91 protein-coding genes, 2 tRNA genes, 2 rRNA genes, 2 other RNA genes and 3 pseudogenes (2 of these 100 only partly in view) are annotated in these 115343 nt (G+C 59.0%); 36 read left to right on the top strand and 64 right to left on the bottom strand.

All coding sequences use genetic code 11. The annotated features are described in order from the left end of the window. The 11 genes from infB to rlmE all read right to left on the bottom strand — a co-directional run. Positions 1-1994 carry the 5' portion of a translation initiation factor IF-2 gene (gene infB / locus HV782_RS04930; RefSeq protein WP_186746277.1) on the bottom strand. Its footprint begins 538 nt before the window's first position, so only the first 1994 of its 2532 coding nucleotides appear in the window; the start codon lies at positions 1992-1994; the stop codon falls past the left edge of the window. Positions 1995-2021: 27 nt separating this feature from the next. Beyond that, positions 2022-3503 carry a transcription termination factor NusA gene (gene nusA / locus HV782_RS04925; protein WP_003221546.1) on the bottom strand — a complete coding sequence of 494 codons (1482 nt, stop codon included), beginning with the start codon at positions 3501-3503 and terminating at the stop codon, positions 2022-2024. Between the two features lie 47 nt (positions 3504-3550). Next, positions 3551-4009, bottom strand: coding sequence for a ribosome maturation factor RimP (gene rimP / locus HV782_RS04920; protein WP_007973115.1), 459 nt, complete (start codon positions 4007-4009; stop codon positions 3551-3553). A 139-nt stretch (positions 4010-4148) separates the two neighbouring features. Next, positions 4149-4225, bottom strand: a tRNA-Met gene (locus HV782_RS04915). 97 nt (positions 4226-4322) lie between these two features. Then, positions 4323-4408, bottom strand: a tRNA-Leu gene (locus HV782_RS04910). Between the two features lie 22 nt (positions 4409-4430). Then, positions 4431-4817 (bottom strand): preprotein translocase subunit SecG, encoded by a 387-nt coding sequence (gene secG, locus HV782_RS04905; RefSeq protein WP_027610782.1) that lies wholly within the window; start codon positions 4815-4817, stop codon positions 4431-4433. A 4-nt stretch (positions 4818-4821) separates the two neighbouring features. Further along, a complete protein-coding gene (gene tpiA, locus HV782_RS04900; protein WP_186746279.1) occupies positions 4822-5577 on the bottom strand; it encodes a triose-phosphate isomerase in 756 nt (251 codons plus the stop codon). Between the two features lie 65 nt (positions 5578-5642). Further along, entirely contained in the window at positions 5643-6980 is a 1338-nt protein-coding gene (gene glmM, locus HV782_RS04895) for a phosphoglucosamine mutase (RefSeq protein ID WP_123464540.1), read from the bottom strand. A 16-nt stretch (positions 6981-6996) separates the two neighbouring features. After that, positions 6997-7848 (bottom strand): dihydropteroate synthase, encoded by an 852-nt coding sequence (folP, locus tag HV782_RS04890; protein WP_123464538.1) that lies wholly within the window; start codon positions 7846-7848, stop codon positions 6997-6999. An 8-nt stretch (positions 7849-7856) separates the two neighbouring features. After that, the gene (gene ftsH, locus HV782_RS04885) at positions 7857-9764 is read right to left on the bottom strand and encodes an ATP-dependent zinc metalloprotease FtsH (RefSeq protein ID WP_123464536.1); all 1908 of its coding nucleotides are present in this window, start codon (positions 9762-9764) and stop codon (positions 7857-7859) included. Between the two features lie 202 nt (positions 9765-9966). Continuing rightward, a complete protein-coding gene (gene rlmE / locus HV782_RS04880) occupies positions 9967-10596 on the bottom strand; it encodes a 23S rRNA (uridine(2552)-2'-O)-methyltransferase RlmE (protein ID WP_123464534.1) in 630 nt (209 codons plus the stop codon). Between the two features lie 101 nt (positions 10597-10697). On the opposite strand from rlmE, the gene HV782_RS04875 reads away from it, so the two are divergent. Further along, positions 10698-11006, top strand: a complete 309-nt coding sequence (locus tag HV782_RS04875; RefSeq protein ID WP_003221534.1) for a YhbY family RNA-binding protein — start codon at positions 10698-10700, stop codon at positions 11004-11006. Between the two features lie 9 nt (positions 11007-11015). Here the strand turns inward: HV782_RS04875 and HV782_RS04870 are convergent, their stop codons facing one another. The 8 genes from HV782_RS04870 to grpE all read right to left on the bottom strand — a co-directional run bounded on the left by HV782_RS04870 (position 11016) and on the right by grpE (position 21489). Then, positions 11016-11420: an MFS transporter gene (locus tag HV782_RS04870; protein ID WP_186746282.1), complete on the bottom strand. Its 405-nt coding sequence runs from the start codon at positions 11418-11420 to the stop codon at positions 11016-11018. A 28-nt stretch (positions 11421-11448) separates the two neighbouring features. Further along, positions 11449-11925, bottom strand: coding sequence for a transcription elongation factor GreA (greA, locus tag HV782_RS04865; protein WP_123465972.1), 477 nt, complete (start codon positions 11923-11925; stop codon positions 11449-11451). Positions 11926-11927: 2 nt separating this feature from the next. Continuing rightward, entirely contained in the window at positions 11928-15149 is a 3222-nt protein-coding gene (carB, locus tag HV782_RS04860; RefSeq protein WP_128615785.1) for a carbamoyl-phosphate synthase large subunit, read from the bottom strand. A gap of 126 nt (positions 15150-15275) precedes the next feature. Next, positions 15276-16412: a glutamine-hydrolyzing carbamoyl-phosphate synthase small subunit gene (gene carA / locus HV782_RS04855; RefSeq protein WP_123464528.1), complete on the bottom strand. Its 1137-nt coding sequence runs from the start codon at positions 16410-16412 to the stop codon at positions 15276-15278. A gap of 256 nt (positions 16413-16668) precedes the next feature. Next, entirely contained in the window at positions 16669-17472 is an 804-nt protein-coding gene (gene dapB / locus HV782_RS04850; RefSeq protein WP_016771766.1) for a 4-hydroxy-tetrahydrodipicolinate reductase, read from the bottom strand. Between the two features lie 9 nt (positions 17473-17481). Continuing rightward, positions 17482-18606, bottom strand: coding sequence for a molecular chaperone DnaJ (dnaJ, locus tag HV782_RS04845; protein ID WP_003221522.1), 1125 nt, complete (start codon positions 18604-18606; stop codon positions 17482-17484). 297 nt (positions 18607-18903) lie between these two features. Further along, positions 18904-20820 carry a molecular chaperone DnaK gene (dnaK, locus tag HV782_RS04840; protein WP_064585905.1) on the bottom strand — a complete coding sequence of 639 codons (1917 nt, stop codon included), beginning with the start codon at positions 20818-20820 and terminating at the stop codon, positions 18904-18906. A gap of 102 nt (positions 20821-20922) precedes the next feature. Beyond that, the gene (gene grpE / locus HV782_RS04835) at positions 20923-21489 is read right to left on the bottom strand and encodes a nucleotide exchange factor GrpE (protein WP_123464526.1); all 567 of its coding nucleotides are present in this window, start codon (positions 21487-21489) and stop codon (positions 20923-20925) included. Positions 21490-21729: 240 nt separating this feature from the next. Here grpE and recN point away from each other — a divergent pair, with 240 nt between their 5' ends. Continuing rightward, positions 21730-23403 (top strand): DNA repair protein RecN, encoded by a 1674-nt coding sequence (gene recN, locus HV782_RS04830; RefSeq protein ID WP_123464524.1) that lies wholly within the window; start codon positions 21730-21732, stop codon positions 23401-23403. Positions 23404-23490: 87 nt separating this feature from the next. Here recN and fur read toward each other — a convergent pair whose 3' ends face one another. Then, complete coding sequence (gene fur, locus HV782_RS04825) at positions 23491-23895, bottom strand: ferric iron uptake transcriptional regulator (RefSeq protein WP_003221515.1); 405 nt, start codon at positions 23893-23895, stop codon at positions 23491-23493. A gap of 97 nt (positions 23896-23992) precedes the next feature. Between fur and HV782_RS04820 the strand changes: the two genes are divergently transcribed. Beyond that, complete coding sequence (locus HV782_RS04820) at positions 23993-24520, top strand: outer membrane protein assembly factor BamE (RefSeq protein WP_123464522.1); 528 nt, start codon at positions 23993-23995, stop codon at positions 24518-24520. 61 nt (positions 24521-24581) lie between these two features. Here the strand turns inward: HV782_RS04820 and HV782_RS04815 are convergent, their stop codons facing one another. Genes HV782_RS04815 through HV782_RS04805 form a run of 3 tightly spaced genes read right to left on the bottom strand, consistent with a single transcriptional unit; the run spans position 24582 to position 26734 of the window. Next, positions 24582-24896: an RnfH family protein gene (locus tag HV782_RS04815; protein ID WP_186746284.1), complete on the bottom strand. Its 315-nt coding sequence runs from the start codon at positions 24894-24896 to the stop codon at positions 24582-24584. Continuing rightward, entirely contained in the window at positions 24889-25323 is a 435-nt protein-coding gene (locus HV782_RS04810; RefSeq protein ID WP_186746286.1) for a type II toxin-antitoxin system RatA family toxin, read from the bottom strand. The genes HV782_RS04815 and HV782_RS04810 overlap by 8 nt, the downstream gene beginning before the upstream one ends. Positions 25324-25330: 7 nt before the next feature. After that, complete coding sequence (locus HV782_RS04805; RefSeq protein WP_128615788.1) at positions 25331-26734, bottom strand: sodium-dependent transporter; 1404 nt, start codon at positions 26732-26734, stop codon at positions 25331-25333. 119 nt (positions 26735-26853) lie between these two features. Between HV782_RS04805 and smpB the strand changes: the two genes are divergently transcribed. Further along, the gene (smpB, locus tag HV782_RS04800) at positions 26854-27336 is read left to right on the top strand and encodes an SsrA-binding protein SmpB (protein ID WP_007915208.1); all 483 of its coding nucleotides are present in this window, start codon (positions 26854-26856) and stop codon (positions 27334-27336) included. 118 nt (positions 27337-27454) lie between these two features. Here smpB and HV782_RS04795 read toward each other — a convergent pair whose 3' ends face one another. Further along, a complete protein-coding gene (locus HV782_RS04795; RefSeq protein WP_007915207.1) occupies positions 27455-28222 on the bottom strand; it encodes an FCD domain-containing protein in 768 nt (255 codons plus the stop codon). A gap of 262 nt (positions 28223-28484) precedes the next feature. On the opposite strand from HV782_RS04795, the gene HV782_RS04790 reads away from it, so the two are divergent. From HV782_RS04790 to ssrA, 7 genes are all read left to right on the top strand, one after another. Next, entirely contained in the window at positions 28485-30179 is a 1695-nt protein-coding gene (locus HV782_RS04790) for a lactate permease LctP family transporter (RefSeq protein ID WP_186746288.1), read from the top strand. 150 nt (positions 30180-30329) lie between these two features. Continuing rightward, positions 30330-31154 (top strand): (Fe-S)-binding protein, encoded by an 825-nt coding sequence (locus HV782_RS04785; RefSeq protein WP_128615789.1) that lies wholly within the window; start codon positions 30330-30332, stop codon positions 31152-31154. Next, entirely contained in the window at positions 31151-32605 is a 1455-nt protein-coding gene (locus HV782_RS04780; RefSeq protein WP_123464508.1) for a LutB/LldF family L-lactate oxidation iron-sulfur protein, read from the top strand. The genes HV782_RS04785 and HV782_RS04780 overlap by 4 nt, the downstream gene beginning before the upstream one ends. Continuing rightward, positions 32605-33276, top strand: a complete 672-nt coding sequence (locus tag HV782_RS04775) for a LutC/YkgG family protein (protein WP_186746290.1) — start codon at positions 32605-32607, stop codon at positions 33274-33276. Before HV782_RS04780 ends, HV782_RS04775 begins: the two co-directional genes overlap by 1 nt. After that, the gene (locus HV782_RS04770) at positions 33273-36083 is read left to right on the top strand and encodes an FAD-binding and (Fe-S)-binding domain-containing protein (RefSeq protein WP_186746292.1); all 2811 of its coding nucleotides are present in this window, start codon (positions 33273-33275) and stop codon (positions 36081-36083) included. Before HV782_RS04775 ends, HV782_RS04770 begins: the two co-directional genes overlap by 4 nt. 130 nt (positions 36084-36213) lie before the next feature. After that, the gene (locus HV782_RS04765; protein ID WP_122598510.1) at positions 36214-36492 is read left to right on the top strand and encodes a PA2433 domain-containing protein; all 279 of its coding nucleotides are present in this window, start codon (positions 36214-36216) and stop codon (positions 36490-36492) included. 96 nt (positions 36493-36588) lie between these two features. Beyond that, positions 36589-36977, top strand: a transfer-messenger RNA (tmRNA) gene (gene ssrA, locus HV782_RS04760). A gap of 141 nt (positions 36978-37118) precedes the next feature. On the opposite strand, the gene HV782_RS04755 is transcribed toward ssrA, so the two are convergent. Continuing rightward, positions 37119-37847, bottom strand: coding sequence for an SIR2 family NAD-dependent protein deacylase (locus tag HV782_RS04755; protein ID WP_202894576.1), 729 nt, complete (start codon positions 37845-37847; stop codon positions 37119-37121). 795 nt (positions 37848-38642) lie between these two features. After that, complete coding sequence (locus HV782_RS04750) at positions 38643-40316, bottom strand: hypothetical protein (RefSeq protein WP_186746294.1); 1674 nt, start codon at positions 40314-40316, stop codon at positions 38643-38645. Positions 40317-41702: 1386 nt separating this feature from the next. On the opposite strand from HV782_RS04750, the gene HV782_RS04745 reads away from it, so the two are divergent. Next, positions 41703-42287 (top strand): hypothetical protein, encoded by a 585-nt coding sequence (locus HV782_RS04745; RefSeq protein WP_186746296.1) that lies wholly within the window; start codon positions 41703-41705, stop codon positions 42285-42287. A gap of 88 nt (positions 42288-42375) precedes the next feature. Continuing rightward, an RNA gene (locus HV782_RS04740) (hammerhead ribozyme type II) lies at positions 42376-42443 on the top strand. A 481-nt stretch (positions 42444-42924) separates the two neighbouring features. Here the strand turns inward: HV782_RS04740 and HV782_RS04735 are convergent. Further along, positions 42925-43965, bottom strand: a complete 1041-nt coding sequence (locus tag HV782_RS04735; RefSeq protein WP_186746348.1) for an EamA family transporter — start codon at positions 43963-43965, stop codon at positions 42925-42927. A 205-nt stretch (positions 43966-44170) separates the two neighbouring features. Here HV782_RS04735 and HV782_RS04730 point away from each other — a divergent pair, with 205 nt between their 5' ends. The 5 genes from HV782_RS04730 (at position 44171) to HV782_RS04710 (ending at position 49430) form a co-directional block, all read left to right on the top strand. Continuing rightward, entirely contained in the window at positions 44171-45094 is a 924-nt protein-coding gene (locus HV782_RS04730; protein WP_186746298.1) for a PliI family lysozyme inhibitor of I-type lysozyme, read from the top strand. A gap of 85 nt (positions 45095-45179) precedes the next feature. Further along, positions 45180-46586 carry a DUF2252 domain-containing protein gene (locus HV782_RS04725; RefSeq protein WP_186746300.1) on the top strand — a complete coding sequence of 469 codons (1407 nt, stop codon included), beginning with the start codon at positions 45180-45182 and terminating at the stop codon, positions 46584-46586. Positions 46587-46718: 132 nt separating this feature from the next. After that, positions 46719-47084: a DUF6124 family protein gene (locus tag HV782_RS04720; protein WP_123464475.1), complete on the top strand. Its 366-nt coding sequence runs from the start codon at positions 46719-46721 to the stop codon at positions 47082-47084. Positions 47085-47334: 250 nt separating this feature from the next. After that, positions 47335-47922 (top strand): ribosomal protein S5-alanine N-acetyltransferase, encoded by a 588-nt coding sequence (rimJ, locus tag HV782_RS04715; protein ID WP_123464473.1) that lies wholly within the window; start codon positions 47335-47337, stop codon positions 47920-47922. A 68-nt stretch (positions 47923-47990) separates the two neighbouring features. Continuing rightward, on the top strand, positions 47991-49430 hold the full coding sequence (locus HV782_RS04710) for an ArnT family glycosyltransferase (protein WP_186746303.1): 1440 nt from the start codon (positions 47991-47993) through the stop codon (positions 49428-49430). A gap of 203 nt (positions 49431-49633) precedes the next feature. Here HV782_RS04710 and pmrG read toward each other — a convergent pair whose 3' ends face one another. Further along, a complete protein-coding gene (gene pmrG, locus HV782_RS04705; protein WP_123465970.1) occupies positions 49634-50305 on the bottom strand; it encodes a lipopolysaccharide core heptose(II)-phosphate phosphatase PmrG in 672 nt (223 codons plus the stop codon). A gap of 251 nt (positions 50306-50556) precedes the next feature. Between pmrG and HV782_RS28930 the strand changes: the two are divergent. Further along, positions 50557-51618, top strand: a pseudogene (locus HV782_RS28930) (methyl-accepting chemotaxis protein); the annotation flags it as partial. Next, positions 51613-52476, top strand: coding sequence for a methyl-accepting chemotaxis protein (locus HV782_RS28925; protein WP_371260362.1), 864 nt, complete (start codon positions 51613-51615; stop codon positions 52474-52476). The pseudogene HV782_RS28930 and the gene HV782_RS28925, both read left to right, overlap by 6 nt. Before the next feature lie 207 nt (positions 52477-52683). Here HV782_RS28925 and HV782_RS04695 read toward each other — a convergent pair whose 3' ends face one another. From HV782_RS04695 to HV782_RS04670, 6 genes are all read right to left on the bottom strand, one after another. Further along, complete coding sequence (locus HV782_RS04695; protein ID WP_437180218.1) at positions 52684-54039, bottom strand: DUF1329 domain-containing protein; 1356 nt, start codon at positions 54037-54039, stop codon at positions 52684-52686. Between the two features lie 148 nt (positions 54040-54187). Next, positions 54188-56146, bottom strand: a complete 1959-nt coding sequence (locus HV782_RS04690) for a DUF1302 domain-containing protein (RefSeq protein ID WP_123464465.1) — start codon at positions 56144-56146, stop codon at positions 54188-54190. 47 nt (positions 56147-56193) lie between these two features. After that, a complete protein-coding gene (locus HV782_RS04685; RefSeq protein WP_186746309.1) occupies positions 56194-57483 on the bottom strand; it encodes a phospholipase C/P1 nuclease family protein in 1290 nt (429 codons plus the stop codon). Between the two features lie 162 nt (positions 57484-57645). Further along, the gene (locus HV782_RS04680) at positions 57646-59214 is read right to left on the bottom strand and encodes an FGGY-family carbohydrate kinase (RefSeq protein WP_123464461.1); all 1569 of its coding nucleotides are present in this window, start codon (positions 59212-59214) and stop codon (positions 57646-57648) included. A gap of 20 nt (positions 59215-59234) precedes the next feature. After that, positions 59235-60827 (bottom strand): glycerol-3-phosphate dehydrogenase/oxidase, encoded by a 1593-nt coding sequence (locus HV782_RS04675; RefSeq protein WP_186746311.1) that lies wholly within the window; start codon positions 60825-60827, stop codon positions 59235-59237. A 5-nt stretch (positions 60828-60832) separates the two neighbouring features. Next, a complete protein-coding gene (locus HV782_RS04670; RefSeq protein ID WP_186746313.1) occupies positions 60833-62428 on the bottom strand; it encodes an FAD-binding oxidoreductase in 1596 nt (531 codons plus the stop codon). A gap of 211 nt (positions 62429-62639) precedes the next feature. On the opposite strand from HV782_RS04670, the gene gliR reads away from it, so the two are divergent. Beyond that, complete coding sequence (gene gliR / locus HV782_RS04665; RefSeq protein WP_186746315.1) at positions 62640-63656, top strand: AraC family transcriptional regulator GliR; 1017 nt, start codon at positions 62640-62642, stop codon at positions 63654-63656. A 515-nt stretch (positions 63657-64171) separates the two neighbouring features. Continuing rightward, the gene (locus tag HV782_RS04660) at positions 64172-64537 is read left to right on the top strand and encodes a DUF6124 family protein (RefSeq protein WP_186746317.1); all 366 of its coding nucleotides are present in this window, start codon (positions 64172-64174) and stop codon (positions 64535-64537) included. A 258-nt stretch (positions 64538-64795) separates the two neighbouring features. Here HV782_RS04660 and HV782_RS04655 read toward each other — a convergent pair whose 3' ends face one another. The 8 genes from HV782_RS04655 to mdaB all read right to left on the bottom strand — a co-directional run bounded on the left by HV782_RS04655 (position 64796) and on the right by mdaB (position 73435). After that, positions 64796-65164, bottom strand: a complete 369-nt coding sequence (locus HV782_RS04655; protein ID WP_123464449.1) for a glyoxalase superfamily protein — start codon at positions 65162-65164, stop codon at positions 64796-64798. 54 nt (positions 65165-65218) lie between these two features. After that, a complete protein-coding gene (locus HV782_RS04650; RefSeq protein WP_128614478.1) occupies positions 65219-66631 on the bottom strand; it encodes a hypothetical protein in 1413 nt (470 codons plus the stop codon). Positions 66632-66761: 130 nt separating this feature from the next. Beyond that, positions 66762-68219, bottom strand: a complete 1458-nt coding sequence (locus HV782_RS04645; RefSeq protein ID WP_186746319.1) for an N-acyl-D-amino-acid deacylase family protein — start codon at positions 68217-68219, stop codon at positions 66762-66764. Position 68220: 1 nt separating this feature from the next. Next, positions 68221-69081 (bottom strand): MurR/RpiR family transcriptional regulator, encoded by an 861-nt coding sequence (locus HV782_RS04640; protein WP_123464445.1) that lies wholly within the window; start codon positions 69079-69081, stop codon positions 68221-68223. A gap of 15 nt (positions 69082-69096) precedes the next feature. Continuing rightward, the gene (locus tag HV782_RS04635; RefSeq protein WP_186746321.1) at positions 69097-70446 is read right to left on the bottom strand and encodes a GntP family permease; all 1350 of its coding nucleotides are present in this window, start codon (positions 70444-70446) and stop codon (positions 69097-69099) included. A gap of 377 nt (positions 70447-70823) precedes the next feature. Beyond that, the gene (locus tag HV782_RS04630) at positions 70824-71717 is read right to left on the bottom strand and encodes an NAD-dependent epimerase/dehydratase family protein (RefSeq protein ID WP_186746323.1); all 894 of its coding nucleotides are present in this window, start codon (positions 71715-71717) and stop codon (positions 70824-70826) included. Positions 71718-71820: 103 nt separating this feature from the next. Further along, positions 71821-72732, bottom strand: a complete 912-nt coding sequence (locus HV782_RS04625; protein ID WP_186746325.1) for a LysR family transcriptional regulator — start codon at positions 72730-72732, stop codon at positions 71821-71823. A gap of 112 nt (positions 72733-72844) precedes the next feature. Beyond that, positions 72845-73435 carry an NADPH:quinone oxidoreductase MdaB gene (mdaB, locus tag HV782_RS04620; protein ID WP_186746327.1) on the bottom strand — a complete coding sequence of 197 codons (591 nt, stop codon included), beginning with the start codon at positions 73433-73435 and terminating at the stop codon, positions 72845-72847. A 182-nt stretch (positions 73436-73617) separates the two neighbouring features. Here mdaB and HV782_RS04615 point away from each other — a divergent pair, with 182 nt between their 5' ends. Then, on the top strand, positions 73618-73932 hold the full coding sequence (locus HV782_RS04615; protein ID WP_186746330.1) for a putative quinol monooxygenase: 315 nt from the start codon (positions 73618-73620) through the stop codon (positions 73930-73932). Here HV782_RS04615 and HV782_RS04610 read toward each other — a convergent pair. After that, positions 73922-74686, bottom strand: a complete 765-nt coding sequence (locus HV782_RS04610; protein WP_186746332.1) for a sulfite exporter TauE/SafE family protein — start codon at positions 74684-74686, stop codon at positions 73922-73924. The two genes, HV782_RS04615 and HV782_RS04610, sit on opposite strands and share 11 nt — an antisense overlap. Positions 74687-74920: 234 nt before the next feature. Between HV782_RS04610 and HV782_RS04605 the strand changes: the two genes are divergently transcribed. From HV782_RS04605 to HV782_RS04595, 3 genes are all read left to right on the top strand, one after another. Then, positions 74921-75802, top strand: coding sequence for a LysR substrate-binding domain-containing protein (locus HV782_RS04605; RefSeq protein ID WP_186746335.1), 882 nt, complete (start codon positions 74921-74923; stop codon positions 75800-75802). Positions 75803-75857: 55 nt separating this feature from the next. Next, complete coding sequence (locus tag HV782_RS04600; protein WP_123464432.1) at positions 75858-76433, top strand: NAD(P)H-dependent oxidoreductase; 576 nt, start codon at positions 75858-75860, stop codon at positions 76431-76433. A 200-nt stretch (positions 76434-76633) separates the two neighbouring features. After that, entirely contained in the window at positions 76634-77044 is a 411-nt protein-coding gene (locus HV782_RS04595) for a MerR family transcriptional regulator (RefSeq protein ID WP_123464430.1), read from the top strand. Positions 77045-77113: 69 nt separating this feature from the next. Here the strand turns inward: HV782_RS04595 and HV782_RS04590 are convergent, their stop codons facing one another. The 11 genes from HV782_RS04590 to HV782_RS04540 all read right to left on the bottom strand — a co-directional run bounded on the left by HV782_RS04590 (position 77114) and on the right by HV782_RS04540 (position 91817). Then, positions 77114-79735 carry an efflux RND transporter permease subunit gene (locus tag HV782_RS04590; RefSeq protein ID WP_128615149.1) on the bottom strand — a complete coding sequence of 874 codons (2622 nt, stop codon included), beginning with the start codon at positions 79733-79735 and terminating at the stop codon, positions 77114-77116. A gap of 33 nt (positions 79736-79768) precedes the next feature. Further along, positions 79769-80605, bottom strand: coding sequence for an outer membrane lipoprotein-sorting protein (locus HV782_RS04585; protein ID WP_123464428.1), 837 nt, complete (start codon positions 80603-80605; stop codon positions 79769-79771). A gap of 68 nt (positions 80606-80673) precedes the next feature. Continuing rightward, positions 80674-81972, bottom strand: coding sequence for a DUF1302 family protein (locus HV782_RS04580; protein ID WP_186746337.1), 1299 nt, complete (start codon positions 81970-81972; stop codon positions 80674-80676). A gap of 2 nt (positions 81973-81974) precedes the next feature. Beyond that, entirely contained in the window at positions 81975-82739 is a 765-nt protein-coding gene (locus tag HV782_RS04575; protein ID WP_123464424.1) for an SDR family NAD(P)-dependent oxidoreductase, read from the bottom strand. After that, positions 82736-83473 carry a 3-oxoacyl-ACP reductase family protein gene (locus HV782_RS04570; protein WP_123464422.1) on the bottom strand — a complete coding sequence of 246 codons (738 nt, stop codon included), beginning with the start codon at positions 83471-83473 and terminating at the stop codon, positions 82736-82738. Before HV782_RS04570 ends, HV782_RS04575 begins: the two co-directional genes overlap by 4 nt. A gap of 9 nt (positions 83474-83482) precedes the next feature. Continuing rightward, complete coding sequence (locus HV782_RS04565) at positions 83483-86353, bottom strand: aminotransferase class III-fold pyridoxal phosphate-dependent enzyme (RefSeq protein ID WP_186746339.1); 2871 nt, start codon at positions 86351-86353, stop codon at positions 83483-83485. Positions 86354-86407: 54 nt separating this feature from the next. Beyond that, the gene (locus HV782_RS04560; RefSeq protein ID WP_123464418.1) at positions 86408-87616 is read right to left on the bottom strand and encodes a beta-ketoacyl synthase N-terminal-like domain-containing protein; all 1209 of its coding nucleotides are present in this window, start codon (positions 87614-87616) and stop codon (positions 86408-86410) included. Then, positions 87613-88908, bottom strand: a complete 1296-nt coding sequence (locus HV782_RS04555) for a beta-ketoacyl-[acyl-carrier-protein] synthase family protein (protein WP_123464416.1) — start codon at positions 88906-88908, stop codon at positions 87613-87615. The genes HV782_RS04560 and HV782_RS04555 overlap by 4 nt, the downstream gene beginning before the upstream one ends. Continuing rightward, the gene (locus tag HV782_RS04550; RefSeq protein ID WP_186746341.1) at positions 88905-89963 is read right to left on the bottom strand and encodes a beta-ketoacyl synthase; all 1059 of its coding nucleotides are present in this window, start codon (positions 89961-89963) and stop codon (positions 88905-88907) included. The genes HV782_RS04555 and HV782_RS04550 overlap by 4 nt, the downstream gene beginning before the upstream one ends. A 1-nt stretch (position 89964) precedes the next feature. Further along, positions 89965-91239, bottom strand: a complete 1275-nt coding sequence (locus tag HV782_RS04545; RefSeq protein ID WP_186746343.1) for a beta-ketoacyl-[acyl-carrier-protein] synthase family protein — start codon at positions 91237-91239, stop codon at positions 89965-89967. An 8-nt stretch (positions 91240-91247) separates the two neighbouring features. Next, positions 91248-91817 (bottom strand): acyl carrier protein, encoded by a 570-nt coding sequence (locus HV782_RS04540; protein WP_186746345.1) that lies wholly within the window; start codon positions 91815-91817, stop codon positions 91248-91250. Positions 91818-92340: 523 nt separating this feature from the next. On the opposite strand from HV782_RS04540, the gene HV782_RS04535 reads away from it, so the two are divergent. Continuing rightward, positions 92341-92685: a cupin domain-containing protein gene (locus HV782_RS04535; RefSeq protein ID WP_003177747.1), complete on the top strand. Its 345-nt coding sequence runs from the start codon at positions 92341-92343 to the stop codon at positions 92683-92685. A gap of 248 nt (positions 92686-92933) precedes the next feature. Here the strand turns inward: HV782_RS04535 and mmsB are convergent, their stop codons facing one another. Both mmsB and HV782_RS04525 read right to left on the bottom strand, forming a co-directional pair. Continuing rightward, positions 92934-93821 carry a 3-hydroxyisobutyrate dehydrogenase gene (gene mmsB / locus HV782_RS04530; RefSeq protein WP_128614874.1) on the bottom strand — a complete coding sequence of 296 codons (888 nt, stop codon included), beginning with the start codon at positions 93819-93821 and terminating at the stop codon, positions 92934-92936. Between the two features lie 9 nt (positions 93822-93830). Further along, positions 93831-95357 (bottom strand): CoA-acylating methylmalonate-semialdehyde dehydrogenase, encoded by a 1527-nt coding sequence (locus HV782_RS04525; RefSeq protein WP_123464406.1) that lies wholly within the window; start codon positions 95355-95357, stop codon positions 93831-93833. A 149-nt stretch (positions 95358-95506) separates the two neighbouring features. On the opposite strand from HV782_RS04525, the gene HV782_RS04520 reads away from it, so the two are divergent. The 9 genes and pseudogenes from HV782_RS04520 to HV782_RS28915 form a co-directional block, all read left to right on the top strand. Next, entirely contained in the window at positions 95507-96454 is a 948-nt protein-coding gene (locus tag HV782_RS04520; protein WP_123464405.1) for a LysR family transcriptional regulator, read from the top strand. Positions 96455-96705: 251 nt separating this feature from the next. Beyond that, complete coding sequence (locus HV782_RS04515; protein WP_225931058.1) at positions 96706-97959, top strand: S-type pyocin domain-containing protein; 1254 nt, start codon at positions 96706-96708, stop codon at positions 97957-97959. Between the two features lie 10 nt (positions 97960-97969). After that, positions 97970-98326 carry a DUF6572 domain-containing protein gene (locus tag HV782_RS04510; RefSeq protein ID WP_128614052.1) on the top strand — a complete coding sequence of 119 codons (357 nt, stop codon included), beginning with the start codon at positions 97970-97972 and terminating at the stop codon, positions 98324-98326. Between the two features lie 43 nt (positions 98327-98369). Beyond that, positions 98370-98846 (top strand): bacteriocin immunity protein, encoded by a 477-nt coding sequence (locus tag HV782_RS04505; RefSeq protein ID WP_186748795.1) that lies wholly within the window; start codon positions 98370-98372, stop codon positions 98844-98846. 113 nt (positions 98847-98959) lie between these two features. After that, positions 98960-99097, top strand: a pseudogene (locus HV782_RS28920) (LysR family transcriptional regulator); the annotation flags it as partial. A gap of 251 nt (positions 99098-99348) precedes the next feature. Continuing rightward, entirely contained in the window at positions 99349-100596 is a 1248-nt protein-coding gene (locus tag HV782_RS04500; protein ID WP_225931057.1) for an S-type pyocin domain-containing protein, read from the top strand. 10 nt (positions 100597-100606) lie between these two features. Continuing rightward, positions 100607-100963 carry a DUF6572 domain-containing protein gene (locus tag HV782_RS04495; protein ID WP_128613563.1) on the top strand — a complete coding sequence of 119 codons (357 nt, stop codon included), beginning with the start codon at positions 100607-100609 and terminating at the stop codon, positions 100961-100963. A gap of 84 nt (positions 100964-101047) precedes the next feature. Continuing rightward, on the top strand, positions 101048-101524 hold the full coding sequence (locus HV782_RS04490) for a bacteriocin immunity protein (protein ID WP_186748722.1): 477 nt from the start codon (positions 101048-101050) through the stop codon (positions 101522-101524). Between the two features lie 113 nt (positions 101525-101637). Beyond that, positions 101638-101775: pseudogene (locus tag HV782_RS28915) on the top strand (LysR family transcriptional regulator); the annotation flags it as partial. Here the strand turns inward: HV782_RS28915 and yfiB are convergent. The 8 genes from yfiB to HV782_RS04450 all read right to left on the bottom strand — a co-directional run. After that, entirely contained in the window at positions 101772-102266 is a 495-nt protein-coding gene (gene yfiB / locus HV782_RS04485) for an outer membrane lipoprotein YfiB (RefSeq protein ID WP_123464398.1), read from the bottom strand. The pseudogene HV782_RS28915 and the gene yfiB sit on opposite strands and share 4 nt — an antisense overlap. 4 nt (positions 102267-102270) lie before the next feature. Further along, on the bottom strand, positions 102271-103539 hold the full coding sequence (gene dgcN / locus HV782_RS04480; RefSeq protein WP_186748723.1) for a diguanylate cyclase DgcN/YfiN: 1269 nt from the start codon (positions 103537-103539) through the stop codon (positions 102271-102273). After that, positions 103536-104111 (bottom strand): regulatory sequestration protein YfiR, encoded by a 576-nt coding sequence (gene yfiR, locus HV782_RS04475; protein WP_123464394.1) that lies wholly within the window; start codon positions 104109-104111, stop codon positions 103536-103538. Before yfiR ends, dgcN begins: the two co-directional genes overlap by 4 nt. 118 nt (positions 104112-104229) lie before the next feature. Further along, positions 104230-106338 carry an exodeoxyribonuclease V subunit alpha gene (gene recD, locus HV782_RS04470; RefSeq protein ID WP_186748724.1) on the bottom strand — a complete coding sequence of 703 codons (2109 nt, stop codon included), beginning with the start codon at positions 106336-106338 and terminating at the stop codon, positions 104230-104232. After that, complete coding sequence (recB, locus tag HV782_RS04465; protein WP_186748725.1) at positions 106335-110024, bottom strand: exodeoxyribonuclease V subunit beta; 3690 nt, start codon at positions 110022-110024, stop codon at positions 106335-106337. Before recB ends, recD begins: the two co-directional genes overlap by 4 nt. Next, complete coding sequence (gene recC, locus HV782_RS04460) at positions 110021-113473, bottom strand: exodeoxyribonuclease V subunit gamma (protein WP_186748726.1); 3453 nt, start codon at positions 113471-113473, stop codon at positions 110021-110023. Before recC ends, recB begins: the two co-directional genes overlap by 4 nt. Positions 113474-113626: 153 nt before the next feature. Beyond that, positions 113627-113742: ribosomal RNA gene (gene rrf / locus HV782_RS04455) — 5S ribosomal RNA — on the bottom strand. Positions 113743-113892: 150 nt separating this feature from the next. After that, positions 113893-115343 (bottom strand): 23S ribosomal RNA (locus HV782_RS04450) (it continues 1443 nt past the right edge of the window).

Here is a 115343-nt window from a genome sequence, read left to right as displayed (position 1 = left end):
AGGCCATTCAAGGCACCGTTCAACGCTTCCAGCGAACCACGGACGTCGGATTTGAGGACGATGTTGAGCGTCTTCTTCTCGGCCTGACCCATGTTTTCGAAGATGTTTTCCAGCTTGCCGGCGTGAGCGCGAGCCAGTTTGACTTCGCGGAACTTGCCTTGACGGAACAGAGCCACTTCACGGGCTTTCTTCTCGTCAGCCACCACGCTCATCTCGTCGCCAGCGTCCGGGGTACCGTCCAGGCCGAGAATCTCGACAGGGATGGAAGGACCGGCTTCCTTGATTGGCTTGCCGTTCTCGTCGAGCATGGCACGCACGCGGCCATAGTTCGAACCGACCAGGACCATGTCGCCTTGGCGCAGGGTACCGTCTTGAACCAGAACGGTTGCCACCGGACCACGACCTTTGTCGAGACGCGATTCAACCACAACACCACGGCCAGGAGCCGATGGAGTCGCTTTCAGTTCGAGCACTTCAGCTTGCAGCAGGACGGCTTCAAGCAGCTCGTCCACACCAGTACCCATCTTCGCGGAAACCGGAACGAAAGGCGTGTCGCCACCCCAGTCTTCGGAAGTCACGCCGTGAACCGACAGTTCGCTGCGAATGCGATCGAGATCGGCGCCCGGCTTGTCGATCTTGTTCACTGCAACCACCAGAGGCACGCCGGCAGCCTGAGCATGCTGGACTGCTTCGATGGTTTGCGGCATCACGCCGTCGTCCGCCGCAACCACCAGGATCACGATGTCGGTCGCCTTGGCACCACGGGCACGCATAGCGGTAAACGCCGCGTGACCCGGAGTGTCGAGGAAAGTGACCATGCCACGATCAGTCTCAACGTGGTACGCACCGATGTGCTGAGTAATACCACCGGCTTCGCCAGCAGCTACCTTGGCACGACGGATGTAATCGAGCAGGGAAGTTTTACCGTGGTCAACGTGGCCCATTACGGTCACGACTGGAGCACGGGAGAACGACTCGCCTTCAAACTTCAGGGACTCGGCCAGGGAGTCTTCCAGGGCGGTGTCGCTGACCAGGGTCACTTTGTGGCCCAGTTCTTCGGCTACCAGTTGAGCAGTTTCCTGATCAAGCACCTGGTTGATGGTCGCTGGAGTACCTAGCTTGAACATGAACTTGATGATTTCAGCAGCCTTGACCGACATCTGATTGGCGAGATCGCCAACAGTGATGGTCTCGCCGATCTGCACATCACGCACGACAGGGCCGGTTGGGCTCTGGAAACCGTGGGCGTTGCGCTTCTTCAGCTTGGCCTTGCCGCGACCACCGCGACGGAAGCCATCGCTTTCTTCGTCGGTAGTGCGTGGCGCCACACGTGGAGCCGGCGCTTTTTCTTTGACCGATGCGCGATGCGGAGCGTTTTTGCGCTCGCCATCACCACCACCGCTGCGACGATTGTTGTCGTCGGCACGTGGCTTGTCAGGACGGCGCTGTTCGTTCTGCTTGTTGCGAACTTCAGCAGACGGAGCTGGAGCAGCGGCAACCACCGGCGCGCTTTCGCGCACAGGTTCGGTAACTGCAGCCGGCGCCGCAACGGCGTCGCTGGTAGCGGTCTGCGCAGCAGCAGGCTGGCGGCGCGCTTCTTCTTCGGCGCGCTGCTTGGCTTCTTCTTCAGCCTTTTGACGGGCAGCATTTTCTACTGCGCGACGCTCATCCAGTTCACGCTTGCGCTCGGCTTCGATTTCTTCCGGGCTACGCTGTACGAAAACTTTCTTCTTGCGAACTTCTACGCTGATGCTTTTGCTACCAGCCACACGCAGGGTGCTGGTGGTTTTACGCTGCAGCGTGATCTTGCGTGGTTCTTCCACTTTCGCCTTGTGGCTGCTTTTCAAGTGAGTCAGCAGGGACTGCTTCTCACTGTCAGTCACATTTTCTTCGGCGGCGGTGTGCGGCAGACCTGCCTCACGCATCTGCTGCAACAGGCGCTCTACCGGTGTTTTGACCTCATCGGCCAGTTGTTTCACCGTGACTTGCGTCATGCACTTCTCTCCTCAGGCCGCGCCTAATTACTCGAACCAGTGGGCTCGGGCGGCCATGATCAACTTGCCGGCACGATCATCGTCAATGCCGTCGATGTCGAGCAGGTCGTCAATAGACTGCTCGGCCAGGTCTTCGCGGGTAATTACGCCGCGCACCGCCAGTTCCATCGCCAAATCCTTGTCCATACCCTCAAGCGAGAGCAGGTCTTCGGCCGGATGGGCGTCTGCCAGCTTTTCCTCAGTAGCGATGGCTTTGGTCAACAAACGATCCTTGGCACGAGCGCGAAGCTCGTTGACGATGTCTTCGTCAAAGCCGTCGATGTTGAGCATTTCTTCCAACGGTACGTAGGCAATCTCTTCCAGGCTGGTGAAGCCTTCATCAACCAGCACCTGAGCCAGTTCTTCGTCGACTTCCAGCTCGTCGATGAAGTTGCGCAGGATGTCGCCGGTTTCTGCTTGCTGCTTAGCCTGGATGTCCGATTCGGTCATCACGTTCAGGGTCCAGCCAGTCAACTGGCTCGCCAGACGCACGTTCTGACCACCACGACCGATGGCCTGAGCCAGATTGTCTGCGCCAACGGCGATGTCCATGGCGTGGGCATCTTCGTCAACGATAATTGCCGCAACCTCAGCCGGGGACATGGCGTTGATCACGAACTGAGCCGGGTTGTCATCCCACAGGACGATATCAACACGCTCACCGCCCAACTCACCTGACACTGCCTGGACGCGCGAACCGCGCATACCGATGCAAGCGCCCTGCGGGTCGATGCGTTTGTCCTTCGAGCGAACGGCGATCTTGGCGCGCGAACCCGGATCACGGGACGCAGCCATTACTTCGATCAGGCCTTCGGCAATTTCCGGCACTTCGATGCGGAACAGCTCGATCAGCATTTCCGGCGCGGTACGCGACAGGATCAACTGCGGGCCGCGGTTCTCAGTGCGGATTTCCTTGAGCAGCGCACGCAGGCGCACGCCGACACGGAAAGTTTCGCGAGAAATGATGTCTTCACGGGCCAGCAACGCTTCAGCGTTGTTGCCCAGATCGACGATCACGTTGTCGCGGGTGACTTTCTTCACGGTGCCGGAGATGATTTCTCCCAGGCGCTCGCGATAGGCGTCAACCACTTGAGCGCGCTCGGCTTCACGCACTTTCTGCACGATGACCTGCTTGGCAGTCTGTGCAGCAATGCGGCCGAACTCGATGGATTCGATTTTTTCTTCGACAACATCGCCAACCTTGGCGCCCGGATGCGTTTCCGCAACCTTGCTTGGCCAGGTTTCGATGGCCGGATCATCGAGATCATTCTCTTCGACGACCGTCCAGCGACGGAACGTTTCGTAAGAACCGGTGTGGCGGTTAATTTCCACACGCAGGTCAACTTCGTCTTCAAAACGCTTTTTGGTAGCAGTGGCCAGAGCCAGCTCCAGCGCTTCAAAAATTACGCTTGCCGGTACGCCCTTTTCATTGGATACCGACTCAACAACCAGCAGTACTTCTTTGCTCATCGTACGCCTCGCCTTTCGCAAGCCATTGGATCCGCGGGATCCGCGTCTCAGTCAAAACTGGGAATAATGTTGGCCTTGTCGATCATATCGATCGGCAACAGGAACTCATGGTCTTCTACCTGCACCACGACGTCCTGTTCTTCTACACCGCGCAGAAGGCCCTGAAAGTTGCGTCGACCTTCAAAAGGCGAGCGCAGCTTGATCTTCACTTGTTCACCGGCAAATTTTGCAAACTGCTCAAGAGTGAACAGCGGGCGCTCCATGCCAGGCGAGGAAACTTCGAGGGTGTATTCAACGGAGATTGGATCTTCAACATCCAGTACACCGCTGATCTGACGGCTGACAATGGCGCAATCGTCCACCAGCACGCCGCCCTCTTTATCGATATAAACGCGCAACATCGAGTGACGACCCTGAGCCGAAAACTCGATCCCCCAGCATTCATAGCCCAGGGCCACGACCACCGGGGCCAGCAAGGCCTGCAACTCTTCTAGCTTGCTCGACACCTGAACCCCCTAGTGCATGATATGTGCATGCTTTGCAAAATAAAAAAATGGGCTTAACGCCCATCCTTGAAACGCCGTCGAATAGCGGCGTTGAAAGTGTCCAGCTAACAAAAAGCCCCTTAAAAGGGGCTCCTTAAACTGGTTGCGGGGGCCGGATTTGAACCGACGACCTTCGGGTTATGAGCCCGACGAGCTACCAGACTGCTCCACCCCGCGACAAAGCTGGGGCAGAAGTATACGACCGATCCCTTATAGGGTCAATGTAACCTTCCACCTGCAAGAAAGCCCGCAACAGCGGGCTCTCCTGACTAATTGGTACCGAGAAGGGGACTCGAACCCCTACACCCTATGGGCACAACCACCTCAAGGTTGCGTGTCTACCAATTCCACCACCTCGGCAAAACTACGTTTGAAACCCTTCTTACTTCTGCTCTTGAGCTGGAGGTACGTCAGTCGCTGGAGTAGCCGACTTTTGCTCTTGAAGCACCGGGACATCATCAGAAGCCGGTTGTTGTTGCTTAGGTACTTCCAACACTGCTGGGTCTGGGAGACCTGCTTGAGTCAGCTGATGAGCTTTCTCTTTAGCAAAGTAACCTAACCCCAAGCTGGTTATGAAGAAACCGGCGGCAAGTATAGCAGTAAACTTACTAAGAAAGGTAGAGGAACCTTGGCTTCCGAACACAGTATTTGAAGCACCTGCTCCGAAAGACGCGCCAGCATCCGCACCTTTACCCTGCTGCAGCAAAACCAGAGCAACTACGCCCAATGCACCCAGCAGATGAAAAACGACTACGACTGTTTCCAGCATTTTTTCAGTTTCCCGCGGCGCGACAGATCGCACCGAACTCATCTGCATTCAGGGAAGCTCCACCAATGAGCCCCCCATCGATATCCGGCATGCCGAACAGTTCGACCGCATTGGCCGCCTTCACGCTGCCGCCGTATAGAAGCCGCACACCTCGTGCGACCTCAGAATTCTCTGCCGCCAACTGCTCGCGAATGGCTTTATGCACATCCTGCGCCTGTTGCGGCGTTGCAGTCAGTCCGGTACCAATAGCCCAGACCGGCTCGTAAGCAATGACTGCCTTGGCAAAGGCACCTACACCCAGCTCCTCGATGATACTGCCCAGCTGACGCCCGACAACCTCAAGAGTTTTACCGGCTTCGCGCTGTTCAAGGGTTTCCCCTATACACAACACCGGAATCAAGCCACATGCCTGTGCCGCTGCGAACTTGCGATTCAGCATCCCGTCTCGCTCGCCCATTATCTGGCGGCGTTCGGAGTGCCCGACAAGCACCAGGGAACAACCTGCATCCCCCAACTGACTGGGAGCAATCTCACCCGTCAATGCACCTTGCATGGATTCCACCGCAGAGTTCTGCGCACCGACCGAAATCGACTTGCCTTTCAAGCCATCAATCACTTGATTGATATACAAGCAAGGCGGGAATACCGCGACATCAACACCGCTTGGCAAGGCCAGATGACGAAGGCCGTTGATCAGCTCAGCGACGCTGGCGCGGGTACCGTGCATCTTCCAGTTACCAGCTACCATAGGGCGACGCATGCTGTACCTCGTCGGTCAAAGTGGGCGCAGATGTTACCCAACACAATCATGGCTGGCAAGCCGAATCAGGCAGAAACTTCACTTACCAGTTTTGCCAGTTCTTCGGCATAGCCTCGAACCTGGGTTTCGTCCTCGCCTTCGACCATCACGCGCACCAGAGGCTCTGTCCCGGACTTGCGCAAAAGCACACGACCACGACCCGCCATCGCTTGGGTAACACGCGCACTGGCCTCCTTGACAGCCGGATGCTCGAGCGGGCTTTCACCGCCACCAAAACGCACATTGATCAGCACCTGAGGACACTTGCGCAACGCCTGCCGGGTTTGCGCCAGCCCTTCGTTTCGAGTCTTGAGCGCCATCAACACCTGCAATGCAGCGATGATCGCGTCGCCAGTCGTGGTGTGATTGAAGCAAACGATATGCCCCGAGTTTTCACCGCCGACCAACCAGTTACGCTCCAGCAACTCGGCGATCACATAGCGATCACCGACGTTGGCACGAATAAACGGAATCGAAAGATCCGCCAGCGCCAGCTCGAGCCCCAGGTTACTCATCAGAGTGCCGACTACGCCGCCCTGCAATTTGTCACGCTCATGCAGGTCACGCGCGATGATGAACAACAACTCGTCACCATCGACAATGGCGCCCGTGTGATCAACCATCAGCACCCGGTCACCATCGCCATCGAAGGCAATCCCCAGATCGGCGTGCTCAGCCATCACTGCCGCCTGCAACTGCCCCATATGGGTCGAGCCGCAGTTTTCATTGATGTTCAGGCCGTTCGGCTGCGCTGACAAGACGACAACTTCTGCGCCCAGCTCGCGAAAGACGCTCGGCGCCACCTTATAGGTCGCACCATGGGCACAGTCGATGACAATCCTCAGGCCGGCAAAACTGGTGCCGGTCGGCACACTGCTTTTACAGAATTCGATGTAGCGACCGGAGGCGTCATTGATGCGCGACACCTTGCCGATCTTGCTCGACTCGACCACGGTCATCGGCGTATCGAGCAACTCTTCGATCATCAGCTCCAGCTCATCGGGCAACTTGGTGCCTTTGCCGGAGAAGAACTTGATGCCGTTATCGTCATGCGGGTTGTGCGAAGCACTGATCACGATGCCGGCCTCAGCCTGGAACGTGCGCGACAGGTAGGCAATCGCCGGCGTCGGCATCGGTCCGAGCAGCATCACATCGGCGCCCGCCGATGTCAGACCGGCCTCGAGCGCCGATTCGAACATATAACCGGAAATCCGCGTGTCCTTGCCGACCAGCACCTTGCAGGCGCCCATCTTGCGGAACGCCATGCCGGCAGCCCAGCCGAGCTTGAGCATGAAGTCAGGAGTAATCGGGTATTCACCGACGCGACCACGAATGCCGTCGGTACCAAAATATTTCTTGCTCATAAGTGCTCCATCATTCTTATTCGGCTGATTCCACGGCTTCGATCATCCGCACCACATCTACCGTTTCCGCCACATCATGGACCCGCAATATACGCGCACCTTTGACCGACGCCAGTGCCGCCAGCGCCAGACCGCCATGCAGACGCTCGCCCACGGGACGATTCAATGCATGTCCGATCATGCTCTTGCGCGAAACACCAACCAACAACGGCCGCCCCAGCGCATGCAGGGCTTCCATATGCTTGAACAAGCTTAGATTGTGCTGCAGGGTTTTGGCGAAACCGAAACCGGGGTCGAGAATGATCCGATTGGCCGGGATACCCGCCAATGCACATTGAGCCATGCGCTCTGCGAGAAACTCGCCGACTTCCCGGGTGACATCCTGATACTGCGGATTGTCCTGCATGTCGCCAGGCTCACCCAGCATATGCATCAGGCACACCGGCAGGCCAGTGGCGGCGGCTGCGTCCAGCGCACCATCGCGCTGCAGGGAGCGCACATCGTTGATCAACCCTGCACCCAGTCGCGCAGTTTCACGCATGACCGCCGGCGTTGAAGTGTCAACCGAGATAACCACATCCAGTTCGCGATTGATCAATTCAACGACGGGCGCCACGCGCTCCAGCTCCTCCAGAGGAGAAACCGCTCGCGCACCTGGCCGGGTCGATTCGCCGCCGACATCAATCAGCGTCGCGCCAGCCAACACCATGGCTTCGGCATGGCGCAAGGCTGCGTCGTGCTGGCTGTAACGGCCACCATCAGAGAAAGAATCGGGAGTGACATTGAGAATGCCCATGACGTGTGTCCGGGCCAAATCAAGAACCCGGTTGCCGCAAGGCAACCGGGTCAGGGACTGTACAGAAGTCATTTCAAACCTTAAACGTCAGCAGCCGGACCGCCGATCGGTGTTTCCGGACGCTCGTCCTGAACCACTGGAGGTGGAGGTGTACCCGTGCCGCCGGACCAGTCGCGAGGCTCGCGAGGAGTACGACCCGCCATGATGTCGTCGATCTGTTCAGCGTCGATCGTTTCGTACTTCATCAACGCATCAGCCATGGCGTCGAGCTTGTCACGGTTGTCCGTGAGGATCTGCTTGGCCGTGCCGTAGCACTGGTCGATGATGCTGCGCACCTCGGAGTCGATCAGCTTGGCTGTCTCGCCGGAGAAGCTGGCACTCTGACCGCCACCGCCGCGACCGAGGAACACCTCGCCTTCTTCTTCGGCATACATCAGCGGGCCGAGCTTTTCCGACAGACCCCACTTGGTCACCATGTTCCGTGCAATCTGGCTGGCACGCATGATGTCGTTGGACGCGCCGGTGGTGACACCGTCAAAGCCCAGGGTCATCTCTTCAGCGATACGGCCGCCGTACAGCGAGCAGATCTGGCTGATCAATGCACGTTTGGACAGGCTGTAGCGATCCTCTTCCGGCAGGAACATGGTTACACCCAGCGCGCGACCACGCGGAATGATCGACACCTTGTACACCGGATCATGCTCTGGCACTACACGACCGACGATAGCGTGGCCGGCTTCATGATAAGCAGTGTTCTGCTTTTCCTTCTCGGACATGACCATCGACTTGCGCTCGGCGCCCATCATGATCTTGTCTTTGGCCAGTTCGAACTCTTTCATTTCAACGATGCGTTTGCCGCTACGCGCAGCGAACAGCGACGCTTCGTTGACCAGGTTAGCCAGGTCAGCACCAGAGAAGCCCGGAGTACCACGCGCGATAACGGCCGGAGCAACGTCGTCACCCATTGGCACTTTGCGCATGTGAACCTTGAGGATCTGCTCGCGACCACGGATGTCCGGCAAGCCAACCACCACCTGACGGTCGAAACGGCCCGGACGCAGCAGCGCCGGGTCAAGCACGTCAGGACGGTTGGTGGCAGCGATTACAATGATGCCGTCGTTCATCTCGAAGCCGTCCATCTCTACCAGCAACTGGTTGAGAGTCTGCTCGCGCTCGTCATGACCGCCGCCCATGCCGGCGCCACGATGGCGACCGACGGCGTCGATTTCGTCGATGAAGATGATGCAAGGCGCGTGTTTCTTCGCCTGCTCGAACATGTCACGTACGCGGCTGGCACCGACACCGACGAACATCTCGACGAAGTCAGAACCGGAAATGGTGAAGAACGGCACCTTGGCTTCGCCGGCAATCGCTTTGGCCAGCAGGGTTTTACCGGTACCCGGAGGGCCGACCATCAGCACACCGCGAGGAATGCGACCGCCCAGACGCTGGAACTTGCCCGGATCACGGAGGAACTCAACCAGTTCACCCACTTCTTCCTTGGCTTCGTCGCAACCGGCAACGTCAGCCAATGTGGTTTTCACCTGGTCTTCAGACAACAGACGCGCCTTGCTCTTGCCAAAGCTCATCGGCCCGCCCTTGCCACCGGCACCACCCTGCATCTGGCGCATGAAGAACATGAACACCGCGATGATCACCAGGATCGGGAAGCTGGCCACCAGAAGCTGGGTCCAGATGCTTTGCTGCTCAGGCTGCTTGCCTTCGACCACGACGTGATTGTCGACCAGGTCGCCGATCAGGCCATTGTCCTGGATCGCCGGACGAATGGTCTTGAAGCTGTCGCCATCGTTGCGCTTACCGGTAATCACATAGCCATCAACGGCTACGCGCTCGACCTTGCCATCCTTGACCTGCTGGATGAAGTCGGAATAGTTGAGGGTCTGCGGCTCGTTAGGGCTGGAGAAGTTGTTCATCACCGTCACGAGGACTGCCGCGATGATCAACCACAGGATCAGATTCTTTGCCATATCGTTCAATTAACTACCCTCTGAAGCAAGCTCCGCTACTGGCGCGCGCTTCGCATGATATTCACCGGCCTAACTTACTACATTACCTACAACTCTGGCAGGCGCTGTCTGTAACCCTTTGTGAAACACTTTCTACACAATATTCGCTTATGCACACGGGGCAAAATACGAAAAACCTATCACCCCGGCAAAAAACCTCGTGTTACTCACTACGCCCGCGGTAACCCCAGGCCAGCATGTACTGCTCGCGGGAACTGCCGCGGGAGGAGTCTGGCTTGATCATCTGGATCTTGTCGAATTTCCGACGAGCATCCTTCAGGTAAACATCAAAACCTTCGCCCTGAAAAATCTTGATCACGAAATTGCCACCCGGCTTGAGTATCCGTTCCGCCAGATCAAGCGCCAGTTCACAAAGGAACATGGCTTTTGGCATGTCCACTTCAGGCGTACCACTCATATTGGGGGCCATATCGGAAATCACAAGGTCTACCTGCGAATTACCCACGGCCTCAAGGATCCGCGCGAGCACTTCGTCCTCGGTGAAGTCCCCCTGAATGAAATTCACGTCCGGAATACTGTCCATTTCCAGAATGTCCGAGGCGATCAGGCGCCCCTGACCACCGATCAACCGGCTCGTGACCTGCGACCAGCCACCGGGCGCCGCGCCCAGGTCGACAACGCTCATGCCGGAACGGATCAACTTGTATTTCTCCTGGATCTCCAGAAGCTTGTAACTCGCACGCGAGCGGTAGCCATCCTTCTGCGCTTGCTTCACATAGGGATCGTTGACATGTCTTTTCAGCCAACCAAGGCTTGTCTTGGAACGCGCCATTGGGCACCTCGATGATAAGGGTCGTGATTAATTGGGCGGATCCACGAACCCTCGGGTAAAATGGCCGCCATTTTACAGAATCCAGACGAAAGGGTCAGATTATGCCGCTCACTCCAGAGCAGAAGAAACAGTACAAATCCATTGGCCACCATCTGAAACCAGTTTTGACTGTGGCTGACAACGGTTTGACTGAAGGTGTGCTAGCCGAACTTGAACGCGCCCTGGCGGATCACGAGCTGATCAAGATCAAGCTCAATATCCTCGATCGCGAGTCGCGCCTGGCGCACATTGCAGAGCTGTGCAAGGTCGGCAAAGCGGACCTGGTACAGGTCATCGGCAAGATGGCACTGGTTTACCGCAAGAACTTCAGCGTCAACAAGCAGCTGTCGAACGTTCATCGCTTCAAGTGATGACAAGGGTCAAGGGTGTGCTTCGCGCACCCTGCCACCCCATCCCGGCACCGGTTGCAGCACCAGCACCAGCCCGGAAAACCCCAGGATCAGAAAGCTGAACACCTGCCAGCGCTGCGCATCCGGCCAGCCGACACGTATTGCGACAAACATCGCGCACGCATACAACGCCATCAGCAGCACCTGACCGCGAAAATCCCGCCATAGACTGACAAGGCCTTCGGCCTGTACCAGCACCAAAGCCTGAAAAATCACGCATGCGGCGGCGAATCCCACCACCAGCACTTCAAATGCACTGGCCACTTCATCGACCAACAGCGGTGCCAGGCCGATTTTGCCCAACACCGGCTGCAAGCCAAGATGAATCAGCCATAGACCGCCGACCCAAAGCATCTGGGTCAGCTGCCAAAGCATGGCGCCCGCACGCAGCGGGCGCCCGTTTTCAGATGTGACGGACTTCGACAATCTCGTACTCGATAACGCCACTTGGCGTTTTCACGGCAACCACATCGCCCTCTTCCTTGCCGATCAGGGCACGGGCCAGCGGCGAGCCGACCGAAATCTTGCCGAGTTTGAAGTCAGCCTCATCCTCACCCACGATGTGGTAAGTGACGCTTTCATCCGTCTCGACGTTAGCGATTTCGACGGTGGTCCCGAAGATCACTTTGCCAGTGTGCGCAATGGTCGTGACGTCGATGATGACCTGATTCTGAATCCGGCCTTCGATGTCACGAATCCGCGCCTCGACCATGCCTTGCTGTTCGCGGGCGGCATGGTATTCAGCGTTTTCTTTCAAGTCACCCAACTCGCGGGCCGTACCGATATCCTGGCTGAGCTTCGGACGGACGACCTTGGTCAGGTGAGCATGCTCTTCTTCCAGGGCGCGAGCGCCCTGAACAGTCATTGGGTACTTGGTTATGCTCATGCCTTCAATCCTGCGTGTAGATCCTGCAAGCGGCGCACGGTCTTCTCGGGACCGAACTTCAACGCTTCACAGATAGCTTCGCCCGCAGCAATGGTCGTGGTGCAGTAAATCTTGTGCTGCAGGGCATTACGACGAATGGAGTACGAATCAGCGATCGACTGACGACCTTCAGTGGTGTTGATGATCAGCGTGACTTCGTCATTCTTGATCATGTCGACCACGTGCGGACGACCCTCGGTCACCTTGTTCACACGGCGCACTTTCAGGCCTGCGGCTTCGATCAGCTTGGCAGTCCCGGCAGTGGCAACCACTTCGAAGCCCAAGTTGATCAGATCACGGGCCACGCCTGCAACCAGTGGCTTGTCATCGTCACGCACGCTGATGAACGCGGTACCACCAGTCGGTAGCACTTCGCTGGCGCCCATCTGGGCCTTGGCGAAAGCTTCACCGAAAGTGTCGCCGACGCCCATCACTTCACCGGTGGACTTCATCTCTGGGCCGAGGATCGGGTCCACACCAGGGAATTTGGCGAACGGGAACACCGCCTCTTTCACACTGTAGAAGTTCGGGATGATTTCTTTGGTGAAGCCGATTTCCTGCAGGGTCTTACCGGCCATCACGCGCGCAGCGATCATGGCCAGGGAGACACCGATGCACTTGGAAACGAACGGCACAGTACGGGAAGCGCGCGGGTTGACTTCAATGACGTAGATGTCTTCGCCCTGCAACGCCAGTTGCACGTTCATCAGGCCGACAACGCCCAGTTCCAGGGCCATTTTCTTGACCTGTTCGCGCATCTCGTCCTGGATGTGCGCCGGCAGCGAGTAAGGCGGTAGCGAGCACGCGGAGTCACCGGAGTGAACACCCGCCTGTTCGATGTGCTGCATGATCGCGCCGATCACCACGTCTTTGCCGTCGCAGACCGCATCCACGTCCATCTCGATGGCGCAGTTGAGGAAGTGGTCGAGCAGCACCGGGCTGTCGTTGGACACTTGCACCGCGTCACGCAGGTAGCGCTTGAGTTCGTCTTCCTTGTACACGATTTCCATCGCACGACCGCCCAGTACATAGGACGGACGCACCACCAGCGGGTAACCGATCTTGGCGGCAGCACGAACAGCTTCGTCTTCGCTGCGCACGGTGGCGTTTGGCGGCTGACGCAGGTTCAGGCGCTCAACCATTTGCTGGAAGCGCTCACGGTCTTCGGCACGGTCAATGGCGTCAGGGCTGGTACCGATGATCGGCACGCCAGCAGCTTCCAGGGCTCGCGCCAGTTTCAGCGGAGTCTGGCCGCCGTACTGGACGATCACGCCTTTCGGCTTCTCGACGCGGCAGATTTCCAGCACGTCTTCCAGGGTAACCGGCTCGAAGTACAGGCGGTCGGAAGTGTCGTAGTCAGTGGAAACGGTTTCCGGGTTGCAGTTGACCATGATGGTTTCGTAGCCGTCTTCGCGCAGTGCGAGGGCAGCATGTACGCAGCAGTAGTCGAACTCGATGCCTTGGCCGATACGGTTCGGACCGCCGCCCAGGATCATGATCTTGTCACGACCCGACGGTGCGGCTTCGCACTCTTCCTCGTACGTCGAGTAGAGGTACGCGGTGTCGGTGGCGAACTCGGCGGCGCAGGTGTCAACGCGCTTGTAGACCGGGAATACTTCCAGCTTCTGGCGGTGAGTACGCAGGTTTTTCTCGGTCACACCCAGCAGCTTGGCCAGGCGCTGATCGGAGAAGCCTTTGCGCTTGAGCTTGAACATCAGATCGCGGTCGATCGCGGACAGACCGAGGGTCTTGACCTTCTCTTCGTCCTTGATGAGATCTTCGATCTGCACCAGGAACCAAGGGTCGATCATGTTCATGGCGAAGATTTCTTCGACAGTCATGCCGGCACGGAAAGCGTCTGCCACGTACCAGATGCGCTCGGCACCCGGCACGGTCAGTTCGCGCTTGAGCACGCTCATGCTTTCCGGATTGCTCAGGTCGAGCTTCTCGTCCAGACCGCAAACGCCCACTTCCAGGCCGCGCAGGGCTTTCTGCAGGGATTCCTGGAAGGTCCGGCCGATGGCCATGACTTCACCGACCGACTTCATCTGAGTGGTCAGACGTGCGTCAGCCTTGGCGAATTTTTCGAAGGCGAAGCGAGGCAGCTTGGTCACGACGTAGTCGATCGACGGCTCGAAGGACGCCGGGGTCTTGCCGCCGGTGATGTCGTTCGACAGTTCGTCGAGGGTGTAACCCACAGCCAGCTTGGCCGCGACTTTGGCGATCGGGAAACCGGTGGCTTTCGAAGCCAGCGCCGAGGAGCGCGATACACGCGGGTTCATTTCGATCACGACCATACGGCCAGTGTTCGGGCAGATACCGAATTGCACGTTGGAACCGCCAGTCTCGACGCCGATCTCGCGCAGTACCGCCAGGGAGGCGTTACGCAGGATCTGGTATTCCTTGTCGGTCAGGGTCTGTGCCGGAGCAACAGTGATCGAGTCACCGGTGTGCACGCCCATCGGGTCGAAGTTCTCGATCGAGCAGACGATGATGCAGTTGTCCTTTTTGTCGCGGACAACTTCCATTTCATATTCTTTCCAGCCGATCAGCGATTCGTCGATCAGCAGTTCTTTGGTCGGCGACAGGTCCAGACCGCGAGCGCAGATTTCTTCGAACTCTTCACGGTTGTATGCGATACCGCCACCGGTGCCGCCCATGGTGAAGGACGGACGGATGATGCACGGGAAGCCCAGGGTTTCGAGAACCGCGTTGGCTTCTTCCATGCTGTGGGCGATACCCGAACGCGGGCACGCCAGGCCGATGGACTTCATCGCCTTGTCGAAACGCGAACGGTCTTCAGCCTTGTCGATGGTGTCGGCGTTGGCGCCGATCATTTCTACGCCGAACTTCTCCAGAACGCCTTCGCGTTCCAGGTCCAGGGCGCAGTTCAGAGCCGTCTGGCCGCCCATGGTTGGCAGTACCGCGTCCGGACGCTCTTTTTCGATGATCTTGGCAACGGTCTGCCACTTGATCGGCTCGATGTAGGTGGCGTCGGCCATGTCCGGGTCGGTCATGATGGTGGCCGGGTTGGAGTTCACCAGGATGACGCGGTAACCCTCTTCGCGCAGGGCTTTACAAGCCTGGGCGCCGGAGTAGTCGAATTCGCAGGCCTGGCCGATAACGATCGGGCCAGCGCCGAGAATCAGGATGCTTTTAATGTCTGTACGTTTTGGCATGGGTTTGTCACTCAAATCCGCAGGTCAGTCGGCAAGCCGTCTTGATCGATTTCTGAAGCCTCGAAGGGGCCGCCGGGGTCGGGGCCGCCCTCGAGGGGCTTCTCTCTACAGTCTCAAGGCGAACGCTTAGCGTCGCTTGGCCATCTCGTTGATGAAGCGGTCAAACAGTGGCGCCACGTCGTTCGGGCCCGGGCTCGCTTCAGGGTGACCCTGGAAGCTGAACGCGCTCTTGTCGGTGCGCTCGATGCCTTGCAGGGTACCGTCGAACAGCGATTTGTGGATCGCACGCACGTTGGCCGGCAAGGTTTCTTCGTCTACCGCGAAGCCGTGGTTCTGGCTGGTGATCATCACGACGCCAGTGTCGAGATCCTGTACCGGGTGGTTGGCACCGTGGTGGCCGTGGCCCATTTTCAGGGTCTTGGCGCCGGAGGCCAGAGCCAGCAACTGGTGACCGAGGCAGATGCCGAATACCGGGATTTCGGTTTCCAGCACTTCCTTGATCGCCTTGATCGCGTAGTCGCAAGGCTCCGGATCACCAGGGCCGTTGGACAGAAACACGCCGTCCGGCTTCAGTGCCAGTACGTCGGCAGCCGGAGTTTGTGCCGGCACCACGGTGACGCGGCAGCCGCGCTCGACCAGCATGCGCAGGATGTTCAGCTTGACGCCGTAGTCGTAGGCAACCACGTGGTAAGGCAGCTCGGAAGCGTCGATGGTCGCGTGGCTGTCGGTCTTCAGATCCCAGACAGTCGAGCGCCATTCGTATTGAGTCTTGGTGCTGACGACTTTCGCCAGATCCATGCCCTTGAGGCCCGGGAAGCCTTGCGCGGCGGCGATTGCAGCTTCTTCGGAGATGTTGTCGCCGGCCATGATGCAGCCGTTCTGTGCGCCTTTTTCACGCAGGATGCGGGTCAGGCGACGGGTGTCGATACCGGCGATCGCCACAACATTGTTGGCTTTCAGGTAATCGGACAGGGACATCGTGTTACGCCAGTTGCTCGCTACCAGCGGCAGGTCACGAATGACCAGGCCAGCGGACCAGACGCGGTCGGACTCGGCGTCTTCCGGCGTGGTGCCGGTGTTGCCGATGTGCGGGTAAGTCAGGGTCACGATCTGTTGGGCGTAGGAAGGATCGGTAAGGATTTCCTGATAGCCGGTCATTGCGGTGTTGAACACCACCTCACCAACGGTTTGACCGTCGGCTCCAATGGCTTCGCCGCGAAAAATGCTGCCATCAGCAAGGGCGAGTATGGCTGGCTTAGTCAAGAAGACCTCCCGTAAATAACGCATGAAAGGGCAATCGCAGGTTGTAAAAAAGCGGAGTGACGTATGGACACGTCACCCCGCTTCTTCACTGAATTATTCTGCGCGCTTTTAGTGGACACACTAAAGCTGTAGCTTACAGAAAAAGGCTTTTTTGGTCCACCGCTAAAGAGCCTAAAAGGCCGGAGAATGCGACAGGTCGTCGCTCAGCGGGAAAAACCGGCGCAAACAGGGCGTTTGCACCGGGTTAAACAGGGGCTTAACGCAGGTCGAGCACGTCTTGCATGTCGTACAGACCCGGCTCGCGACCGTCCAGCCACAGCGCCGCACGTACCGCGCCTTTGGCGAACGTCATGCGGCTCGATGCCTTGTGCGTGATCTCGACACGCTCGCCATCAGCGGCGAACAGCACGGTGTGATCACCCACGATGTCGCCCGCACGCACGGTAGCGAAACCAATGGTTTCACGCTCACGCGCACCGGTCTGACCTTCGCGACCGTAGACCGCAACCTTTTTCAGGTCACGCCCCAACGCATCGGCAATCACTTCACCCATGCGCACAGCGGTGCCCGACGGCGCATCGACCTTGTGGCGATGGTGAGCTTCCATGATTTCGATATCGACATCATCACCCAGCACCCGCGCAGCCGTGTCGAGCAGCTTCAGGCACAGGTTGACACCCACACTGAAGTTGGCGGCGAAGACAATTGGAATGTCCTTGCCCGCTTCGGCCAGCAATTGCTTTTCTTCGACACTGAAACCGGTCGTGCCGATGATCATCGCCTTGCCGTGCTTGCGGCAGAACGCGAGATTCTTCAGGGTCACGGTCGGGTGAGTGAAGTCGATCAGCACGTCGAACTCTTCGACCACGCGATCCAGATCACCGGACAACGGCACACCGATCCGGCCCAGCGCTGCCAGCTCACCGGCATCCGCACCGACCAGCGTGCTGTCGGGACGATCCACCGCCGCCGTCAGACCGGCACCCGGCGTTTGCTGCACCGCTTCAATCAGGGTTTTGCCCATGCGCCCGGCGGCGCCCATCACTGCAATACGTCGCATGCCGACTCCTTACAAATCGCCGAAGAAGCGCTTTACACCGTCGAACCAACCGGTGGTTTTCGGCGAGTGGCTGTTGTCGTCGGCCAGGGAGCTGCGGAACTCTTCCAGCAGTTCGCGCTGACGACGGTTCAGGTTGACCGGGGTTTCGACGGCCACGCGGCACATCAGATCGCCCGCACCGCCGCCACGCACTGGCGCCACGCCTTTGCCACGCACGCGGAACTGCTTGCCGGTCTGGGTGCCTTCGGGGATTTTCAGTTTGACGCGACCGTCGAGGGTCGGAATTTCCAGCTCGCCGCCCAATGCCGCATCGACGAAGCTGATCGGCACTTCGCAGAACAGATGCTTGCCATCACGCTGGAAGATGTCGTGTTCGCGCACATTGATGACGACATACAGATCGCCCGTCGGACCACCCTGCGTACCCGCCTCACCTTCGCCGGACAGACGAATGCGGTCACCGGTATCGACGCCGGCCGGCACTTTGACCGAAAGGGTCTTGTACTCTTCGACACGACCGTCGCCGTGGCAAGAGTCGCACGGATCGGAAATGATCTTGCCCTGGCCATGGCAACGCGGGCAGGTCTGTTGTACCGAGAAGAAGCCTTGCTGCATGCGCACCTGGCCGATGCCGCCGCAGGTCGGGCACGTCGACGGCGACGAGCCTTTCTTCGCGCCGGAACCGTCGCACGGCTTGCAGTTGACCAGTGTCGGAACGCGGATGTTCACGGTGGTGCCGCGTACCGCTTCTTCCAGATTCAGTTCCAGGGTGTAGCGCAAATCGCTGCCACGCTGGGCGCCACCACGGGAACCGCCGCGACCGCCACCGAAGAAGTCACTGAAGACATCGCCAAAGATGTCAGAGAAGTTCTGCCCGCCGAAACCGGCGCCACCGCCACCCATGCTCGGGTCGACGCCGGCATGACCGTATTGGTCGTAGGCCGCGCGCTTGCTGGAATCGGACAATACTTCGTAGGCCTCATTGGCCTCTTTGAACAGTTCTTCCGACGCTTTGTCATCGGGATTACGGTCCGGGTGATGCTTCATCGCCAGGCGGCGATAGGCCTTCTTCAAGTCCGCGTCGCTGGATCCACGCTCAACACCCAACACTTCGTAATAGTCACGCTTTGCCATAAGTTCTTTGCACTCTTGAGGACGTCCGGCAAACCCCTCCTGAGGATGGCCAAACTCGTTGAGCCCCAATACAGGCCCGGACCCAACTCACGTCAATTCAACGATCCTGGTCTTTGTTTCTTGTGGTACTTGCGGCGCGGAAAGCAGGAGCATTCCCGGCCATACCAGCAACACGCGAGGCTTGTCGCATGTTGTAAAAATTCACGTATTCCAGATACGCCAACGCGGGAGCAAGCTCCCGCGCGGCGACATCCTACCAGTCACCGCCGCAAGGCAGTCAACCGGCCGACCAACAACTTACTTGTGGTCTTTGACTTCTTCAAACTCGGCATCGACAACATCGTCGGCCTTTTCAGCTTTCTCGTCGTGCGGCGCCGCGCCTTCAGCAGGCTGAGCCTGTTCGGCGTACATCTTCTGGGCAACCGGAGCCGAGACTTTCGACAGCTCTTCAACCTTGGCTTCGATGGCAGCCTTGTCGTCGCCTTTTACAGCGGCTTCCAGTGCAACCACGGCAGCTTCGATCGCGGTCTTCTCTTCAGCGGTGACTTTGTCGCCCGCGTCAGCAACCATTTTGCGCGTCGAGTGAACCAGAGCATCACCCTGGTTACGGGCAGCGGCCAGCTCTTCGAACTTGCGGTCTTCCTCGGCATTCGCCTCGGCGTCACGCACCATGCGCTCGATCTCTTCGTCGGACAGACCGGAGTTGGCCTTGATCACGATGGACTGAGTCTTGCCGGTTGCCTTGTCTTTCGCGCCGACGTGCAGGATGCCGTTGGCGTCGATGTCGAAGGTCACTTCGATCTGCGGCACGCCACGTGGAGCAGGTGGAATGTCGGCCAGGTCGAACTTGCCCAGAGACTTGTTCTGCGCCGCTTGCTTACGCTCGCCTTGCAGGACGTGAATGGTCACAGCGCCCTGGTTGTCGTCGGCAGTCGAGAACACTTGCGATTTCTTGGTAGGAATCGTGGTGTTTTTCTCGATCAGCGCGGTCATCACGCCACCCATGGTTTCGATACCCAGGGTCAGCGGGCTGACGTCGAGCAGCAGAACGTCTTTCACGTCACCGGCCAGAACCGCGCCCTGGATCGCAGCACCCATGGCAACTGCTTCATCCGGGTTAACGTCTTTACGAGCTTCTTTACCGAAGAAATCGGTCACCAGCTTCTGTACCAGCGGCATACGGGTCTGACCGCCGACCAGAATCACGTCGTTGATCGCGCCAACGTCGATACCGGCGTCTTTCATGGCGATGCGGCAAGGCTCGATGGTGCGCTGAACCAGGTCTTCAACCAGTGCTTCGAGCTTGGCACGCGAGATCTTCACGTTCAGGTGCTTAGGACCGGTCGCGTCTGCAGTGATGTACGGCAGGTTGACGTCGGTCGACTGAGCGGACGACAGCTCGATCTTGGCTTTCTCAGCGGCTTCTTTCAGGCGCTGCATGGCCAGCGGGTCACCTTTGAGGTTCATGCCGCTTTCTTTCTTGAATTCGTCAACGAGGTAGTCGATCAGACGAATGTCGAAGTCTTCACCGCCGAGGAAGGTGTCACCGTTGGTGGCCAACACTTCGAACTGGTGCTCGCCGTCAACTTCAGCGATCTCGATCACGGAAACGTCGAAAGTACCGCCACCCAGGTCGTAAACGATCACGGTGTGATCGCCCTTGGCCTTGTCCATACCGTAAGCCAGAGCAGCTGCGGTTGGTTCGTTGATGATACGTTTAACGTCCAGACCGGCAATGCGGCCGGCGTCTTTGGTCGCCTGACGCTGGCTGTCGTTGAAGTAGGCCGGAACGGTGATTACCGCTTCGGTCACTGGCTCGCCGAGGTAGTCTTCGGCGGTCTTCTTCATCTTCTTCAGGATTTCAGCCGATATTTGTGGCGGTGCCATTTTCTGGCCGTTCACTTCTACCCAGGCGTCGTTGTTGTCAGCCTTGACGATCTTGTAAGGGACCATCTGGATGTCTTTTTGCACAACTTCTTCGTCGAAACGACGACCGATCAGACGCTTTACTGCGTACAGGGTGTTGTGCGGGTTGGTCACTGCCTGACGCTTGGCCGACTGACCTACCAGGATTTCGCCATCGTTGGCGTAAGCGATGATCGACGGCGTGGTGCGCGCGCCTTCAGCGTTTTCAATAACCTTGGCCTTGCCGTTTTCCAGCACGGAGACGCAGGAGTTGGTAGTCCCCAGGTCGATACCGATAATTTTGCCCATGTTCACTCTCCCGAAACTTTGGATTTTGTTGCCGCAGCAGTGGTGGCTAACTGCGGTAATACTTAAACGCTTGACTTCTAAATGGGGGCCTTGCGGCTAATTTCAAGCCTTCTCGTCAATCGAAGGCGAAATTGGCGCTGGCGCCTTGCTGACCACAACCATGGCCGGACGCAACAGGCGACCGTTGAGCTGATAACCCTTCTGGAACACCTTCAGAACGCTGTTCGGCTCTACGTCGGCACTTTCTTGCATGGCCATCGCCTGATGATGAACGGCGTTGAACGGTTCGCCATGCGGGTCGATCGCTTCAAGCTGATAACGCTTGAGGGTGTCGTGGAACATTTTCAAGGTCAGTTCGATGCCTTCACGCATCGGACGGATGCTTTCGTCGTCCGGGCTCGACAGCTCGAGACCGCGCTCCAGGCTGTCGACGATCGGCAGCAGGTCGCCGGCGAATTTTTCCAGCGCAAACTTGTGCGCCTTCTCGACATCCTGTTCGGCACGGCGACGGACGTTCTGCAGATCGGCAGCTACACGCAGAGACTGATCCTGCGCGGCGGCCAATTGCTCTTCGAGCACTTGTACACGGGTCGCCAGGTCGTCACCCGAGCCTTCGGGCGCCTGATTGGCTTCTGGGTTTTGCGTATCTACTGTCTGTTCGTCAGCCATAGAATTCTCCTTTCAATTTCGTCCGCGAGCCTGACTCGCGCTTCTGCCCCGATATATGGGGCCGCAAAATCAGGCTTCAAGGGCTGTCGATGATTAACCCTACAAAAAAGTGCCGCATTCTCATTACCGGATGCGCTAAGCAGTTTTTGAGTTCAAGCAAATCGAGCTAAGGAAGGGCATTGTCAGCCCGAAACAAAACACTGTATAAATAACCAGACCTTAAGCCTGGGAGCGGCCTTCATGCTGGTGCACCTGTCCGTACACAACTACGCCATCGTTGAACATCTCGATCTCGAACTTGATCGCGGGATGAGCGTGATCACAGGGGAAACCGGCGCCGGCAAGTCGATCATGCTCGACGCTCTGGGCCTGACCCTCGGCGATCGCGCCGACAGCGGCGTGGTTCGCCCCGGCGCCGACAAGGCCGACATCCTCGCCACCTTCGACCTGGTGGACATCCCTGAAGCCCATGCCTGGCTGGCCGAGCGCGACCTGGACATCGACGGCCCGTGCATCCTGCGCCGGGTCATCACCTCCGAAGGTCGTTCCCGCGGCTATATCAATGGCACGCCCTGCCCGCTCGGCGATCTGAAGTCGCTCGGCGAGTTGTTGATCGACATCCACAGCCAGCATGAACACCAGTCGCTGCTGAAGACCGATACTCATCGCCGTTTGCTCGACGAATATGCAGGCGCCACCGACCTGGCCCGTCAGGTTCAACTGGCCGCCCAGCGCTGGCGCCAGACGCGTCAGGAGCTTGAGCGACTGTCCAACTCCGGCGACGAGCAACGCGCTCGCCACCAACTGCTCAGCTATCAGCTGGAAGAACTGGAGAATCTCGGCCTCGGCGAAAACGAACTCGAGCAACTGGAGCAGGAACACAAGAACCTGACAAACGCCGAGACCCTGCTGGGCATTTGCCGACAAGTGGTCGAGCAATGCAGCGAGAGCGATTCCGGCAATGTGCTGAACGCGCTGACCGCCAGCCTCAATCGCCTGTCGAGCGTGAACAACTCGGTCGGCGCACTGGGCGAAGCCAGCAGCCTGCTCACCAGCGCGCAGATTCAAGTGGAAGAAGCCGTCGGCGAGCTCAATCGCTTCCTCGATAACTTCGATGCCGACCCGGCCCGCCTGCAATATTTGGAGGAGCGCCTCGACGCGATCTATACCTTGGCTCGCAAGCACCGGATCCAGCCGACCGAAGTCGGAGAAATGCAGCAAAAGCTGCTGGATGAAATAGAAACCCTCAACGCCAACGATGAATCCATCGAGCGCCTGGGCGAGGAACTGGCTTCCTATGCCCGCCACTATCAGGAAAAAGCCCGAGAGCTGAGCGATCTGCGCCATCAGGCCGCCGGCAGTCTCGCCAGCGCGGTTGAGCAGGAAATTCAGCGCCTGGGCATGCCTGGTGGTCGATTCACCATCGAACTGCGGGCCAATAGCAGTGACGAACTATTGCCTAACGGCCTCGAACAGGTCGAACTGCTGGTCAGCGCCAACCCCGGCCAGCCGCTCAAGGCACTGGCGAAAGTGGCCTCCGGTGGTGAGCTGTCGCGGATCAGCCTGGCGATTCAGGTGATCACCGCGCAAACCTCTCGCGTACCGACCCTGGTATTCGACGAAGTGGATGTGGGGATTGGCGGGCCAACCGCTGAAATCGTCGGCCAGTTGTTGCGTCGGCTCGGCGAACGCGGGCAGGTCCTGACCGTGACGCACTTGCCGCAAGTGGCGGCGCAAGGGCATCAACATCTGTTCGTGCACAAGGTGCGCGGCGAACAGGCGACGCATACCGCCGTTTCCAAATTGAGCAAAAACGACCGTATAGAAGAAGTTGCACGGATGCTGGGCGGGATCGACCTGACCAAGGAGTCGCTGGCGCACGCCAAGAAAATGGTCGTTACCGCGAAAGCCTGAGCGCCGAAACAGGTACGACAGAAAGCACGAAGGCGACCCTTGGGTCGCCTTCGTTCGTTTCGCGAACCTGAAATTCGCGCGACATGCTTACTTTTTCTTGCGTACGTACAGCACCAGATTGTGATCTACCAGATCAACACCGTGCTCCTCGGCAATTGCCTTCTGGAGCTTTTCGATTTCCGGGCTGACGAATTCGACGACCTCACCGGTTTCCACGTTGACCATATGATCGTGGTGGCCGCCGTCGGCCAATTCAAATACCGCGTGGCCACCGTCGAAGTTGTGACGGACCACGAGGCCAGCGGCTTCGAACTGGGTCAGAACACGGTAAACCGTGGCCAGACCGACGTCTTCGCCCGCTTCCATCAACGCCTTGTAGACGTCCTCGGCACTCATGTGACGCTGCTCGGTAGAGTCGAGCATTTGCAGGATCTTGACCCGTGGCAGGGTCACTTTGAGGCCGGCTTTGCGTAGTTCGCTATTTTCAACCATGGTCAGCTTTCTCGCGATGCTGCTTCGCAGCTTCTCTTAATGCGGGTATGATCGGCGTTTACGTTGTCCCAGCCAAGATAGTGGAAGTCGCCCACCGATGCAAAACACCAAGCTCTTGCTAACCAGTTTCACCTTTGTGGGACTGCTCGCACTCGCCGGTTGTTCATTCCCCGGGGTTTACAAAATCGACATCCAGCAGGGCAATGTCGTCACGCAGGACATGATAGACCAGTTACGCCCGGGAATGACCCGGCCGCAAGTACGGTTTATCATGGGCAACCCTCTGCTTGTCGACACGTTCCATGCCGATCGCTGGGATTATCTGTACAGCCTGCAACCGGGTGGCGGTGAACGCCAACAGGAACGCGTCAGCGTTATTTTCAACTCAAACGACCAGCTTGTCAGCCTGTCCGGTGACTTTATGCCGGGCGTCAGCCGTGACGAAGCCATTCTCGGCAAGGACAGTGGCACCAAGGTGACCGCTCCTGCTGAAAACGCCGAGAAGCCAAAACCGGAAAAACCGGTGAAGCCAGGTTCCTTGCTGGATCAAATCCAGAAGGACGTCGATGGTGTAGAAACCGTTCCGGTTCCGACACCAGAGCCCCTGGACACCTCGCCGCAATAATTTGCGACGCAATAAAAAACCCGGAAATTCCGGGTTTTTTATTGTCTGCCGTTTGGCACTCTCACTGATTTCGAGCTTTCGCCTCGGCAGCCTTGGCTGCGCGCAAGCGCCGTACCTCTTTCGGGTCAGCGAGCAACGGGCGATAAATCTCAATACGATCCCCCGCCTGAACCAGGCGAACCTGAGGATCGGCAACCACTTTGCCAAAGATCCCCAAAGGGCAATCCGCCAGATTCAGCTCGGGAAACGCCTCACCGATGCCCGAGGCGAGCACCGCAGCCCGTATTGTCGAACCTTCAGCCACACTGACGGTACGCAAAACCTGACGTTCAACGGCCGCATACACGACCTCTATCTCGATCACCGGCTCAACCATGCATCTGCTTGGCGCGCTGGCAGAACGCGTCCACCAGAGTATTCGCAGCCTGATTGAACAGCGGCCCCAAGGTCGCACGCACCAACGGCCCGGCGTAGTCGAAGGAAAGATCCAGGCTGATCTTGCAAGCCTTCTCATTCAACGCCTTGAACACCCAGACACCGTGCAGCTGATTGAACGGACCTTCTTCAAGGTTCATCTCGATCGCTTGCCCCGGCACCAGCGTATTACGAGTCACAAAGTGCTGACTGAGTCCCCCCTTGGCCACGCCGACGCTGGCGCGCATGTGTTCCGGCGAGCTTTCCAGCACTTCGGCAGACGAGCACCACGGCAGAAACTCCGGATAACGCGCCACGTCGTTGACCAGGTCGTAGAGAAATTGCGCCGGGTACGGCAGCAGCGCTGATCGTTGAATATGTGTCGTCATGTAAGCGTTACTTCCAGAGCTGAGCGGCAAATACTACAAGAATGCCGATAGGCGCCACGTAGCGCATCAAGAACAAAGACAGGGCAAACAGCGCCGGATTGCGAATCGACAACTCGTCACGCACCGCCTCACGCCCCATCACCCAACCGGCAAACAGCACAAAACACAGGCCACCGAGCGGCAGCATGATCCGCGAGGTGAAGAAATCGATCACGCCGAAGAAGTCCAGACCGCCCGCCGCCCCCCATTGGTAGAGATGGAACATTCCGCCTTCGTTCACGAAAAATTTGGCCTCCTTCCAGATATTGAAGGAGAACACCGTGCCCAGACCAACGAACCAGCAAATGAATGCCAGCCAGAAAGTAACCCAGGCGCGGCTGATTTTCGTGCGCTCAACCAGATAGGCCACCATCGGCTCCAGCAGGGAAATCGCCGAACTCCACGCCGCAATCGCCACCAGCACAAAGAACACCACGCCCATCAACTGACCGAATGCCACGTTACCAAAAGCAAATGGCAGGCTGACGAACATCAGGCCTGGGCCTTCGCTAGGGTTCAGTCCGCCGGCAAACACAATCGGGAACAGCGCCAGACCGGCCACCAGCGACACAAAGGTATCGAGCAGTGCGACGCCGACCACCGTACCGGACAACGACGCATCCTTAGGCATGTAGGCGCCGTAGATCATGATCGAGCCAACACCGACGCTCAGCGAGAAGAACGCGTGGCCCATGGCCGGCAACAAGCCGTCGAGGACTTTTTCCGGGTGGAAGTCGAACATGAAATGCACGCCTTCCATGAAATGCCCGGTGGTCATGCTGTAACCCAGCAGCACCAGCACCATCACGAACAGCAGCGGCATCATGATGCGCAGGCTGCGCTCAAGCCCGGCGACCACCCCTTTGGCGATCACCACCGCTGACAGCAGCATGAAAATCGTGTGCCAAAGTGTCAGGCGCCACGGATCGGCAATGACCTTGCCGAAATAAGCGCCGACCTGGTCGGCCGTGGCGCCCTGAAAGTCCCCGCGCCCCATGTCAACGATGTAATCCAGCGACCAGCCGCCGACCACACTATAGAAAGACAGGATCAGCAGCGCCGTGATCATCCCGGCAAAGGCGCCCCACGACCACTTGGCCGAATGCCCGGCATCGAGCGCCAGGACCTTCAGGGCGTTCGCCGGACTTTGCCGGGCACGACGACCGATCAGGGTTTCAGCGAGCATGACCGGAACACCGATCAACGCGATGCACGCCAGAAACATCAGCACAAAGGCACCGCCGCCGTAGACCCCGACCATGTAGGGGAATTTCCAGATACTACCCAGTCCCACGGCCGAACCGGTCGCGGCGAGTATGAATACCCAGCGGCTAGCCCAACTGCCGTGGACAGAAACCTTGTCTGTCGACATCGTTTATCACGCCCAAGCGTTAGAAAAAGAGGCCGCATTGTCCGGGATTCACTCAACCTGCTCAAGCACGCAGCATCACCGTAGCCGACAGCGGAACAACTCCATATAATGCCGCCCCTATGGCTAAACAGAAGAAACACCCAACAGGGACCATCGCGCAGAACAAAAAGGCGCGACACGATTACTTCATCGAGCATAAGTTCGAGGCTGGTCTGGTCCTGGCCGGCTGGGAAGTAAAAAGTCTGCGGGCAAGCAAGCTACAGCTGGTCGACAGCTATGTCCTGCTCAAGGATGGCGAAGCGTGGCTGCTCGGCAGTCACATCACGCCTCTGATGACCGCAAGCACCCACGTCATCGCAGACCCGGTGCGCACACGCAAATTGCTGCTCAACCGCCGCGAGCTGGAAAAACTCGCCGCCGCCGTGCAGCAAAAGGGTTACGCCTGCGTATGCCTGTCCTGGTACTGGAGCAAGCACATGGTCAAGTGCGAAATTGCTCTGGGCAAGGGCAAGAAGGAATACGACAAGCGCGACACCGAGCGCGAGCGCGATGCCGGTCGCGAATTGCAGCGCGCCGTGCGCAACAAGGGCAAGGAAGACTGATTTCTTCTGCCTTTAGAGCGTATTCGCGAGCAAGCTCGCTCCCACCTTGGAATGCATTTCAATGTGGGAGCGAGCTTGCTCGCGAAAGCTATTGCAGCATCAACACCGAACTAACTGATCACATCCCCTTGCGCCGCTCCGCCCGGGCCATGCGCTGAACCTCCTGCCGCACCTCTTCCAGCACTTCCTGCACATACAGAATGTGCCGACTGGACACTTCTCGCGCCTGCTCCGCGCGACCTTCGATGATCGCCAGATACAATTCCCGGTGCTGAGTGATCAGCATGTCGCGGGTTTCCGTGCGCTGTTTGTACATGCCGCCGATGTTGGTCACGACGTTACGCTTGAGCAGATCGAACAGCCCGCGAATGGTGTGCAGCAACACCGCGTTATGACTGGCCTCGGCAATCGCCAGATGGAATTTTGCGTCCGCCGCGCCCTCTTCTGCCCGACTGACTTCGTCGTGACGCGAATAACAATCCTGCAACTCTTCGAACGCTGCGGTCAGCCGCTCACGGTCGACATCGGTGGCACGCAATGCAGCGTAATAGGCGCACGATGCCTCCAGAGTGTGCCGAAATTCCAGTAAATCGCGCTGCGCCTCGGGATTGCTTTCGAGCAGTTGCAGCAGTGGATCACTGAAGGTCGAACCGAGACTTTCCACCACATAGTTGCCACCGCCCTGACGACTGACCAGCAAGCCTTTGGCCGCCAGTTTCTGGATCGCCTCGCGCAGCGACGGCCGTGATACGCCAAATTGTTCGGCCAGCGTGCGTTCCGCCGGAAGCCGCTCCCCCGACTTCAGCGTGCCCTCGAGAATCATCCCCTCGAGTCGCTCGACAATATCGTCAGACAAACGGCGCTGCCGAATCTGATCAAACCCCATAGCTCATTTCTCCACGACCCCGACCGCTCGCCGGGCTCTCTATTCTGGCCTATCGGCGCCTTGCCGACACCTACCAAACACCACCCGCCCGAACCGGATCAGTTGCCATCTGCACCGCTTGTTCGACAAAAGTTTTAGGGCGGCAAATTGACACACCGCCATCAAGGCTTTTACCCTAGCCAACAGCGATTGTAAATTGGTATTACCAATTAACCAAGAACGCTGACAGTGCCTGACCAACAACAATTAGGGGCCACCCCATATGCAAACCTGGCAACAGCTCTACAGCCCGCTCGGCAGTCTCGGCGTGTCCGCTCTCGCGGCCGTCATTCCCATCGTTTTCTTTTTCCTCGCGCTGGCGGTGTTCCGCCTCAAAGGTCATGTGGCCGGCAGCATCACGCTCGCCTTGTCGATTGCTGTGGCGATTTTCGCTTTCCACATGCCGGTCGACATGGCCTTCGCTGCGGCGGGATACGGCTTTGCCTATGGTCTGTGGCCGATTGCCTGGATCATTGTGGCGGCGGTGTTCCTCTACAAACTGACGGTCAAGAGTGGTCAGTTCGAGGTCATTCGCAGTTCGGTGCTGTCGATCACCGACGACCAGCGCCTGCAGGTGCTGCTGATCGGTTTCTGCTTCGGTGCATTTCTGGAAGGTGCCGCCGGTTTCGGCGCGCCCGTGGCGATTACTGCCGCGCTGTTGGTCGGCCTGGGTTTCAACCCGCTATATGCCGCCGGCCTGTGCCTGATCGCCAACACTGCACCGGTTGCCTTCGGCGCCTTGGGGATTCCAATCATTGTTGCCGGGCAAGTGACCGGCATTGATGCGTTCAAGATCGGCGCCATGACCGGTCGCCAACTGCCGCTGCTGTCGCTGTTCGTGCCGTTCTGGCTGGTGTTCATGATGGACGGCCTGCGTGGCGTGCGTGAAACCTGGCCGGCAGCGCTGGTGGCAGGCCTGAGCTTCGCCATCACCCAATACTTCACCTCGAACTTCATTGGACCAGAATTGCCGGACATAACCTCGGCGCTGGCCAGCCTGATATCGCTGACCCTGTTCCTGAAAATCTGGCAGCCAAAACGCACCGCAGGCGCGCAAATCGCCGGCGCCACGTCGAGCGCAGCGATCACCGCCAGCGTCGGCGGTTTCGGCCAGAAACGCACCACTGTGGCTTCGCCTTACAGCCTCGGGGAAATTTTCAAAGCCTGGTCGCCATTCCTGATTCTCACCGTGCTGGTGACGATCTGGACGCTGAAGCCTTTCAAAGCGATGTTCGCCGCTGGCGGCTCGATGTACAGCTGGGTGTTCAACTTCGCGATCCCGCACCTTGATCAAATGGTGATCAAAACCGCACCGATCGTGGCCACTCCGACTGCCATTCCAGCGGTGTTCAAACTCGACCCGATTTCCGCGACCGGCACGGCGATTTTCTTCTCCGCACTGATCTCGATGCTGGTGCTGAAGATCAATTTCAGAACTGGTCTGACCACTTTGAAAGAGACCTTCTACGAACTGCGCTGGCCGATCCTGTCGATCGGCATGGTGCTGGCCTTCGCTTTCGTCACCAACTACTCCGGCATGTCTTCGACCATGGCACTGGTGCTGGCCGGTACGGGCGCAGCGTTCCCGTTCTTCTCGCCATTCCTCGGCTGGCTCGGCGTGTTCCTCACCGGTTCGGATACCTCGTCCAACGCGCTGTTCAGTTCGTTGCAAGCGACCACCGCACACCAGATCGGCGTCAATGACACCCTGCTGGTGGCGGCCAATACCAGCGGCGGAGTGACCGGCAAGATGATCTCGCCACAGTCGATTGCCGTGGCCTGCGCGGCGACCGGCCTGGTGGGCAAGGAATCGGATCTGTTCCGCTTCACCCTCAAGCACAGCCTATTCTTTGCAACGATTGTCGGTCTGATCACGCTGGCCCAGGCCTACTGGTTCACCGGCATGCTGGTGCACTAAACCTACAACAAACACAGAAAAAACCGACGCCGGTTCGTGATGCCGGCGTCAGCAATTCACACCCCGGTCTGTAAGGCTGCTGAAAGCAACGCTCTTTATATTCAGCAGCCGCCACAGACGGATAACCGGGACCACCCGGAGACACGCCTGATGAGCGAGCTTTTTTACAACGCTGTGCCCAACGCCACCCGCGTGGCACCGCCACTGCCCGAACCTCGGCAATACCCCAGCGAGAAACCGTCGCGGGTCTACCTGTTCGGCACGTGTGTGGTCGACCTGTTCTACCCCGAAGCCGGGATGGACGCGATCCACTTGCTGGAGCACGAAGGGATCAAGGTCGAGTACCCGCAAGGGCAAAGCTGCTGCGGACAACCGGCCTACACCTCGGGTTACACCGAGCAGGCACGAACCGTCGCGCGCTCGCAACTGGCGCTGTTTGCCGGGGATTATCCGGTGGTGGTGCCGTCGGGTTCATGCGCGGGCATGCTGCGCGAGCATTACGCCGACTTGTTCAAGGACGAGCCGGAGACGTTGAAACAGGTGCAGGCCCTCGCCGCCCGCACCTATGAACTGGCTGAGTTTCTGCTGTTTGTCTGCAAGGTGCAGCTCAAGGACAGCGGCGAGCCGGTCAAAGTCGCGCTGCACACTTCGTGTTCGGCACGGCGCGAGATGAACACCCACCTGCACGGCCGCGAGTTGTTGGCGCAGCTGAGCAACGTGGAACGGGTCAACCACGATCACGAAAGCGAATGCTGTGGCTTCGGTGGGACATTCAGCGTCCGTATGCCAGACATTTCCGGCGCGATGGTGGCTGACAAGACCAAAGCGTTGAAGGAATCCGGCGCGCACAAGGTCTTGAGTGCCGACTGTGGCTGTTTGATGAACATCAACGGCGCATTGGAGAAACAAAAAGAAGCGCTGCGCGGGCAACATCTCGCCAGCTTTCTGTGGCAACGAACCGGAGGTGCGCAATGAGCACTTCCGCGATTATTCCTACGGTCGCCGTAGAAGAAGATTTCCGCACCCGGGCGCACAACGCTTTGGGTGATCAGCAGTTGCGGAACAACTTCCGCACGGCCATGGACTCACTGATGGTCAAGCGGGCAGCCGCTTTCAGTGATGCCCACGAAAGAGAACATCTGCGCGCCCTGGGCAACTCGATCAGGGCGCGTGCGCTCTCCAAGTTGCCCGACCTGCTCGAGCAACTGGAAAAGAACCTGACCCGCAACGGTGTGACAGTGCACTGGGCGGAAACGGTGGACGAGGCCAATGGCATCGTCTTGTCGATCATCCGCGCTCACGAGGCGCGGCAAGTGATCAAGGGCAAATCGATGGTCAGCGAAGAGATGGAGATGAACCATTTCCTCGAGGCTCAAGGTGTTGAATGCCTGGAGTCCGACATGGGGGAATACATCGTCCAGCTCGACCACGAGAAGCCTTCACACATCATTATGCCGGCGATCCACAAGAATGCCGGTCAGGTCGCGTCCTTGTTCCACGACAAACTTGGCGTGGAATACACCAAGGACGTTGACCAACTCATTCAGATCGGTCGCAGAGTCCTGCGGCAGAAATTCTTCGAAGCGGACATCGGCGTCTCCGGTGTGAACTTCGCCGTCGCCGAAACCGGCACCCTGCTGCTGGTGGAAAACGAAGGCAACGGGCGCATGACCACCACCGTGCCACCGGTGCACATCGCCGTTACCGGCATCGAAAAGGTTGTGGAAAACCTGCGCGACGTGGTGCCGCTGCTGTCGCTGCTGACCCGCTCGGCGCTGGGTATTCCGATCACCACCTACGTCAACATGATCTCCGGCCCGCGCAAGGAACATGAACTCGACGGCCCGCAGGAAGTGCATCTGGTGCTGCTCGACAACGGTCGCAGCCAGGCCTTTGCCGACAGCGAATTGCGCCAGACCCTGAATTGCATCCGCTGCGGCGCCTGTATGAATCATTGCCCGGTCTACACCCGCGTCGGCGGCCACACCTACGGCGAGGTGTACCCGGGACCGATCGGCAAAATCATCACCCCGCACATGGTCGGCCTGGCGAAAGTCCCGGATCACCCGAGCGCTTCGTCGCTGTGCGGCGCCTGCGGTGAAGTGTGTCCGGTAAAAATTCCGATCCCGGCAATCCTGCGTCGTTTGCGCGAAGAAAACGTCAAGGCCCCGGACTCGCCGCATCAAGTGATGCGCGGCCAGGGCAGCAAGTATTCGCGCAAGGAGCGTTTCATCTGGAACGCCTGGGCGAAACTCAACAGCTCGCCGACGCTGTATCGACTGTTCGGCTTCTTCGCCACACGCCTGCGCGCGCTGACGCCAAGCAACGTCGGCCCGTGGACGCAAAACCACAGCGCACCGAAACCCGCCGCCCGCTCACTGCACGACATGGCCCGCGAGCATCTGGCCAAACAGGGAGACCGCTGATGAGCGCCAAGCAAAATATCCTCGCCAAGCTGCGGAAAAGCCTGACCGGCGCCACACCGATTGCCGACAACTTTGATGTCGATCTGGTGACGCAGCCTTACACCTACAGCGCCGATCAACGCATCCCGCAACTGCGCAAACTGATGGAAGCGGTGCACACCGAAATTCATCTGACCTCTGACGCAGACTGGCCGGCGCTGCTCGCGCAGTTGCTGCGTGACCGTCAGTTGCCAAGCCTGTTGATCGCGCCGACTACAGCGCACGGGCAACGCATCACACAACACTGGGCGAATCATCCTGATCTGCCCGCGCTGAAATCCTACGACCGGCCGATGGAAGCATGGAAAGCCGAGTTGTTCGACGACACCCCGGCCAGCCTCACCGGCACCCTCGGCGCAATTGCCGCCACCGGCAGCCTGATTATCTGGCCGACCCGCGAAGAACCGCGGTTGATGAGCCTGGTGCCGCCGGTGCATTTCGCCCTGCTCAAGGCCAGCGAAATTCGTGACAACTTCTATCAGGTACAGCAGGAATTCGAGTGGGCCCAAGGCATGCCGACCAACGCATTATTGGTGTCCGGCCCGTCGAAAACCGCTGACATCGAGCAAGTCCTGGCTTACGGCGCTCACGGCCCGAAAGACCTCGTAGTGCTGATCCTGGAGGACCAATGACGCTTCCGGTGAATTTCCTGCGTGATGCGCAACAACTGATTCCGGCCGAGCGCCGTTTTGATGATCCGCTATCGACGCTGGCCTTTGGCACTGACGCCAGTTTTTATCGGCTGATCCCGAAACTGGTCATCCGCGTCGAGTCCGAAGATGAAGTCGTCGGCCTGTTGAAACTGGCCCAGCGCGACCACGTTCCGGTGACCTTCCGCGCTGCGGGCACCAGCCTTTCCGGGCAAGCCATCAGCGATTCGGTGCTGATCGTGCTGGGGGATAACTGGAACGCCCGCGAGATTCGCGGCCAAGGCACGCAAATCCGCCTGCAGCCGGGCGTCATCGGTGCGCAGGCCAACGCATGGCTGGCACCGTTCGGCCGCAAGATCGGCCCGGACCCGGCGTCGATCAACGCCTGCAAGATCGGCGGCATCGTCGCCAACAACGCCAGTGGCATGTGCTGCGGCACGGCGCAAAACACCTATCACACGCTGGCCGGGATGCGCCTGGTGCTGGCCGATGGCACGCGTCTCGACACCGAAGACGCTGCCAGTGTCGGAGCATTTCGCAACAGTCATGGCGATCTGCTGGAGCGCCTCGCGACATTGGGCCGCGAGACCCGCGCCAATGCCGAGCTGGCCGCGAGAATTCGCCACAAATACCGCCTGAAAAATACCACCGGCCTGTCACTCAACGCCCTGGTGGATTTCGACGAGCCTGTGGATATCTTGAGCCACCTGTTGGTTGGCTCCGAAGGCACCCTCGGTTTTATCAGTGCGGTGACCTACGACACAGTGATCGATCACCCGCACAAGGCGTCGGCGCTGATCGTGTTTCCGGATGTGGAAACCTGCTGCAACGCGGTCACCGTGCTGAAAAGCCAACCGGTGTCGGCGGTGGAACTGCTCGATCGACGCAGCCTGCGCTCGGTGCAGGACAAACCCGGCATGCCCGCTTTCGTACAACAGCTGTCGAACAATGCCTGCGCCCTGCTGATCGAATCCCGCGCCGCCTCTTCCTCTTTGCTGCAGGAACAGCTGGCGCAGATCATGGCGTCACTCAGCGGTTTCCCTGTGGAAAAACAAGTCGACTTCACCGAAGACCCGATCGAGAACGCCCGCCTCTGGGCGATTCGCAAGGACACCTTCCCCGCCGTCGGTGCCGTACGCAAAACCGGCACCACGGTGATCATCGAAGACGTGACTTTTCCGGTCGAGCAACTGGCCATCGGCGTCAATCGCCTGATCGAGCTATTCGACAAGCATGCCTACGACGAAGCGATCCTTTTCGGACACGCACTGGAAGGCAATCTGCACTTCGTCTTCACCCAAGGCTTCAACAGCGCGGAAGAAATCGCACGCTATCAGGCGTTCATGGACGACGTCGCGCAACTGGTGGCGGTGGAATTCGGTGGCTCGCTGAAGGCCGAGCACGGCACCGGGCGCAACATGGCGCCGTTCGTGGAGCTAGAATGGGGCAGCGATGCCTATCAACTGATGTGGCAGCTCAAACGTCTGCTCGACCCCAACGGCATCCTCAACCCGGACGTGGTGCTCAGCGAAGATCCGCAGATTCACCTCAAGCACCTGAAGCCGCTGCCGGCGGCCGACGAGATTGTGGATAAATGCATCGAGTGCGGCTTCTGCGAACCGGTCTGCCCATCGAAAGGCCTGACCCTGAGTCCGCGCCAGCGCATCGTGATCTGGCGTGACATTCAGGCAAAAAAACGCGCTGGCATCGACACCCGCGAACTGGAAGAAGCCTACGCGTACCAAGGCATCGACACCTGCGCCGCCACCGGCTTGTGTGCGCAACGCTGCCCTGTAGGCATCAACACCGGCGAACTGGTGAAAAAACTCCGCGCCCGTAACGCCACGCATCAGAAAACCGCTGACTGGATCGAAGGAAATTTCGCCAAGACCCTGCAAGGCGCACGTTTTACTCTGCACGTGGCCAACGGTGCGCGGATGCTGCTCGGTGCGCCACGCCTGGCGAAGCTTTCAGCAACCCTGACGCGCTTGTCCAAAGGCCAGGTGCCGCTGTGGACGAATGCGATGCCGCAGCCGGAAAAAGCCATTCGCTTCAGTCCGAGCGTCTCCGATGAGCGTCCGCGCGTGGTCTATCTGGCCGCCTGCGTATCGCGGGTCATGGGCCCGGCAGCCGGAGACAAAGAGCAGATGTCGCTGTACGACAAAACCCGGGGCCTGCTGGAAAAGGCCGGTTACCAGGTGGTGTTCCCGGACAATCAGGACAACCTCTGCTGCGGTCAGCCGTTCGCTTCCAAAGGCTATGCGGAACAGGCCGAGCACAAGCGCCAGGAGCTGATCAGCGCCCTGCTTCACGCCAGTCGCGGCGGACTCGATCCGATCTATTGCGACACCAGCCCGTGCACCCTGCGCCTGGTGCAGGATGTCGGCGAAGTTCGCCTGGACCTGTACGACCCGGTGCGCTTCATTCGTACGCACCTTCTCGACCGACTCGAGTTCACCCCGCAGGATGCACCGATTGCTGTGCATGTGACGTGCAGCACCCAGCATCTGGGCGAGAGCCAGGCGCTGATCGATCTGGCACGCAAATGCAGCACCAACGTGGTCATCCCCGAAGGCATCCACTGTTGCGGGTTTGCCGGTGACAAGGGCTTCACCACGCCGGAGCTGAACAGCCACTCGCTGCGCACGCTCAAGGAGGCGGTGCAGCATTGCAGCGAAGGGATTTCCACCAGCCGGACTTGCGAGATCGGTCTGACGCAACATGGCGGAATTGACTACCACGGACTGGTCTATCTGGTGGATCGAGTGACCCGGGCGAAGGCCTGCTGAAGAAAAATAGAACCCTTGAGTTCGACTGTAGTCCACAGAATAACCCCGACTGATCGGGGTTTTTCTTCCATACGGTTGCCCGTCCTGACGGCCAGCGAAGTCTGGACCCACTCGGTTCAAGGAGATACACATGAAACGTTCTGTACTGTTAGGTCTGTTCGTTACTGCATCGATGATGGCTTCCACTTCGTTCGCCGCGGACAAGCCTGCCGACCTGTGCGATGCCAATATTCAGACCATCAACAATGCCAAGGGACAGCTGTCAGCGAACCCGGAACTGAGCCAGCGCGCTAACGCCAGTGTGAGCAAGGCCGAGGCGCTCAAGGCTCAAGGCAAAATCGACGACTGCATTGCGGAAACCTCGCAAACCATCGTGGAACTGCGCAAATCCACCGGCACCAACAACTGATCAGCGTCCCGGCCAACCTTCGGGTTGGCCTCGCGGGCCGTTTGGCGTACACTGCGCAGGCTTGTTGCTCAAACAGATGTACTGAGCAATGAGTTCGGGGCCGTTTAGGATTCGACGCCGGTTGCGAAACTTTAGGTGCATGCCGACTTGGTAACAGAAGTCGTAAATCCACTGTTGCAACTACTTATAGTTGCCAATGACGACCAATACGGTGTTGCTCTCGCTGCTTAATTGCAGCTGACAATGCTCCTGGTACCTTCGGGTCCAGCAATCATCAGGGGATGTCTGTAAACCCGAAATGATTGTCATATAGAACAGAATCGCCGTGCAGTACGTTGTGGACGAAGCGGCTAAAACTTACACAACTCGCCCAAAGCACCCTGCCCTTCGGGTCGCTGAGGGTTAACTTAATAGAAACGGCTACGCATGTAGTACCGACAGCGGAGTACTGGCGGACGGGGGTTCAAATCCCCCCGGCTCCACCAACTCTCAACGACAAAGCCCGCCTAGTGCGGGCTTTGTCGCATCTGGGCCTTGGAATGCTGCCGATGGTTGTTGTGGATTGATGTCGATTAGCGCCACCTTCAGCAGCTTTTCAGCAACATCCTCTCAGGCGTTCTCCCCACTCAACATTCCCCTTCGAATGACACACATTCTTCACATATTCCTGTAGCGCCTTCAGGGCTGCTTGGTCGGCGATGATTCCGGCCCGAATCGCGAGAACAGGAAAGTAGTGGTGAGTGGTCTCTTGACCTGTCCGCTCGCTCCAAAGTGTTATAGCCTACAAGGTGAATCCCATAGTTTCTTCTCCAATGGTCAACCTCTTGCTCTTGCACATCCGCCATGATTGCATAATGATCACGAACCCCTCCTTTGTAAGTGTTTGCTAGCAAATCTCTCACATATATAAAATCAGGATCACGAAGACCAAAACCTAAATACAAGACAGGCCTGCTTGCAAGAAGCAACTTTACAGATTCTAACGCAGATTGGTTTTCACCCTGTGGCAACAACCGCCCATATTGTTCTCTGGTTAAAATTATACTTTCACTATCTGCAGCATCACCATGCGGCTTAAATATAAAATCTATCGCCCTAGCATGTACAATCTCTGCAGCTTCAGTTAGTTGTCTATTGGTGACGGGCGGACGATAGAACCTATTCGGCTGCCACTCTCTTAGACTTTGCTCAATCAGATCATCATAATTCGTAGTGATAAAGAATCGCGGGCCTAGCGATACAATTTTACGGTGAATTTCATGAGGCCTCGCTCTACCATATCGGCAAGCCTCACGTATAAACTCACCAATTTGTTGCTTTGTTAACTTGTCGAAACCATAACTTGCCGCTTGCAAAAAATCACCTTTTTTGCCTCTACTCCAACTAAATCTGCGCTCCCTGTTCCTCGCTCCAGAAACCTCGCAAGTTCTTCAATCATCCCCGACCAAGTTGGTAGGCCAGACCATAGCGATATCCCAGACCCAACAAATATAATAGTGTCCGATTGAGTCAGTATCTTCTTTAGATTTATCATGACTTTTAATAATCATTATTTTCAAGTCTTTGTTAATCTTACGATGAACAAAGGCCTGGGGGCTATTTATCACTCAGCAATCACAAAGCTCCTTGTTGCTGAATGCTCGGAGATACCTGTAAGCACTCTGACCTTGAATATCAAGTAGACCAGAAAATAGATTCCATTCCATCTATAGCTCACATTAATCAGAAAAAACATCGTGACTCAAAAGTGAACTCTTGCATAGTGTGAATAGATTCATTTGTTTATGTTTTGTGCCGCGGGCAAGCCCTAAACATCCCCCCCCCCCCGAATTACCTAAACACACCAAAGTGCCCAGCTCTTGGCGCATTTTCTGCATGTGACGGGGGGGGGCAGATAACGGCCCACAGCGGACTGTCGGCTCGTTAGTAATCGGACCAGAGGAGTGCTCAAAACGAAAAATGCATCGGTAATTTCTCACAAAATTAAGAGTCCCCTTCTTCCGGAGTGCTTTCAGCAAGTTCGATTTAATGTGACGCTAAATTAGAAGCTGTAATACAGCAAGAGAAACATGAGCCCTTACAGCATTACAAATTTTCAGGTGAGACTTCCATTATCTTGAACTAGTATAGCTCCGGAATACTTGCCCAATCTAACTTTGATAGTTACTATCTCTAGACTTCACCCACCCAGCCCCCTCAATCTCATCAGGACTCACACCAAACAAATTGGTAAAGACCTCCTTGACCTTTTCTTTAACCTCCGAAGGCTCATGCTTCTCCGAGAGCCAAGAGAAGTCGTATTTAAATTCACCACTCTGTATTATCCACTGCCTAATTAGGTCGTACTGCATGAGGTTGCCGTAGAATATGTTAAATGTATTATGGATATTTTCTTCTGACTTCCCCTCCTGCCGCCTTGGGTAAATGCCGAAGTCATCTTGCTTGTCACTATAGAGCGAGAGATTCTTTAGCCAAGCATGAATATAGTGCTCGGCATAGCGCCCTACTTTGTGACGACCTGTCCAGCAAAAAAATTCAGGCTGCTCAAGCTTAAAGGTGTTAAATTTGATAAATTCTGAAAATATCACCCTAACAGGCAAGTTCATTTCCGAAAACGAAAATTTACTATGCTCCCTCATCAGCGCTTGTAACGTCGGCTCCTTTTTCACCCATTCGGAAACAGCTCTCGCCACGTCTAACGGATGATGGTATCCACAAGCGTTCGCTAGCAAAGCGCTAGCGCTAGTATATTCCTCTTTAGAGTACTCCTTAATATAGTCCTTAAGCTCTGGATGCTCATTTTTTATGGCTTGACATAGATATGCGAAGCGCACCGCCGGCTGAGCCTGATATGAAAAATTCTCATAGTCTGTAATTTCAAATGGAAAACCTTCTCCAGGATTTAATGCTAAGTCGCAGACTAATAAGAATAAAGCTACTAATGGATCGTCAATACAGTCGGGAAAATTTGAATTAGTACTCTGGATAAAGTATTTGAAGGCTGCACCGTATACACTGTCAAGATAGCCTCGTGCGCCATAATCCGCAAAAGACTTGCTAGGATTAGAAAAATGCAAAAACTGGAGCTGTATAAATCTCGCCTGTCCTTCTAGTACATCTACCCCCGTAATTGGAGGGAGGTATACATCTGACCGCCAATGGTAGTTACCGGATTTTGACAGCTTTAAGTGCTCTATAGGCTCCCTCCAGAGATCCGTATCTGGCAAGCATTTAACCTCATTGAAGGTTGTGGTCAAAACATCCAAGCAGCATGAATAGGCTATATAAAACGTATGACCTACAGACTCAAAATGATTTTCCTTTACTATTTCTAAAAGGATTCTTGGATTCATGATAATCGCACGATAGTAATCCAAATCTAACGTATTATTTACTGCAATGTTTGCCCTGGCGATAACCTCTTCTTCAGCAGTGCGACCTTGCAACATCTGATCATCGCTCCACTCTTTGAGTGACTTACCAAACTCCCCACACTTGACTATATCTCGAAGGTGCCCGACGTTAACGTGCGTCTGAGCGGGGAAGCACATGCTAGAAATCAAACCAGAAGTCGACCCTATATGCTGCCACCAATGAACCGTTTCATGAATATATGTTGAATAAGCCTGAATCTCATCCCAAGTGATATCCTCAGCTTTTTTTGTCGTAGCATTATCAACTAGCGCATGATTTATTGGGCTAAGTCTTAACACGAATTGACCAATATTATACAAACCATGCGCGTTTAGGCACGCTGCGAGAGAGTCTGGAGTTTTGATTTCCGATTTGTATGAGTAGAGAAGAGCGCTTTTGATTTCGTCCATGTGATGCTCATGTATTTAGCACGAAAGGTTAGCCGTTGAGTAATAATGGCCACAGGTTGATAGGTGAATCATCCTAAACCTATTAACTTTAGCCCAATAGAGGCTTTTTGCAATCACTGAAAGAGGTTCGCGCTCGCTTCGTAGGGTGACGACTGCCAGTCACGCCTTGTATCGATGCGTGCGGTTTGAACCGACTGGGCTCGGAAGGGAGGGTTATCTCCCGCGTGCTCAGTATCTACGAGTTGCAACATACGCCAAAGATCACAGCTGAGGCGCGGAGATGAATAAAACGGCGCGAAAGCTTGCTGTCACAACCTTAACTGCATGCAGCCTTGATACTCTGGAAGCATTGGAAAATATGGTGTCCCTGAGCAGGTTTGAGCTGCCAGGTTTCCCCTAAGAGGGTGGAGGTCCGCTTCTGGCCGTAAGCAGTCTTTTGCGACTGCCTTCAATTGCTGACACATACTGACGGTCTGATGCCAGAGGATGCCGACGGCTAACCATTCTAACGGGCGGTCAACAAGTTGGAGCGCCCTGCCTTCATCTGAAACTGTTACACGACTTGACTCAGTTACACGCTTGAAAATTTGTGTTTCAGATCGGTGCAACTTGGATAAAGCTCAACAAATACAATAGCTTAGCTACGCCTGTTACACCAGTTACACGAGTTACACCGCATTTTGAACAGATATGAGCCCCGCTCCCCGGTAGCATCAATCCCTCCAGCGAGCGTCAGGTACATCTCACGCGTTCTGCCGTGGGCCCCTGAGGTCTTCATTGAGACACGGAGCCGGAAACACGCCGGACTTTGTTAGCGGACAGGTGCCCAGCTTAGTGAACAGGTGAACCGGGTGAACACGCAGTTCACCAGTGCAATTGCACAAGATGATAGGAGGTCGCCGGGGACCCTGAGCATTTCTGAGTAACACGGGGCACAAAACCCGCGTGATCTTGGCAGTGGCTGATTTTTGTACATTGGTTGACAGGTTGACTTGGTTGACGGTCCAAGGTGTCCATAATCATCAACACAACAAGCCATCGTTACCGCTGCGGTAACGATGGCTTTTTTCAGCAGAATTCTTTCGATTTCAATGGCTGAAATTTCAGTAACTTTGAAATCCTCCCACTAACACAGTCCTGCGGGTTTCCGACCCCGTACCCTTAAAATAACCCCAGGGTCCCCAGCAATTTTTTCGCCAAATGCTCACCCAAATGATGACTTCTTGGCTTTCTTACTTTGACGGCACCCTACTTGATTGACACTATCGACGAAAATAGTGCAGTACTCGAACCGATGGGACCTACATTAAGCCGGATGCTTTTTACGCTTGCTTGCTCATTAAAAGCATTTCAAACTCCCCAATCAGACATAGAGAGTCTAACCTCATGGATCATTATTTAGATATTTCAGGGAAAGCCATGTTAGCAGCGGCTCTGACCTACGACTCAGCGAGAGCGGCAGAGAAAATGACCGACTTCCACTGTGTTGGAGATGACAATAAAGCATGGCAAGAAGGGCCATACTTATCGTCTGGAGCAAACCAAAAGCAAATTGATCGAACACACCCATACTGCTTTAGATCAAGCGTTGAGTTCAGCACCGTCGCTGGAATCATATTGGGACCAAACCCTGACAAAGCAGCGAATGGGGGAGTTCCTATTCCGCTCCCTCCGAAAGATAAAAATGAATCTAGAGTAGAACCTGTAATCTCCAAACTGGCAATAATAGAACAATTCGAACTATTCAAAGAGTTTCTTATTGAGTTTGACGGCCCGTTCAATAAGAAAAACTGTATTGCATGGAAAGGTCGCGTAGAACAGGAGCTGCTTGATTTTACTCTCCAACTCACTAACCGTAGAAATGAGCTGACACATGACTCCAACTACGATCTGCCATCAATGAAAGAGGCTGTCGAGTACTTCTATCACCTACGACAGCTAGCGGCTGTGTTTTTCAAGGCACGCTTGTAAAAGTTAATCAAAATCTCTACTCAACAAAACACTCAGAGCTAACAGCATAGTAGGTAGACGGAAAACTTGGGAATAGCTACCATCCGCTCGCCGAAACGTACCGGACAGGTACGTCTCTCAGAGGTGGCCTCCTGAGACTGATGATGGCGGGCGCTGCTCTATGGGTTATAGGTCCTACGGGTTTCATTGCAGGTTTTGTAATTTCAGAAATCATCTCTCATCTATCAAATCTTAAAGAGGAGGATTTTCTTATGGTCAAGAAGGCGATACGCGAGCGTAAAAAGCTTCACGAGCCGCGTCATCGCGTCTCTGGAGGCCCACCTCCCTTCCAGGCGAAGCCTGCTGAAGAGCTTGTGAAACTCAAGCGAAAAGGATTCTGAGAATCGCATTATCGGATGATGATGCCGAGCAACATTTGATAGGACAAATTGGTCATCAGGCTGCACCGTGTATCCCATATTGTATCCCGTGCAAAAACAAACCCTATCAAAAGCCAATGAATACGGGGCATTTAACGTTGAGTTCAAATGACCCCGGCCCACCAACTCTCAACGACAAAGCCCGCCCCAGTGCGGGCTTTGTCGCATCTGGCCATCCCATCCAGCCCCTTCCGCCAAAAGCCCCCCGCCCACACACCTCAATGCTCATGCCGATGATGCACATCCGGAAAGTGCGCATGGCTATGCCGCATCGGCGTATGCACATGCGGATGGCTGTGCGGCTCCGCTCCATCCCATTCAAACCCATGCGTATGCTGATGATGCTCGTCATGTATGTGGCGATGATCGTGCTCGAGCCGTTCGTGCTGATGCTCATGAGCATGGTTTTCCATCAGATGAATCCACACCCCAACAGCCATTAACGCGGCAGCGAGCAGGAACATCAGCGATATCGACTCGCCCAGTAGCAGAATCGAGATAGCTGCGCCCAGAAACGGCGCGGTGGAAAAGTACGCGCCGGTGCGCGCACTGCCCAGCCCGCGCAGGGCGAGGACGAACATCACCAGGCTGACGCCGTAGCCGAGAAACCCGACCAGCAGGATCGGCACCAGGGAGTCGGCGGCGGGCAATTGTTTGCCGATGAATAAGGCCAGGCCGCAGTTGACCACACCGGCCACGAGGCCTTTGCTGCCGGCGATGAACAGTGCGTCCGAGGCAGAGACTTTCCGCGTGAGGTTATTGTCGATGGCCCAGCAAAAGCAGGCGAAGGCGACGGCCAGTGGCCCGACCCAGTCATGCGCCGATATGGCCCCCTGCGGCCATGACAACACCACACCGCCGGCCACGATGGCGAGCATGCCGAGTACGATTCGCCGATCGGCATTTTCCTTGAACACCACCCAGGCCAGCAGCGCCGTGAGCACCGATTCCAGGTTGAGCATCAGTGACGCGCTGGCGCCGGATGTCCTGGTCAAACCGAACATCAACGCCACCGGTGCCAGCACACCGCCGAAGCCGATGGCGCCGACCAGCCACGGCCATTCGCCGGTGCCGAGTCCGGAACGCTGCCAGCCTCGATCGCGGGCAACACGCAGCAGGGTCAAGCCCAGACCACTGCCCAGATAGAGCAGCCCGGCCAACAGAATCGGCGAAATCTGTGCCCCCAGCAGCTTGGCAAGTGGCGTACTCGCGCCAAACAGCGCGGCCGCAACCAAAGCGTAGAGAACGCTGACATTCATGACGGGATCACTCGCTTCGGCCGATGGGGTACCGGCAATGATCATGGCAAAACTCAGGTGAGAATTATGTGAACAGCTGATTGGTGTCAGGGAACATCACCCCAAGCACGTGCTCAAATCCAGCAACATTTAATCCGCGTAATCACTGGGCGACTGCTCGACGCAGCCTCTATGCTGCAAACATCGAGATGCAATGGAGTTGAAGATGAAAACCTGGATCGCCGCCGCGCTGGCGGTACTGATTTCCCTGCCTGCCCACGCAGCAGATGCTGGCGCTGTGCGCGTCGAACCGATCGCTTTCACAAGCAGCGCCGACAGCGTCCAGCGCAAACAGTCGATCAAGGGTGACCAGACCGCGGAGTACAGATTCAATGCCAGGGCCGGCCAGTTGCTCACCGTCGACTTCAAACCGTCCAACACCTCCGCCTATTTCAACATCACCGCCAAGGGCGCGGATTACGCGCTGTTCAACGGTTCGATCATGGGCAATCACTTCCTCGGAACATTGCCGGCCGATGGCGAGTACACGGTTCAAGTCTATCTCATGCGCAATGCCGCACGGCGCAACGAGGTGGCCAACTACGAGTTGTCTCTGAGACTGGTCAATGGCGATGCCAGCCGCGGCAAACAGCCATTCGAGCAGACGCTGGAATGGCAGGGCATTTCCTTTCATGTCAGCACCGAACAGGTTGACGGCAAACCGACGCTGCGCATCACCCCCAAAGGTCTGGAGATCGAAAACGCGGTCATCAGCCGGGCGCTCACCGGTGAGGTCGTGCGTGCCGAAGTCGCTGACCTCAATAACGACGGCTCCCCCGAACTCTACGTGTTTACCCGCTCGCCCGGGCGCGGCATGCCGGGCGATCTGATCGCCTATTCAGCCAATAACAAAAAATCCCTGAGCGAAATCTACTTGCCCCCGGTCAGCGACAACCCGAAAACCGCCGAGGGCTATCAGGGCGAGGATTCGTTTGCAGTGGTGGAAAACCGGCTGGTGCAGCGCTTCCCGGTGTATGACAGCGCTGACGCAGGCGCAGGCCGCACGGGGAAGATGCGCCAGGTTCAATACACGTTAGTGGCGGGCGAGGCCGGGTGGGTTTTGCGCGAGGACAAGGTGACGGAGTATTGAGTTCGCTTCACCCGGCTCACGCCAGCGGATAAACCCCGAAAGCGCTTCTACACTCACGGCGCCCCTTCCGCCGAACCGAGCCCTCATGACTTCACTCAAAGACCGCATGCAACAAGGCAAGGACGCCCGCAAGCAGTGCTCGCGCAGTGCTCAGGCGTCCGCCGGCAAGATGAACCGTGATCCGATTCCGTTGATCAAGGCCTCCAGCCAGGGCCGTGTCGAGTCGCTGGTCGAACTGCGTTACGGGCGCATGCTGGTGTCGCCGTTCACCTTCTTTCGCGGTAACGCGTTGCTGCAAGCGCACGACCTGTCGGGCACGGCGAACATGGGCCTGAACGTGCCCATCTGCGGTGACTGCCATCTGATGAACTTCGGGGGCTTTGCCACGCCTGAGCGCAATCTGCTGTTCAGCGTCAACGATTTCGACGAGGCGCATCCCGGGCCATGGGAGTGGGACCTGAAGCGACTCGCAGCGAGTTTCGTGGTGGCCGCCCGCGACTTGCGCCACGGTGAGTCGGTCGAGGAGCAGGTGTGCCGTGAAATGGTCGGCGCCTATCAGACCACACTGCTGGAATGCGCCGAACAGAGCACGCTGGAAAACTGGTACGAGTCCATCAGCTACAACGACCTGCTGGCGCAGGCACGCAAAAGTACCCTTGAACATGTGCAGCGCGCCATCGAGAAGGCCGAGCGGCGCACGCACGCCGAGTTGCTGCCGAAAATCAGCGAACGCGATGCCCACGGGCGCCTGATCATTCGCGATGACCTGCCGGAAATTTTCCACCTGCACAAAAACACTACGCTGCTGGATGCCGAGGATGACTGGCTGCGACTCGCGGACTGGCGTCCGCTCTTCGACACTTTCATGCGCGAGTATCGCAGCACGTTGCAACCCGACCGCCGCGAGTTGTTGTCACGGTTTCACGTGCAGGATCTGGCATTCAAAGTGGTGGGCGTCGGCAGTGTCGGCACGCGTTGTCTGGTGGCGCTGCTGACCGACGATCAGGAGTTCCCGCTGTTCCTGCAACTCAAGGAAGCCCGGCGCTCGGTGCTCGCCGACTACGTCAAAAGCAAATCGCGGGTGCGCCATGAAGGTCAGCGCGTGGTCGAGGGGCAACGCCTGATGCAAGCGGCCAGCGACATGTTTCTGGGCTGGACCACCGGCCCCGGCGGTCGGCAATTCTACGTGCGGCAATTGCGCGACATGAAGATCTCCGCCGAACTGGAAAACTTCGACGCAGAGACGTTTGCCGCCTACGGGCGTGTTTGCGGCCGCGCCCTCGCCCGAGCCCATGCCAAAGCCTCCGGCCTCGCTGCGCAGATCAGTGGTTACATCGGCAAAGGCGATGCGCTGGCGGATGCGCTGTTGAAGTACGCGCAACATTACACCGCGCAGAACGAACGCGATTTCGAACGCTTCCAGACGGCCTGTCGCAAGGGGCGGTTGCGTGCCCGCTCAGAGGCTGATTTTGCCGCTGACCATTTGCCTTGAGCCAGCGCGGCAGCGTCCTACGCCGGGCGTCCTAGGAAAATTCCCGCAACACGTGTCGACTTTCATGAACTGGTGCAGCGATTTTCGGGGCGTTACCCTCCTCGCCTGCTGTTCATTCCACGGAGCTGCGTCATGAAAAAAATCACCCGACTTTCGCTCGTTGGACCGGTATTACCCGATGCGCAAACGGCCCGCACGAAAACCCGATCGAACGCCACCGCCGCCACAGGCGGTTCGAAACGACGGCCTGGTCTTCCCCTCAACCAGATGCTCAGGGTGCGTGACGACGTCGACACCATCACCTTGCTCGAGCATGCCAGTGAACTGCTCGGGTCTCTCGCCGCCATCAGTGAAAATTTTGCCGAAGAATTCGATGGCTCCCGGCGTCATGTGGCGGTGGCGATCAAACAGCTGAGCGCATTGGCCGAAATCGTCGTCTGCCGGGCTCGAGACAATCTTGCCTCGCCGGGATCGCCGACGCCGGACGTTCGCCACTGACGGGCGAAACCCGTAAGGCGCGAGCGGTCTTGCCTGTCAGGATCGAGCCACGGTGTAGCAGTTGATCGAGATGAATTTTTCTTCACTGCCGTTGCCCGGCCGAACCTGTACATTCCGTTTGCTCATTCAAGAAACTACGGTTCGCCCGCGCTCTCCCGCGGGCTTTTTTTTGCCTGAAATCAGCCACAGCTTGCTGTGCCCCGGGTAATTGCGCGACGCTGCCAGCAGATCCCTCGCCAAGGAACGCCCGATGCCGCTGTTGACCCTGCCCTGCCAACGCCTGACGCTGGCGATACTTGCCCCGGATCAGGCAGAGCTCGAAAGTGATTTCTATCGACGCAATCTGCGCCACCTCGCCCCGTGGTCGCCGATCCGCACCACCGAATACTTTTCCACCGAGCAAATTCGCCGACGCCTTGAGGTCCAGGCCAGCGCATTCGAGGCCGGACTGGCCATGCACTTCGCCCTGTTGACGCCGGATGGTGAGCAAATGATTGGTGCGTGCAACTTCAGCGGCCTCATTCGCGGCGCGTTCCAAGCGTGTTATCTGGGTTATCACCTCGATGAAGCCCGTCAGGGTCAGGGGCTGATGCAGGAAGCGCTGGAGGCGGGCATCGGCTATATGTTCGAAACCCAGAACCTGCACCGGATCATGGCCAACTACATTCCCGGTAACGAACGCAGTGCGCGGTTGCTTGAACGGCTGGGTTTCGAGCGCGAAGGCTACGCCAAGGCGTACCTGAATATTGCCGGGCGCTGGCAGGATCATGTGCTGACGGCGCTGGTCAATCCGGTGTTCGAAACACCGGAAAAGCGTTGGTCGCGGCATCTCGCGTGAGTTTCACAATTTGTTAAGCATTGGCGAAGTATGCTCAGGCCTTCGCCCCTTCCGGTTGCTTGAAACCCATGTCGCGTTCCGCCACTTCGCTGTTTCTCCTCACCGCCCTGCTGTTTTTCTTCGCGCTGGGCAACCATCAATTGCAAGGTTCTACCGAAGCCCGCGTCGCCGGCATCGCCATGGAGATGCATCTGGACGATGACTGGGTCACGCCACGGCTGTTCGGCGAGCCGTTTCTGGAAAAACCACCGCTGAGCCTGTGGCTGGATGCGGGCGCGATGCGCGTGTTTGGCGTTTCGCCGTGGGCAGTACGATTGGCTTCGGCGGTGGCCGGGCTGCTCAGTGTGATGGTGTTGTACGGCATGTTGCGCCGGTTTGGCCGACCGAAAACGGTCGCATGGACCGCCGGCATCCTGCTGGCCACCATGGCCAGCTACTGGAGCAACGTGCGCGGGGTCGGCGAGGATGCGCTGCTGGCCCTCGGCGTGACCACCGCGTTGCTGGGGTTTTTCCAGGCGCAAAAAGCGTCGACCCCGGGCAGTTCGTTGCTGTTCGTGGTCGGGATCGCCATCGCCACCTTGAGCAAAGGGGTGTTGGGCCTGGCCATGCCGGGGGTGGTGATTTTCGCTTATCTGCTGGCCGACAACCTGTTGGACAAACGCCTGAAACTCGGCGACTGGCTGCGGCCGGGCCTGCTGACTGTGGTCGGTTTGATTCCGTTGATGATCTGGCTGGCGGTGCTCTATCAGCACGGCGGCGCGCAAGCGCTTAAAGAAGTGTTGCTGACCAACAGCGTCGGGCGCTTCAGCGGGTCGTTCGTCGAGGCGGGGCACTACGAACCGTTTTATTACTACCTCGCCAAACTGCCGGAAGCTTTTCTGCCGTGGAACATCCTGGTGTATCTGGGGCTCTGGCATTTCCGCAAAGAATTGAAGACCGACCGTTACCTGCTGTTCTTCAGCCTGTGGATCGTCGCGCAGTTCGTCATGCTGACGCTGGCGTCGAGTAAACGCACGGTGTACCTGATGTCGATGACACCGGCAGCAGCGGTGATCGCTGCGGAATATGTGGGTGTGCTGTTCGAAAAACTCAAAGCGTACGAATCTTCCAGACGCTTTGCAGGCCGCATCGCCCGTCATCGTCAGGCATTGGGCGCTACTGTCCTGACGGTGATCATCGCCAGTTACCTTGGCGCCGCACAATGGGCGCTGCCCAACGCAGATAAAAAACTCTCGTTCCTGCCGCTGACCGAACAAATTCAGACGCTGCAGGCGCAAGGGCATCAGGTCGCATTGTTTCAGGCCAACGAACGGCTCGGCGGTGCCAGCGTGTTCTACACCCAACAGGTGCTCAAGGGCCTGGACACGGATGCGCAACTGCACGAGTACCTGAGTGCATCGCCATCACACGTCGCGGTGATGGCGGGCGACAGCGAGCCCGCTGCGCCGCTGAAAGTGCTCAAGACATTGATCGTCGGGCGGCAGGCGTACTACTTCGTCGGCTACTGAATCTTTTGCCGCGTGGCGGCAAGCCATGGTGGCGAGGGGATTTATCCCCGTTGGGGCGCGCAGCGGCCCTTCTCTTGATTTAAAAGAGGGCCTGCTGCGCAGTCCAACGGGGATAAATCCCCTCGCCACCAATCAACAGCAGGCGTACTCAGGTTTCCGATTCAGCTGCAACACCCCGAAGTTGTAAACGCAGAAACGAGACGTCATCGGGCGGTTACCGTGCGCCAGTCGGAAGCTTCAATAAAACCGAGCATTTTGGGGCCCGCCGGACTCGCGGTGGAAACGAACAGCGAGGAGCCGTAACCCGGGTTCGAGGCCGAGACGTCCAGGTCTTTTTCAAGCTGCCCCATGCATTCGCTGTGGGTGACCAGAATCAGGTTGCGCCCCGGAATTTTATGCGCGAGCGCGTCCTGCAACATGCGCCCCTTGCAGTCGATCAGCCACTCTTCGCCACTGGCGGCGCGGTTAAACATATAACCGGCAGTCTGCACCGTGCGCATCGACGGGCTGTTGTAGATCTCGGCATTGTTCAGGCCCAGGTGCTCGAACTGTGCGCCCACGGCCACCGCGACACTGCGCGAGCGGTCGGTGATGCCGTCATTGCCGCTCAGGCAGGGCGCTTTCGAGTGATCGCAGCGCTCGACATGGCGCACCAGCACGATCACATCGCCCCTGGCCCAATCCGCCGCCAGTGCCTTGGCCCCGGCGACATTGCCGTGGGCCAGGTCCGGCACCGTCGCCGGGGCCAGCAGCCACAACGTCAACGGAATCACCAGCACCGAGGCCGCCAGCACCACCCAGGTATTGCGAAAACGCGCCAGGGCGCTCAGGTTGATCGAGCGCTTGACGCCAAACAGACTCAGTCTCAATTCCACAAAAACCGCCTCGCCAGCCAGCATCATTTGTCATTCGATGCGGCACGGTACCGATGGCCACGTGGGCAGGCAGTGAAACTCATGTGAAAAAAGTCTTGGGATCCGTTGTTACAAATCCACCGGGACAAAATCCTTTCAGCTCTCGGATTTACGGCCGATACAGTCCTGCTACACCCTTGCGGGCTCAAAAAAACAACAATCTTCCAGCCTGACCGACGATCGAGAAGCACAACGTTCCTGGAGGAATTGTGATGAATAGCTGGTTCGGCAACATCAGCGTGAACATGAAATTGGGCCTGGGCTTCGGCCTGGTCCTGGCCCTGACCTGCGTACTGGCCCTGACCGGATGGACCAGCCTCGGCGGCCTTATTGACCGCAGCAACTGGATGAGCGACATCACCCAGCTCAATGCCGGTCTGACCAAACTGCGCGTGGTGCGCCTGCAATACATGCTGACCAACGGCGACGAAACCGCCGCGCAGAATGTGCAGACCACCCTTGAAAGCTTTGCCGCCCAGCAGCAAGCACTGATCAACAAGTTCAAGAGCCCGGAAAACGTCAAGCTGCTCAAGCAGCAGGCGGCGACCATCGCCGAATACCAGACGTCGCTGAACAAGATGCGCAACGCCTACCGCACCGGCAACAGCGCGCGCGACGTGATGAGCACCAATGCCGAGACCGCTTACAACATGATCGAAACGATCAGCAAGCGCGTGCAGCAGATGGACATGAGCGAGCAGCGTTTCGAACAGTTCCAGGCAATCACCACCGCCAAGGAAGCGTTCATCCTCGCCCGTTACGAAGTGCGCGGCTACACCGCCACCACCAACGCCGAAACCGAACAGAAAGCCGTCGGCCAACTCGACGTCGCTATTGCCAGCCTCAAGCAGTTGAGCGCGCATTTCGCCGACAGCCAGCAAGACGCCCTGCGTCAGCTGGAAACCGCACTGCTCAACTACCGCAGCGCGTTGCAGGCGTACAAAAACGCCAACAGCGAAGCGGTGCAGGCGCGCAAGGAAATGACCGACCAGGGCACCGCGATCGTCAACACCAGCGAGCAGCTGTATCAGATTCAACTCGACCGTCGTGACATCGAAAGCGCTCAGGCCCGTACCTTCCAGCTGATCAGCACCCTGCTGGCGCTGTTGGTCGGTGTGATTGCCGCCGTGATCATCACTCGTCAGATCACCCGTCCTCTGCAAGAAACCCTGGCCGTGGTCGAGCGCATTGCCAGCGGCGACCTGACCCAGAACGTCACGGTCACCCGCCGCGACGAACTCGGCGTACTGCAACAAGGCATTGCGCGCATGGGTGTGACCCTGCGTGACTTGATCAGCGGCATCCGCGACGGCGTCACCCAGATCGCCAGCGCCGCCGAAGAGCTGTCGGCCGTGACCGAGCAGACCAGCGCCGGTGTGAACAGCCAGAAGGTCGAGACCGATCAGGTCGCCACCGCCATGCACGAGATGACCGCCACCGTGCAGGAAGTCGCGCGCAATGCCGAAGAAGCCTCGCAAGCCGCAGCCGCCGCTGATGGTGAAGCCCGTGAAGGCGACAAAGTAGTGAATGAAGCCATCGCCCAGATCGAACGTCTGGCGAGCGAAGTGGTGCGTTCCACCGAAGCCATGAGTGTGCTGCAACAGGAAAGCGACAAGATCGGCAGCGTCATGGACGTGATCAAGGCCGTCGCCGAACAAACCAACCTGCTGGCACTCAACGCAGCCATTGAAGCGGCCCGCGCCGGTGAAGCCGGCCGTGGGTTTGCCGTGGTCGCCGACGAAGTCCGTGGCCTGGCTCAGCGCACGCAGAAATCCACCGAAGAAATCGAAGGCCTGGTCGCCGGTCTGCAGAACGGCACCCAGCAAGTCGCGGCCGTGATGAACAACAGCCGCGCCCTGACTGACAGCAGCGTGGCCCTGACCCGCAAGGCTGGCGACTCACTGGAAAACATCACCCGCACGGTGTCGAACATCCAGTCGATGAACCAGCAGATCGCGGCGGCTGCCGAGCAGCAGAGCGCCGTGGCCGAAGAGATCAGTCGCAGCATCATCAACGTGCGCGACGTGTCGGAACAAACCGCCGCCGCCAGCGATGAGACCGCAGCGTCCAGCGTTGAGCTGGCGCGCCTGGGTGGCCAGTTGCAGCAGATGGTCAGCCACTTCCGCGTCTGACCTTCAATCAGCGCCAAAGCGTAAATCCAATCGCGGGCAAGCCCGCTCCCACAGGTAACGAGTCGAACACACAATTGTGAACGACTCAAAAAACTGTGGGAGCGGGCTTGCCCGCGATTGCGTCAGCCCCGTCACCCCAATGTCACAGACAACCCGCCTTGTGCAGGAGCTGCAGCAGGGATTGCGTTCGATCATCCGTCCCGTCTATTAGCGAGTGCCGCGCTGGCGCAACGCCGACGGCATGAAATACGCGTCTTCCGGCACCGGTTGCGAGAAGTCCACGGTGGAGGCTTCTTCGTTGTCGAGGTTCTGCACGTAGTAACGACGGGCTTGTAAGTCGTGGAACACGTCCAGTGCGCTCCAGGTGGTCGGCAGGTCGTAGAAGTTTTTCAGGTAGGCCATCGACACCCGCCACAACTCCCCTCGCCCATCGTATTGATCGACCAGCGCCGCGCCCCAGCTGTCCTCGTCAAGAAACAGCACGCGCCTGGAATAGATATGCCGCGCCCCCGGTTTCAGGTTGCCTTCGACCACCCATACGCGGTGCAGCTCATAGCGGGTGAATTGCGGGTTGAGGTGGCCCGGGGTGAGCAGTTGTGCGTACTTCACGTCCGGGCTGCCGACCTTGTAGTTGTTGTAGGGGATGTAGATTTCCTGCTTGCCCTTGAGCTTCCAGTCGTAGCGATCCGGCGAGCCGTTGAACAGGTCGGTGTCGTCGGCGGTGCGCAGGCCATCGGATGAGGCGATCGGCGTGTCATACGCCAGATTCGGCGCGCGGCGCACGCGGCGTTGGCCGGCGTCGTAGACCCAGGCCTGGCGCGGGTCCTTGAGCTGGTCGAGCATCTCATGCACCAGCGCTGCACCGCCGGCCAGCCGTGCCGGACTTTTCACGAAGGCGAGGTAGTAGAACAGGATGTTTTTCAGGTCGGCGTACTGCCCGCCCGGACGGTAGAAGTTGAACAGCGCTTCCTGCTGCGAAGTCACCAACGCAAAGCTGCCGTTGCGCTGCACCGGGGCCTCGGATGCGCGGCGCACCACGTAGATCCCGCGATAACGGGTGATGTGGTTCCACAGCACTTCGATACCGTCCTTGGGCACCGGGAACGGCACGCCGCCGTAGGCATCGGCGAATCCACTGCCGCCCTCCAGCAGCTTGGCCGAGGTCGCGTTCTTCAAGGTGTTGTCATACAGCCACTGCGGCGCGGAACCCGAACGACGCGACGGATAGACCGGCATCTGGAACGTGTCGGGGTAGCTGTTGAACAGCGCGATCTGCCCGGGACTCAGGTGCGCCTTGTACTGGTCGAGATTGGCCTTGGTGATGGTGAACAGCGGTTTGTCGGCGGCGTATGGGTCCGGGTGATGCTGACCCGGTTTGTAGCCGGCCGGCGCCTGGGTGATGCCACCGGTCCAGGCCGGGATGGTGCCGGCGGCGTTGCCCGCACGCTCGGCGCCCATGGGCGTGAGGGTGGTTTTCAGTTGTTCGGCTTGTTGCGGGGTGATGGCGGCGAGTGCACTGCCGGCGCTCAGGCCCATAACAAGCGCCAATGAGATCCGGGACATTCTTGAAGTGTGAAACATGATCTTCTCCAAAGTACAAAACCTGTGGGAGCGAGCTTGCTCGCGAAAACGGTGTGTCAGGCAACATCTGTGTTGAATCTGCTGGCCTCTTCGCGAGCAAGCTCGCTCCCACAGGGGGATGAGTTGGAATTCACAAGAAGTACTTGAGGTTGAACCCGACGTTGTCGCGGTCGCGAATCCCGTTGTTCTGCCCGCCGCCCCAGAAGTTGGTGTATTGCACCTCGGCTTCGAGCTTGTTCTGGTAGTTGGCCTTGATCCCCAGGGTGTAGGCCTTGCGCCCGTCGATGGTGTTGCCGGCCTGATAGCTGTTGCCTTTGAAATCGTCCTTGTAGACGACGTAAGGCGAGACGTTGACCCCGGCGTACACGTCGTTCCAGGTGCCGTTGAGCATGGCCGTGTAGCTGTAGGAATCGCGATTGACCTGATCGTCACGATCGCCGCCCGACACATAGGAATAGTTACCGGTGCCGGCGTAGTAACGACGACTGCCGTCATAAGCGGTGTATTGCAGGCTGCTGCCGCGCAGGTGCTCGGAGGCCAGTTCGAAGATGCCGAACAGTGAGTCGAACGACGCCGTAGGGCCGAAGTTATAGATAGTGCCCAGCGAAGTATTGAACGCTTCCACGCGTTCGGCGTTGTTGATCTGGCTGTCGAGGGTGACCATCTGCCCACCGACGTTGATCGCTTTGCCGGTCACTGCCGCAGCCGCACCGTTGGCCAAGTCGCCAATCAGATCGTTGGTCGCGGCGACACCGATAGGCAGGTTGGGCCGATAGGCCAACTCGCCGAACACCGAGGCCTCACCCAACGTGGTGTTGAAGCTGAACCCGTACATGCGGATGTCTTCGGCATAGCGCCGATGCGCCTGGATGTTGCCCATCACATCCGCGGTGGCCAAACCGTTGGCCAGTGCGCCGGCCTGACTGCCCGCGACACCCGCCAGCAGATTGGTCAGGGCATTCATGTCGATGCCCTTGTAACCGCCAAGATCCGCAGCGATGGTCGGTTCCTTGGCGTGGTAATTGACCAGGTACAAACCGAACTCGGTGCTATTGAGTTGCTCGGCAATGTAGCGAAAAGCGAAACCGAACTGACCGTCGTTGCGCGCGTTGTAGTCCTTGCCGATGGACGCGACCTTGAGCGTATTGCCGTAGGCCGGCGTCACGCCGTTGGCGTACAGGCCGGTGGTTTGCAGGGCCTGGCTCAGCAACGGGTTGTTGCCCAAGGCACTGTAAAGCCCGATGACGTTGCCAAACCCCGGCACCGGCGTGTCGAGCGCGGTGCCGCTGAAGTTGTTGTAGCCGGTGTTGCCACCATCGGCGAACAGGTCGGTCTGCGAATAGAAGGTGCCGACCGGGTCGATGCGGGTTTCCTTCCAGTTGGTCTGGTAGAAACTCTCCAGGGTCAGGCTGTCGGTCAGACCGATGTTGAAGCTCAGCGCCTCCACCGGTACCAGCACTTCCTTCACTTCGGCGCCGGGCAAGCGGTACTTGGCAGCGTCCACCGGGTTGGTGGTGTTGATCCCGCCGCGATAGAAAATTCCCTCGCCCCAGTTGAACACCTGGCGGCCGACCCGCGCGGTCACTGGCATCTGCGCGACGTCCCAACTGCCGTGGACATAGGCGTCGAGCATCTCGATCCGGCTGCCGGCGATGTCGCGGGTCTGACTGGTGAAACGGTCGTCCTGCGGGTAGCTCTGGCTCGGTTGCGACGGGTTGTTGTTGCGGTAGTAATCGTTGCGCTTGTCCATCAACTGGGTGTCGTAGAACGCCGTGCCGCGCACGAACAAACCGTAGTTCTGATAGTTGGCCTCAAGCTCGGAGGTGATCTTGTACACCTCGGAAACCAGCCCGGTATCGAAGTTGCGATTGCCGTCGTTGGTGTTGACGTCATCGTTGTTCTTGTCGCGCCCTTGCACCCGCCACAAACGACCATAGGACAGGGTCGTGTCGATCGAGCCGGTGACTTGATTGTCCAGCACGCTGAACTCGGCAGCCTGCACAGCATCCACCGCACAGAGTTGCAGCAGTCCTGCCAGGCCGACACCGGGAAGTGCCACGCCGGTCAGGCGCAATCGAGTGTTGATCATGGGTTTCTCCCTCCTTGTTCTTATTGTTTTTTGCGTGGCCGCGATGGCTAGGGTGCCAGCCCCGCACGGACATAAATCCGGCTGTGCGCGCCAAAATGGCCGAGCAGTTTGAACAGCTGCTGATTGAGTGCCGGATGCTCGAAACGCTCGCGCTGCAACTGATTGCCGCTGCTGAAATCGCTGGTCAACGGGGCCGTCTCCAGCCACTGGCCGATGGCTTCATCGAACGCTGCCGAGTCCTCGACCGACTCGGCACTGACTACTTCGCGCAAGTAGTCCACCGAGTACGGCGGATACTGTTTGTCTTGGGCCACATCAGCGTAGGCAGCGAGCATCGGATGCTGCTGACCGGCGCGCAGCAGGCGCCGCAGCCAGGTCGACTGGTATTTCTCGACTTCCATGTGGCGGGTGGCGACGCGCTCGATCGAGGCTTTTTTATCATCGGCAAAACCGGCCAACGCCTTGCCCTCCAGCAGCAACAGACTGGGCAGTTCGACCCCGGGCAATGGCTTGGCGTGATACGGCTGGGTCAAGTCCTGCACGTGGTGCACGCCCCAACCAAGGAACCGATAGCCCCAGTAGGTATGGCCACTGGCGAACGCCAGTCGCGCCAGCCCCAGGTACTGATAGGCGCGCCAGTCCGGCCAGCTGCGCTGAAGAAATCCGGCCGCGGCATACACCACCGCGCTTTCATGGAAGAAGCCCATGTGGAATGGCGCCTGCGAGCTGTACTGGAAACGCGCATCGCCAAACGGCTGCGGGCCGAAGCCGTACAGCGCGGCAACCGCGCCGGGGTTGTCGCTGAACAGGTTGATGTCGTGACCGTAATCCGGCTCATCGGCGGCGCTCGCAAGGACTGCCAGCGCCGCGACTTTTTCGCCGTCCGCCACGCGAATGAAACGCTGACGATTCCATGGCGAACGCGTCTGCTCGACCATCACCTGATCGGTACTGAGATGTTCGCGCTCGGGTATGTCTTGACCCGGTAATGGCTGAATGACCATCGCCAGATGAATGCGTGGATTGAGCCGCAACGCAGTGAGAAAGTCGTGGCGCAGATTGTCACCCGGCACGGCGGGCAGCTTCAGATTGTCGGGGCGCGGCGGGTACTGGGTGAAGTGTTCACGGGCGAAGCTTTCCTGTTGCTCCAGCAGCGCGACCACGGCCGGATATTGCTCGGCGAGAAAACGCTCCAGCGGCTCGACCTCCACCGGTGGCGCATCACGCAGCGCCGGCAATTCCTGCAACGCCAGATAGCTGCCCACCGTGTGGTTCGACCAGCCCCACGCCGTCGGGGCCATTGCACAAAGCAGCAACAGGAGAAATGTCAGCTTCATTGCTTTTAATTCTTATTGGAGGTGCTGTGGGGGTTGAGCCTAACAACCGCCCCCGGCGCTGACACTGTCCAATCTCACCAGAAAAAGTCTCCGATAGCGCCACATGAGAATCGCCATGCCTCCCTGTAGGAGTGAGCCTGCAAGGGAATTGGCGGTGTTTCTTCAGGCGGGGTAACCGGTGATTGTTCGGATGCTCTGATACAACGGTTTGAGCTGGCGATACATGCGCAGGTACACCTCTTTGTACAAACGCTCATAGACCTGCTGCGCCTCGGGTTGCGGCGTGAATACCGCGCCAACCCGCGTCATCGCCGCGATCGCACTCGGAAAGTCCGCATACAACCCCAACCCCACCGCACAACAGATCGCCGCGCCCAGCCCGGACGCTTCGTACACATGCGGACGTTCCGCCGGCAGGCCGAAAATATTTGCCGTCAGCTGCATCGCCGCATCGCTCTGCGAGCCGCCACCGGCTACCCGCAAGCGCTTGATCGAGACCTTCGAACGCTGCTCGATTTTTTCCATGCCCTGGCGCAACGCATACGCCAGCCCTTCCAGAATCGCCCGGTAAATGTGCGCACGGGTGTGCACATCGCCGAAACCGATCATCGCGCCTTTGGCCTCCACGCCGGGCTCGCGAATACCCGGTGACCAGTAGGGTTGCAGCATCAGCCCCATCGACCCCGGCGGCACCGCGTTGACCAGTGCATCGAACAACTGCTCCGGCTCGATGCCCTGCGCTTGCGCCTGCTGCATCTCGCGCAGACCGAACTCGTTCTTGAACCAACTGACCATCCAGTAACCGCGATAAATCATCACCTCGCAGTTGTACTGATCCGGCACCGCCGAGGGGTACGGCGGAATCAACGGAACGATTTCCCGGTAGCGCGCGCGGGTGCTGGTGATCGTCGCCGTGGTGCCGTAGGACAGGCACACCGTATCGGCATCGACCACGCCGGAACCGACCACTTCACAGGCCTTGTCGGCACCGGCGGCAATCAGCGGCAAGCCCTCGGGAATCCCGGTGTGGCGGCTGGCTTCAGCGCTGATGTGGCCGAGGGTTTCCCCAGGTTTGTGCAAGGTCGGCAACTGCTCGGGACGCACCGCCAGCGCCTGCCATTTCCAGTCGCTGGGCGCGGCCCATTTCAGGCGTTTGAAATCGAACGGCAGGTAGCCGACGCAACAGCCGACAGAGTCAACGAAGCGCCCACACAGACGATGGGTGAGAAACCCCGAGAGCAGCAAAAACTTGTCGGTCGCCGCCCAGATTTCCGGTTGATGCCTGGCGATCCAGTTGGCCTCGGCCTGGGCGCGAAAATAATCCACCGTAGCCTGCGCGCCGACCAGTTTGAACAGCCAGCCCCACGGGCCCTTGATCCCGCCCTCGACTTCACTCTGACGCTGATCGAGCCACAGAATCGCCGGGCGCAGCGGTTTGCCCGCGGCATCGACGTTGATCACCGTGCCGCGTTGAGTGGTTAGCGAAACACCGGCGATCTGCGAACGATCAATCCCGGTTTGCGCCCACACCTGCTGGCAGGCCTCGCCGAGTTTCGCCCAGTAATATTCCGGGTCCTGCTCGGCCCAACCCGGTTGCGTCGAGTAATACGCCTGTAATTGGACCTTGCCTTTGCCGAGCAGATTGCCCTGCAGATCGAAGAGCAATGCGCGCACGCTCTGGGTGCCGTTGTCGATCGCCAACAGGTAACGCTTGTTCGAATGGTTATCCATGGCGCTCTCTTCAAGGGGCATCAAGGCGTGGCCTCCGGCAAACCGTGATGGCGTTGCCACAACACCCGGTAACGCTGCTGCTCTTGCTGCCAGTGTGCATCGTCCCAGCCCAGACGTGGCTGGCAGAGCTGGCGAATGGCAGGGAAATACGCTTCGCCACCGCGCGCCAGCAACAAGCCCAGTCGGGTGCGGCGCAGCAATAGATCATCGAGGTGCAGAACCATTTCCGCCTCGCAGGCGAAGGCCAGCTCTGCCCACAAGGTGTCGGTGTTGCCGACCGTTTCGGGGCCCGCCTCGGCGATCAGCTGCGCCAGCCTCGGCAGGTCACGGCCGTGGCGTCCGGCCAGGCGTCGCCACTGTTGAGGGCTGAGTCCGGGAATGCTCAGGGCTGGTACGGCGGCGAACACCGCAGCGGCATCATCTTCAAAATGACGGCCGAGCATGTCTGCGCAAGCCTTGAGCACTTCAATGGCTTGCGGGCGAAACGTCGTCAGTTTGCCACCGGCCAGGGTCACGCAACCGGGCTCCTGCCACAGCACATGTTCACGGGTTTCATTCGACGGCTTGCCTTGATGCGCACTTGCGCTGCCTACCACCGGGCGCACGCCCGACCAGGTTGACAGCACATCGGTGGCCGAGACTTCGGCAGCGGGAAACTGTTGCGTGCAGGCTGCCAGCAGATAGTCGAGTTCTTCGGCGCTGATGCTCGCGCTCTGGTCCAGATCCTCGCGATGATCAAGATCGGTGGTGCCGACCACCGTCGCGCCCTCCCAAGGGAAAACAAAGACTGGCCGACGGTCTCGCTCATGCAGAAATGTGAACGCCTGCGCCACCGGCAAACGCCAGCCCGGCAGCAGCAGATGACTGCCACGCAGTGGTCGCAGTTGTCGCGGTGACTCGGGCAAACGCAAGCGCTCCGCCCACGCCCCCGTAGCCACCGCCAACACGCCGCAGCGCAATTGCAGCGGCCCACCCGCCTCGCAATCTTCGACCTGAACTCCGCACACCCGCCCGTCTTCGCGCAGCAACTGTTCGACGCGCACACCGTTGAGCACCACCGCACCATCGGCCCGCGCTTCGCTCAATACGCGCATCACCAGCCGCGCATCATCGGTCAGCGCATCGACAAAACAGGTGCCGCCAATCAGCTTGCTCTCCTTCACCCCCGGCGCCAGAAAACGCAATTGCTGCGCGTCATGAAAACGATGGCTGCGCCGTCCGGCCAACGCGTCGTAAACCGACAGCAAACCACCGAGCACACGCGGCCCGGGAAAGCCGCCGCGATAGTGCGGCATCATGAAACTCATCGGCTCCACCAGCCCCGGCGCTTCGTCGAGCAGACGCTGGCGCTCGCGCACCGAATCGCGGGTCAGGCGCCACTGGCCCTTGGCGATGTAACGCAAACCACCGTGGACCATTTTCGACGATCGGCTGGACGTGCCCCAGGCGAAATCCCGTTGTTCCAGCAGCAGGCAACGCCAGCCACGCCGCGCCGCTTCGCGCAGAATGCCGGCACCACTGATACCGCCGCCGATGACAATCAGATCCCAGGTTTCAGCTGCCAGCGTCGGCAGAATCTGCTGGCGCCACGCGGCGTTCCAGTCCTGATTCATGGTCGTCACTCCGGCAACAACGTGCCGGGATTGAGGCGCCCGGCCGGATCGAAGTGCTTGCTCAGCGCCTGCAAGGTGTCCAGCGCCAGCGCGCCTTTTTCGCGCAGCAGGTACGGTGCATGATCCTTGCCGACACCATGCTGGTGACTGATGGTGCCGTGGTTGTCGACGATGGTCTGGCTGGCCGCGTGTTTGAGTGCCTGCCAGCGCGCCAGCGTCGCCGGGTAATCCACCGCCGGGCGAAACACATAGGTGGTGTAGATGCTCGAACCTTCGCCGTAGACGTGGGACAAGTGGGTGAACACATGCACCCGCTCGCCCTGCGCTGCCAGGGCATCACGCAGGCTGTTTTCGATCAGGTTGAGCAAGTGGTCGACGTTGCTCCAGTCGGTGGCCGTTTCCAGGGTGTCGACCACGTAACCGGCGTTCCACAAGTTCTCGCGCAGGTAGGGAAAACGGAAACGGTTCTGCGCCCACTTCTTGCCGAGCAGGGTGCCGGTGAACACCCCGCCAAAGGCTTTCAGATGCTGCCGGGCCTGGGTCAATGACAGCGCGTTCTGCCGACGATTGCCGGTCACGCCGAAGGTCAGCAGGCACTTGCCCTCACCGGCGCCGCGCAGGTTCAGGTACTTCTCCAGCCAGGCGATTTGCTGTGGATGCCCGGCCAGCGCCAGTTGGGTTTCGGTTTCCACGGCGTTGGACAGACGCAGCATCGACAGCGGCACCCGCGCCTGGGCCAATTGGCGGATCGCTTGCAGCGCCTTGCTCCAACTGGGCAGGAAGACGCCATAAAAACGCTCATCGGCGGGCAACGGACTGACCCGCACTTTGACCTCGGAAATGATCCCGAAACGGCCCTCGCTGCCGAGCACCACTTCGCGCAGATCAGGCCCTGCGGCGGAGGCCGGGAAGGTCGGGATGTCCAGAGGTCCGGCAAAGGTTTCCAGAGTGCCGCCAGCAAACAATTGCTCGATGCGCCCGTAGCGCAACGACTGCTGGCCGCTGGAGCGACTGGCGACCCAACCGCCCAGCGTCGACAACTCCCACGACTGCGGAAAATGCCCCAACGTGTAGCCGCGAGCGCGTAGCTGACTTTCCACCTGCGGGCCGCTGGCGCCGGGGCCGAACGTCGCCAGTTGGCTGGCCTCGTCGAGGTCGCTCAGGCGATTCATCCGCGCCAGCGACACCGTCACCACCGGCCGCGTCGAATCCGGCGGATTGATGTGCCCGGCCACCGAGGTGCCGCCGCCGTAGGGAATCAGGCACAGGTCCTGTTCATGGGCGAGCGCCAGCAATTGGCGGATCTGCCCGGCGGTTTCGGGAAACGCCACGGCGTCGGGATAGTTGCCCAGCGCGCCTTCGCGCAGCGCCAGCCAGTCCGGCAGGCTCTGGCCGCGGGCATGCAGCAGGCGGTCATGGGCATCGACGCTGTACAACGCGTGCTGCGCCAGCCGCGAGGCCGGCACCCGCGCCAGTGCCGACTCCAGTGAGGCATCCGGCAGCGCGCGCCCGGCCCCCAGCCGTTCGTTGAGAAAACTCGCGCCCTGGGCCGGCAGTTCGACCACCGTGCCTGCCTCTCCCCAGCCGTTCCAGCGTCGCATGCGTGTGTCCTTCTTTGCCGTCGGATCATGGATGTTTCAGGCCTCCATACTAGCCAGCGGCCGCCCGGTGTCACGGTCGTATCCGGCCAGTTCATGTAGCCAATTGAGTCAAACGTCGCGCAAGCGTCAGGCATTTACTTTAGTCGCGGTTTGCACTTACCTTTCAGGCTATTCGTCTGCCCATGCCGCCGTTGATCAAAGGATCGGGATCATGCAATCGCTCGGCTTCACCTCAGTGCCGCCCCTGCTCAAATACCTGCGCCATGCCGAACAACTGGGCATGGCCATCGAGCCGGCATTGACCGCGGCCGGGTTGCAGGCGCAGCAACTGAGCGACAACACCCTGCGCTTGCCGGGTGAGGCTCATGAAAAACTGCTCGATTATTTCTGCGAACACTCGGGCGACCCGCTGTTCGGGCTTAACGCAGCGAATTTTGTCCTGCCCAACTCCTGGAGCGTGCTCGGTTACATCACCATGAACTGCGCGACGCTGGGCGATGCCATGAGCCGGATCATGCCGTTCGAGAAACTGGTGGGCGACATGGGCGTCAGCCGCGCCGAGGTGCAGGACGGCCATGTGCACCTGATCTGGACCTGCCGCTATCAGCGCCCGCGCATTCGCCGGCATCTGGTGGAAAACGTGCTCGGCTCGTGGCTGCACTATGCACGCTGGATTGCCGATACGCAGATGTCGCCGGCCGCTGTGTGGCTGGAGCATGCGCGCCCGGACGAGGTGACGCTGGCGCAATATGAGCAGTTCTTCGATTGTCCGGTGTTGTTCGATCAGCCCTATTCGGCGCTGGTCGTGCCGTTAGCGTACTTGCAGTTGCCGTTGCGCCAGGCCGATGCGCAATTGCTGCGCACGCTGGAAGAACATGCGATGGGGTTGATGGCGACGCTTGAGGATGCGTCGCTGGAACAGCAGGTGAAAAGCATCCTGCGGCAGTTGCTCAAGGAGGGGTTGCCGCGCAAGGAGCAGGTCGCCGAACAGCTCGCTGTTTCCGTGCGCACGTTGCAGCGGCAATTGCATCAGGCGGGGACGTCGTATCAGCAGATCCTCGATGATTTGCGCCAAGAGCTGGCCGAGCATTATCTGTTGAACAGCACGTTGCCGATTCAGGACATTGCGCAGTATCTGGGGTTTACCGAACCGCGGTCGTTTCATCGCACGTTCAAGAGTCGGCGGGGGATGCCGCCCGGCGAGTTTCGGCAGATGCATCGGGGGTGATTGTTCTGGCCCCATCGCTGGCAAGCCAGCTCCCACAGGTTTTTCGGTAAACCCAAATCTTGCTTACGACTCAATCACTGTGGGAGCTGGCTTGCCAGCGATGACGTCAGTCGCCGCACCGGAGGTCCGACAGGCAAACCCTCAATACCTGCAGTGCGATAAACCCATTACACCCAACCTGTTTAAAGACACTCAGCGTTACGCGAAACAGCCCACAAATCCTTGCGCCGCTGCCTACGCCTAAGCCAGAATCCGCCGGCTTGTGCGCCCAGGGCTTGCTGCGTAACTTCAATCGGGTCACTGATTCCCAGTGATCGGGTTTAGTAGCCCGTGGTAATTCTGCTGGTCGTACTTTCATCACAGGTGCTCTCGTACCTGAGCTTGATGGTGGCTGTACGTAGGGCGCTTCGGCGCGCCGGCTTAAGCTGAGTTCCCCGGTCTACTAACCTGCGTACAGCTGCCTCCCTTCCGTTTAGTAGCAGAAGGGTTGAAGCTCAATGAAGGGAACACAGCTTATGTTCAAAGTAACGCCAAACCCGCCGATCACCGACCCGGCCTCCCCCTACGAATCCCCCGACTCAAAGAAACTCCACGAAGCCGCCGAGCGCGCCCTCGACCACTACCTCGGCCCACCAACCGCCGAGATCATGGCCGCGCCCTACAAACCCAACAGGCTGTACATGACCGACCCCGAAGCCGATACCGAGTCGCTGCTGGTGGATGCCAGTGAAACCCTCGGCTCGGCCACCGTCATGCTGCATAACCACGCAGCGCTGGTTGAGGGCACGCACCGCAAAACCCTGCAAGGCATCGCTCAAGTGGTGATGTTGGCGGAGCTGGCGGTTAATCGCGTGCTGGATAAGTTAGTGCCGACCGAGTGACGAAAAAAGCCCGCTGTCAGACCGTAATGGTTTGGCAGCGGGCTTTTTTGTCTGGCTTGCGATTTTTGCCCTCACCCCAGCCCTCTCCCCGAGGGAGAGGGGGCCGACCGAGAGATGCTGACGATTTACGCCGACCTGCAAATACCGCCGGGAATCCAAAATCGCTGCAAATCTTTCAGGTCGATGTAACTCGAAAGCATCCCACAACCAGTCCCCTCTCCCTTTGGGAGAGGGTTAGGGTGAGGGGCTCTTCTCAGCTCAAACACTGATCGCGTTGGTAAACACCAACCGATTACCAAACGGATCAGCAATCGTCATGTCCTGACTCCCCCACGGCATCGCCTGAATCTGTGGGTGCGAGAACTTGTAGTCCTTGGCCACCAATTGCTGCTGGAACGCCTCCAGCTCATCGGTCTCGATGCGCAACGCCGAACCCGGTGTTGCATCGCCGTGATGCTCGGTCAGGTGCAGCACGCATTCGCCACGGGACACCTGCAGATACAACGGAAAATTCGCCTCAAAGCGATGCTGCCAGTCGATCTTGAAGCCGAGGAAGTCGACGTAAAACTCGACAGCCTTGGCTTCATCGAAGATCCGCAGGATCGGGGTGGTTTTGCCGAAGCTCATGGAAGTGCTCTCACCTATGGAAAAGGCCCGTACTCGACGAGCCAAATGGCCGAATCAACGCAGCGTCTTGAGTACCAGATCGCTGTAGAAAAAACGGTTCTTGTCGGTGCGTGCAAAGAAGAAATAAGCATAATCCGACAAGTAGTAGTAGGTGTTGACCCGATTGTACTCATCGCCTTCTTTACTGCACTTCAACTCTTTAGCCGAGCCGCTCAAGGTTGCATTGAGTTGGCTCGCCGACAGTTCGCGAACAACGGTGCAGTTGGTGTTTTCCTGGCGCTCGTCGACTTTGCCGAGCAGCGAGTTAGTGCTGCTGAACGTCGCTTTGTAGGCCAAGCGTCCGTTGACCGGCATATGCTGCCAGTCGCCGCTGAAGCTTAGGTTGATGACACTGGACGTGTCTTTCATCGAGGGCCCCTTTGAGACGCTGAAACGGCTCAATTTCGCCAGATCCAGCAGCCCGCGAAAGGTAACGGCATCGCTCTCATAATTGGCGCCTGATAAATGCAGAGTCAGTTGCTGCGAGGCGCTATCGATTTCGAAGTGGCGCACTTCGCGCATGTCTATAGTCTTGCCCTGGTAATTCGACTGGCCCGTGATTTCCACATAGTTGAGCGGTTTAACGGCGTCCGGCATGTTCAGTTGTTTGATGGCTGATGTCACTGCCGGGGTAAGCGTTGGCAGAATCACTGGAACGCTTTTCTTTGCGCGGGCAACGAACTTGGGCAGTTGCGCTGCTGATTCGGGTTTTTCACAGACCAGTTTGAACAGCCGCTCGTAGTCGTCGTTGCTGCCGCTGATTGCACTGGAGGTCAATGCAATCGCGTCCTGTCCATCCGTGACAGTGTTGTCGGCATCCAGATCGTAACCCGCCACCACACGGTAGGTCTGCTTGCCACAATCGACTGCGTAACGCTCGCGCTTCTGTGCATAGGGAGCGTCGTAGGGCACATCGAATCCAATCAAGGGGTTGTCGTAGGCCGCCCAGAATCTCAGTTCGGAACCGTCCTTCTTGAGACTGTTGCGATCAAACAATACCCATTGTTCCTCGCCGCGGCCTTTGACCACTCGCCAATCCGAAGCCGGCGTGCTGGCACACGCCTTGATGAAGTCAGGGTTGTTTTTCAACATCCCGAGCACGTTGGCCGGCATCGCTCGACCGATCGAGTACTGCTGACCATTGAGCCCCGGATACATCCGAGCGCCGCCGCCCAGATACAGCAAGCTGGCACGGTCGGCCGCGCAGGAGGCTTCCATCTGAAAAACCACACCTGCCGCCGCTTGCGCATTGCCGGACTGACTGATCTGGAACGTCAGGATATCGCCTTCGCGCATAACCGAATCGCTGACCAATGGACGTGCGAGGATATCCTTGAACAAGGCCTCGGCTTCCGTCACCTGGCGTGATTGTGGACTGACACAACCGGCCAGTAATGTGACGGCTACGAGCAAACAAACGCGGTACATGAAACTCCCTGGGGCGACAGACGCCAAATCCACTGAATGTCAGCGATTCGGCTTGGTCGAGGGAATCTTTAATTCCAATGTGCCATCACTGCACAAAAATCCAGACCACGTCGCAAACCTGCGACTGCGGTTATACAAAACCTTTGCGCAGGTCATCTTCACGGGCGAGGAACCGTCCTGCGTGGCGTCCTGAAGACTGCCCCTCCTGGTAGCTCAACACGCCGTTGACCCACACCCCGTCAATCCCTTGCGCCGCTCGTTGCGGGTCATTGAAATCCGCCACATCGCGCACGGTCACCGGATCGAACAACACCAGATCCGCCCAGTGTCCTTCGCGAATCTCGCCCCTTTCCTTCAAGCCAAAGCGCGCCGCCGATAATCCGGTCATCTTGTGCACGGCGGTGTGCAGCGGAAACAGCCCGACGTCGCGACTGAAATGCCCGAGAACCCGTGGGAAAGCGCCCCACAGGCGCGGATGCGGGAACGGGTCTTCCGGCAGTCCGTCAGAGCCGACCATCGACAACGGATGGGCGAGGATTCTTCGCACATCGGCCTCGTCCATTCCGTAGTACACCGCGCCCGCCGGTTGTAGGCGTTTTGCCGCGTCGAGCAGCGGCACGCTCCATTCGGCAGCGATGTCGATCAGGTCGCGGCCGCTGACTTGCGGATGCGGTGTCGACCAAGTGATGGTGATGCGATGCGCGTCGGTGACTTGCTTCAGATCCAGCGTCGAAGAACTTGCCGCATACGGGTAGCAGTCGCAGCCCACGTGCTGGGTTTTCGCGGCTTCCTCCAACGCCGCCAGCAACTGCGGACTGCGTCCCCAGTTACCGACTCCGGCGCATTTGAGGTGGGAAATGATCACTGGCGAGCGCGAATGACGGCCGATGCTGAACGCTTCATCCATCGCCTCCAGCACCGGTTCGAATTCACTGCGCAGGTGCGTGGTGTATACCGCGCCGAATGCCGTCAGTTCTTCGGTCAGTTGCTTCACTTCGTCGGTGGAGGCGTTGAACGCACTGGCGTAGGCCAGACCTGTGGATAAGCCGAGCGCACCGGCTTCAAGGCTTTCACGCAATTGCTCGCGCATCGCAGCGATTTCGCCTGGCGTGGCGGTGCGGAACAAGTCATCGAGGTGATTACTGCGCAGTGCCGTGTGACCGACCAGTGCAGCGACGTTCAGCGTGGTGTTGGCCGCTTCGACCGCCGCACGGTAATCGCTGAAGCGTGGATAGACGAAGGCTGTCGCCGTACCCAGCAGGTTCATCGGATCCGGCGGATTGCCTTTCAGCGTCACGGGCGAGGCGCTGATCCCGCAGTTGCCGACGATCACGGTGGTCACGCCTTGGCTGAGTTTGGGCAGCATCTCGGGTTGGCGGATGACTACGGTGTCGTCATGGGTGTGGACGTCGATAAAACCCGGCGCCAGCACGCGGCCGGCGGCGTCGATTTCTTCGGCAGCGCTGGCGTCTTGCAAGTCACCAATGCGCTCGATGCGACCAGCACGAATCGCCACATCGGCGCGGTAGCCGGGCGTGTTGCTGCCATCAATGACCAGGGCGTTGCGAATCAGCGTGTCGTACAGCATGTCAGTCTCCCAGCGGCAGGTGATCGTCGCCGCCACGGTATTCGTCGAGGGCGAGCTTGATCCGCCGCAGACGTTCTTGATTGTCTTCAGGATTGGCCAGTGCCAGCTCGGTGGCGAGTACGTCGATGGCCAGCAGCATGCCGTAGCGCGCCGCCGTCGGTTTGTAGATGAATGAGGTTTCTGCGCCTTGCAGCGGCAGGACGATATCGGCCAATTGCGCCAGCGGCGAGCCGGCGCGGGTGATGGCGAGGATGCGCGCGCCGTAGTTGCGCGCCAGCTCGACCGTTTCCAGCAGCTCTGGAGTGATGCCGGTCAGCGAGCAGACGATCACCACTTGTTCGGCATTCAGGCTGGCGGCAGTGACGCGCATCATCACCGCGTCGTGACACACCGCAATCGGGTAGCCGAGGCGCACCAGCCGCACCTGCAATTCGTCGCTGCACAGGGTCGAGCAACCGCCCATGCCGAACGCATGAATCATCCGTGCCTGGCCGAGCATTTTCACCGCATCGGCGAAGCGCGATTCGTCAAACCCGGCCAGATGCTGGCGCAGCGTGGTTTCGATATCGCCGACAATCTGCCCGTAGAACGCCGACTGCTCGGGGGTGCCCGCCGGATCGAGAAAACGGCTGCCAACGCCGCTGGCCTGAGCCAGTTGCAGGCGCAGATCACGCAGGTCGCGACAGCCCACGGTGCGGGCGAAACGCGACAGCGTGGCGGTGCTGACTTCGGCGCGGCGCGCGAGGTCTTCGAGACTGGCGCTCGCAGCAAAACCAACGTCGTCGAGCATCAGCCGGGCGATGCGGCCCTCGCCGGCGCTGAAGGAATCCTGACGGGCGCGGATCTGATAAAGGATGTCCATGGCGGCGGGCTCCGGTTACAGCAGGTAGGAAAGGCCGACGGTCAGGCCGAAAGCGACCAGCGAGATCAGCGTCTCGAGCACGGTCCAGGTCTTGAACGTCTGCGCGACCGTCATGTTGAAGTATTCCTTGATCAACCAGAAGCCGCCGTCGTTGACGTGGGAAAAGATAACCGAGCCGGCACCGGTCGCCAGCACCAACAGCTCAGGGTGTGGATAACCCAGACCAATGGCCACCGGCGCAACCACGCCGGACGCTGTGGTCATGGCCACGGTCGCCGAACCGGTGGCCACCCGCATCAACGCGGCGAACAGCCAGCCCATGATCAGCGGCGACAGGTGAAATTCGTGGGCCAGGCCGACGATCTGATCGGTGACACCGGCGTCGACCAGAATCCGGTTCAAGCCGCCGCCGGCGCCCACCAGTAACGTGATACTCGCGGTCGGCGCCAGGCATTCGTTGGTGAATTTGAGGATCGACTCGCGATTGAAGCCCTGGGCGATGCCCAGCGTCCAGAAGCTCAGCAAGGTCGCCAGCAACAGCGCAATCACCGAGTTGCCGATGAACAACAGGAACTGATTGAAACCGCTGCCTGGCGTGGAGATCAGGTTGGCCCAGCCACCGATCAGCATCAGCACCACCGGCAACAGGATGGTCGCCATGGTGATGCCGAAACCCGGCAGATCGTCGCGCGGTTCGCGGTCGAGGAATTGTTTTTCCAGCGGGTTATCCGCCGGCAAATGAATGCGCGGCACGATGAATTTGGCGTACAGCGGCCCCGCGATAATTGCCGTCGGAATGCCGATGGCAATCGCATACAGCAAGGTCTGCCCGACCGACGCCTGATACGCCTGCACCGCGAGCATCGCCGCCGGGTGCGGCGGCACCAGCGCATGCACCACCGACAGGCCGGCCACCATTGGCAGGCCGACCATCAGAATCGACACGCCGACGCGGCGCGCCACGGTAAAGGCAATCGGCACCAGCAAGACAAAACCGACTTCGAAAAACAACGGCAGGCCAACCAGAAAGGCAATGCAGACCATCGCCCAGTGCGCGTTCTTCTCGCCGAATTTCGCGATAAGCGTGCGCGCCATCTGCTCGGCGCCACCGGATTCGGCCATCATCTTGCCGAGCATCGTCCCCAGCGCCACTACCAGCGCAATATGCCCCAGCGTCTTGCCCACCCCGGCCTCATACGCCCCCACCACACCCGACGGCGGCATCCCCGCCACCAGCGCCAGACCGATGGAAATCAGAGTGATGACAATGAACGGATTGAGCCGGTAACGGGCGATCAACACGATCAGCGCGATGATGGCGACGGCGGCATAGACCAGCAGCCAATAGCCGAAGGAAGGCGTCATGCGGTACTCCTCGAAAGGGTCACGTTCGAATGGGTTGTGAAACTCATAAATCATTTCGAGATCGAGTTTTCAAACCACATGAAAGTTATTTTCGTGGAGAGGTAAGGCGTGTCGCGAACGGATATGTCTTGTCGCGATAAATGAAAATCACGGGGCGGGATTTACATGACATTCCGACAGATGAGAAACCCGTGTGGGAGCGAGCCTGCTCGCTTCCACATTGATCGCAATCCTTTAACCGAAATGCAAAAACCTGTGGGAGCTGGCTTGCCAGCGATGATGGCCGCACATTCAACACAGATGCTGACTGGTCGACCGCTATCGCTGGCAAGCCAGCGCCCACAGGTTCGGTGGTGTTTACAGAGGGGGTGTACGACTCACACCATTTCGTTACGAATCCATTCCACCACCGACGTACGCTTCGGCGCCCAGCCCAGCAGTTCGCGGGCGTGTTTGCCGCGTACGCGGCTGTTGGAGCCGAGGCCGTAGTTGGCCATTTCGTAGCCCCATTCGGCTTCGGCGTCTTGCAGCGGCCAGTCTTGTGGCTGGCCGAGGTTCAGGGCCTGGGCCATGGCGGTGGTCATGTCGATGAATGACGCTTCACCGCTCTCGACGAAGTAGAAGGTACCCGGCACGTTCTTGGTCAGCGCCAGCAGGTACAGGGCGACGACGTCTTCGATGTGCACGTTGGACCAGATGTTCTGGCCGCTGCCGACGTGCCGCACCACGCCGCTTTTGCGGGCCTGTTTGAGCAGGCGCGGCAACTGCACGCTGTCGCGATTGACGCCCAGGCTGTGGCCATAGATCAGGGTGTTGCAGATCACCGCCGAATTCACTCCGTCTTTCGCCGCCGCGAGGATCAGGTTGTCGATGGCCACGCGGGCCGCCTTGTCGACGGTCGGTGGCGGCAGGTTGTCTTCGACGTAGATAACGTCGCTGGACTTACCGCCCGAGGCATCGCCGACGATGCTCGAACCGCTGGTGTGCAGGAACGCTTTGTTCGAGCCGCGCAACGCGTCGAGCAAGGCTTCGACCGCACCGCGATGGTCGCTGCTGGCAGCGTTGATCACCGCGTCAGTCGCGCGGGCCTGTGCGGCCAGCAGCGTGCTGTCTTCGAGGGTGCCGATCACCGGGGTGATGCCCAATGCCTTCAGCTCATCCGCCTGCTCGGCGCTGCGCACCAGGCCCGTGACATTGTGCCCGGCCTGGAGCAGACCGGTGGCGATGGAGCCGCCGATAAAACCGGCGGCGCCGGTGATGAATACCTTCATGGAGAAACTCCCTGCGTGAATAAGTGATGGGGCGAGTATCGGCCGCCGAGCGTGCGGGAAACACCCGCCCTCGCCCAATTCACTCTTGCGCAGAGGTCACGAATCAGCCCTTGAAGTCGGCGTTGGCGTAAGCGACGAGTTTGCTCTGGATGAAGTCGAGGAAGCATTGAATGCGCAGCGCCAGTTGCGAGTTACGGTAGTACACGGCGTTAATCGGCTGACGATAACCGCTGTTGAATTCCGCCAGCAGCACCTTGAGGCGCCCGGCACGGATGTCGTCGATGGTCATGAAGTGCGACAGGCAGGCGATGCCCTGACCTTCCAGCGCCAGATGGCGCACGGTCTCGCCACTGGAGGCGCTGATCGCCGGGGTGATCGGCCAGCGGTCGCCGTGCACGTAGCGCAGCGGCCATTGGTTGAGGCCTTCGTTCTGGGTGAAGCCGAGCAAGGTGTGTTCGCCTAGATCGGCGACTTGCTGCGGCGCGCCGTGTTTCTCCAGATACGCGGGGCTGGCGACGATCAGCAACGGACTGCAGCCGAGGGAGCGCGCGTGCAACGTCGAATCGGCGAGGGTGCCGATGCGGATGGCGATGTCGGTGCTTTGTTCCAGCAGGTCAATGATCAGGTCATTGCTGTTGAGTTCGAGCTGGATGTCCGGATAGAGGCGGCGGAATTCGTCGATGTAGGGGACGACGGCATGCAGCATGAACGGCGATGCGGCGTTGATCCGCAGGCGTCCGGACGGGGTTTGCTGGCGCGAGGACAGACGCTCTTCGAGGGCGTCCATCTGATCGAGAATCAGCTTGGCCTGCTCGAAGAAGTACTTACCCTCCTCGGTCAGGTCCATGCGCCGTGTGGTGCGGTTGATCAGCGTGGTGTCGAGCTTGGCTTCCAGCCGTGACAAGGTGCGACTGACCGCCGACGGCGTCTGCCCGACCTGCTCGGCTGCGGCAGAAATCGAACCGCACTCGATCACGCAGACGAAAATCTGCAATTCATCGGATCTGGCTTTCACAGGTATCCCTTGGGCTGATCATCACCCTTGTATTGTGGGGAAGGTATCCAATTGTGGCGAGGGGATAAATTCCCCTCGCCACAGATCACTTGCCTGGCCCAAGGAAATCACTTCACGCCTGGAGGCCAAACACCTCTGTCAGATGCTGCTCATAGCGCACCACATCGTTCTCGATGTTCGGCCGCTTCATCACGTCGACACAGAGGAACGTCGGCAACCCGGTCATGCCGAGAAACTCATTGGCCTTGTGAAACGGGAAGTACACCGCGTCCACGCCTTTGGCTTCGAAGAAGTCGGTCGGGTCATCGAAGGCCTGCTGCGGTGCGTTCCAGGTCAGCGACAACATGTATTGCTTGCCCTGGATCAGGCCGCCACTGCCGTACTTCTGCGACGCATCGGAACGGGTACGACCGTCGCTGGCATAGAGGCTGCCGTGGCCTTCGGTGAACACTTCGTCGATGTACTTTTTCACCGTCCACGGCGCGCCCATCCACCAGCCCGGCATTTGATAAATGATCACGTCGGCCCAGAGGAATTTGGCCACTTCTTCTGCGACGTCGTAGCCCTCGTCGATGAACGTGGTCTTGACGTCGACACCGCCGCGATCCAGCACACTCAGCGCGGCTTCGTGCAGGGTGGTGTTGTAGCGACCATCGGAGTGGGCGAATTTTTTACCGCCATTGAGCAACAATACTTTTTTCATGAAAGCGCCTCGCGCAGCCATTGGGCTGGAGAAAGATGGGCAAAGGAATGGCGGCAGGTTACCCCCCCATCACGCGCGGAATAAGCCGCGTGGGCGCAAAATACATTTGATCAAAATGCACGAATCTAATGCCGATTGTTGCAATAGCATTTCCGGCTATCAGTATTTGAGGAGTTGTTTTGATGAATGAACACCACGGTTTTATCCTGCACGCCAAGACTCGCCCGGAGAAAGCCGATGCCTTCGAAGCGCTGTTTCGCGCTTACGTCGAACCGAGTCGCGCCGAGCCCGGCTGCATCGAGTACCACATGCTGCGCGACAAGGAAGACCCGACGCTGTTCATCTTCTACGAGATCTGGGAAAGCCAGGCGCATCTGGACGTGCATTCGAATCTGCCGCACATGCGCGAGTTTTTCGAGAACCGCATGGCGTACCTGGAGCGCGATTTCGATATCCGCCGGATCGACATGCTCAGCGAATCCTCGGCTAGCCGCTGATCAGCAAATGGGCGCCGAGCGCGCCCAGTCCAATGAAGAATGCGCGCTTGAACAACACCGCGCTGATCCGCTGCCGCAGCCATTGGCCGAGCAACATGCCAAGCACTGCCGGGATCAGCGCCAACAGCGAGGCACTCAATTCGCCGCCACCCAGCGCGCCGCGCCAGAGCAAACCACCGGCCAGCGCCAGCGTTGAAACGGTGAAGGACAGACCCAGCGCCTGCACCAGTTCATCACGACTCAAGCCCAGCGCCTGCATGTAAGGCACCGCCGGAATCACGAAGACGCCCGTGGCCGAGGTGATGACGCCCGTCAGCAAACCGCACAGCGGACCGAGCCAGGTTTCGTGGCGCGGTTTGACGTGCATCGCTGGCAGGAACAACCCGCTCAACGCATACAGCAACAACGCCGCGCCCAGTCCGCGTACCACCCAATGTCCACCGGCCATGCCGATCCACAAAGTGCCGACGCCGGTGCCGAAGAAAATCATCAGCAGCATCGGCCACAGACGCTTGAGCAATCCTTTCAGATGCCCGCCAAAGGCCAGTTGCCAGACGTTGGTCAGCGTAGCCGGAATGATCAGCATGGCGGCTGCCTGTGACGGAGCCATAGCCAGACCGAGCAGGCCCATCGCAACGGTGGGCAGGCCGAGGCCGATCACGCCTTTGATCAGGCCGGCGAGGACAAAGGTCGCGATGACCAGCAAAGACAGAGCCAGCCCCAGGTTTTGGTAGAAATCTGCGAGTGTGTTCATGGCGCTACTGTGCGCCAGTCGGGGTTGGCTGAAAATCCGCCATATACTGAGGGTGCCTCTCACTGAGCAAGAGGCTGATATTGTCTTTGGCGCTTCTGGCCCCATCGCTGGCAAGCCAGCTACCACAGTATTTTTGTTGTTCAAACATTTTCAGATCAACACTGAAAACTGTGGGAGCTGGCTTGCCAGCGATGAGGCCCGCCCCGACACCACCAAAACCAGAGGCTGCCAACCATGCACTTCGACCTCACCGACCTGCGCCTCTACCTGCACATCCTCGACACCGGCAACATCACCGCCGGCGCCGCCCGCAGCCACTTGTCCCTGGCCGCCGCCAGCGCCAGAATCCGCGCCATGGAAGCCTCGCTTGGCGTCGATTTTCTTGAGCGCGGCCGCCGTGGCGTCACCCCGACTGCCGCCGGCAAAGCGCTGGCGCAACACGCACGGATCCTTCTGCAGCAGGCCGAACGCATGCAGCAGGATCTGGCCGAATACGCACAAGGCGTGAAAGGCCAGGTGCGCTTGCTGTGCAACACCACGGCGATCACCGAATACCTGCCGGAGGTGCTGGCGGACTTTCTGCGCAGTCATCCCAATCTCGACATTGATCTGCAAGAGCTGCCAAGCGCACGCATCACCCACGCCCTGCGCCAGGGCGCAGCGGACATCGGGATTGTCTCCGATGCGGTGGACACCCACGGTCTACAGACCCGCGCCTTTCGCGATGATCCGCTGATGCTGATCCTGCCGCCGGCGCATCCGCTGGCCGAGCAGCCTTCCCTGACCTTTGCGCAAACCCTGGCGCATGATTTCGTCGCGCTCGGCGCCCATAGCGCGCTGGCCATTCACCTGGAGGAACAGGCGCTGCACATCGGCCAGCGCATGGCGATCCGCATCCGCACCGATGGCTTTGACGGAGTCATGCGCATGGTGGCGCGCGGGGCGGGGCTGGCGATCGTGCCGAGGGTCGCGGTCGAGCGCTGGGCCTCGGTGCATTCGCTGGTGTGCCGACCACTCGACGAGATCTGGGCGAACCGCGCCCTGCAACTCTGCGCGCGGGATTTCGCGCAGTTGCCCGGTTACGCACGGGCCTTGCTCGACGCATTGACGCCTTGACTCTACCGCTAGGGGCAGACTCTATCCTGTGCGCTTCATTTCAGGAGTACACACAATGAGCAAACGAATGCTCGTGATTCTGGGGCACCCCTCCACCGACAGTTTTTGCGGGGCATTGAGCGAGACCTACGTGCAGGCGGCCAAAGACGCCGGGCATGACGTCCGCCTGCTACGCCTGGATGCGCTGGATTTCGACCCCGTGCTGCACGAGGGCTACAACAAGGTGCAGCCACTGGAGCCGGATCTGCTGCAAGCCCAGGCCGATATCACCTGGGCCGAGCACCTGACGTTTGTCTATCCGATCTGGTGGGGCGGGATTCCGGCGTTGCTGAAGGGTTTCCTCGACCGGATTTTTCTGCCCGGATTCGCCTTCAAGTACCGTGAGGGCAAAGCCTTTCCGGACAAGCTGCTCAAGGGACGCACTGCACACCTGCTGGTGACCATGGACACGCCGCCCTGGTATTACAAGTGGATCTATCGCATGCCGGGCCTGCACCAGATGCGCAAGACCACCCTGGAATTCTGCGGGATCAAACCCCTGAAAACCCTGACGTTCGGACCGATCCTGGGCTCCAAACCCGGCCAGCGCGATATCTGGCTCGAACAGGCCCGGGCAACCGCTGCCAGCTGACGTTGCCTGTCTGAACCACTGACGGCGCAGTCGCCGCCGTCAGTCCGCCACCGGGCTGCCGTCGCAGGCCCGTCCGTCGCCTGTGCGCGTCATTTACGCACAGTTGCAATACCTCGATGATATTCGACATATAATCGCCCCCCGATCTGGCATGACGCCTGATCGCGCTACGCCCTGTTTGATCATCGAGACGGACCTTTATGTATATTGGCAAAGCCGCCCAGCTGTCGGGCACCACAGTCAAAAGCATTCGCCATTACGAAGAAATCGGCCTGTTGCCCGAGCCCAAGCGTGAAGGCAAATACCGCATCTACAGCCAGCAAAGCGTTGAAGTGTTGACGTTCATCAAGTGCGCCCAGCAATTGGGCTTCAAGCTCAAAGAGCTGCAGGTGATCCTCAACAACTACCGCGGCGACGAGTTTCCCTGGGACATGGCGCAACGTGCGATTGCCGAAAAAAAAGCCGAACTGGTGTCCCAGATCGGCGATTTGCAGCAATTGCACGACGGCCTTGAAGCGTTTGAGAACAACCTCAACGATGCCCGCCAGGAATGTCAGTTCGAGCGCATCGCCCGCTATGGCGAAAAAAACCCGGGCAATACACTGAACTGAAAACCCTGCTGCACCGTATGACCGGGCTCGCCTGCCGCCTCAGGGCCTGCGCACCCGGTCGGCGGCGAATCAGCCCGGCACCGCCTCTGTCTCTGCCTCAGTGCGGGGGGCCTGAACCGGCGCATGCACTGGCGCAATCGCCGCAAAGAACCACGGCGATACCAGCGTCACCAGCACAATGGTCATGACCCCACTGGAAAACAGCGCCATCGCCACCAGTGCACCGAGGTCGACGATCGGTTTGAAGTCGGAAAACAGCAGCGCCATGAAGCCCACGGAGAAGATCACCACGTTGATCACCGTCGAGCGTCCGACGCTGTGCATCGCCTGCAGAATCGCCGCATCAATTTCGATGCCCTGCTGCACCAGCAGCTTGATGCGCGACAGCAGGTGCACCGCGTAATCGACCACGCCCACCACCAGGAACGTCACCAGCGTCGTGCCGATGTTCAGTTCGATGTTGAACAGGAACATGAAGCCGTAGACCGTCACCGAAGTGGTCAGCAAGGTCAGCATGCCGAGGATCCCGAGGCGCACCGACTTGAGCCAGTACATCATCATCAACGTGACGACCAGCAGCGCCAGGGAAAAGCTCAATACCTGGCCCTGAGTGATTTCCTGCAACACACCGGTCCAGATCAATGGCGTGCCGGCGTGGGTCACTTCGAGGTTGGCGGGTTTGTTGATCAGCAACCAGGCATCGAGGCGATCGAGCATGCCCTGATAGTCGCTGGCGACCGACGAGGTCATGGTGTACAGGGTCAAGGCCTTGGAAAAGTCCGCATTGAGTACGTTGTTCAAGTCGGAGCCGCCACCGTTTTCGAACAGCATCACGTGCTGCTCGATCAGCGAATTGCCCGGCACTTCAAACTGCTCGACCTGCCCGTCATCATTGACCGACGTGACCTTCTCCAAGGCATTCGGCACCCGCAGATAATCCGGATTCATGTCGTTGAGCACCAGGTTCATGCGCTTGACGTAAGTGGCCAGCGAGTAGCCGTAGCTGACGTTCGGCTGCTGCTTGATGAAGTGGTCGAGCTTGTCGATGAACTGCACCACGTCGGTGGTCAGCACCCCGCGCGGCTCCTTGCTGTCGATGGCGATCCAGCCCGGCGCCGTGCCCGCGACCTTCGCGTGATTGATGAATTGATCGGACACGCGAATGTGGCTCTCAGGCTTGAAGTAGGCAATGCCGGAGTCTTCGATATCGACGCGGAAGGTGAACACCGTGGCCAGCGCCAGCAGCGGCAGCACGACCAACAGGATCGGCTTGCGAAAGCGGATCATCCAGGCGCAGAACGCGACCAGGTAACGCGAGATGATCGATTCCTTGTGCACTTCAGCCTTGGCTTGCGCTGGCTGATCCTTGCCCCACAGCGAGATCCACGCCGGAATCAGCAACAGCGAAATGATCAATGCCGCCGTCAGGCCGATGGACATGAACACGCCGAAATTGCGAATGCTGACAATGTTGTTGGTGGTGGAAATCATGAACGTGGCGATGGTCGTCACCGTCGTCAACACCACCGGCACCACCATCAGGCGCTGGGTTTCACGGTTGGCTTCGCGGTTGCTCTTGCCGGCGTTTTTCTGCTCGTAATATTCGGCCATCACATGGATCGCGTCCGAGCAGCAAATGGTGAACAGGAACACCGGCAGCACACTGGTCAGCAGGTCGAACGGCACCCGCAACAGCGCCATCAGCCCGAGGGTCCAGATGGTGCAGAACAGAATATTGAACAGCGGCAACAGCACGCCCAGCGGTTTGCGGAAGAAGAAAGTCAGCAACAGGGTGATCAGCAAAAACACGATCGGGAACAGCACGGCCAGGTCGTGGTCGATGATTTCCTGCTGCGCGGCGATGAAGATCGGCATGCCGGCAATGAAAATTTCGTCCTTGTACTCCGGATGATCGGCCTGATATTGCGCAACGATGCCGCGCACGATCTGATAGGCGCGCAGTTGCGCCTGGGCATCGTCCTGCTTGGTGCCGAGTTCGGCCACCAGCATCGCGACTTTCTTGTCCTTGGACACCACCCCGTCGACCATCAATTCGTTGCCCATGATCTGCGACTCGACCACGGCCGGGTCCATGTCATAGGCATTGAGGGTCTTGTGAATCAACAGCTCGCCGTCGTCGGTCAGGACGATGTTTTCCAGGTCGCCCATCGAGGCCATTTCGCGGATCGGGTTGATCCGCTCAGCGAGAAAGGTCAGGAACAGCTGATCGTGCGAGTCCCAGTTCTGGCTCTGCGCATGGTCACGCAAAGCCTTGGCCTGGGCATAGTCGTTCTGGGAAAAGCCGCCCTCCAGGATGTCCCGGGTCAACAACTGCGCGCGGCTGTCATTCGGGTACTTGCCGACGATTTGCGCCAGTTGCTCCTTGTCGGCATCGTTGGCCAGAATCATCTTGCGCACTGACTGCGACATCGAAAACAGCGCGTTGAGCGTCTGCTTGTTGAACACCGTCTGCGGGTTGTTCAGCGCCACCATCACCGAGTCGAAGGTGCCGGTGAACTCACCCTGCAAGTCGATGATGGTCTTGCGCGCCGGGTGGCTTTCCTTGAGCAGATAAGGGTTGGTGTCGGAGACCAGCGCGCCCAGCGTATAGGTGAAATACGCGGTAATCGCCACCAGCAGGAAAACAATCGCCCGCGCATAACGCTCGACGAAATTCAGATATCTTTCCATGATCATGCGGTTCCAGGTCGTCGGGGTCGGCGCTTAGCGGGCAGACACGGCAAATTCCGGCAAGTCACCGGATTTCAGGCCGCGCTTGATCGCGGTCTGGGTAAACAGGCGGTCTTCCAGCGGGACGTTGTACTGCAACTGGTTGAAGCGCATTTCCGAGCGCGTGCCGTCGATGAAATGTTCGGTTTCACTGAGCACGATGCTGTCGATCGAGTCGATGGTCGCGACTTTCTGCGTGCGCATCTGCTTGATCAACACGCCTTTGACGTCGAAAAAGTCCTGGCGCATGACCAGGAAGTTCTGCTTGTCGATCCACACCTTCAGCTTGTTGTAGCCGGTCTTGGCCAGCACTTCAGGGGATGCCGGTTCGCGCTCGATCACGTAGCAGTCGCGGCCCTTGATCTGCTCTTCGCCGACGAGTTTCTGCGAGTAATCCTTGACGCGGATCTTGTCCAGGTCGGCATACGAATACTCACTGCCCATGAACGAGCCGCGCTTGTCGGTGGTGGAGATGCGGCGGGTCTGGCGGCTGACCGGCAGGTACATCCACTGGCTGTCTTCCAGGCCCAGGGTTTCGTGGGGGTTCTCGATGTGGAAGGCAACGTCACGCACGTCGGTCGGCGCGGAAAAGTACATGCTGAATTTGTCGCTGTCCGGGTAGTCCTTTTGCAGGTAAGTGAACTCGCGAACCCGGGTATTGCCCTTCTTGTCATGCAGGATCAACGAGACCTGGGACATGAAGCTGTTACCGTCGTTGCGATCACGCACCTGACGGATGATGTCATCGGCATTGCCGGCTTCGGCGGCACTGGCGCAGGCGCTGCCCAGGATCAATGCGGCGGTGGTCAGACTTTTCAAAAACGGCAACATAAGAACTTCCCTTTTCATCGGATGAATGCGTGGGCGCCTGCACCAGCGTGGCGACAGGCGCAATGGGGTTAAAACAGATAGCCGGCCGACAGGCGCAGCTGGTCGTGCTTGCGGTACTCGCCGAAAGACCGCTCAGGTCTGCCGAAGAACACGTCCACTTCCAGGCCGAGCTTGATGTAGTCCACCGGTTTGTAGGTGAAGATGCCTTGCAGCAATGCGTTGTCCTGAAACGGTGGCGAGGCGGCGGCCACCAGACGACTCTTGAGACGGTCCTGCCAATGGGTGCCTTCGGCTGACAGGGTGAACAGCGGTTCGCGCTTGTCCTGCAACATCCCGTCCTGCCAGTCGAGCAGCACTTGTTCCTGCCACTGCGCGGAAATCAGCCAGTCGCGCAACAGGTAATCGACCCCCAGCAATGACTTGACCATCGGCGTGCTGTCGGCACCGTAGGCACGCGTCGGATTGGTCACGCGCCAGTTGTCGAAATACGCCACCTCGCTGCGCACCACGATGCTGTGCCCGGCGTCGATCGCCAGCCCGGCACCGCCCATGGTGTAACGGGGAAACTGCCGTTCCAGCCGAGTGCGACCGTCGTCGGCGAGGCCTTCGACCGCGTACACCGGGTCCTGCTGACGGGCGCTCAAGGCGACAAAACTGGTGTCCACCGCGCCGATCCGGCCGTTGGCGCTCAGGCCATAGGAATAACCCTTGTCACCGTCATAGCCAGGTTTGGAATCGAGCAGGAAATATTGCGGGTCCGGCGCGGCAAACAGTGGCGCGGCAAACTCACTGCCGGCCACCGGCGGCTGGTTTTTCACAAAATCGGTGATCCACAGCGCTTCCAGTTCCCACTCGCCCACCGGTTGCGCAAACCGCACCATCGGCACGGCGATGCGGCTGTCTTCGAGCAGCGGGGTCAGGCCGTCGCGGTAGTCCAGCGGGTTGATCTGATCGAGCACGCGCAACTCATCGGCACGCCCCCAGACCACTTGCTGCCAGCCGACCGTCACCTCGCCATCGCCCAGCGCATGGCCCACATACAAGTGCCGCCAATCGGCATCGAAACGGTATTTGTCCCGCGCCCGCTCGCTGTACGGTTGGTTGCCGTCGTAGCGCGCGTCATACCGCACGCGGCCCTTGGCCTTGTAGTAACCGCCGTCCCAGTTGTCTTCCAGGTTGGCCTTGAAATACACGGCTTTCTGCGTGACCTGATCGTCACCGTGCAGGCGCACGGCCGTGGCCACGCCGATTTCACCGTCGGCGTAATCCGGCTTGAGATCATCGACGGTGAATTCGGCCATCGCGGCGGGCGCGGCCAGGCACGTCCACACGGCACAGGCGAGGTGGCTGATGTGAAATCGAGGCATCGTTACATTCCCAACCCGACACCGCCATCAATCACCAGGCTCTGGGCAGTCACCCCTCCAGCCTCGGGACTGGCCAGATAACGCACCATCGCCGCCACTTCTTCGCTCTGGATGAAACGGCGCATCGGCAGTTTCTTCTTCGCGTTGCGCACGATCTGTTCCTGGGTCAAACCGGCAATCGCCGCTTGCGTCGCCAGTTCACCCTGCAACATCGGCGTATCGATCCAGGCCGGCAGAATCGCGTTGACGGTGATCTGCCGCGACGCCAGGTCCAGCGCCAGCGCCTTGGTCATGCCGACGATGCCGTGCTTGGACGCGCAGTACGCGGTATTGCGCACCTTGCCGGCCCGACCGAGGATCGACGACATGTTGATGATCCGGCCCCGATCGGGCATCAGCGCCAGACACAACGAGGTCACGTAGAACGTGCCGTTAAGGTTGACCGAAATCACCTTGTGCCAGTTGTGCAGATCCTCCGGCTCGTTCTCGTTGCAGATACCGGCGCTGTTGACCAGCACATCAACGTATTCGACTTGCGAACCGAGGGTCTTGAAGAACGCCTCCATCGCCGGCAGGTCGGCAATGTTCGCCGCGTGGGTTTCGACCCGTGCCTTGATCTGCGCGTGTTGTTCATCGACCCAGCGCTGCAGTTCCGGCAGATCGAGATCCAGCAGGATCAGACGATTGTCGGCCTCGGTGGCGAAATTCTCCGCCACCGCGCGGCCGATGCCCTTGGCGGCACCGGTAATCAGAATGGTCCGGCTCATGGCATTTTCAGCCCGCCGTTGACCGGCAGGACCTCCCCGGTCAGGTACAAACCGCGATCAGCGAGGTACAGCACCGCTTCGGCAATTTCTTCAGGTTCGGCGTAGCGTTTGATCAGCAGGCGCGACTGGATTTCTTCCTCCTGACTGCCGATCAGCGCCGTGCTCATCTCGGTCTTGACGATGCCCGGCGCTACCGCATTGACGCGAATGTTGCGCGGCGCCAATTCCACGGCCAGGGCACGAGTCAGCGACTCGACCCCGCCCTTGGCCGCGGCATAATTGCTTTGGCCCTTGCCGGGTTTTTGCGCCGCCACCGAACTGATATTGACGATGCAGCCACTGCGCTGGCGCATCATCCCCGGAACCACCTGCTGACAGCACAGCAGGGTGCCGATCAGGTTGGTCTGGATCACCTCGACGATGTCGCGGGCCGACATCGTCGCGAGCAAGCCGTCACGGGTAATGCCGGCGTTGTTGACCAACAGATCGACACGCTGGAAATGCTGGTCGACCCGTTCGAAAAACGCCTTGATGCTCTCGCCGTTACCGACGTCGCATTGCAGCGCCAGGCAGTCGATGCCCGACGCCTGCACTTCATCGCGCAAGGCCATCGCCGCCACTTCATCGCGCACGTAACTGAACGCGATCTGATAACCCGCGCGGGCGAGGGTCAGGACAATCGCCCGACCGATGCCGCGACTGCCACCGGTCACCACTGCTACTTTATTCGGCATGACCGTTCCTTAAAGCGAGTTGTCGGTTTTGAACTGGGCGAGGCTGAAGCCGTGGGTCGCGGCCAGTGCACGAATCTGCTGCACTTGCTCGCGGCTGATGTCGCCGTAGGAGTAGTGCTGTTTCATACCGGACAGGCCCATCAGCACCGACTCGGCCATGCACGCATACAGCTGACCTTGCTTGAGGTAGGCGCGGACGTTTTTCACCAGGCCATCGCCCAGTGGTGTCTGCACGATGCCGCCATGCATGTAGAGCACGTCGGCGCGCTGGCTGGCGAGGTTCTGGTCAACGTTCAGCGGCACGGCGATGTCGCAGATCACGCTGTTTTCGGCGAAGTGCTCGGCAAAGAGAAACGGCTGCGGTGCGTTCGCCGCGCAGAGCACGATGCGCGCTTGCTTCAACACCTCAAGATCGTTGCTGACCGTGATAAAGGCGTTGGCGCCCAGGCGTTCTTCAACCAGCTTCGCCACGCGTTGACCGAGGTCGGCACTGTTGCCGATGGCCTTTAGCAGCGCTTCGATACCGTCGATTTGCTGCAAGCGCCGGGCGAGACGATCGTGTTCGGCGACACCCTTGAGGATCGCCCGGGCGGCTTCGGCGTAGATCTGTTGAGCGGTTTTCTCCAGGCGGCGCAGCGAACCGTCGCGACCGCTGCCGATGAGGATCAGGTGCTCGACACTGGTCGACAACAACGAGGCATAGGTCGAAGCGATGTTGCCGGCGGCGCCGACAACCGCAGCAGTCTGCTCGCCCAGCTCAAGGCCCTGTTGCTTGCAGCCCTGTTCGATGGCTTCCAGGCCCATGCCGATGGTCAGTGCATTGCCGGAAGTCAGCGCCATGTCAGGAATCTGCAGCGCCTGGCAGTTGTTGGTCACGATCGAGGTGTACATGCCCAGACCGGCGACGCTGTAGCCATCGGCACGGGCATCCTTGATGCGATTGCCAACCTCTTCACGGATGGTTTGCAGATCACCGCTGGCGATGTACGCAGCCATCGCATCGGAGTCCATGCACAGCGGGTACAAGGTGAACTCCACCGCCGTGCCGAGTTTCGAACGAATCTGCACTGGGCCGATCGGCGCGGCACGGCGCTCGGGGGCCATGCGTTTGATGAACTCGCGCTTCTGTTCAGCGCTCAGGGTCGACAGCGAAGGATCGACATCGCTGAGCATGTCCGAATCGATCAAATGGTTGATGAACGCCACGCGAGCCACCACGCGCACGTTCTCGTCAGACTTTGGGCGGGTTTCGGTCTCCTTGAAGCTGACCTCGCGTGCTGGCACGTCAGCGATGCTGTCGGCACACACACCGGCGGCCAGCGGGAAGGCATCGCGGCGGCGCAGCATGTCGCAGACTTTTTGCAGGGAAGCGATCAACCCGTCAATTTCCGCAAAGGTGATGCACACCGGCGGTTCCAGACGGATCACATTGGCGTTGCTGCCCGACGGCGCCACGCGCAGGGATTCGAATTGCAGCAGGTAGCCGGCGATGATGTAGCCCAGCGCATCGTTGTACTGCGCCGATGCCTGAACCAGTGAGCTGGTGCCGGTCAGGTCGTGCAGTTCGAAACCCAGCAGCAAGCCGCGGCCACGCACGTCGGCGATGACGTCCGGATAGGCCGCCTTGAGTTCCAGCAACGAAGATTTGAGGTACTCGCCCTTTTTGTTCACGTCCTTGAGCATCGCGCTGTCGTTCTCAAACAAACGGCGCAGGGCCGACAGGGCGATATGGCAGGACGCATCGTCTTCGGCGAAGGTCGAGCTGTGGATGTAGCTGAAATCGTTTTCGTAGTGGCTGGCGCGGATCACCGTCGCGGCGATTTTCATCAGGCCACCGCCCAGGGCTTTCGACAGGCAGTAGTAATCGCCCTGCAAGTTGAAATGGCTGGCGCCGAGCAAGGTGCCGGTGCGGCCGAAACCCGATTGCACTTCGTCGATGATCAACGGGCACTGCTGCTCGTTGCACAGGCGGCGCAGGCCCAGGTAGAACTCGCCGGCGAACTCGTTGATGCCGCCTTCGCCCTGGATCGGTTCGAGCAGGACTGCGGTGATCGCGCTGAACGCCTCGCGCCGTACCTGCAGGGTTTCACCGCTCCATTCCAGGCTCAGCCAGTGACGGATATGCCGGGCCGGCAGTTCTTGCAATTGCTGCGGCTGCTGCGGGTCGATGAACTCGACGTTGAGACCGAAACGGGCGAACGGCTTGCGGTACTGCTTGCCATAGGTCAACTGAACGGTGTTCACCAGTTTGCCGTGGAAGCTGCCGCGCACAGCCAGGAACACCGGCTCGACATGCAACTGCGCCAGGTTGTGCTGACGCACCGCTTCGGCCACTTGGCGCACGGTGACGCAGGACAGATTCTGCGGCAGCAGGCCCGCTGGCAAATCGAGATCGTCGATGTCCAGTTCGACATAAGCCTTGTCGCTGGCAACCAGATTGGCGAGGGCGAAATCGCGCTCGTCGAATTGCTTCTGCAGGTTTTTCTGACGACGGTATTCGGCGTGCTTGACGGCGATTTCCACCGACTCGGCGCCGCTGTTGGAGAAGGTCGAAATGTAGCGTTCGTTGTTGTTCAGCTCACGGTTGAACGCCTCACTGAGTTCGCGCCCCAACTGGCCGGCGGCACCGCGCACCGACATCTGCGCGTTGAACGGCACATCGGCACGCAACAGGCTGCAGAGCTGATCGACGAATTGCGGATCGTTGTGGCCATACAGCGCAGCCCCGTAACCGCCGAGGAAGTCGGTGACGGTCACCTCTGCTCCCTGCTTGTCGCGGTAAAACAGTTTGCTGCCGAGCGCACGATGGAACTGGCACTCCAGGCCCAGGGCCTGCATCAGTTCAACGAATTTCGGCCGTACGTAATCGCGATAATCCATGACAGTTATATCCCTTGAGTGAAAAATCAGATGCGCTGCGTTGCGTCCGGACAGTCAGTCGGCCGCGTGAAATTCCAATTGAAAACAGGCGCTGAAGCCGTTGTCGTCGCGGTTGATGACCAGGCAATCGTGCAGCACGGCATCGCGCGGCTGCGCCATGACAAACGGCAGATGCGGGTCCACCGGTTGCTCAAGACCGATGATCGGAGCGACGCTTTGCGCCTGCAGGGTTTGCCGGGCGAGAATCAGATCCACCAGGCTCGGCGCACCACTGAGAATGCCGGTCAGCGGCGTGCTGCTGGTGATGTGCGCGGCACCGGTTCGCGCCAGTGTGCGGGCCAGGTCGGCGTCCTTTTGCGGGTCACCGGTGGCGCTGCTGATCAACAAATCAACCTGTTTATCCGGCAGGTTCAGCGAGTCCAGGCGTGGGTGCGCAAAGAGCCCTGTCAGACAGGTCTGCGGCCCGGCCGGCAGGTCATCGGCACGTCGCAGCACCACGGCCGCAGCGCCTTCGCCGACAATGCCGCCGTGTCCCTGGCGATCGAATGCGCGCAGGTGCTGCGAACCGTCGGTGCTGATCACACCGGCCTCGGCCAGGGCAGCCAGCGCCAGCGGATCGAGCTCACTGCCGGCACCCACCACAATCGCCGCATCAATGCGGCCACTGTGCAGCGCCGCGCAGGCTTCACGCAGCGCCGCCAGATTACCGGCCACGCCTTGCATGTAGGCGTTGCACTCGCACTCCAGTTTCAGCGCCAGACTGACCACGCCGAGCAAACCGTTGCTCAGGCTTTTGAGCACCAGAAACGGATCGAGCGCACGCTCCTGCAGCACCCGTTGGGCGAGGCGTCGCATGTCGGCACCGTTCTCGGTCTGACATTCCTGCAGCAGTTCGCCGTAGGACGTCAGCGATGGATGGGTGTAGCCGCCCTGACAGCAATAGAGACCGAAACGCACGTCGCTGGCACCCGGCTCGAGTCCGGCTTGCGCCAACGCCTGACGCACCGCGCTGACACCCCAGATCACCGCCGGCGGGCAGTAACGCTGCAGGTTTTGCGCGACGTCCTGGCGACTGCGTTGATGCGCTGCATCGCTGACGTGGCCGAATGCGACGACCCGCTCACTGTGCAACAGCGACGATTGCAGGGGCGAGATCGCGCTGCGACCTTCAAGGGCCGCCGACCACAATCGGTCGACGCCCCAACCGCTGGGCAACACACAGCCGCTACCGGCAATGGCGATACGCGCGGTGGCATGAGTCATTGTCCGTGCTCCCGATATTTGCCAAGGGCCAGCGAGGTGTTGAGGCCACCGAATCCGAAGGAATTGCTCAGCGCGTAATCAACCCGACGGCTGACAGCCTGACCGGGGCAATAATCCAGATCGCACTGTTCATCGGCGGTATGCCGGTTCACCGTTGGCGTGATCTGGTCATTCAGGCAGGCCAGCGCAGTGACGATGCATTCCGGCGCACCGGCGGCCGCAATCAGATGGCCGAATTGCGATTTGTTGGCGCTGACCGCCAACGCCCGATAATGCTGCTGTTCGGCGAACACGCTCTTGATCGCCAGGGTTTCGGCAACATCGTTGAGCGGGGTCGAGGTACCGTGGGCATTGATCAGGTCGATCTGCTGTGCGCGCAGGCCGGCGTCGTCCAGCGCGGCCTGCATCGCCAGTGCGGCGCCGCGTCCTTGCGGTTGTGGCGCGGTGACCTTGTAGGCATCCAGGCTGCTGCCGAAACCCAGCACTTCGGCATAGGGCGTCGCGCCACGGGCCAGGGCATGCTCGAGGCTTTCGAGGACGACAAAACCACCGCCCTCACCGGCAATCAAGCCGCTGCGGTCGCGGTCGAACGGCCGGCACAGATCGGCGCCCCAGCGTTGTTCGCCCGAGGCGGCGCCGAGCAGGTACAGCGCGGCCATGGTGTCCAGGTTGAGCACCGAATCGGCACCGCCGGCCAGCGCCACGCTGACTTCGCCACGTCGAATCATCTGAAAGGCATTGCCGATGGCCTGAGAAGCACCGGCGCAGGCACTGCTGATGTTGATCACCGGTCCTTCACACCCCAGATCGTCGGCGATCACACGCGCCAGCCGGTCATTGCTCTGACGCAGCGAACCTTCGGCACTGACCTGGGCCGATCGCGACATCAAATGCTGCCAGCCCGGCACACCGCCCTGCGGCGACTCGGTCAACAGCATGTCGGCGAGCATGTGCTGCGGTGCCCCCGAAGCACACAACACCGCCGCGCCGCGCAACTGCTCTGGCTGCAGGCCGCTGTCGCTGACCGCCTGGGTGGCAGCCACCCAGCCAAAGCGGCTGCGCTTTTCCAGGGGCAACGTCCAGGCCGGGTGGTCTTGCAGTTTTTCCGGCATCAGGCGCATGTCGACAGGCGCGGCATAGCGCACGGCAAATGTCCCGTCGTCCACGTCATCGGGTTGCCACGGCCGCACACAATGTTCGGCGCCGAGCATTTTTTCCCAGAGGGTCTGCCATTCGAAACCGAAGCCGGTGACGGCGCCCATTCCGGTGATCACAATCCGTGTCGCACTCATGCGTGCTTCTCCATGGTTTCACTGGCCAACAGCAACGCGCCCCAGTGACCGGCGCGGGTGTGGCTGACAAGCAACGTGTAGCCCGGCGTCGCGGCCGCTTCACGGCTGAGGTGCAACGTCAGGGCAACATCGGTCAACAGGCCGCTGGCGCCCAACTCACCGGTGAAGACCCGCGTGTGGCGCATGTCGTGCCGGGAGGCTTGGAGCACGCTCATCAATTGAGCGTCATCGCCGTTGCCGACGAGGTGCTCGACGTCGCCCAGACGCAGCTTCTCGCGACTCAGGGCCTGTTCGATCACACGTTGACCGACCGCAGCAGCGCGTTGCGGATCGACGCTGTAGCCGCGGGCAAAACCGGCCACGCGCAGCATCTGTGTCGCCCCCGCAGGCGGGGTCGCGGCCAGCAGCAAAGCCGCTGCGCCTTCACCGAAAACCGGTTCGCCTGCCGGATCGGAGTCCCGCAGGTACAGCGCCGGCGTCAGGTTCGGGCTGCTGCTGACCACCAGCGCCGCATCGGCACGGCGTTCGCCGATCTGCTGGCAGGCTTCGATCAGCGCATCGAGCCCGGCGTTGTCCTGAGAACAGAAACCGCCCATCGGCCCATGGCAATTCAGCGCTTCGGCGACATAAGCCATGACGCTGCTGTTGAGCAGGGTCAGCGCGTGCAGCGGCGGCGTATTGGCCAGCAGTTGCACAAGCTGTTTTTGCGGCTGTTCGATGATCGCTTGGACCGCGTCCCAGCAAGGGCTCGGGGCGTCGACCTCCGGAATGGCCGCCGTCAGGGCGATGCGCGACGCGGGCAATTGCAGTGCCGCCAGCGCTGGCGCCAGCCGCGCGGTGCAATGCAGCAGCCGCAACCCCTGCGGCTCGACGCTGCGCTGGATTTTGCGGTCGAACAGGTCACTGGCCAGACGCGGCGTCGGCAAGGCAAATGCCTGGCGCCGAGGGTCAAAGGCCAGTGGCTGGGCTACCGGCGGGGTGCCAAGCAAGTCGGCGCATTCGCTGCCGGCCGCGTTCAGCACGGCAGCGGCATTGATATAGATGGCTCGGTTCATGTCATGCCCTCCCCAGAACCAGCGAGCTGTTGATGCCGCCGAAGCCGAACGAATTGGACATCACCACGCTGATCGGCTGCCGCGCCGGTTCGCTCAGGAATTTCAGCGACGGGTATTCGCTACGCTCATGCTGATAGTTCAGGGTTGGCAGCAGCACCCCCTCGCGCAGACTGATCAGCGACAGCACCGCTTCGATCGCACCGCTGCCGGCCAGAGAGTGGCCGATGGCGGACTTGTTCGCGGTGAAGGTCATGAAGTCCTGGCATCCACCGAACAACCGTTGCAGCGCCAGCGCTTCACAACTGTCGTTGGCCTGAGTGGAGGTGCCGTGGGTGTTGACGTGTTGCACGGCACTGCGCAGCAGCCCGGCATCTTCGATTGCGGCTTCCATGCATTCCTCGTATTTGCTGCCGTCGCGGCTACTGGACGTCATCTTCTGGGCCTCGCAGACATTTGCGTAACCCAGCACCCGCCCCAGTGGCGCGGCCTTGCGCCGCTGGGCGTGCGCGGCGGATTCAAGCACGACCATCGCCGAACCTTCGCTGAGTACAAAACCACTGCGGTCCGGCATGAACGGGCGACTTTGCTCACTCGCAGGCAGATCGGCCTGACACAGCGCCCCAAGGCTGTTGAACATGTAATAAGGCAATTCGTTGGCCATCAGTTCGACGGCGCCGCAAAGAGCCACGTCGATCTCGCCGCGCTCGATGGCCCGGTAAGCACTGCCGATGGCCATGGTGCCGGCGGCGCAGGCATCGGAGTGAGTGGAGATGTGATCGCGGATACCGAGCCGGTCGGCCAGATGCTGGGTCTGTTGGTCGACCCGCCGCACGAACCTCGCGCTCGACGGGGCCGGGTTGTCCAGCAGCTGATCGAGGTCAACGCGGCCGGCCGGGTCCATGCAACGGCTGACCCGCTGCAAGTCATGGCTGTCGGCACAGTACTTGTTGGCCCCCAGAAACAGGCCGCTGCGACTGTGGGCAAAATCCGCCGGCGTCAGACCGGCCTGTTCCAGTGCCTGACGGGCCACGTACTCGGCCAGCACGCTTTGCCGTGGGTGCAGCGCCACGTTGCCGCCGAAACCCGCGCCGATCTGCTGCCACTGCGCGTCGTCGATAAACCCCGCCGCGCTGTTGGCAAAACCCAGCGCCTTGAACCGGGGATGTTCGCGGACACAGGATTGCTTCCGGCAAATCCGCTCGAACAACGTGGCAGCGTCCAGCGCCATGGGCGCAACCAGACCGAACCCGCTCACATAGACTTCTCGTGCCCGCATGAGAACTCCTACACCGTCTCTTTGACGTGAGTGGCGACAAACTGCTCGACCAGTTGACGGGACACTTCGTCACCATCCGCCGGCACCAGACGTGCACTGCACGCACCACAGACCACTTGCTGACGCTCGTTCAGCACGGCCTGGTGAGCGCCGCAATCCGGGCAGGTGGCCGGCAGGTAGTTGAAGAGGTTGCGGCACTGGTTGGCCCAGTTGCGCACGGTGGTCGCGGCGAAGACCTGAGCTGGCTGCATGCCAGCCTTCAGTTGATCCGGGGTGTAGGCACTCAGGCTTTGCTCGAGCAGGGCCTTGCCGCTTTCGGTGATACGGCCGCTGGCGAGAAATTCGCTGGCGTCGCCGCACACCGCCACGGCGTGGTCCAGTACGCTGGTTTTTGGCAGCGTGCAGCCGTACTGGCGGCCCAGCTGGAAACTCAGGTCGACGATGTCGAGCGAGTCGGCACCGAGGTCTTCGACGATACTGCTGTGTTCATCAATTTCATCGGCGCCCATCACCAACAGCTGAGCGAGGATTTCGCGAGTGCTGGCAATGACATGTTCCAAGTCCAATGGATTGTTCATTTCTATCTCCCTATATGTCGTGACTACTTCATGATTTCGGCTTATGAGAAGTAACTTTTCCCACAGCAACTTCTTACGCGGCGGCAATCTAAACTCTGCCCTTAAGGGGAGAGTCAACGAACTATTCAAGGTTTTTTTACAACTTGGGAAAAGCGTACGAAGTCCCGCAACCACCGCGCCCCATTGGTGCAGAGCAGCATGACGAGCGACATATTTACTTAACAAAGACGGGGTATGGTGAAGCGCCCGCGCCCTCATGCGAAAGAAGTCTCGAGAACAACTTAACGAGGTGGCACTGACGTAAGAAAAGAAAAATACCGGAGAAGTAAATTAGTTATAACTTCATAACCTTTGTCCTGGATCAATACTGCTGTTAATTGAGTTCACAGGAAGGTTTATTCAGGTTGTGAGTAAACCTGAGGCAGCGTTTATGGATAACTGAATGTCGAGCACAGACATCTGACATAGAGCGTGGCGCTATACGGTGCTGCTTCCGTTTCATCGCCTTGTCTGGAGCCGACACATGACCGCCCCCATCACCGTTCTGCGCGACACCCACCCGCTGCCGGTACTCGATGCCTGCAAATGGGAAAAACTCGAAGGCGACCCACACACCGTCAACCTCAACGCCTACACCAGCGAAGACGGCAGCAAGATCATGGGCACCTGGATTTGCACACCGGGCAAGTGGCGCGTCGACTACGTGAAGTGGGAGTACTGCCATTTCCAGGAAGGCTACTGCGTGATCACCCCGGATGGCATGGCGCCGATCCACTTGCGTGCTGGCGACATCTTTGTGGTAGAGCCGGGGATGAAAGGCACGTGGGAAGTGGTCGAGACCGTGCGCAAGTATTTCGTGTTCGCCTGATGCAAAAAAGCCGGGAGATCACCCGACGTGATTTCCCGGCAACACCTGCTGCATTCTGACTGTCTGGCCTTGTGGACGCTGTGGCAATAGAGAACCTGTGGCGAGGGGATTTATCCCCGCTCGGCTGCGCAGCAGTCGCCAAACCTGAATAGCCGATTTGACTGACAGTACGCAGGGGATCGCCTTGCGACCCAGCGGGGATAAATCCCCTCGCCACAAAGCGCCCTCACCACAAAAACCGCGGCAAACTATTGCGGTTTACGATAGCTGTTAATGATCGCCGAGAAGTCCTTGCCGCCCTCGCCGCGCTGACTCATCGCCTGATACAACTGCTGCGCCACCGCGCCGAGCATGACCGGTTGGTGCGCCTGACGCGCCGCTTCGGTCGCCAGCCCCAGATCCTTGAGCATCAGTTCGGCACCAAACCCACCGGTATACCCGCGCGAGGCCGGTGCCGTTTCGACGATGCCCGGCCAAGGGTTGTACATTTCCGAACTCCAGCAACGCCCGGTCGAGCTGTTGATGATCCCGGCCAGCACCGAGGTGTCGATCCCCAGTGCATCGCCCAGCGCCATCGCTTCACTGACGCCGACCATCGAGATGGCCAGCAGCAGGTTGTTGCAGATCTTGGCGATCTGCCCGGTGCCGACTTCACCGCAATGCACAATGTTGCGACCCATCTGCGCCAGCACCGGTTGCAGGGTGGCGAACAGCTCCGGCGTGGCGCCGACCATAAAGGTCAGCGTGCCAGCCGTCGCACCACCGGTGCCGCCGGAGACCGGCGCGTCAGCCATTGCCACGCCTTGTTTGGCTGCGGCAGCGGCGACATCGCGGGCGGTCTGCGGATCAATGGTGCTGCAATCCACCGCCGGTACGCCTTTGCCGATACCGGCAAGCACACCATCCTCACCGAGCCAGACGCTGCGTACATGCACAGCGGCCGGCAGCATGGTGATCACCAGTTCGGCATCCTCGGCGGCTTCCCGCGCCGAAGCGCGAATGCTGCCGCCCAGTTGTTCAAGTTCCGCCAGCACGGTTTTGTTCAGGTCGACCAGGTTCAGCGAGTGGCCGGCCTTGATCAGGTTGCGCGCCATCGGCGCGCCCATGTTGCCCAGCCCGATAAATGCGATTTTCATGGCCAGTCCTCAGCGCAGGTTGATGGTGGTGTTGACGCCGTCGTTGACGCTGTCGTCATCGAACCAGCGCGCCGTGACCGTTTTGGTCTGGGTATAGAACTGCACCACTTGCTTGCCGTACGGTCCGAGGTCGCCAAGTTTCGAACCGCGCGAACCGGTGAAGCTGAAGAACGGCACCGGCACTGGAATCGGGATGTTGATGCCGACCTGGCCGACGTCGATTTCACTCTGGAATTTGCGCGCCGCTGCACCGCTCTGGGTGAACAGACCCGTGCCGTTGCCGAACGGGTTGGCGTTGACCAGCGCGATGGCCTGATCGAGGGTGTCGACTTCCAGCACCACCAGCACCGGGCCGAAAATTTCCTGGGTGTAGATCTGCATGTCAGTCTTCACCCCCGAGAACAGGGTCGGGCCGACAAAGTTGCCTTGCTCGTAGCCCGGCACCTTGATGTCGCGACCGTCCAGTTCCAGCTTGGCGCCTTCCTTGATGCCGCTTTCGATCAGCTCGAGAATCCGCGCCTTGGCTTTCTTCGAGATCACCGGGCCGACATCGGTGCCCGGCTCGCTGCCGGCGTTGACCTTGAGTTTCTGCGCCAGCGCTTTCAGGTCCGGCAGCCATTGTTTCGCCGCACCGACCAGCACCACCACCGAGGTGGCCATGCAACGTTGCCCGGCCGCACCGAAACCGGCGCCGACCAGCGCATTCAGCGCTTGTTCGCGATTGGCATCCGGCAGTACCACGGCGTGGTTCTTCGCGCCCATCATCGACTGCACGCGTTTGCCGTGCTTGCCGGCCAGGTCATAGACGTGGGTACCGACCGCGGTCGAACCGACGAACGATACCGCTTTGATGTCCTTGTGGGTGCACAAGGCATCGACCACATCCTTGCCGCCGTGCACCACATTGAGCACGCCGGCCGGAACGCCGGCCTCGATCGCCAGCTCGACCAGCAGCATGGTCGAAAGCGGATCCTGTTCCGAAGGTTTCAAGACGAAGGTGTTACCGCAGGCGATAGCCATCGGGAACATCCACAGCGGAATCATCGCCGGGAAGTTGAACGGGGTGATGCCGGCGCACACGCCGATTGGCTGACGCAAGGTGTAGGTATCGACGCCGCCGGCAACGTTTTCGGCGAACTCGCCCATTTGCAGAGTGCCGATGGAGCACGCGTGCTCGACCACTTCCAGGCCACGGAAAATATCACCCTCGGCATCGGCAATGGTCTTGCCCTGCTCGGCACTCAGGACGACGGCGATGCGTTTGGAATGCTCACGAATCAGCGCCTGCAGTTTGAGCATGATGCGCATGCGTGCACCGATCGGCGTCAGTTTCCAGGTCTGGAACGCGCGGTGTGCGGCACTGATGGCGGCATCGACTTCAGCCGCGGTGGCGAACGGCACTTTGGCCAGCACTTGCTGGGTCGCCGGGTTGACGATGTCGTGCCACTCGGTGGTCTGCGATTCGACCCACTCGCCGTCGATCAGCAGCTTGACCTTCTGGACCGTGGTTTCGTTGGGCGTAAGCGATGCGTTCATGCTGGTCTCCGAAACTTGTTTTTATCGTAGGAGCCAAGGCGAAAGGTTCGCCTTGAGATGAGGCGTGTGTCACGAATTGGTTGTCGGACTGTTTTTGGAGTATAGATGTGCAAACTTCTAATAAGAACGCACATATAAGCCCGTCCATCATGCAAAAAAACATCACCTCACTCGGTTCCCTGAATTGGGACGACCTCAAGTTTTTCCTCGAAGTCGCCCGCACCCGCAAGGCCAGCACTGCGGCCAAGCGCCTGGCGGTCGACTACACCACGGTGTCGCGGCGCATCAGTTCGCTGGAAGCCGCATTGGGTACGCTGCTGTTCGAAAAATCGCGCACCAGCGGTTTTGTGCTGACCGCCGAAGGCCAGCGGCTGCTGGGGTATGCCGAGTCGATTGAAAGCACGCTGCACATGGCTTGCGAGCAGGTGTCCGGTTCCGGCGTGGCGCTGTCGGGGCACGTACGCATGGGCTGCACCGAAGGTTTCGGCAGCTTTTTCATCACCCCGCAGCTGAGCCACTTCGTCGACGCCTACCCGGCGATCTCGGTGGACATCCTGCCGCTGCCACACTTCATCAGCCTGTCCAAACGCGAAGCCGACATCGTCATCGCCCTGGAGCGCCCGGAGCACGGGCCGTACGTGTGCTGCAAACTCTGCGACTACCGCTTGCAGCTCTATGCGACCCAGGACTACCTCGACAAACACCCACCGATCCGCCGCCCGGCAGACTTGGGCAAGCATCAATTCATCAGTTATGTGGATGACCTGGCGTTCAGCTCGGAGCTGCTGTACCTGGCAAATGTGCTGCCCGGCGCCAGCGCCCATCTGCGCAGCACCAGCGTGATCGCGCAATTCGTCGCGGCGCAGCAAGGCCGTTCACTGGCGATTCTGCCGTGCTTCCTCGCCGCGCAGGATCCACGCCTGTTGCCGGTGCTGCCCGAAGAGATCGACATCACCCGGCAGTTCTGGATGTACTGCCGCGAGGACTTGAGGAAGCTCAAGCGGATTACCTTGTTGTGGGATTACATTCGCGAGGTGACCGAGCGCAATCAGGGTCTGCTGATGGGGCAGACGCGTGAGATGCAGTTCGCTGACTAAAAACTTTCAAGGAATAAGGCTGCGGATTCGTAACGTGCTCTACAGCCTTCAGTCGTTTGTATCTCTGTTTGATACGCAACCGGTCCCCCCTGCACTTCCGCCCCCCCCCGCAATGAAATCAAACCACTCAAGCAGCCTCTGAAGATTTTTCAGAACTTTGGGAAGCGCCCTACATACACGCCAAACACCCTTGGAGTAGCGTCCTGTCGCACTTCAATGGCGAAGGATCGCCAATTTGCACAAGGGATGTTATGGCGGTTGAAAACCTGTTCCCGAATTATCGAGGATGTAACGGGATAGACAGCAACAGGCGACATGCAGAGGCGACAGAGGCAGTGCAGGCCGCTTGGGGCAGAACAGTGACGGCGAACGAAAGGAACGAGCGGGAAGCGGACGCACGCAGGAATGCGATTAAAAAGCGGGATGAAGTGGCACCACGCGGATGCGTCTTTGCCAAGAGTTGCAACCTTCCCGACGGCGTGATCAATCACAACAACCCATCCGGGTTTGTACCTGTTGAAAAACTGGCCGAATACGGACTGTGGGCTGTGCTTGGCACCGGCGCAGCAATCACAGCACAAGGCACTCCACTGCAACTGGTGGCGGGGTCTGCCAACGGCAGTGCAATTGCTCAACGTCTTGGCGGGTCACTGTCACTGGGTCTACTGACAGGAACAAGTGTGGTTGCTGCGGGTTTCGTAACGGGCATGGTTGGGATGCTGATACCAAACACCCGCATTTCCCCAGACAGCGCCTTCTACACGAACGATCAGTACGCAACACTTGAAACTGGCCGCTCTCGTGTCCGTTTCAACGTGAAGACGTTGCCGGACGGCTCCGTTGACGTTTATGGCTTCTACACGGGTGGTAAACCGGAATGGGAAAACGTTCCAGTCATCAGGGGCGAGAAGGTCGGGGAGAAATACGTTGCTGACATTGGCAACGGAATTGGCCTGACGTGGACGCCAACAGAAAGTGGTGACGGTGTACTGGGTATTCCTGCACTTGAAGGTGCCCCACAGTTGCCATCTGCCTGGGTGTATCCGCCGACAGCACGGTCTGACACGGTGTTGGCAAACCCTGCACATCCTCCTGAGTTCCAGGATGCGATTATCTGGTTCCCTGACTCGGGCATTGAGCCACTCTACATTGTGCTTAGCACGCAACTGCAAAAGAACAAGCAGAGAGGCAAAGAGTACGAAGACGAATCCTTCGAGGAGTACAGCAAAACCAGACCCGAGGCAGCCCGCGAGATTACAATTAAAGCCGACAACGGAGTTAAAACCCGAGTTGATATTATTGGGCGAGACGCTGACGGTGAAATCTCATGTGTCGAATGCAAATCATCCGATACAGCGCCATTGACCAAGAATCAGAAATCGGCCTTTTCTGAAATTGAGAAAACGGGGGGTACGGTTGTAGGTAAAGGAAAACCCGGCTTCCCCGGAGGCACCAGAATTCCACCTACAAGAATTGACATCATTCGACCCGACCCAACCCTCTGAGGGAGCAGACATGTCCATCACCGAAACAAAAGTCGTCGATATTATTGCGGTGCCCGAGTGGGAGCCTGAAAACGTTATTTTGGTAATCACTGACCACCTTGAGTGGGGTGATAAAGCGCAACAAGGCGAACACCTGCTACTGCTTCAAGAAAAGATCAACAGCTACGTTGCTTTCATTGAGAGCGGAGAGCTGCTGGAAAGCTACCCGCCAGCGAAAGACAAGCTACCAATCATCCGAGTTAACGGTTTGTATGAGCTGCCAGCACAAGGCGAAACCTTTGTAGACCGAGTCACTGACCTTCTGAAAGGTGCAGGTATCGGCTTTGAGTTCGTGCTGAAAGAAAGCGAGAAAATTCGCAAAATGTGACTACCCGTGTCCAAAGGCTAGCGGATTGCTCAAGGAGAAAACTATGAAGCTTCGCCCTGACTTAATGCCACCGGTGCTGGATGAACCCTTGGTTGCTCGATTGACGATGCTTGCAGAAGAAATTGATTGCGGGCACGAAGAACAAACCCAGAGTCAGGTGGCAGCATTCAACCGGGAAGCAATGACCGCACTTGAGTTCATCGACTTTCAGGGAATCTATGGCGGGCAATCTCACGACACATGGGTTCGCAAGGTCTTAGCAACACCGTTTGAACGGCGCGTGGCAGACGTGACCAAGCAAGAGTTGGTTGAGTTGGCTCGAAGGGTCATGGAGGGTGTTGGCGCTGACCATGAAGTCGAGTTCTGGTTGAGCATGTTGGCAATCAACATACCCAATGAACGCATATCCGATCTGATCTTCTGGCCAGACGAATACTTCGATGAAGCAGATTACCCACAGCGACTATCCCCAGAGCAAGTGATCGAAATCGCGTTGAATGATAGAGATGCTGTGCTGTAGCGACAGCCGGCACATACAAAAGGATTGTCGACCGTGGTTTAACAAAAGGTCGAACTTCAAGAATACCGACGGCGGTTCCCCCCCGTAATCATTGAATGAACCTGAGCTCCTTGAAGTTCTGGATGCACCGCCGGGCGGATCTCAGGAAGTTGAAGCGGATCACCCTGTTGTGGGATGACTTCCGCGAGGTGCCCCAGCGCAATAAGGGTCTGCTGATGGGGCAAACTCGGGAGATGCGGTTCGCTGACTAAAAACTTTCAAGGAATAAGGCTGCGGATTCGTAACGTGCTCTACAGCCTTCAGTCGTTTGTATCTCTGTTTGATACGCAACCGGTCCCCCCTGCACTTCCGCCCCCCCCCGCAATGAAATCAAACCACTCAAGCAGCCTCTGAAGATTTTTCAGAACTTTGGGAAGCGCCCTACATACACGCCAAACACCCTTGGAGTAGCGTCCTGTCGCACTTCAATGGCGAAGGATCGCCAATTTGCACAAGGGATGTTATGGCGGTTGAAAACCTGTTCCCGAATTATCGAGGATGTAACGGGATAGACAGCAACAGGCGACATGCAGAGGCGACAGAGGCAGTGCAGGCCGCTTGGGGCAGAACAGTGACGGCGAACGAAAGGAACGAGCGGGAAGCGGACGCACGCAGGAATGCGATTAAAAAGCGGGATGAAGTGGCACCACGCGGATGCGTCTTTGCCAAGAGTTGCAACCTTCCCGACGGCGTGATCAATCACAACAACCCATCCGGGTTTGTACCTGTTGAAAAACTGGCCGAATACGGACTGTGGGCTGTGCTTGGCACCGGCGCAGCAATCACAGCACAAGGCACTCCACTGCAACTGGTGGCGGGGTCTGCCAACGGCAGTGCAATTGCTCAACGTCTTGGCGGGTCACTGTCACTGGGTCTACTGACAGGAACAAGTGTGGTTGCTGCGGGTTTCGTAACGGGCATGGTTGGGATGCTGATACCAAACACCCGCATTTCCCCAGACAGCGCCTTCTACACGAACGATCAGTACGCAACACTTGAAACTGGCCGCTCTCGTGTCCGTTTCAACGTGAAGACGTTGCCGGACGGCTCCGTTGACGTTTATGGCTTCTACACGGGTGGTAAACCGGAATGGGAAAACGTTCCAGTCATCAGGGGCGAGAAGGTCGGGGAGAAATACGTTGCTGACATTGGCAACGGAATTGGCCTGACGTGGACGCCAACAGAAAGTGGTGACGGTGTACTGGGTATTCCTGCACTTGAAGGTGCCCCACAGTTGCCATCTGCCTGGGTGTATCCGCCGACAGCACGGTCTGACACGGTGTTGGCAAACCCTGCACATCCTCCTGAGTTCCAGGATGCGATTATCTGGTTCCCTGACTCTGGGATCGAGCCGATCTACATTGTGTTCAGTACACAGTTGGAGAAGAACAAGGAGAAAGGCAAGGCCTTCGAAGATCAAAAGGAACGCGAGCTACGGGCAAACACACCGGAGGTGGGCAGAGAAGTGACAGCCAAGACCAAAAGCGGAGTGCGCACCAGGTTCGATATGCTAGGACGTGATGCTGACGGCAATATCTCCTGTATCGAATGCAAATCGTCAGAAACAGCGCCGCTGACCCGCAACCAAAAACTAGCGTATCCAGAGATTGAAGAAAGCGGCGCTGTTGTCGTCGGCAAAGGGAAACCGGGCTTTCCCAGTGGAACAGTAATTCCACCAACCAGAGTCGAAATCGTTCGACCCAAGCCCTGAAGGAGCAGACATGTCCATCACGAATTCGCAGGTAATCGATATCTGGGCAATCCCTACTTTGGAGCCTGACAACGTAGTGTTGTATGTCTCTGACCACCTTGAATGGGGTGAAAAAGCTGAGCAAGGCGAGCACCTGCAATTGCTTCAAGACAAGCTCAACACCTACGTTGCATTCATCGAGAGCGGCGAGATCTACACCGAAATACCTAATGCACTCGGGAAGCACCCCATCATCCGCATCAACGGATTGTATGAGCTGCCAGAGCAAGGCGAGCTCTTTATTGATCGCGCTGCTGCGGTGCTGAAAGAGGTGGGTATCGGGCTAGAGTTTGTGCTTGATGAGAATGAGGCGATACGGGGCATGTAGGCATGACCCGAATGCTCGAAGAATGGCGTGCCGCTCTAGGCTTGCCGGGATTCAAAGAATAATCAATGGACTGTGAGAGAACATATGGGACTTCGCCCTGATTTAATGCCCCCGTCGCTGGATGAGTCTTTGGTCGCTCGGCTGACAGAACTGTCTGAACAAATTGATTGCGGACATCGAGAACAAACTCGGGAGCAATTGGCCGCTTTCAATCGGCAAGCCATGACCGAGCATGAGTTCATCGACTTTCAAGGCATTTATGGAGGCCAGGACCATGACACATGGGTTCGCAAGGTCTTAGCAACACCGTTTGAACGGCGCGTGGCAGATGTAACGAAGCGTGAGCTTATAGAACTGGCCCGAAGGGTGATGGAGTGCGATGGCGCCGAACATGAGATTGATTTTTGGTTGAGCATGCTGGCAATCAACATTCCCAATGAGCGCGTATCCGATTTGATTTTCTGGCCGAACGAATACTTCAACGATATAAATTATTCGCAGAGACTATCCCCAGAGCAGGTGATCGAAATCGCGTTGAATGATAGAGATGCTGTGCTGTAGCGACAGCCGGCACATAAAAAAGGATTGTCGACCGTGGTTTAACAAAAGGTCGAACTTCAAGAATACCGACGGCGGTTCCCCCCCGTAATCATTGAATGAACCTGAGCTCCTTGAAGTTCTGGATGCACCAGCGGACGGATCTCAGGAAGTTGAAGCGGATTACCCTGTTGTGGGATGACTTCCGCGAGGTGCCCCAGCGCAATAAGGGTCTGCTGATGGGGCAAACTCGGGAGATGCGGTTCGCCGACTAGTCGGCGCTGACCACAATCGAGACCCGGCGGTTTTCCGTGCGACCGGCCGCCGTATCGTTGGACGCCACTGGCTCCTTGCTGCCCAGGCCCTGCAGCTGGATGTTTTCTTGCTTCATGCCGACTGTGAGCAAGACGTTGGCGACACTTTTCGCACGACGCAGCGACAGTTGCTGGTTGTAGGCTTCCTTGCCCGACGCATCGGTGTGGCCATCGACCCGCACCCGCTCGATGCCGACGCCCAGCAAGGCCTTGCCGATGCGCTCGACGATTTCCGTGCTCTGGCTGTTCAGGCTTTCGACGTCGCTGCCAAACAGCACCTTGCCGGACAGGCCAAACTCCCAGCCCTCATCGGTCAGCTCAAAGCCCTGTTGTTTGAGTACCGCGACTTGTGCCGGGGTCAGGCCTTTTTGCGGGGCGGTCTGGCAGCCGGTCAGGGCCAGTAGGGCCATCAGCAACACGGCGGAAAACAATCGAACGGGAAGTTTGAACACGGGATTAGCTCCTGGTTTGAATGGGATCGGCCGGGTGCTCCGACCCGGCCGTGAATTGGGCGCCACGTGACAGGCGCTTGGCCTGATACATCGCCGCGTCAGCGGCATTTAGCAGCGCACCGGGTGTGGCGCCATGGTCGGGATAAACCGCGATGCCGATACTGAGCGAAGTCACGACACTGGTTTCGCCCGGCAGCGCAATCGGCATGTCCATGCTGGCGAGGATCTTGTCGCCAATGCGCTCGGCGTCTTCGATCCTGTGCAGCGGAGTGAGCAACACGGCGAACTCGTCACCGCCCAGACGCGCGACCAGATCCTCTTCACGCAGTTGCGCGCGGACCCGGTTAGCGATCGCCACCAACACCGCGTCGCCGGCAGCATGACCGAAGTTGTCATTGATGCCTTTGAAGCGATCACTGTCGAGAAACAGCACCGCCACCCGCTCGTTGAGCTTGCCGGCATTGCGCAAGGCCCGAATCAGACGGCCCTCGAAAAAGGCACGGTTCGGCAGGCCAGTGAGGCTGTCGTGGCTGGCCTGGTGGGCAAGGGTTTCGTTTTCGCTTTGCAGGTGGCTTTGCCAGGATTCGAGTTCGCCGAGCAAAGCGTTGAAGTCATTGCCGAGGTTGTCCAGTTCGGCGATCTGCGCCGGCGGTACGCGGCGATCCAGTGCCCGTTCGCTGCGAGCGGCGTGGGCTACATCGGCGAGGCGGCGCAACGGGCCGGTGATCGCACGCAACTGTCGACGCGCCAGGTACAGCGCCACCCAGGCACTGATCGCGGTACACAGAAAAATCCCGGCCAGACCGCTCAACAGAAACCGCATCAGGCTACCGCCGTGACCGGTGAGCAGAATATGACCGATCTCCCGATCCTGATGCAGGATCGGCAGGTTGATCGGCCGCTCCAGTACGGCGCGGGCAATTTGCATTTCCAAACCGGAGAACAGACCGTTTTCCGGACGCTGCCAATGGGCGAGCAACTGGCCTGTCGCGTCCAGCACCTGAGCATCTGCCACCTCTTCGGTGGAGGCGATCAAGGCCAGCGCTTCGGTTGCGGCAGACTTGTCGTTGAAGACGACGGCCGCCTCGACGGTGTAACTGATCGAGCGGGCGATCAGGTGCAGGTTGTGGTCGGCGTAGACCCGCAACGCCAGCACGCCGAGAAAGGTCAGCGACACACTGGCCATCGCCACACCTACCAGCGCGACAATCAAATGCCCTCGGCCAATCACCGAACCCAGGGTTGGGCGGCTGCCAGGTTTGAACAACTTCATGGGGCCGCCGGTTTGCGGCGCGACAACTGCAGCACGCTGGGATGAATGCGCACGCCGCTGCGGGCAACGGAGTCGAGGTTGACCTCGAACGACACTTGCTCATCGCCCACCCGCAGGCAGAACAGGCTGCCGACCGTGCATTGGTCGCCGCCTTCGCTGATGCTCAGCACCGGATGGCCGATCAGCGAAGTGAACAGTCGGCTGCGTTCATCCGTGGTGAGTTTGCCGATGTACACCGCGTCGCATTCGCTGACGATGGCTGGGTTGTCTGCGAGAAGTCGCCGGACGACAACGGGACGGCCCGTGGCCTGGGTGGTGCCTTTGACCAGATCATCGGTGTATTCGGTGGGGCCGACGATGCACAGGCGCAACTGCGCAGGTTCCACCGGCCAGCGTGCGTAGCTGAGGATGCCAAGAACGACCTGAGTGACGGATTTTGCCCGTTGTTCAGCCATGCCCGTCGGCGCTTGCGTTTGCGCAACGGCAACGCCCGTCAACAACCAGAGCAGACCGACAAGCAACGTGTGCTTGCAGCCCGTTGCGCGCTCTGCCGCCCAGACAGACACCTTCATGCAGGGATTCTCTTGGACCGTACCGAAATGATGCCGCAACGATAGCACAGCAGGGAAACACCAGCGAGGCATCGACCTCTGACCGCTTGGTCAGTAATTCCAGCTGATCACCGCTACTTCATCGCCGAGCCTTACTGCCCTCCTCCAGCTCCAGCATCAATCCGCTCAGGCGCTTGACCTTGCGTTGCACCGCCTCTTCAAAGACCCCGGCACGCGGTTCGATCAAGGTGAACCAGTGCTTGGCACGCGTAATCCCGGTGTAGATCAGTTCCTTGGTCAGTACCGGATTCAGGGCATCCGGCAGGATCAACGCGGTATGGGCAAACTCCGAGCCCTGGGACTTGTGCACAGTCATGGCATACACGGTTTCAACATCGTTGAGCCGGCTTGGCAGCACGAAACGCACGCCGCCCTGGCCATCGTTGCGCGGGAACGCCACGCGCAGCACCGGTTTACCGGCATCCGGCCCCTCACGTTCGGGCAGCTTCAGGGCGATGCCGATGTCACCATTCATCAAGCCCAGTCCGTAATCGTTGCGGGTCATCAGGACGGGACGACCTTCGTACCATTGCTGGTCACTCTCGATCAGGCGCGCCTTGAGCAACGCCGCCGTGATGCGCTGGTTCAACCCTTCGATACCCCAGGGACCTTTACGCACCGCGCACAACAACTGGAAGGCATCGAACGCCTGCAAGACTTCACGGGCCCAGACGGTCCAGTCCGGATGCTCCAGTGGCCTGCCCGACGGCGGACGCTGATGGCGCAGCACGCTCAGGTAATGTCGATAACCTTGTGGGCCATCGCCGTGACCTTCGAGCAGCAGGCGCTCCAGCTTGTGATCGTTTTCGCCGGCCAGGCGCAACGAAAACACATCGTCATAGTGCTTCGTTTGCAGCAACTCACGGGCCTCGACCGGCAGTTGCTGATTGACCCGGCGGGCGAGCTGGCCAATGCCGCTGCCCTCGCCGAAACGCCGTGAGTGGCGCAACATCACCACTTGCTGTGCCAGCGGATGCGAGCCATCGACATCTTCATGCAAACCGCTGCCCTGCAAGGACTCACCGCTGACCGCCTCCAGCCACTGCCGGGTCTGCGGGCTGTACCACCCGCCCTCGGCGTCGCGACACAGATCGCCGAGCACTGCACCGGCCTCCACCGAGGCCAGTTGATCCTTGTCACCCAGCAACACCAGGCGCGCATGGGCGGGCAAGGCATCGAGCAGATTGGCCATCATTTCCAGGTCGATCATCGACGCTTCATCGACCACCAGCACATCCAGCGGCAAGCGGTTGCCGGCATGATGACGAAAGTGTCGGGTGCCGGGACGGCTGCCGAGCAAGCGGTGCACCGTGGTCACATCGCAGGGGATTTTCTCTCGCACCGCTTCGGCGACTTTCAGCGATTGCACCTGCTGACTGATCGACTCGGTCAAGCGTGCTGCTGCCTTGCCCGTCGGTGCGGCCAGTCGGATCCGCAGCGGGTGCCCGGCCTCCACTGCCGGCGCCTGAAGCAACGCGAGCAAGCGCACCACCGTAGTGGTCTTGCCGGTGCCCGGTCCGCCCGTGACGATGCTGAAAGCGCCGCGCGTTGCCAGGGCACAGGCGAGTTTCTGCCAGTCGATCATGTCGCCGGTTCCGGCGGATCCGAACAGCTCATCGAGTCGTTGCGGCAGATCAACCGGTGTCGCCTCAGCCTGGGCAAGACGCTGACGCAACGCCAGATCAATACGGCGCTCGTACGCCCAATAGCGCCGCAAGTACAAGCGTTTCGAAGACAGCACCAACGGCCGTTGCTGCGCTGATTCACCGCTGTCGGCAGCCAGTGCTACCAAGGGGCTGCCCGCCAGAACCTTGCACCAATGCGCGCCGTCGAGCGCTTCAAGCAATTGCGAGGGCAGCAACAGCACGCCACCTTGCACATCGCCTTCGGGCGGTAGCGACAGCGCAAAATCCGGCGCTTTGAGGGTTTCGAACAGATCCAGACAAACGTGACCATGGCCAAGCTGATGACTGGTAAGTGCCGCCGCGAGCAGCACCAGTGGATCGGTATCTGGCTCCAGTTCATGCAGAAAGGCCACGAAGGCCTTATCCAGTGAGCGCAGCCAGCCGCGCTCGACCCAACGGGTGATCAGCAACAACAAATCATCGGCGCTGGTCAGCGGCGAGAGTGCGGACAGACTGTCGGCTGCCAGTGGCGTCGGCAAAAGATCGGCAAAGGTGCGGCTCATAGCAGGACTCCCTGTTCCCATGCGGGTTCGGCCTTGGGTTCGGGCTTGCCCTGGAACATTCGGTCAAGACGCTCGATCAGCTCCCGGGGTGGCCGCGCAAAATACACGCCGCGACTGGCAGCACGGGTACCGCGCAGGAACAGGTACACCGCGCCTCCCACATGCCGGTCGTAATCATAGTCGGGTAGCCGCGCCTTGAGCTGGCGATGCAAGGCCAGCAGGTACAAGACGTATTGCAGGTCGTAGCGATTGTCGAGAATCGACTGCTCCATGGCTTGCTCGGTGTAGGCGAGATCATCCACGCCCAGCCAGTTGGATTTGTAATCGGCCACGTAATAACGGCCTTCGTGTTCGAAGGTCAGGTCGATGAAGCCTTTGAACATGCCATTGAGCTGCACCGCTTCGGCGCCTACCCGGGCCACGCCCTTGTGGGTGTACTGGCGCACCAGCTCGTCGAGCTTGAGCACATCGACCTTGTGGCTGGCGAACCAGAATTCCATCTCGACCCGGTATTGTTGCAACTGCTCGAGAATGACCGGTGGCTGTTCACCGCCAATCGGTAGCGGGGATTTGAGCAGATGCTGCAACCAGTCGCTCAGGGTGGTGATCCAGCCCTCCCAGCCACGCAGATTGCAGCGCCGCGCAATCGCGTCTTCCAGCGCCTCGCGGGCAACCGTAAATCCCTCATCCCCCGCCCATTCGAGCAAACCGTGGAGAAACGTCCCGGGATTGGGGCCACGCGGGAAGCGGTGAATGTCGGCACCACCGGCAATGATTTCTCGCGGGGCGTCAGGGTCGAGGCGTTCGTCATCGAACAGCTTTTGCGCTTGCGGACTGTCCGGCGCTTCGTCGCTACCGACACTCAGCACATCACTGATACGCAAGGCGCTGTAGGACGCAATCCACCAGTTTTCACTGGCCTTGCGTCTGGGCAACAGCGTGGCACTGAGGATGGCCTCATTACGCGGCGGCAGATAATGTTCGGCGGTGGCGTCGGGCATTTCACCGATGCTGATTGCCGGGCAGTCCTGTTGCAGGTCATGCAGCCAGCGGTTCAGTTGCGTCGACTCTCCCAGTAAAGCGCCGCCACCCAGCAAATAACCCAGCGCCGAAAGATGCAGCACGGAACTGTTGTTATTGCCGCGTTTGAGATCCGTCACGCCCAGCCAGCAGGCATGTTGTGCCCGGGTCAGAGCGACATAGAGCAGGCGCAAGTCTTCAGCCAGACGTTCCTCATCCGCTTGGGTAATCAGTTCGGCAGTGGGTTTGAGACTGACCTGGGCCTTGCCCGAGGCGTCGTGGTAATGCAGCGGCAACCGACTGCCATCCACCGGCTTCGCCGAGCAGATAAACGGCAGAAAGACCAACGGGTATTCAAGACCTTTCGACTTGTGAATGGTCACGACCTTGACCAGTTGCTCGTCACTTTCCAGACGCAGAATCTGCTCTTCACCGGCCTGACCGGACAATGCCAACAGCTCGGCCAGATGACGGATCAGCGCTTGCTCGCCATCCAGTTCGGCTGCGGCCTGCTGCATCAACTCCGACAAGTGCAAAAGGTTGGTCAGCACGCGCTCGCCATCACTGCGCGTCATCAGGATCTGCGGCAAATGGAAGTCGTGCAGCAGGCGCCGCAACATTGGCAGCACGCCTTGCTTGCGCCAGAGCTCGCGATAGCCACGGAACTGCATGACGCGGTTTTCCCAAACCAGTTCGTCCTGATTCAGACGCTCCAGTTCGGCCAACGGCAGATTTAACGTGATGCAGGCCAGCGCGGCTTTCAGCGAACGCTCGACATCAGGTTCGGCGCAGGCCTTGAGCCAGGACAACAGGTCGTGCGCCTCTTGCGCAGCGAATACCGAGTCCTTGTCGGACAGATAAACGCTACGCACACCACGAGCGGCGAGCTCGGCACGCACGGCCTGTGCCTCTTTGCCGTCACGAACGAGGATCGCAATGTCAGAAGGCCGTAAGCCCCTGAAGTCTTTGCCCTCCTGCACGAACCCGGCCTGAGCGGTTTGCCCGCCATTGAGCAGCGCGGTGATTTCACTGGCGCAGGCAGTCGCCAATTGCTGACGATACACCGCGCCCGACAGTGGCTGGTCGGTGGACAGGTGCCAGATATTCAACGCCGCGACACTCGCTCCGGCGATCTGTAGATGCTCTTTACGTCCCTGAGATTCGACCGGTTGAAACGGAACCGGATTTTCACCACTTTTCTCCCGGAACAGAAACGCACCACGCCCCAGCACCCGGCTTTCCGCACGCTCGAAGACATGGTTGACCGCCTGCACCATGCCATGACTGGAACGGAAGTTGGTACCCAGCGTATGCAGACGCCCCGTAGTGGCCTGCCGGGCGCGCAGATAGGTGTAGATGTCTGCACCGCGAAAAGCGTAAATCGCCTGCTTGGGATCGCCGATCAGAAACAGACCGGTGTCAGGGCTGTTCTCTTCAATGCGATAGATGCTCTCGAAGATTCGGTACTGCACCGGATCGGTGTCCTGGAACTCATCAATCAGTGCGACCGGAAACTGTTCGCGGATCAGCGTCGCCAGACGCTCGCCGCCCTCGGCCTGGAGCGCCGCATCAAGGCGCAGCAACATGTCGTCAAAGCCCATTTCGGCGCGGCGCCGCTTCTCTTCTTCGAAGCGCGCGCCGACCCATCGGGCTGCATGCTGCAGCACTGCGGCGTCGGGGGTCGGCAAGGCATCGAGACTCGATTTGAGATCCGACATCGCGTCCAGTCCCGGATGGCTCGGCGCCTGGCCTTTCCAGGCTTCGGCCATGCCGTCGGGGGTCAGCCGCGTGAAGCCGGTGCCGATGTCCAGCTGTTCCACGGACTCATCTTCGGCCCAGGCCTTGAGCTTCTCGAACCACGGTTCAAAATAACGTGCCTGCATCTTGCGGCCGTCGACGGTCTTGCTCGCGACGCCTTCATGACAGATGGCCAACAGCTCGTCCGCCCACTCACGCCAGGGCATTTTCAATTCAAGCAACGCAACCCGGCGTTCCTGCAAGCACTCGTCGATCAGCTCCGCCGGAGCCTTGCCTTCGTCGCTGTCGCGTGCACTGGCGAACAAGCCTCGTACACGAGGCAACAACGCCGCCGGCCCGCCCCAATGACTGCGAACCCAGTTCAGCGCGTCGCCCTGCATCGGGTAGCAGAACAACCGCCAGTAATCGCGCAACACCTCACCCAGCAATTCGCTGTGATCGGTTTCCAGCGATTGCGTAAACAGGCTGCCACTGTCGAACGCATGTTCCCGCAGCATGCGCTGACACCAGCTGTGGATGGTGGACACCGCTGCTTCGTCCATCCATTGCGCCGCGATATCGAGGCGGTTGGCGCATCCTGGCCATTGCTGTGGATCAAACTGATCGCGCAATTCGGCGATCAGTCCATCGGGCGCAGGTGTCTCGTCGCGGAAGAAGCGCGCGGCCTCGGCCAGACGCGTGCGAATCCGCTCGCGCAACTCTTTGGTTGCCGCGTCGGTGAAAGTCACCACAAGAATCTGCGGCGGCAACAGCTCGCGACTGAACCCGTTCGCCTCACCGCCGTGCCCCAGAATAAGCCGCAGATAGAGCGCAGAAATGGTGAAGGTTTTACCAGTGCCGGCGCTGGCTTCGATCAGTTGGCTACCGCGCAGCGGGAAGGCCAGCGCAAGAGGAGTCTTTGAACTCATGGGCGCGCCCCTTCACTGGCCAATGAGCGCCAAGGCGCTTCAAACAGAGGTCGATACAAGACATCACACCAACCAGAGAAAGTCTCGTCGGTCAGCAATGCAACGAAGTCAGTGAATTGGCGAGACAGCGCAGGGCTTTCGCCGCGTTCGCCCTTGTTGTCCAGCCCATCGCCTTCGTAAGCTTTACGGGCAGCCGCCTCGGCTTTCAGCGGATCGGACTGGGATAACCAGGCGAACGCAGTCTTTACGGCGATCGGCAGAGGTTGTCGCATGCCCGCCTGCCAGGCCAGGAGCAGATCGGCGAGCAAGCGAGTGGCTCTGTCCTGATCCAGCGGCTCCAGCAGCAGCGTGTCGTCACTCGCCACCAATGCAGTGGTCAATGGAATTGCGCTGGCACAGGCCACGACGTGATTGACCCACGGTTTGGTCAACCGATGCCATTTGCGGCTTTTGATCGAGCCAATGCTGTTGGGAATGGTGGTAACCGACAAGACACCACCATCGGCACGTTGATGCAATCCCGCAAGCCAGCCTTCCAGACGCACCCCCTGTAACTTCAGATTGACCGGTATTGCGCTGGTGAGCGGCGTTGGCCAGAGCGTCAGCAGTTGTTGATAGCGCTGCAGCAAGTCCGGAAGTGGCTCGATCAATTCGCGTTGCAGACACTCGCCAAAACCCGCCATTGGCAACAGTCCGCTGTTTTGCAGGCGCCGGGCCTGGGCTTCGAGCGCTTGATCGATATTGTCCGGCTGGCTAATCGCAGCTTCGAGCAGACTGTCGCTGAGTGTGTAGCGCTGCAGGGCGTCCAGTACGAAGGGTTCTTCGTCCGCCAGCGGTGCTTCAGCTGCTTCGAAATACACTTTGAGTCGCTGAGTGAAAAAGTGCCGAACCGGATTGCGCAGGAAATCCTGCAACAGTGCCAGACTCAACGGCTCCTCTTGGGTGTAGGGGGCGAGCAACTCGGCATCCTTTTGCAGCTCATGCTGCTGGTGCAACACCTGCCATTCGCTGGCATAGCTGAACAACGGGTCGCCTTCATGAAAGTAGCGCGCGCTGAATGGCTGCAAGGGATGCTCTTCAGTCATGGCGCCAAGTAGATCCTGGTTCTCGTCGGGCAATCGCCAACCGCTTGCGAGATGGTCGCGCAACTGGCCGATCAGGACTGAAGCGGGACGTTCACTGTTGTCGCGAATGCTGCGACCAACCCAGCTGATGTAGAGCTGATTGCGCGCAGACAAAAGCGCTTCCAGCAGAAGATAGCGATCATCCTCACGTCGGGAGCGATCACCCGGCCGGTAGTCACTGCCCATGAGATCGAAATCCAGTGGTGGTTGTGCGCGGGGGTAGTCCCCATCGTTCATCCCCAACAGGCAGACCAGTTTGAAAGGAATGGCCCGCATGGGCATCAACGTACAAAAATTCACTGCACCGGCCAGGAAGCGTTGAGACAGGCGCCCCTGATCAAGCCCCGCCAGCCAGGCTTCACGAACGACGGTCAGCGGCAGGTCATCTGTCAGGCCTACGGCTTCACACGTCTCCAGCCAGGTTTCACGAAGCTCTTCCAGTTGGGTCAACAAGTAATCGTCGTGTTCGTTGCTGGCTTTGAAAAACACCTGCATCAACGCTTGCAGGCGCTGCCCCCAAGCCTTGGGTTGAGCGGGTTGCATAAGCGCCTGGTGAGCGAGCTCCAGCGCATCGAGCAAGGCTACCAAGGGCCCGATCAATGCCGCATCCAGGCCACCGATCTCGTCGTAGGGCTCGATACCGGCGCAGGCTTTGGCACTGCCGACGGCGTATCCCAGCAACATTCGGCGCAGACCGAAATGCCAGCTGTTCTGTTCCAGTTCCTGCGGTAACCCCAAGCCCGCGCGCTGCTCGGCGTTCATGCCCCAACGCACTCCGGCACCTTCGATCCAGCGATGCAATGTTGGCAGGTCACGCTCCTCCACACCGAAGCGGGCGCGCAGTGCAGGAACGTCAAGCAGGTCCAGGATTTCGCTGACGGGGAAACGGCTGTCTGGCAGTTTGAGCAGATGTTCGACGGCGATCAGCAAAGGATCGCGTCCACGTTGCCCCTGATCCGCCAAGGTGAATGGTATGAACCGCGGATCGTGCCGATCCAGTTGACCAAACACCGCGCGAATGTGCGGCGCGTAGCTGTCGATATCCGGCACCATCACAATCACGTCTCGAGGGCGCAGATCCGGATTGGCACTAAAACGCGCCAATAGCTGATCGTGAAGAATCTCCACCTCACGTTGAGCACTGTGAGCAATGTGAAAACGGATCGACTTGTCTTGCGTCAGATCGACGGCGGGCCAAAGCTCGCGGGTTTCATTGAGCGGCCGTAATTCCAGGATATCGTCCTGAAGCTGGTTGAGCAGGTTATGTGGCCGGGTTTCGCTGAACAGGTCGATACGCCCATCGCGAAAGGCCGCGCGATAGCTGTTGGGATCGTCATAGCTATCGAGCAGATTGATGTAGTCACGACCTTGCTTGCCCCACGCCGCCAGAAGCGGGTGAGCATGCTGATGCAGGGTTTCGGGATCCAGTACGACGGGCATACCGCTCTTGCGGGATTGTCGCTTGTATTGATGACGCAGCAAGTCTTTGTCCGCGACGATATCGGCCCAGTGGTGGCGGCAGGGATTATGCACACACAGCAGGACCTGACTGAAACGCGCGAGTCCGGCCAGTGCTTCAAGCACCTGGGCCGGCAGCGAAGAAATCCCGAAAACGATCACTCGCGGGGGTAAGCCGGCAGGCGCTTTCTCGAGCCTGTTTATACACTCGATGAATCGTTGATGTACGCCGGCCCGGCTTTGAGACATGCCCTGTTCACCGACATCATCCAATAACGCACGCCACAGTTCGGCCTGCCAGCAACTGGACGGCGGCAGCGGCTTCACCTCGCCTCTGACGTTACGCAACTGGTGCCGCCCTTCAGCCCAATCCTCAAGCCAGTCGGCACGATACACCTGATACTGGTCAAAGAGATCCGCGAGACGTTCGGACAGCTGATAGCGCTTGCGCAGGTCGGTGTCGTGGGTGAGGAAACGTTGTAGCGGTTCGAAATGCGGTCGATTGATGACCTGCGGCAACAGACGCATGAGCCGCCATGTCAGCGGGGCCTTGTCGAGCAGGGATTTGGCAGGAATTTCTTCTCGTCCCAACACCATGCGGTAGAGCTGCCACATGAAGCTGCCCGGCAATTGCACATCAATGGCAGCAGCAATCCCGCAGCCGCCGAGATCATCCTCTTCGGGATCTTCGGCCAAGGCCAGCTTCAGCCACTGAGCGATGCCGTTGCTCTGCACCAGAGCAATTTCATTCTCCAAGGGTGCCAGCGGATAGCGCCGCATGATGCTGACCACAAGGCTGCGTAGTTCGTCCAGGCTGTTGCTCTGAACCACCATGAATGCAGCGTTGAGGGACTGGGCGTCCGGCATAGGGTTTCCTTGGAAAAGTACGAAAGCCAGGGCAGAACCTTAGCATTGTCGGCAGGTTGTGACAGCCGGACGGAGTCGGTGAATGCTGTACGAACTTTCCTGCGGGCAAAACAAAACCCCAACTGCTTTCGCAATTGGGGTTTCGGAATTTAATCTTGACGATGACCTACTCTCACATGGGGAAACCCCACACTACCATCGGCGATGCATCGTTTCACTTCTGAGTTCGGGATGGGATCAGGTGGTTCCAACGCTCTATGGTCGTCAAGAAATTCGGGTACTGACTCGCGACCATCTGGCCTCGCTTCAGCAAATCGGGTATGTGATACAGGTGTCTTGTGAGTTGCGCGAACTTTCGGTTCGTTTCGTCTTCACACACCGCAATCTGGTCTCTTCGACGCAAATTGCTTGGGTGTTATATGGTCAAGCCTCACGGGCAATTAGTATTGGTTAGCTCAACGCCTCACAGCGCTTACACACCCAACCTATCAACGTCGTAGTCTTCGACGGCCCTTCAGGGAACTCAAGGTTCCAGTGAGATCTCATCTTGAGGCAAGTTTCCCGCTTAGATGCTTTCAGCGGTTATCTTTCCCGAACATAGCTACCCGGCAATGCCACTGGCGTGACAACCGGAACACCAGAGGTTCGTCCACTCCGGTCCTCTCGTACTAGGAGCAGCCCCTCTCAAATCTCAAACGTCCACGGCAGATAGGGACCGAACTGTCTCACGACGTTCTAAACCCAGCTCGCGTACCACTTTAAATGGCGAACAGCCATACCCTTGGGACCGGCTTCAGCCCCAGGATGTGATGAGCCGACATCGAGGTGCCAAACACCGCCGTCGATATGAACTCTTGGGCGGTATCAGCCTGTTATCCCCGGAGTACCTTTTATCCGTTGAGCGATGGCCCTTCCATACAGAACCACCGGATCACTAAGACCTACTTTCGTACCTGCTCGACGTGTCTGTCTCGCAGTCAAGCGCGCTTTTGCCTTTATACTCTACGACCGATTTCCGACCGGTCTGAGCGCACCTTCGTACTCCTCCGTTACTCTTTAGGAGGAGACCGCCCCAGTCAAACTACCCACCATACACTGTCCTCGATCCGGATAACGGACCTGAGTTAGAACCTCAAAGTTGCCAGGGTGGTATTTCAAGGATGGCTCCACGCGAACTGGCGTCCACGCTTCAAAGCCTCCCACCTATCCTACACAAGCAAATTCAAAGTCCAGTGCAAAGCTATAGTAAAGGTTCACGGGGTCTTTCCGTCTAGCCGCGGATACACTGCATCTTCACAGCGATTTCAATTTCACTGAGTCTCGGGTGGAGACAGCGCCGCCATCGTTACGCCATTCGTGCAGGTCGGAACTTACCCGACAAGGAATTTCGCTACCTTAGGACCGTTATAGTTACGGCCGCCGTTTACCGGGGCTTCGATCAAGAGCTTCGCGTTAGCTAACCCCATCAATTAACCTTCCGGCACCGGGCAGGCGTCACACCCTATACGTCCACTTTCGTGTTTGCAGAGTGCTGTGTTTTTAATAAACAGTCGCAGCGGCCTGGTATCTTCGACCGGCATGAGCTTACGGAGCAAGTCCTTCACCCTCACCGGCGCACCTTCTCCCGAAGTTACGGTGCCATTTTGCCTAGTTCCTTCACCCGAGTTCTCTCAAGCGCCTTGGTATTCTCTACCCAACCACCTGTGTCGGTTTGGGGTACGGTTCCTGGTTATCTGAAGCTTAGAAGCTTTTCTTGGAAGCATGGCATCAACCACTTCGTCACCTGAAAGGTAACTCGTCATCAGCTCTCGGCCTTAGAATCCCGGATTTACCTAAGATTCCAGCCTACCACCTTAAACTTGGACAACCA

This window comes from Pseudomonas monsensis (assembly GCF_014268495.2).
GTDB lineage: Bacteria > Pseudomonadota > Gammaproteobacteria > Pseudomonadales > Pseudomonadaceae > Aquipseudomonas > Aquipseudomonas monsensis.
This window is presented reverse-complemented; position numbering and strand designations above follow the sequence as displayed.

Coding starts and splice junctions, on each gene's coding strand:
- nusA (WP_003221546.1), bottom strand. CDS start 3,503: ATGAGCAAAGAAGTACTGCTGGTTGTTGAGTCGGTATCCAATGAAAAG.
- secG (WP_027610782.1), bottom strand. CDS start 4,817: ATGCTGGAAACAGTCGTAGTCGTTTTTCATCTGCTGGGTGCATTGGGC.
- tpiA (WP_186746279.1), bottom strand. CDS start 5,577: ATGCGTCGCCCTATGGTAGCTGGTAACTGGAAGATGCACGGTACCCGC.
- glmM (WP_123464540.1), bottom strand. CDS start 6,980: ATGAGCAAGAAATATTTTGGTACCGACGGCATTCGTGGTCGCGTCGGT.
- folP (WP_123464538.1), bottom strand. CDS start 7,848: ATGACTTCTGTACAGTCCCTGACCCGGTTGCCTTGCGGCAACCGGGTT.
- ftsH (WP_123464536.1), bottom strand. CDS start 9,764: ATGGCAAAGAATCTGATCCTGTGGTTGATCATCGCGGCAGTCCTCGTG.
- rlmE (WP_123464534.1), bottom strand. CDS start 10,596: ATGGCGCGTTCCAAGACAAGCCTTGGTTGGCTGAAAAGACATGTCAAC.
- HV782_RS04875 (WP_003221534.1), top strand. CDS start 10,698: ATGCCGCTCACTCCAGAGCAGAAGAAACAGTACAAATCCATTGGCCAC.
- HV782_RS04870 (WP_186746282.1), bottom strand. CDS start 11,420: ATGCTTTGGCAGCTGACCCAGATGCTTTGGGTCGGCGGTCTATGGCTG.
- carB (WP_128615785.1), bottom strand. CDS start 15,149: ATGCCAAAACGTACAGACATTAAAAGCATCCTGATTCTCGGCGCTGGC.
- dapB (WP_016771766.1), bottom strand. CDS start 17,472: ATGCGACGTATTGCAGTGATGGGCGCCGCCGGGCGCATGGGCAAAACC.
- dnaJ (WP_003221522.1), bottom strand. CDS start 18,606: ATGGCAAAGCGTGACTATTACGAAGTGTTGGGTGTTGAGCGTGGATCC.
- dnaK (WP_064585905.1), bottom strand. CDS start 20,820: ATGGGCAAAATTATCGGTATCGACCTGGGGACTACCAACTCCTGCGTC.
- grpE (WP_123464526.1), bottom strand. CDS start 21,489: ATGGCTGACGAACAGACAGTAGATACGCAAAACCCAGAAGCCAATCAG.
- recN (WP_123464524.1), top strand. CDS start 21,730: ATGCTGGTGCACCTGTCCGTACACAACTACGCCATCGTTGAACATCTC.
- fur (WP_003221515.1), bottom strand. CDS start 23,895: ATGGTTGAAAATAGCGAACTACGCAAAGCCGGCCTCAAAGTGACCCTG.
- HV782_RS04820 (WP_123464522.1), top strand. CDS start 23,993: ATGCAAAACACCAAGCTCTTGCTAACCAGTTTCACCTTTGTGGGACTG.
- HV782_RS04815 (WP_186746284.1), bottom strand. CDS start 24,896: ATGGTTGAGCCGGTGATCGAGATAGAGGTCGTGTATGCGGCCGTTGAA.
- HV782_RS04810 (WP_186746286.1), bottom strand. CDS start 25,323: ATGACGACACATATTCAACGATCAGCGCTGCTGCCGTACCCGGCGCAA.
- HV782_RS04805 (WP_128615788.1), bottom strand. CDS start 26,734: ATGTCGACAGACAAGGTTTCTGTCCACGGCAGTTGGGCTAGCCGCTGG.
- smpB (WP_007915208.1), top strand. CDS start 26,854: ATGGCTAAACAGAAGAAACACCCAACAGGGACCATCGCGCAGAACAAA.
- HV782_RS04795 (WP_007915207.1), bottom strand. CDS start 28,222: ATGGGGTTTGATCAGATTCGGCAGCGCCGTTTGTCTGACGATATTGTC.
- HV782_RS04790 (WP_186746288.1), top strand. CDS start 28,485: ATGCAAACCTGGCAACAGCTCTACAGCCCGCTCGGCAGTCTCGGCGTG.
- HV782_RS04785 (WP_128615789.1), top strand. CDS start 30,330: ATGAGCGAGCTTTTTTACAACGCTGTGCCCAACGCCACCCGCGTGGCA.
- HV782_RS04780 (WP_123464508.1), top strand. CDS start 31,151: ATGAGCACTTCCGCGATTATTCCTACGGTCGCCGTAGAAGAAGATTTC.
- HV782_RS04775 (WP_186746290.1), top strand. CDS start 32,605: ATGAGCGCCAAGCAAAATATCCTCGCCAAGCTGCGGAAAAGCCTGACC.
- HV782_RS04770 (WP_186746292.1), top strand. CDS start 33,273: ATGACGCTTCCGGTGAATTTCCTGCGTGATGCGCAACAACTGATTCCG.
- HV782_RS04765 (WP_122598510.1), top strand. CDS start 36,214: ATGAAACGTTCTGTACTGTTAGGTCTGTTCGTTACTGCATCGATGATG.
- HV782_RS04750 (WP_186746294.1), bottom strand. CDS start 40,316: ATGGACGAAATCAAAAGCGCTCTTCTCTACTCATACAAATCGGAAATC.
- HV782_RS04745 (WP_186746296.1), top strand. CDS start 41,703: ATGGATCATTATTTAGATATTTCAGGGAAAGCCATGTTAGCAGCGGCT.
- HV782_RS04735 (WP_186746348.1), bottom strand. CDS start 43,965: ATGAATGTCAGCGTTCTCTACGCTTTGGTTGCGGCCGCGCTGTTTGGC.
- HV782_RS04730 (WP_186746298.1), top strand. CDS start 44,171: ATGAAAACCTGGATCGCCGCCGCGCTGGCGGTACTGATTTCCCTGCCT.
- HV782_RS04725 (WP_186746300.1), top strand. CDS start 45,180: ATGACTTCACTCAAAGACCGCATGCAACAAGGCAAGGACGCCCGCAAG.
- HV782_RS04720 (WP_123464475.1), top strand. CDS start 46,719: ATGAAAAAAATCACCCGACTTTCGCTCGTTGGACCGGTATTACCCGAT.
- rimJ (WP_123464473.1), top strand. CDS start 47,335: ATGCCGCTGTTGACCCTGCCCTGCCAACGCCTGACGCTGGCGATACTT.
- HV782_RS04710 (WP_186746303.1), top strand. CDS start 47,991: ATGTCGCGTTCCGCCACTTCGCTGTTTCTCCTCACCGCCCTGCTGTTT.
- HV782_RS28925 (WP_371260362.1), top strand. CDS start 51,613: ATGGGTGTGACCCTGCGTGACTTGATCAGCGGCATCCGCGACGGCGTC.
- HV782_RS04695 (WP_437180218.1), bottom strand. CDS start 54,039: ATGTCCCGGATCTCATTGGCGCTTGTTATGGGCCTGAGCGCCGGCAGT.
- HV782_RS04690 (WP_123464465.1), bottom strand. CDS start 56,146: ATGATCAACACTCGATTGCGCCTGACCGGCGTGGCACTTCCCGGTGTC.
- HV782_RS04685 (WP_186746309.1), bottom strand. CDS start 57,483: ATGAAGCTGACATTTCTCCTGTTGCTGCTTTGTGCAATGGCCCCGACG.
- HV782_RS04680 (WP_123464461.1), bottom strand. CDS start 59,214: ATGGATAACCATTCGAACAAGCGTTACCTGTTGGCGATCGACAACGGC.
- HV782_RS04675 (WP_186746311.1), bottom strand. CDS start 60,827: ATGAATCAGGACTGGAACGCCGCGTGGCGCCAGCAGATTCTGCCGACG.
- HV782_RS04670 (WP_186746313.1), bottom strand. CDS start 62,428: ATGCGACGCTGGAACGGCTGGGGAGAGGCAGGCACGGTGGTCGAACTG.
- gliR (WP_186746315.1), top strand. CDS start 62,640: ATGCAATCGCTCGGCTTCACCTCAGTGCCGCCCCTGCTCAAATACCTG.
- HV782_RS04660 (WP_186746317.1), top strand. CDS start 64,172: ATGTTCAAAGTAACGCCAAACCCGCCGATCACCGACCCGGCCTCCCCC.
- HV782_RS04655 (WP_123464449.1), bottom strand. CDS start 65,164: ATGAGCTTCGGCAAAACCACCCCGATCCTGCGGATCTTCGATGAAGCC.
- HV782_RS04650 (WP_128614478.1), bottom strand. CDS start 66,631: ATGTACCGCGTTTGTTTGCTCGTAGCCGTCACATTACTGGCCGGTTGT.
- HV782_RS04645 (WP_186746319.1), bottom strand. CDS start 68,219: ATGCTGTACGACACGCTGATTCGCAACGCCCTGGTCATTGATGGCAGC.
- HV782_RS04640 (WP_123464445.1), bottom strand. CDS start 69,081: ATGGACATCCTTTATCAGATCCGCGCCCGTCAGGATTCCTTCAGCGCC.
- HV782_RS04635 (WP_186746321.1), bottom strand. CDS start 70,446: ATGACGCCTTCCTTCGGCTATTGGCTGCTGGTCTATGCCGCCGTCGCC.
- HV782_RS04630 (WP_186746323.1), bottom strand. CDS start 71,717: ATGAAGGTATTCATCACCGGCGCCGCCGGTTTTATCGGCGGCTCCATC.
- mdaB (WP_186746327.1), bottom strand. CDS start 73,435: ATGAAAAAAGTATTGTTGCTCAATGGCGGTAAAAAATTCGCCCACTCC.
- HV782_RS04615 (WP_186746330.1), top strand. CDS start 73,618: ATGAATGAACACCACGGTTTTATCCTGCACGCCAAGACTCGCCCGGAG.
- HV782_RS04610 (WP_186746332.1), bottom strand. CDS start 74,686: ATGAACACACTCGCAGATTTCTACCAAAACCTGGGGCTGGCTCTGTCT.
- HV782_RS04605 (WP_186746335.1), top strand. CDS start 74,921: ATGCACTTCGACCTCACCGACCTGCGCCTCTACCTGCACATCCTCGAC.
- HV782_RS04600 (WP_123464432.1), top strand. CDS start 75,858: ATGAGCAAACGAATGCTCGTGATTCTGGGGCACCCCTCCACCGACAGT.
- HV782_RS04595 (WP_123464430.1), top strand. CDS start 76,634: ATGTATATTGGCAAAGCCGCCCAGCTGTCGGGCACCACAGTCAAAAGC.
- HV782_RS04590 (WP_128615149.1), bottom strand. CDS start 79,735: ATGGAAAGATATCTGAATTTCGTCGAGCGTTATGCGCGGGCGATTGTT.
- HV782_RS04585 (WP_123464428.1), bottom strand. CDS start 80,605: ATGTTGCCGTTTTTGAAAAGTCTGACCACCGCCGCATTGATCCTGGGC.
- HV782_RS04580 (WP_186746337.1), bottom strand. CDS start 81,972: ATGCCTCGATTTCACATCAGCCACCTCGCCTGTGCCGTGTGGACGTGC.
- HV782_RS04575 (WP_123464424.1), bottom strand. CDS start 82,739: ATGAGCCGGACCATTCTGATTACCGGTGCCGCCAAGGGCATCGGCCGC.
- HV782_RS04570 (WP_123464422.1), bottom strand. CDS start 83,473: ATGCCGAATAAAGTAGCAGTGGTGACCGGTGGCAGTCGCGGCATCGGT.
- HV782_RS04565 (WP_186746339.1), bottom strand. CDS start 86,353: ATGGATTATCGCGATTACGTACGGCCGAAATTCGTTGAACTGATGCAG.
- HV782_RS04560 (WP_123464418.1), bottom strand. CDS start 87,616: ATGACTCATGCCACCGCGCGTATCGCCATTGCCGGTAGCGGCTGTGTG.
- HV782_RS04555 (WP_123464416.1), bottom strand. CDS start 88,908: ATGAGTGCGACACGGATTGTGATCACCGGAATGGGCGCCGTCACCGGC.
- HV782_RS04550 (WP_186746341.1), bottom strand. CDS start 89,963: ATGAACCGAGCCATCTATATCAATGCCGCTGCCGTGCTGAACGCGGCC.
- HV782_RS04545 (WP_186746343.1), bottom strand. CDS start 91,239: ATGCGGGCACGAGAAGTCTATGTGAGCGGGTTCGGTCTGGTTGCGCCC.
- HV782_RS04540 (WP_186746345.1), bottom strand. CDS start 91,817: ATGAACAATCCATTGGACTTGGAACATGTCATTGCCAGCACTCGCGAA.
- HV782_RS04535 (WP_003177747.1), top strand. CDS start 92,341: ATGACCGCCCCCATCACCGTTCTGCGCGACACCCACCCGCTGCCGGTA.
- mmsB (WP_128614874.1), bottom strand. CDS start 93,821: ATGAAAATCGCATTTATCGGGCTGGGCAACATGGGCGCGCCGATGGCG.
- HV782_RS04525 (WP_123464406.1), bottom strand. CDS start 95,357: ATGAACGCATCGCTTACGCCCAACGAAACCACGGTCCAGAAGGTCAAG.
- HV782_RS04520 (WP_123464405.1), top strand. CDS start 95,507: ATGCAAAAAAACATCACCTCACTCGGTTCCCTGAATTGGGACGACCTC.
- HV782_RS04515 (WP_225931058.1), top strand. CDS start 96,706: ATGGCGGTTGAAAACCTGTTCCCGAATTATCGAGGATGTAACGGGATA.
- HV782_RS04510 (WP_128614052.1), top strand. CDS start 97,970: ATGTCCATCACCGAAACAAAAGTCGTCGATATTATTGCGGTGCCCGAG.
- HV782_RS04505 (WP_186748795.1), top strand. CDS start 98,370: ATGAAGCTTCGCCCTGACTTAATGCCACCGGTGCTGGATGAACCCTTG.
- HV782_RS04500 (WP_225931057.1), top strand. CDS start 99,349: ATGGCGGTTGAAAACCTGTTCCCGAATTATCGAGGATGTAACGGGATA.
- HV782_RS04495 (WP_128613563.1), top strand. CDS start 100,607: ATGTCCATCACGAATTCGCAGGTAATCGATATCTGGGCAATCCCTACT.
- HV782_RS04490 (WP_186748722.1), top strand. CDS start 101,048: ATGGGACTTCGCCCTGATTTAATGCCCCCGTCGCTGGATGAGTCTTTG.
- dgcN (WP_186748723.1), bottom strand. CDS start 103,539: ATGAAGTTGTTCAAACCTGGCAGCCGCCCAACCCTGGGTTCGGTGATT.
- yfiR (WP_123464394.1), bottom strand. CDS start 104,111: ATGAAGGTGTCTGTCTGGGCGGCAGAGCGCGCAACGGGCTGCAAGCAC.
- recD (WP_186748724.1), bottom strand. CDS start 106,338: ATGAGCCGCACCTTTGCCGATCTTTTGCCGACGCCACTGGCAGCCGAC.
- recB (WP_186748725.1), bottom strand. CDS start 110,024: ATGAGTTCAAAGACTCCTCTTGCGCTGGCCTTCCCGCTGCGCGGTAGC.
- recC (WP_186748726.1), bottom strand. CDS start 113,473: ATGCCGGACGCCCAGTCCCTCAACGCTGCATTCATGGTGGTTCAGAGC.